Source organism: Rothia similimucilaginosa (genome assembly GCF_029850985.2).
Classification (GTDB): domain Bacteria; phylum Actinomycetota; class Actinomycetes; order Actinomycetales; family Micrococcaceae; genus Rothia.
In genome coordinates, this window is the sequence record NZ_CM138149.1 from 173,015 (window position 1) to 288,357 (window position 115,343).

Annotated in this window: 95 protein-coding genes, 5 tRNA genes and 1 riboswitch (2 of these 101 running past the window's edge); of the genes, 71 read left to right on the top strand and 29 right to left on the bottom strand. The window is 58.1% G+C overall.

Going from position 1 to position 115,343, the window contains the following annotated elements; all coding sequences use genetic code 11:
• The 9 genes from QFX07_RS00760 to QFX07_RS00800 form a co-directional block, all read left to right on the top strand.
• Nucleotides 1-1,304 carry the 3' portion of a RecQ family ATP-dependent DNA helicase gene (locus QFX07_RS00760; RefSeq protein ID WP_279754534.1) on the top strand. The gene continues 871 nt to the left of window position 1, outside the view, so only the last 1,304 of its 2,175 coding nucleotides appear in the window; its start codon lies off the left edge, out of view; it ends in the stop codon at nucleotides 1,302-1,304.
• A 40-nt stretch (nucleotides 1,305-1,344) separates the two neighbouring features.
• Nucleotides 1,345-1,872, top strand: a complete 528-nt coding sequence (locus tag QFX07_RS00765; protein WP_279741033.1) for a nucleoside deaminase — start codon at nucleotides 1,345-1,347, stop codon at nucleotides 1,870-1,872.
• A gap of 308 nt (nucleotides 1,873-2,180) precedes the next feature.
• On the top strand, nucleotides 2,181-3,074 hold the full coding sequence (locus QFX07_RS00770) for an ABC transporter ATP-binding protein (RefSeq protein ID WP_279754536.1): 894 nt from the start codon (nucleotides 2,181-2,183) through the stop codon (nucleotides 3,072-3,074).
• Nucleotides 3,075-3,076: 2 nt separating this feature from the next.
• The gene (locus QFX07_RS00775; protein ID WP_279754537.1) at nucleotides 3,077-5,683 is read left to right on the top strand and encodes a YhgE/Pip domain-containing protein; all 2,607 of its coding nucleotides are present in this window, start codon (nucleotides 3,077-3,079) and stop codon (nucleotides 5,681-5,683) included.
• Nucleotides 5,684-5,762: 79 nt separating this feature from the next.
• Nucleotides 5,763-6,383, top strand: coding sequence for a TetR/AcrR family transcriptional regulator (locus tag QFX07_RS00780; protein ID WP_279741030.1), 621 nt, complete (start codon nucleotides 5,763-5,765; stop codon nucleotides 6,381-6,383).
• A gap of 153 nt (nucleotides 6,384-6,536) precedes the next feature.
• Nucleotides 6,537-6,623: transfer RNA gene (locus QFX07_RS00785), tRNA-Ser, on the top strand.
• A 173-nt stretch (nucleotides 6,624-6,796) separates the two neighbouring features.
• Nucleotides 6,797-7,435 carry a uracil phosphoribosyltransferase gene (gene upp, locus QFX07_RS00790; RefSeq protein WP_279741028.1) on the top strand — a complete coding sequence of 213 codons (639 nt, stop codon included), beginning with the start codon at nucleotides 6,797-6,799 and terminating at the stop codon, nucleotides 7,433-7,435.
• A 571-nt stretch (nucleotides 7,436-8,006) separates the two neighbouring features.
• Complete coding sequence (locus QFX07_RS00795; protein WP_279741026.1) at nucleotides 8,007-8,759, top strand: winged helix-turn-helix domain-containing protein; 753 nt, start codon at nucleotides 8,007-8,009, stop codon at nucleotides 8,757-8,759.
• 134 nt (nucleotides 8,760-8,893) lie between these two features.
• Complete coding sequence (locus tag QFX07_RS00800) at nucleotides 8,894-9,439, top strand: SixA phosphatase family protein (RefSeq protein ID WP_279741025.1); 546 nt, start codon at nucleotides 8,894-8,896, stop codon at nucleotides 9,437-9,439.
• Nucleotides 9,440-9,499: 60 nt separating this feature from the next.
• Here QFX07_RS00800 and QFX07_RS00805 read toward each other — a convergent pair.
• Nucleotides 9,500-9,588: transfer RNA gene (locus QFX07_RS00805), tRNA-Ser, on the bottom strand.
• Nucleotides 9,589-9,841: 253 nt separating this feature from the next.
• On the opposite strand from QFX07_RS00805, the gene QFX07_RS00810 reads away from it, so the two are divergent.
• From QFX07_RS00810 to QFX07_RS00820, 3 genes are all read left to right on the top strand, one after another.
• Nucleotides 9,842-10,189 (top strand): DUF4190 domain-containing protein, encoded by a 348-nt coding sequence (locus QFX07_RS00810; RefSeq protein ID WP_279754538.1) that lies wholly within the window; start codon nucleotides 9,842-9,844, stop codon nucleotides 10,187-10,189.
• A gap of 208 nt (nucleotides 10,190-10,397) precedes the next feature.
• Nucleotides 10,398-10,895: a DUF4190 domain-containing protein gene (locus QFX07_RS00815; RefSeq protein WP_279754541.1), complete on the top strand. Its 498-nt coding sequence runs from the start codon at nucleotides 10,398-10,400 to the stop codon at nucleotides 10,893-10,895.
• Nucleotides 10,896-11,092: 197 nt separating this feature from the next.
• Nucleotides 11,093-11,680, top strand: coding sequence for a DUF4190 domain-containing protein (locus QFX07_RS00820; protein WP_279754543.1), 588 nt, complete (start codon nucleotides 11,093-11,095; stop codon nucleotides 11,678-11,680).
• 96 nt (nucleotides 11,681-11,776) lie between these two features.
• Here the strand turns inward: QFX07_RS00820 and QFX07_RS00825 are convergent.
• Nucleotides 11,777-11,864 (bottom strand) — tRNA-Ser (locus tag QFX07_RS00825).
• A 125-nt stretch (nucleotides 11,865-11,989) separates the two neighbouring features.
• Between QFX07_RS00825 and QFX07_RS00830 the strand changes: the two genes are divergently transcribed.
• The 3 genes from QFX07_RS00830 to QFX07_RS00840 all read left to right on the top strand — a co-directional run bounded on the left by QFX07_RS00830 (nucleotide 11,990) and on the right by QFX07_RS00840 (nucleotide 14,867).
• Nucleotides 11,990-13,000: an NAD(P)H-quinone oxidoreductase gene (locus tag QFX07_RS00830; protein WP_279754545.1), complete on the top strand. Its 1,011-nt coding sequence runs from the start codon at nucleotides 11,990-11,992 to the stop codon at nucleotides 12,998-13,000.
• Between the two features lie 233 nt (nucleotides 13,001-13,233).
• The gene (locus QFX07_RS00835) at nucleotides 13,234-13,773 is read left to right on the top strand and encodes a dehydrogenase (RefSeq protein ID WP_279741018.1); all 540 of its coding nucleotides are present in this window, start codon (nucleotides 13,234-13,236) and stop codon (nucleotides 13,771-13,773) included.
• A 218-nt stretch (nucleotides 13,774-13,991) separates the two neighbouring features.
• The gene (locus QFX07_RS00840; RefSeq protein WP_279741016.1) at nucleotides 13,992-14,867 is read left to right on the top strand and encodes an HpcH/HpaI aldolase/citrate lyase family protein; all 876 of its coding nucleotides are present in this window, start codon (nucleotides 13,992-13,994) and stop codon (nucleotides 14,865-14,867) included.
• 126 nt (nucleotides 14,868-14,993) lie between these two features.
• On the opposite strand, the gene QFX07_RS00845 is transcribed toward QFX07_RS00840, so the two are convergent.
• Both QFX07_RS00845 and QFX07_RS00850 read right to left on the bottom strand, forming a co-directional pair.
• The gene (locus QFX07_RS00845) at nucleotides 14,994-15,260 is read right to left on the bottom strand and encodes a hypothetical protein (RefSeq protein ID WP_279741015.1); all 267 of its coding nucleotides are present in this window, start codon (nucleotides 15,258-15,260) and stop codon (nucleotides 14,994-14,996) included.
• A 105-nt stretch (nucleotides 15,261-15,365) separates the two neighbouring features.
• Nucleotides 15,366-15,440: transfer RNA gene (locus QFX07_RS00850), tRNA-Thr, on the bottom strand.
• A 308-nt stretch (nucleotides 15,441-15,748) separates the two neighbouring features.
• Between QFX07_RS00850 and QFX07_RS00855 the strand changes: the two genes are divergently transcribed.
• Both QFX07_RS00855 and QFX07_RS00860 read left to right on the top strand, forming a co-directional pair.
• A complete protein-coding gene (locus tag QFX07_RS00855; RefSeq protein ID WP_279754546.1) occupies nucleotides 15,749-16,513 on the top strand; it encodes a DsbA family protein in 765 nt (254 codons plus the stop codon).
• The gene (locus QFX07_RS00860) at nucleotides 16,513-17,301 is read left to right on the top strand and encodes a spermidine synthase (protein ID WP_279754548.1); all 789 of its coding nucleotides are present in this window, start codon (nucleotides 16,513-16,515) and stop codon (nucleotides 17,299-17,301) included. The genes QFX07_RS00855 and QFX07_RS00860 overlap by 1 nt, the downstream gene beginning before the upstream one ends.
• A 118-nt stretch (nucleotides 17,302-17,419) precedes the next feature.
• On the opposite strand, the gene QFX07_RS00865 is transcribed toward QFX07_RS00860, so the two are convergent.
• On the bottom strand, nucleotides 17,420-17,608 hold the full coding sequence (locus QFX07_RS00865; RefSeq protein WP_279741010.1) for a hypothetical protein: 189 nt from the start codon (nucleotides 17,606-17,608) through the stop codon (nucleotides 17,420-17,422).
• 477 nt (nucleotides 17,609-18,085) lie between these two features.
• Entirely contained in the window at nucleotides 18,086-19,147 is a 1,062-nt protein-coding gene (locus tag QFX07_RS00870; protein ID WP_279741008.1) for an EamA family transporter, read from the bottom strand.
• 271 nt (nucleotides 19,148-19,418) lie between these two features.
• Between QFX07_RS00870 and QFX07_RS00875 the strand changes: the two genes are divergently transcribed.
• A complete protein-coding gene (locus tag QFX07_RS00875) occupies nucleotides 19,419-20,297 on the top strand; it encodes a di- and tripeptidase (protein ID WP_279754551.1) in 879 nt (292 codons plus the stop codon).
• 96 nt (nucleotides 20,298-20,393) lie between these two features.
• Here the strand turns inward: QFX07_RS00875 and purB are convergent, their stop codons facing one another.
• The gene (gene purB / locus QFX07_RS00880) at nucleotides 20,394-21,827 is read right to left on the bottom strand and encodes an adenylosuccinate lyase (RefSeq protein ID WP_279741004.1); all 1,434 of its coding nucleotides are present in this window, start codon (nucleotides 21,825-21,827) and stop codon (nucleotides 20,394-20,396) included.
• A gap of 250 nt (nucleotides 21,828-22,077) precedes the next feature.
• On the opposite strand from purB, the gene QFX07_RS00885 reads away from it, so the two are divergent.
• The 6 genes from QFX07_RS00885 (at nucleotide 22,078) to QFX07_RS00910 (ending at nucleotide 30,619) form a co-directional block, all read left to right on the top strand.
• Nucleotides 22,078-22,662, top strand: coding sequence for an ABC transporter substrate-binding protein (locus QFX07_RS00885; RefSeq protein WP_279741002.1), 585 nt, complete (start codon nucleotides 22,078-22,080; stop codon nucleotides 22,660-22,662).
• Nucleotides 22,663-22,690: 28 nt separating this feature from the next.
• Nucleotides 22,691-25,111 (top strand): extensin, encoded by a 2,421-nt coding sequence (locus QFX07_RS00890; protein ID WP_279754552.1) that lies wholly within the window; start codon nucleotides 22,691-22,693, stop codon nucleotides 25,109-25,111.
• Nucleotides 25,112-25,387: 276 nt separating this feature from the next.
• Complete coding sequence (locus tag QFX07_RS00895; protein ID WP_279741000.1) at nucleotides 25,388-26,515, top strand: histidinol-phosphate transaminase; 1,128 nt, start codon at nucleotides 25,388-25,390, stop codon at nucleotides 26,513-26,515.
• Nucleotides 26,516-26,894: 379 nt separating this feature from the next.
• Nucleotides 26,895-28,061: a thiamine pyrophosphate-dependent enzyme gene (locus QFX07_RS00900; RefSeq protein WP_279740997.1), complete on the top strand. Its 1,167-nt coding sequence runs from the start codon at nucleotides 26,895-26,897 to the stop codon at nucleotides 28,059-28,061.
• 2 nt (nucleotides 28,062-28,063) lie between these two features.
• Nucleotides 28,064-29,050 carry an alpha-ketoacid dehydrogenase subunit beta gene (locus QFX07_RS00905; RefSeq protein WP_279754553.1) on the top strand — a complete coding sequence of 329 codons (987 nt, stop codon included), beginning with the start codon at nucleotides 28,064-28,066 and terminating at the stop codon, nucleotides 29,048-29,050.
• A 93-nt stretch (nucleotides 29,051-29,143) separates the two neighbouring features.
• Nucleotides 29,144-30,619, top strand: a complete 1,476-nt coding sequence (locus QFX07_RS00910; protein WP_279754555.1) for a dihydrolipoamide acetyltransferase family protein — start codon at nucleotides 29,144-29,146, stop codon at nucleotides 30,617-30,619.
• Nucleotides 30,620-30,778: 159 nt separating this feature from the next.
• Here QFX07_RS00910 and QFX07_RS00915 read toward each other — a convergent pair whose 3' ends face one another.
• The gene (locus tag QFX07_RS00915; protein WP_279754557.1) at nucleotides 30,779-31,867 is read right to left on the bottom strand and encodes a hypothetical protein; all 1,089 of its coding nucleotides are present in this window, start codon (nucleotides 31,865-31,867) and stop codon (nucleotides 30,779-30,781) included.
• Between the two features lie 47 nt (nucleotides 31,868-31,914).
• Nucleotides 31,915-32,577, bottom strand: a complete 663-nt coding sequence (locus QFX07_RS00920; RefSeq protein ID WP_279740991.1) for a sugar O-acetyltransferase — start codon at nucleotides 32,575-32,577, stop codon at nucleotides 31,915-31,917.
• 296 nt (nucleotides 32,578-32,873) lie between these two features.
• On the opposite strand from QFX07_RS00920, the gene QFX07_RS00925 reads away from it, so the two are divergent.
• The 4 genes from QFX07_RS00925 (at nucleotide 32,874) to QFX07_RS00940 (ending at nucleotide 37,719) form a co-directional block, all read left to right on the top strand.
• Nucleotides 32,874-34,625 carry a long-chain-fatty-acid--CoA ligase gene (locus QFX07_RS00925; RefSeq protein WP_279754559.1) on the top strand — a complete coding sequence of 584 codons (1,752 nt, stop codon included), beginning with the start codon at nucleotides 32,874-32,876 and terminating at the stop codon, nucleotides 34,623-34,625.
• A gap of 318 nt (nucleotides 34,626-34,943) precedes the next feature.
• A complete protein-coding gene (locus tag QFX07_RS00930) occupies nucleotides 34,944-35,822 on the top strand; it encodes a MetQ/NlpA family ABC transporter substrate-binding protein (RefSeq protein WP_279740988.1) in 879 nt (292 codons plus the stop codon).
• 145 nt (nucleotides 35,823-35,967) lie between these two features.
• A complete protein-coding gene (locus tag QFX07_RS00935; protein WP_279740986.1) occupies nucleotides 35,968-37,023 on the top strand; it encodes a methionine ABC transporter ATP-binding protein in 1,056 nt (351 codons plus the stop codon).
• Entirely contained in the window at nucleotides 37,024-37,719 is a 696-nt protein-coding gene (locus QFX07_RS00940; RefSeq protein ID WP_279740985.1) for a methionine ABC transporter permease, read from the top strand.
• A gap of 1,183 nt (nucleotides 37,720-38,902) precedes the next feature.
• Here QFX07_RS00940 and QFX07_RS00945 read toward each other — a convergent pair.
• From QFX07_RS00945 to QFX07_RS00955, 3 genes are all read right to left on the bottom strand, one after another.
• Nucleotides 38,903-39,667, bottom strand: coding sequence for an HAD family hydrolase (locus QFX07_RS00945; protein ID WP_279754722.1), 765 nt, complete (start codon nucleotides 39,665-39,667; stop codon nucleotides 38,903-38,905).
• A gap of 198 nt (nucleotides 39,668-39,865) precedes the next feature.
• Nucleotides 39,866-41,284, bottom strand: coding sequence for an FtsX-like permease family protein (locus tag QFX07_RS00950; RefSeq protein WP_279754723.1), 1,419 nt, complete (start codon nucleotides 41,282-41,284; stop codon nucleotides 39,866-39,868).
• The gene (locus tag QFX07_RS00955) at nucleotides 41,284-42,267 is read right to left on the bottom strand and encodes an ABC transporter ATP-binding protein (protein WP_279754726.1); all 984 of its coding nucleotides are present in this window, start codon (nucleotides 42,265-42,267) and stop codon (nucleotides 41,284-41,286) included. The genes QFX07_RS00950 and QFX07_RS00955 overlap by 1 nt, the downstream gene beginning before the upstream one ends.
• A gap of 269 nt (nucleotides 42,268-42,536) precedes the next feature.
• Between QFX07_RS00955 and QFX07_RS00960 the strand changes: the two genes are divergently transcribed.
• The 8 genes from QFX07_RS00960 (at nucleotide 42,537) to QFX07_RS00995 (ending at nucleotide 53,457) form a co-directional block, all read left to right on the top strand.
• The gene (locus QFX07_RS00960) at nucleotides 42,537-43,826 is read left to right on the top strand and encodes a histidine phosphatase family protein (RefSeq protein WP_279740977.1); all 1,290 of its coding nucleotides are present in this window, start codon (nucleotides 42,537-42,539) and stop codon (nucleotides 43,824-43,826) included.
• The gene (locus QFX07_RS00965; RefSeq protein WP_279754727.1) at nucleotides 43,816-44,295 is read left to right on the top strand and encodes a VanZ family protein; all 480 of its coding nucleotides are present in this window, start codon (nucleotides 43,816-43,818) and stop codon (nucleotides 44,293-44,295) included. The genes QFX07_RS00960 and QFX07_RS00965 overlap by 11 nt, the downstream gene beginning before the upstream one ends.
• Nucleotides 44,296-44,681: 386 nt before the next feature.
• Nucleotides 44,682-45,473, top strand: a complete 792-nt coding sequence (locus tag QFX07_RS00970; protein WP_049357323.1) for a DeoR/GlpR family DNA-binding transcription regulator — start codon at nucleotides 44,682-44,684, stop codon at nucleotides 45,471-45,473.
• Nucleotides 45,473-46,423, top strand: coding sequence for a 1-phosphofructokinase family hexose kinase (locus QFX07_RS00975; protein ID WP_279740974.1), 951 nt, complete (start codon nucleotides 45,473-45,475; stop codon nucleotides 46,421-46,423). Before QFX07_RS00970 ends, QFX07_RS00975 begins: the two co-directional genes overlap by 1 nt.
• A 177-nt stretch (nucleotides 46,424-46,600) precedes the next feature.
• On the top strand, nucleotides 46,601-48,598 hold the full coding sequence (locus QFX07_RS00980) for a PTS fructose transporter subunit IIABC (RefSeq protein ID WP_279740972.1): 1,998 nt from the start codon (nucleotides 46,601-46,603) through the stop codon (nucleotides 48,596-48,598).
• Nucleotides 48,599-48,700: 102 nt separating this feature from the next.
• Nucleotides 48,701-50,395: a phosphoenolpyruvate--protein phosphotransferase gene (ptsP, locus tag QFX07_RS00985; RefSeq protein ID WP_279741072.1), complete on the top strand. Its 1,695-nt coding sequence runs from the start codon at nucleotides 48,701-48,703 to the stop codon at nucleotides 50,393-50,395.
• 233 nt (nucleotides 50,396-50,628) lie between these two features.
• A complete protein-coding gene (locus QFX07_RS00990) occupies nucleotides 50,629-50,907 on the top strand; it encodes an HPr family phosphocarrier protein (protein WP_005504506.1) in 279 nt (92 codons plus the stop codon).
• Between the two features lie 414 nt (nucleotides 50,908-51,321).
• Nucleotides 51,322-53,457 carry a threonine/serine exporter family protein gene (locus tag QFX07_RS00995; RefSeq protein WP_279754728.1) on the top strand — a complete coding sequence of 712 codons (2,136 nt, stop codon included), beginning with the start codon at nucleotides 51,322-51,324 and terminating at the stop codon, nucleotides 53,455-53,457.
• Between the two features lie 153 nt (nucleotides 53,458-53,610).
• On the opposite strand, the gene QFX07_RS01000 is transcribed toward QFX07_RS00995, so the two are convergent.
• Nucleotides 53,611-54,282 carry a uracil-DNA glycosylase gene (locus QFX07_RS01000; protein ID WP_279754729.1) on the bottom strand — a complete coding sequence of 224 codons (672 nt, stop codon included), beginning with the start codon at nucleotides 54,280-54,282 and terminating at the stop codon, nucleotides 53,611-53,613.
• A gap of 189 nt (nucleotides 54,283-54,471) precedes the next feature.
• Here QFX07_RS01000 and QFX07_RS01005 point away from each other — a divergent pair, with 189 nt between their 5' ends.
• The 5 genes from QFX07_RS01005 to QFX07_RS01025 all read left to right on the top strand — a co-directional run bounded on the left by QFX07_RS01005 (nucleotide 54,472) and on the right by QFX07_RS01025 (nucleotide 60,435).
• The gene (locus QFX07_RS01005; protein WP_279754730.1) at nucleotides 54,472-54,759 is read left to right on the top strand and encodes a DUF3263 domain-containing protein; all 288 of its coding nucleotides are present in this window, start codon (nucleotides 54,472-54,474) and stop codon (nucleotides 54,757-54,759) included.
• A gap of 272 nt (nucleotides 54,760-55,031) precedes the next feature.
• The gene (locus tag QFX07_RS01010; protein ID WP_279754732.1) at nucleotides 55,032-55,622 is read left to right on the top strand and encodes a LytR C-terminal domain-containing protein; all 591 of its coding nucleotides are present in this window, start codon (nucleotides 55,032-55,034) and stop codon (nucleotides 55,620-55,622) included.
• Between the two features lie 412 nt (nucleotides 55,623-56,034).
• The gene (gene groL, locus QFX07_RS01015) at nucleotides 56,035-57,657 is read left to right on the top strand and encodes a chaperonin GroEL (protein ID WP_049346117.1); all 1,623 of its coding nucleotides are present in this window, start codon (nucleotides 56,035-56,037) and stop codon (nucleotides 57,655-57,657) included.
• Between the two features lie 207 nt (nucleotides 57,658-57,864).
• Complete coding sequence (gene rlmC / locus QFX07_RS01020) at nucleotides 57,865-58,998, top strand: 23S rRNA (uracil(747)-C(5))-methyltransferase RlmC (RefSeq protein WP_279754841.1); 1,134 nt, start codon at nucleotides 57,865-57,867, stop codon at nucleotides 58,996-58,998.
• A 36-nt stretch (nucleotides 58,999-59,034) separates the two neighbouring features.
• On the top strand, nucleotides 59,035-60,435 hold the full coding sequence (locus QFX07_RS01025) for a hypothetical protein (protein ID WP_279754733.1): 1,401 nt from the start codon (nucleotides 59,035-59,037) through the stop codon (nucleotides 60,433-60,435).
• 173 nt (nucleotides 60,436-60,608) lie between these two features.
• On the opposite strand, the gene QFX07_RS01030 is transcribed toward QFX07_RS01025, so the two are convergent.
• Nucleotides 60,609-61,121, bottom strand: a complete 513-nt coding sequence (locus tag QFX07_RS01030) for a mycothiol transferase (protein WP_279754734.1) — start codon at nucleotides 61,119-61,121, stop codon at nucleotides 60,609-60,611.
• 247 nt (nucleotides 61,122-61,368) lie between these two features.
• On the opposite strand from QFX07_RS01030, the gene QFX07_RS01035 reads away from it, so the two are divergent.
• From QFX07_RS01035 to QFX07_RS01050, 4 genes are all read left to right on the top strand, one after another.
• Entirely contained in the window at nucleotides 61,369-62,778 is a 1,410-nt protein-coding gene (locus QFX07_RS01035; protein ID WP_279754735.1) for an FAD-dependent oxidoreductase, read from the top strand.
• Nucleotides 62,779-63,084: 306 nt separating this feature from the next.
• On the top strand, nucleotides 63,085-63,804 hold the full coding sequence (locus tag QFX07_RS01040; RefSeq protein ID WP_049363482.1) for an isochorismatase family protein: 720 nt from the start codon (nucleotides 63,085-63,087) through the stop codon (nucleotides 63,802-63,804).
• Nucleotides 63,801-64,568, top strand: a complete 768-nt coding sequence (locus QFX07_RS01045) for an SDR family oxidoreductase (protein WP_070630024.1) — start codon at nucleotides 63,801-63,803, stop codon at nucleotides 64,566-64,568. Before QFX07_RS01040 ends, QFX07_RS01045 begins: the two co-directional genes overlap by 4 nt.
• A 98-nt stretch (nucleotides 64,569-64,666) precedes the next feature.
• A complete protein-coding gene (locus tag QFX07_RS01050) occupies nucleotides 64,667-65,770 on the top strand; it encodes an isochorismate synthase (protein ID WP_279754737.1) in 1,104 nt (367 codons plus the stop codon).
• Between the two features lie 112 nt (nucleotides 65,771-65,882).
• Here the strand turns inward: QFX07_RS01050 and QFX07_RS01055 are convergent, their stop codons facing one another.
• Nucleotides 65,883-66,890, bottom strand: coding sequence for a 4'-phosphopantetheinyl transferase family protein (locus QFX07_RS01055; protein WP_279754738.1), 1,008 nt, complete (start codon nucleotides 66,888-66,890; stop codon nucleotides 65,883-65,885).
• A gap of 178 nt (nucleotides 66,891-67,068) precedes the next feature.
• On the opposite strand from QFX07_RS01055, the gene QFX07_RS01060 reads away from it, so the two are divergent.
• A complete protein-coding gene (locus QFX07_RS01060; RefSeq protein ID WP_279754739.1) occupies nucleotides 67,069-68,454 on the top strand; it encodes an RNase H family protein in 1,386 nt (461 codons plus the stop codon).
• Between the two features lie 230 nt (nucleotides 68,455-68,684).
• On the opposite strand, the gene QFX07_RS01065 is transcribed toward QFX07_RS01060, so the two are convergent.
• From QFX07_RS01065 to QFX07_RS01080, 4 genes are all read right to left on the bottom strand, one after another.
• Complete coding sequence (locus QFX07_RS01065) at nucleotides 68,685-68,975, bottom strand: WXG100 family type VII secretion target (protein WP_279754740.1); 291 nt, start codon at nucleotides 68,973-68,975, stop codon at nucleotides 68,685-68,687.
• A 416-nt stretch (nucleotides 68,976-69,391) separates the two neighbouring features.
• A complete protein-coding gene (locus QFX07_RS01070) occupies nucleotides 69,392-70,891 on the bottom strand; it encodes a sensor histidine kinase (RefSeq protein ID WP_279754741.1) in 1,500 nt (499 codons plus the stop codon).
• Nucleotide 70,892: 1 nt separating this feature from the next.
• On the bottom strand, nucleotides 70,893-71,597 hold the full coding sequence (locus tag QFX07_RS01075) for a response regulator transcription factor (protein WP_279740944.1): 705 nt from the start codon (nucleotides 71,595-71,597) through the stop codon (nucleotides 70,893-70,895).
• A 74-nt stretch (nucleotides 71,598-71,671) separates the two neighbouring features.
• Complete coding sequence (locus QFX07_RS01080; protein ID WP_279740943.1) at nucleotides 71,672-71,944, bottom strand: hypothetical protein; 273 nt, start codon at nucleotides 71,942-71,944, stop codon at nucleotides 71,672-71,674.
• A gap of 151 nt (nucleotides 71,945-72,095) precedes the next feature.
• Here QFX07_RS01080 and QFX07_RS01085 point away from each other — a divergent pair, with 151 nt between their 5' ends.
• The 3 genes from QFX07_RS01085 (at nucleotide 72,096) to QFX07_RS01095 (ending at nucleotide 75,229) form a co-directional block, all read left to right on the top strand.
• On the top strand, nucleotides 72,096-72,863 hold the full coding sequence (locus QFX07_RS01085) for a DUF3027 domain-containing protein (protein WP_279740941.1): 768 nt from the start codon (nucleotides 72,096-72,098) through the stop codon (nucleotides 72,861-72,863).
• 210 nt (nucleotides 72,864-73,073) lie between these two features.
• Nucleotides 73,074-73,778, top strand: coding sequence for a metal-dependent transcriptional regulator (locus QFX07_RS01090; RefSeq protein ID WP_279740940.1), 705 nt, complete (start codon nucleotides 73,074-73,076; stop codon nucleotides 73,776-73,778).
• 697 nt (nucleotides 73,779-74,475) lie between these two features.
• A riboswitch (cyclic di-AMP (ydaO/yuaA leader) is annotated at nucleotides 74,476-74,635 on the top strand.
• Nucleotides 74,636-75,229 carry a C40 family peptidase gene (locus QFX07_RS01095; RefSeq protein ID WP_279754743.1) on the top strand — a complete coding sequence of 198 codons (594 nt, stop codon included), beginning with the start codon at nucleotides 74,636-74,638 and terminating at the stop codon, nucleotides 75,227-75,229.
• A gap of 151 nt (nucleotides 75,230-75,380) precedes the next feature.
• Here the strand turns inward: QFX07_RS01095 and QFX07_RS01100 are convergent, their stop codons facing one another.
• Both QFX07_RS01100 and QFX07_RS01105 read right to left on the bottom strand, forming a co-directional pair.
• Nucleotides 75,381-75,884: an HD domain-containing protein gene (locus QFX07_RS01100; protein WP_279754744.1), complete on the bottom strand. Its 504-nt coding sequence runs from the start codon at nucleotides 75,882-75,884 to the stop codon at nucleotides 75,381-75,383.
• Nucleotides 75,881-76,396 (bottom strand): DUF4031 domain-containing protein, encoded by a 516-nt coding sequence (locus QFX07_RS01105; RefSeq protein WP_279754745.1) that lies wholly within the window; start codon nucleotides 76,394-76,396, stop codon nucleotides 75,881-75,883. Before QFX07_RS01105 ends, QFX07_RS01100 begins: the two co-directional genes overlap by 4 nt.
• A 188-nt stretch (nucleotides 76,397-76,584) precedes the next feature.
• On the opposite strand from QFX07_RS01105, the gene QFX07_RS01110 reads away from it, so the two are divergent.
• The 4 genes from QFX07_RS01110 (at nucleotide 76,585) to sucD (ending at nucleotide 82,277) form a co-directional block, all read left to right on the top strand.
• Nucleotides 76,585-76,657 (top strand) — tRNA-Arg (locus QFX07_RS01110).
• 177 nt (nucleotides 76,658-76,834) lie between these two features.
• Nucleotides 76,835-79,702, top strand: a complete 2,868-nt coding sequence (locus tag QFX07_RS01115; protein WP_279754746.1) for a UvrD-helicase domain-containing protein — start codon at nucleotides 76,835-76,837, stop codon at nucleotides 79,700-79,702.
• Between the two features lie 461 nt (nucleotides 79,703-80,163).
• The gene (gene sucC / locus QFX07_RS01120; RefSeq protein WP_279754747.1) at nucleotides 80,164-81,330 is read left to right on the top strand and encodes an ADP-forming succinate--CoA ligase subunit beta; all 1,167 of its coding nucleotides are present in this window, start codon (nucleotides 80,164-80,166) and stop codon (nucleotides 81,328-81,330) included.
• A 29-nt stretch (nucleotides 81,331-81,359) separates the two neighbouring features.
• On the top strand, nucleotides 81,360-82,277 hold the full coding sequence (gene sucD / locus QFX07_RS01125) for a succinate--CoA ligase subunit alpha (RefSeq protein ID WP_005508195.1): 918 nt from the start codon (nucleotides 81,360-81,362) through the stop codon (nucleotides 82,275-82,277).
• Between the two features lie 217 nt (nucleotides 82,278-82,494).
• Here sucD and QFX07_RS01130 read toward each other — a convergent pair whose 3' ends face one another.
• The 4 genes from QFX07_RS01130 to QFX07_RS01145 all read right to left on the bottom strand — a co-directional run bounded on the left by QFX07_RS01130 (nucleotide 82,495) and on the right by QFX07_RS01145 (nucleotide 86,179).
• Nucleotides 82,495-83,673 carry a VIT1/CCC1 transporter family protein gene (locus QFX07_RS01130; RefSeq protein WP_279740930.1) on the bottom strand — a complete coding sequence of 393 codons (1,179 nt, stop codon included), beginning with the start codon at nucleotides 83,671-83,673 and terminating at the stop codon, nucleotides 82,495-82,497.
• A gap of 339 nt (nucleotides 83,674-84,012) precedes the next feature.
• Complete coding sequence (locus QFX07_RS01135) at nucleotides 84,013-84,510, bottom strand: Dps family protein (protein WP_279740927.1); 498 nt, start codon at nucleotides 84,508-84,510, stop codon at nucleotides 84,013-84,015.
• Nucleotides 84,511-84,820: 310 nt separating this feature from the next.
• Nucleotides 84,821-85,477 carry an HAD family hydrolase gene (locus QFX07_RS01140; protein WP_279740924.1) on the bottom strand — a complete coding sequence of 219 codons (657 nt, stop codon included), beginning with the start codon at nucleotides 85,475-85,477 and terminating at the stop codon, nucleotides 84,821-84,823.
• An 18-nt stretch (nucleotides 85,478-85,495) separates the two neighbouring features.
• A complete protein-coding gene (locus QFX07_RS01145) occupies nucleotides 85,496-86,179 on the bottom strand; it encodes an NAD(P)-dependent oxidoreductase (RefSeq protein WP_279740922.1) in 684 nt (227 codons plus the stop codon).
• A gap of 266 nt (nucleotides 86,180-86,445) precedes the next feature.
• Here QFX07_RS01145 and clpB point away from each other — a divergent pair, with 266 nt between their 5' ends.
• The 11 genes from clpB to QFX07_RS01200 all read left to right on the top strand — a co-directional run bounded on the left by clpB (nucleotide 86,446) and on the right by QFX07_RS01200 (nucleotide 102,788).
• On the top strand, nucleotides 86,446-89,055 hold the full coding sequence (gene clpB / locus QFX07_RS01150; RefSeq protein ID WP_279740920.1) for an ATP-dependent chaperone ClpB: 2,610 nt from the start codon (nucleotides 86,446-86,448) through the stop codon (nucleotides 89,053-89,055).
• Between the two features lie 159 nt (nucleotides 89,056-89,214).
• Nucleotides 89,215-90,183 carry a Sir2 family NAD-dependent protein deacetylase gene (locus QFX07_RS01155; protein WP_279754748.1) on the top strand — a complete coding sequence of 323 codons (969 nt, stop codon included), beginning with the start codon at nucleotides 89,215-89,217 and terminating at the stop codon, nucleotides 90,181-90,183.
• Nucleotides 90,184-90,360: 177 nt separating this feature from the next.
• Nucleotides 90,361-91,578 carry an excalibur calcium-binding domain-containing protein gene (locus QFX07_RS01160; RefSeq protein ID WP_279754750.1) on the top strand — a complete coding sequence of 406 codons (1,218 nt, stop codon included), beginning with the start codon at nucleotides 90,361-90,363 and terminating at the stop codon, nucleotides 91,576-91,578.
• A 319-nt stretch (nucleotides 91,579-91,897) separates the two neighbouring features.
• Nucleotides 91,898-92,920, top strand: a complete 1,023-nt coding sequence (locus tag QFX07_RS01165; protein ID WP_279754751.1) for an excalibur calcium-binding domain-containing protein — start codon at nucleotides 91,898-91,900, stop codon at nucleotides 92,918-92,920.
• Nucleotides 92,921-93,234: 314 nt separating this feature from the next.
• On the top strand, nucleotides 93,235-93,969 hold the full coding sequence (locus QFX07_RS01170; protein WP_279754752.1) for a DUF4956 domain-containing protein: 735 nt from the start codon (nucleotides 93,235-93,237) through the stop codon (nucleotides 93,967-93,969).
• Between the two features lie 115 nt (nucleotides 93,970-94,084).
• Complete coding sequence (locus QFX07_RS01175) at nucleotides 94,085-95,005, top strand: polyphosphate polymerase domain-containing protein (RefSeq protein WP_279754754.1); 921 nt, start codon at nucleotides 94,085-94,087, stop codon at nucleotides 95,003-95,005.
• Nucleotides 95,006-95,261: 256 nt separating this feature from the next.
• Nucleotides 95,262-96,878 carry a carbohydrate-binding domain-containing protein gene (locus QFX07_RS01180; RefSeq protein WP_279754755.1) on the top strand — a complete coding sequence of 539 codons (1,617 nt, stop codon included), beginning with the start codon at nucleotides 95,262-95,264 and terminating at the stop codon, nucleotides 96,876-96,878.
• Nucleotides 96,879-97,229: 351 nt separating this feature from the next.
• Nucleotides 97,230-97,439, top strand: a complete 210-nt coding sequence (locus QFX07_RS01185; RefSeq protein ID WP_005504588.1) for a DUF3073 domain-containing protein — start codon at nucleotides 97,230-97,232, stop codon at nucleotides 97,437-97,439.
• A gap of 333 nt (nucleotides 97,440-97,772) precedes the next feature.
• Entirely contained in the window at nucleotides 97,773-98,843 is a 1,071-nt protein-coding gene (locus QFX07_RS01190; protein ID WP_279740906.1) for a phosphodiester glycosidase family protein, read from the top strand.
• Nucleotides 98,840-100,021: a bifunctional glycosyltransferase family 2/GtrA family protein gene (locus QFX07_RS01195; protein ID WP_279754756.1), complete on the top strand. Its 1,182-nt coding sequence runs from the start codon at nucleotides 98,840-98,842 to the stop codon at nucleotides 100,019-100,021. The genes QFX07_RS01190 and QFX07_RS01195 overlap by 4 nt, the downstream gene beginning before the upstream one ends.
• An 874-nt stretch (nucleotides 100,022-100,895) precedes the next feature.
• Nucleotides 100,896-102,788 carry a S8 family peptidase gene (locus QFX07_RS01200; RefSeq protein ID WP_279754757.1) on the top strand — a complete coding sequence of 631 codons (1,893 nt, stop codon included), beginning with the start codon at nucleotides 100,896-100,898 and terminating at the stop codon, nucleotides 102,786-102,788.
• A gap of 967 nt (nucleotides 102,789-103,755) precedes the next feature.
• Here QFX07_RS01200 and purM read toward each other — a convergent pair.
• From purM to QFX07_RS01220, 4 genes are all read right to left on the bottom strand, one after another.
• On the bottom strand, nucleotides 103,756-104,901 hold the full coding sequence (gene purM / locus QFX07_RS01205; protein WP_005504604.1) for a phosphoribosylformylglycinamidine cyclo-ligase: 1,146 nt from the start codon (nucleotides 104,899-104,901) through the stop codon (nucleotides 103,756-103,758).
• On the bottom strand, nucleotides 104,901-106,652 hold the full coding sequence (purF, locus tag QFX07_RS01210; protein ID WP_279754758.1) for an amidophosphoribosyltransferase: 1,752 nt from the start codon (nucleotides 106,650-106,652) through the stop codon (nucleotides 104,901-104,903). Before purF ends, purM begins: the two co-directional genes overlap by 1 nt.
• Nucleotides 106,653-106,892: 240 nt before the next feature.
• Nucleotides 106,893-107,345, bottom strand: coding sequence for a sterol carrier family protein (locus tag QFX07_RS01215; protein ID WP_279740896.1), 453 nt, complete (start codon nucleotides 107,343-107,345; stop codon nucleotides 106,893-106,895).
• A gap of 2 nt (nucleotides 107,346-107,347) precedes the next feature.
• Nucleotides 107,348-108,475 (bottom strand): asparaginase, encoded by a 1,128-nt coding sequence (locus tag QFX07_RS01220; RefSeq protein ID WP_279754759.1) that lies wholly within the window; start codon nucleotides 108,473-108,475, stop codon nucleotides 107,348-107,350.
• Between the two features lie 411 nt (nucleotides 108,476-108,886).
• On the opposite strand from QFX07_RS01220, the gene QFX07_RS01225 reads away from it, so the two are divergent.
• From QFX07_RS01225 to QFX07_RS01255, 7 genes are all read left to right on the top strand, one after another.
• Complete coding sequence (locus QFX07_RS01225) at nucleotides 108,887-109,225, top strand: hypothetical protein (protein ID WP_279754760.1); 339 nt, start codon at nucleotides 108,887-108,889, stop codon at nucleotides 109,223-109,225.
• Nucleotides 109,226-109,379: 154 nt separating this feature from the next.
• Complete coding sequence (gene purD / locus QFX07_RS01230; RefSeq protein WP_279740887.1) at nucleotides 109,380-110,663, top strand: phosphoribosylamine--glycine ligase; 1,284 nt, start codon at nucleotides 109,380-109,382, stop codon at nucleotides 110,661-110,663.
• Nucleotides 110,664-110,839: 176 nt separating this feature from the next.
• On the top strand, nucleotides 110,840-111,766 hold the full coding sequence (locus QFX07_RS01235; protein ID WP_049327456.1) for a phosphoribosylaminoimidazolesuccinocarboxamide synthase: 927 nt from the start codon (nucleotides 110,840-110,842) through the stop codon (nucleotides 111,764-111,766).
• A gap of 319 nt (nucleotides 111,767-112,085) precedes the next feature.
• Complete coding sequence (locus QFX07_RS01240; RefSeq protein WP_279754761.1) at nucleotides 112,086-112,988, top strand: adenylate cyclase; 903 nt, start codon at nucleotides 112,086-112,088, stop codon at nucleotides 112,986-112,988.
• A 196-nt stretch (nucleotides 112,989-113,184) separates the two neighbouring features.
• Nucleotides 113,185-114,399, top strand: a complete 1,215-nt coding sequence (locus QFX07_RS01245; protein WP_279754762.1) for a peptidoglycan-binding domain-containing protein — start codon at nucleotides 113,185-113,187, stop codon at nucleotides 114,397-114,399.
• Nucleotide 114,400: 1 nt separating this feature from the next.
• Entirely contained in the window at nucleotides 114,401-115,177 is a 777-nt protein-coding gene (locus QFX07_RS01250) for an ABC transporter ATP-binding protein (RefSeq protein WP_279754763.1), read from the top strand.
• Nucleotides 115,178-115,343, top strand: the beginning of a protein-coding gene (locus tag QFX07_RS01255; protein WP_279754764.1) for an ABC transporter permease. 992 nt of this gene lie beyond the right edge of the window; the window shows 166 of its 1,158 coding nt (coding positions 1-166); the start codon lies at nucleotides 115,178-115,180; the stop codon falls past the right edge of the window.

Below are 115,343 nucleotides of genomic sequence, written 5' to 3' on the forward strand. Positions count from 1 at the left end.
ACACCGGTAAAACTGACCCGGATGAGCGGCTGGTTGCAGAGCAGGCACTCAAGGAAAACAGAGTGAAGGCTCTGGTTGCGACGAGTGCCCTCGGTATGGGTTTTGATAAGCCTGATTTGGGTTTTGTTGTACACCTGGGTGCGCCGTCGTCTGCGGTGAGCTACTACCAGCAGATTGGCCGCGCCGGACGAGGTGCCGTTAACGCTGATGTTCTGCTTCTGCCCGGTCGTGAAGACCGCGCCATTTGGGAGTATTTTGCAACCGCCTCCATGCCGAATAAGGAGCAGGCGCTGGCGGTGCTGGAGACCCTCGCCCAGTCCCCGGAGGGGTTGAGCATTACCGCGTTGGAGGCACGCGTTCAGTTGCGTCGCTCCACCCTGGAGCTTCTGCTGAAGGTGCTGGACGTTGAGGGTGCCGCCGTGAAGGAAGGCAACTATTGGCGTCGAACCTCTTCGCCGTGGCAGTACGATAGTGCCCGTTATGCGGCGGTGGTGCAGGCGCGTGTGGTGGAGCAGAACGCCATGCTCGAGTATGAACGCACTAGTCAGTGTCGTATGCTTTTCCTGGCGCAGCAACTTGATGATGCTTCCGCGACTGTTTGCGGTCGTTGTGATGTGTGTGCGGGCCCCTGGTACCCGATTGAAGTTCCCGCTGAAGCGCAGCAGGCGGCGCAGAGCAGTTTCAATAGGGTGGGTGTGCCCCTGCAACCGCGCCGTATGTGGCCGAGCGGGCTGGATCAGCTGATGGGTGCGGATGCGCCGCGCGGTCGTTTGTCTAAGGACGAGCAGGCTGAATCCGGTTACGCTTTGGCGCGTCTGAGCGACATGGGGTACGGTACTCGTCTGCGTGAGCTTCTGGCGACGAATGAGCTGGGTGAGCCGGTTGATTTTGAGGTTCCTGCCGAGCTGGGTCGTGCTTGTGTGAAGGTGCTTGCTACTTGGGAGTGGGCTGAGGCGGGTCGTCCGGTGGCGGTATTGACGCTGCCTTCGCCGGTGCGTCCCCGTTTGGCTCAGTCTCTGGGTAGGGGCCTTGCGTCGGTGGGTCGCCTGGTGGATTTGGGTCAGGTGTCTCTGGCGGGGGAACCGCGTTTCTTTGGTGGTAATAGTGCGTTCCGGTGTGCGGATGTGTTGCGCTCGTACCGGGTGCCTGCAGAGGTGCTGGACTATGTGCGTGAGCATCGGTGCCCTGTTCTGCTGGTTTCTGATGCGGTGGATTCGCGGTGGGCGTTTACGGCTGTGGCGCGTGAGCTACGGTTGGCGGGTGCTTCTGCGGTGTATCCTTTCTCTTTGGCTGCTACCCATTAGTTGCGCCCATTATCGTTTATTTATTCCCCGACGAGGTTGTATGTCATATTCGGAATATTCAAAATTGACGGTTACAGACGGTTCTTCCGCCGTGCTCAGCGATATTCCCGCTCGCGCCGAACATAGCGAGTGGATGCTCCGCGCCCTCGCCGAGGGTGTCGCCGCAGGTGAGCGTGGTGAGATCCCTATCGGTGCTGTGGTGGTGGATGAGCAGGGTGTCATTATTGGTTCGGCAGGCAATACCCGCGAGCGGGAGCATGACCCCAGTGCCCATGCGGAGGTGAACGCGATTCGTCAGGCGGCGGCACATCGTGGTCAGTGGCGCCTGGACGGGTGTACGCTCGTCGTGACAGTTGAGCCGTGCCTGATGTGTGCCGGCACGATCCTCGCGTCGCGCGTTTCGACGGTGGTTTTTGGAGCCTGGGAGGAGAAGACGGGGGCTGCTGGCAGTCGTTACGATGTACTGCGTGACGGCAAGGTTGCGCCGGTTCCCGAGGTGTATGCGGGGGTGCGTGCTGATGAGTGTGCGCAGCTGATGGTGGACTTCTTTAAGGAACGCCGCCCCTGACGTTCCCTAAGCTTTACCCCTAAAAGATGGTTTGTATAACGCGAAAAGTCGCGTAGAGATTGCGTGGCTTTTCGCGTTATTTGTACGAAAAGCCCCATTTATTTGAAAAATACTTCAAAAATTTAAAAAATAACCCCTGTTTTTCAAGAAAAGCCCACCACATCACACATAACCGGGTCTACCATATATAGGATATAGGCATTGGAGCCTCCGCGCTGTCCGCGCCTAACGTCCAACACCCCGCGCGGTGCCCGCGGATGACTTCCAGAAACTCACCTAAACCATCCATTCTCTGAGGGGATCTAACCGTGTTAAGCGTTGACAATATTTGGGCGAAAGGGCGCCACACTCCGCTTTTTGACCGCACCACCTTCTCAGTGGGCGAGGGTGAAGTCATTATTGTTCAGGCGGATAGCCAGTTGGAGCGTACCTCTCTCTCGTTGGCGCTGACTGGTCGCCTTCCCCTGTCCGGCGGAACGATTAGCTGGAGCGAAGGCGATGATGACCCTCGCCGTATTTCGATGAAGCGTCTGCGTGCTCTCAGCAGCGTGGTGGACTCTCCTGATGTGACCGCTCCTGAGCAACATATGCGCGTACACGATTATGTGTCGGAGATGCTCTCCTATAACCTGCCGATTTTTGGTCGTTCCCGTGCGAGCCGCTGGTTGGCCGAGCGCGGTCTTGAGGACCTGGACGGCCTGTGGATGGATGAGATCAGCGGCGAGATGAATGTTGAGCTGATGGCTGCTTTGGCGCAGCATAGCCCCTCTGATTTGCTGGTTTTTGATACTCCTTCCCGTCACCTGAACCACACGTACATGTGGCTTCCTGTCCTCGAGAAGCTTGCTAGTGACGAGGAGCATCCGCGTACCGTGGTGGCAATTGTGCCTCATATTTCGGAGTCCTGGCGGGGTGCTCGTGCTGTGGTGGGTAGTGTTCACATGGATCAGGACGGTGAGTTCGAGTTGGCGGAGGAGCCCGTGGAAGAGCAACCCGAGACGGAAGAGCTAACTGAGACTGAACCCGTGATTGATGTGATTGAGGTGCGTGAGGTGGAGGAAATCCCCTTGACCTCTTCGATTCCCCTCACCCTGGCGGCATCCGGCACTTCCGGAGCCGTTCAGACCGCTGAATCTAAGACTGATAACCAGAAGACCGGCAACCAGAAAACTGTTGCCCAGAAGACCGCTGAGAAGGAGTAAGAATGACTGTTCTGCGTGTTGCACTCGTTGAGCTGAAGCGCCTGACCAGCGGTGTTTTGCCGGTTCTGGTGCTCATCGCGATGTCCTGTATTCCGCTGCTGTACGGCGCCCTGTACCTGTACGGCAACTGGGATGCTTACGGCCATGTGAATGGCATTGTGGGTGCCTTGGTGGTTGAGGATGAAGGCGCGACGGATTCTGAGGGTCAGCAGGTGAATACCGGTGCGGACGTGAAGAAGAACCTTCTAGACGCTGGCACGTTTGATTGGCGTCAGGTGCAGACTCGCACTGAGGCTGTTGAGGGCGTGGAGAACGGCACCTATGACTTTGCGATGGTGATTCCGAAGGACTTCTCCCGTAATTTGCAGAGTGCCGGTTCGTTCAAGCCTGATGCTGACGGCAAGACGGGCACTATTGATGCGCGTTCGGCGGGTATTGAGGTCATTACGAATGACGCGAACAACTATGTGCTGACGAATATTGTCACGAAGGCGGGCACTGCGGTGCGTGATTCGGTGGCTGAGAAGGTCGGTAATTCTACGGCGAATTCGCTGTTGGCTAGCTTCACGACTATTCATTCGAAGATGAGTGAGGCTGCTGATGGTGCGTCGAAGGTGAATAGCGGCACGGTGAAGCTGGCGGATGCTATCACTCAGCTGAAGGACGGCACTGCCACGGTGAATGATGGTGCCGTGAAGCTGAAGGACGGTACTTCCTCCTTGGCTGATGGTCAGTCCCAGTTGTTGGATGGTCAGAAGCAGTTGGCGGAGGGTGCTGCGAAGCTTGCTGATGGTGTTTCGACTTTGGATTCGGGTGCCGAGAAGCTGGATTCTGGTGCTGCGAAGCTTGCTGATGGTGCTTCGAGTTTGAAGGATGGTTCGTCAACTTTGGCTTCGGCTGCGGCGTCTGCTTCTGATGGTGCGGAGAAGTTGAAGGATGGTTCGGCTACCCTTGTTGAGGGTACTGCGAGCTTGAAGAGTGGTTCGGCTTCGGTGGCGAAGGGCGCGAATGATTTGGCGTCTGGTATTCATCAGTTGCGTGCCGGCATAGATCAGGCGGGTATTCGTGAGTTGCCGGCCGAGTTGAACACGATGTGCATGCACCTGCATGAGACGGATACTTCTGCCGGTAGCGGCGATTTTGGTCGTGATTTGTCGAATACTGTGGTGTCTGCGAGTGCGCAGAAGGTACGTACTCAGGTGACTCCGCTGGTTGAGGCGGGTACGTTGACTCAGGAGCAGGCTGATCAGCTGGTGTCTGCTGTCGATTCTGAGAAGACGAAGAATGAGGTTGCTGAGCTAAATCAGAAGGCTCTGCAGTCGCACCTGGCTACTCGTGATGCTGCCGCTGCTGATGCCCTGTCAAAGTTGGGCGCATTGAAGTCGAGCCATTGTATTTCTGATGGTTCGTCGTCGACTGCGGTGAAGATTCAAACTTTGGTGACTGGCGTGGATTCGCTGGATTCTGGTGCTTCGTCGTTGGCGAAGGGCGCTTCGTCGCTGGCTGAGGGTGCTGCTCGTGTGGATGCTGGCGCGTCCTCGTTGGCGTCGGGTTCGGCGAGCCTGGCTGATGGTAATTCCAAGATTGCTTCGGGTGCTTCGAGCCTTGCGAGTGGTTCTGCGACTTTGTCTGGTGGTGCTTCTGAGCTGAAGGAGGGTACTGATTCTTTGAAGAGCGGTACTGCCGAGCTGAAGGATGGTAGCGGTACTTTGGCGGAGAAGGAGCAGTCTGCGGTTGAGGGTCAGCAGAAGTTGGCTGATGGTGCGAATGAGCTGAAGGATGGTGCGTCGCAGCTTTCTAACGGTACGGCGAAGCTGTCTGATGGTTCTACTCAGCTGAATGATGGTGCTTCCGAGTTGAAGGATGGTACTTCGTCGCTGGAGAGCGGCCTGGCTTCTGGTGCTAAGCAGGTTCCGAGCCTTGCGCCGACTGATCAGGCGAAGGTTGCGGATACGATGTCGAACCCTGTGACTTTGTCGCAGGAGTCGCTGGCGTCGGGCCGTAACTATGGTGAGGGCATGGGCCCGTTCTTCATGTGCTTGGCGTTGTGGATTGGCGGCTTGATGCTGGTTCAGACGTTGCGTGTGATGAATAACCGTGCGCTGGCTTCGCATGCTCCGTCGATTCGTGTGATGCTCGGTAGCTGGATGCCGTTTGGCTTGGTGGGTATTGCGCAGGCGACTTTGATGTTTGCGGTGATTAAGTTTGGTTTGGGCTTTGAGATGGCTCATCCGTGGCTGGTATGGCTGTTCCTCTGCTATGTGGCTTTGGTCTTTACCGGTTTCATTCATGGTCTGACGGTGATTTTGGGTGCGCCGGGTAAGTTGGTGGCCTTGGTCATTCTGATTCTGCAGTTGATTACTGCGGGCGGAACGATGCCGTATGAGACTCTGCCTGATTCGATTCGTTGGATGCATGATTTCTTCCCGATGGGTTATGCGGTGACGGGTACGCGTCGTCTGGCGTATGGCATTAATGAGTCGAGCCTGTGGGGCATTATGCTGGTTTTGACGCTGTGGGGTTTGGCTGGTCTGGTGTTGGGTTACCTTGGTACCCGCCGTGATCGTACGTGGTCGTTGAAGAAGCTCGCCCCGGAGATTGAGGTATAAGGCGCCTTGTTAGCTCGCGCAGCGGAATACTGTCTAATAAAATAGAGGTATATCTGCAAAAAGGGAGGGAGGACTTCTGATGTTGCAGCGCCCAGTCGCTGAAGCTGCAAGTCGTCGTCCCGGCCGTACTGCTAGAACTCAGTTGAAGTTGTTCAATGCTGCTATGGAGATTATGACCCAGAAGGGGCTTGAGTACGCCACTGTTGAAGAGGTGGCGGCCCGGGCGGGTGTTTCTAAGGGGACCGTGTATTACAATTTCGGTTCTAAGAAGACCATGGTGGATCAGCTTGTTCAGTACGGCACGCAGTTGCTGCTGAGCGATGCGCGTCGTGCGGCGTCGGTTCATTCTGATCCGCGTGAGGCGTTGCGGAGTGCTATTCGTGCCGCTTTCCAGTATCTTGAGGACCGTCCGGGTTTTACTCGGATGTGGCTTGCGGAGGCGTGGAAGGGCGCGGATGGTTGGACTGAGGCAATGAGCGATAACCGTTTGGATCTTCTGAATTATTTGGAGGAGATGACGGAGGCTGTGGCTCGCCGCTATACGGTTGATACCGCTCAGAATCCTCGTGCGATTGCGATCTCTATGTTCGGCGCGATTTATATGCTTGCTATGGATCGTGAAGTGCATCAGGCGGAGCGCAATGCTGAGGATGCAACGCGTGCTGTCATGCTAGTTGTAGATGGGTATATCCGTCATTAGGCAGACCTGTTGGGTCTGCAGATGTAGCCGGGACTTCGGTGTCGGGTGTCGAAAAGGGCACGGTGAAAGGGACCGTGAAGAGGGCGACACCCGGCTGCCGTACGCGGTTTTTCTTGCCCTCCTGTTGGGGGTGTGCTATAGTTTTCCACTGTTGGTGGTGTGTCCGAGCGGCCGAAGGTGCATCACTCGAAATGATGTTTGGTGTAAAAGCCAACGGGGGTTCAAATCCCTCCACCACCGCACCAACGAAAACCCGTCGAGATTTGTCTCGGCGGGTTTTTGCATGTCTGGCTTGTTCTGGGGTGGCGTTGGTGAGTGTCTATATGGCGGTATTTTGCTCTGGTTTATGGGGTGTGTGCCACTTCGGGGGCTTTACCGATGATTGCTGATTTGGGGGTGGGTAGAATCGTATTATGCGTATTAAGATTCTTGACCACCCGCTGGTCTCTCATAAGATTAGTGTTCTGCGTGATAAGAACACTCCGTCCCCGATTTTCCGTCAGCTGGTTGATGAGCTGGTGACCCTTCTTGCCTATGAGGCGACTCGCGAGATCCGCGTGGAAGAGATTGAGGTTGTGACTCCGGTGGCGACCACTACCGGTGTTCGTATTGCTGATCCTAGGCCGCTGGTTGTTCCGATTCTGCGTGCTGGTTTGGGTATGCTGGAGGGTATGACTCGCATGGTTCCGACCGCTGAGGTGGGTTTCCTGGGTATGGCTCGTAATGAGGAGACCCTAGACATTGTGACGTATGCGGAGCGTCTGCCTGAGGATTTGACTGGCCGTCAGGTGTACCTGTTGGATCCGATGTTGGCTACCGGCGGCACTTTGATTGAGGCTATTAAGTTCCTGCGCAAGCGTGGGGCTGAGTCTGTGACCTGTGTATGCTTGATTGCCGCTCCTGAGGGCATTGCTGCTCTGGAGAAGGGCGTTGCTGGTATGGAGAATGTTGATCTGTTCTTGGCTGCTCGTGATGAGCGTCTGAACGAGAAAGCGTACATTATTCCGGGTCTGGGCGATGCTGGTGATCGCCTGTACGGTCTGGCTGAGTAGTCTTTCAGTATAATTCACGTGATGTGAATAGGGCGCCTCTGCATATGTATGTGTGGAGGCGCTTCGCTATGTCTTATGGGTGTTTGGGTGGTTGAGTGCCGCAGTGTGGCGGTGCGTGTCTAATGCGTCCGGGGCTTGGGCGGCGATGGTACTGCTAGGGGGTCGGCGTGGGGTTTTGAGACACCCCTGCTATTATATGACGAGGAACACAATGGAGCACTAGAGGGGTGTATTAAAACTTCAAGTATATTCACAGCCTCACATGAAAATACAGAGTGATACCAGTAGATAAAAGAAGCTGTGAATATTTATAAGGGAAAAATACTGAAAGCTTCAGGCGGTTCCTGAAACCTCCCAAAATGGGGGAAAGATATTGTACTCTTCTCATCCATAAAGATGAATCCACTATGTTGAATCCGCTTGATTTATCCGTCAAATAGGAGAAATATTAAGTAAGAGGATTGAGACTCGAACAGGTATTGGGGACTGTTTGACTCTGCGTCGCTTCCGGCGCACCCCACACCACGTACGACTGGGATCCCGTACACAGACTTTGAGAGAAGGTTGAACCATGTCAGGTGCTGTACCTGGATATGTCCACATCTCCCAGCGCGGTCGTGCCGCTAAGCGTCAGGTCGTGCAGCCCCAGCGCCCCGCTGTGCAGGCCGCAACGTTGCGTCCGATGACCTTTTCAGCCAGTGATTCTGCCCATAGGCAGGCTCAGGAAAATGAGGCACGCGGCTTCGTGCTCTACGTGGGTTTGAACGAAGAACTTGCTGCCGCGAACGGCACCTCCCTGGTGCGTATCGTTCAGGATTTGCGTACTTATGCACACCACCTGGCTCCCGAGTCGGAGTCGTACGCCGCTGTGGCCTTGGCTCCGGTGAATGCTGAGGGTAGCGACCTTGAGGTGGTGCGTAACGCGTTGGGCGATCCGACCGCAATGTATATGCATCCGGAGGCAAATGCCGCCCGCGAGGCAGAGGCTACGAATAGCCACTCCTCGGGTGTATTGATTGATTTGGCGCGCCGCGAGGTGTTCCTGGACGGTGAGCCGCTCATGCTGACCTTCAAGGAATTCGAGTTGCTGGCACACCTGGTGGAGAACTCATCCCGCACCGTGGGTCGTGAGGAGCTGCTGAAGGCCCTATGGAGTTCGGGCGATGAGCATCCGCATGAGCGTACGATTGACGTGCATATCCGTCGTCTGCGTTCGAAGCTGGGTCGCCTGTCGGGTACCGTGCGTACGGTGCGCGGCCAGGGTTACCGTTTCTTTGAGCACCCCGAGGTTGTCGTCTGGGCTGCTCCGGAATACTCGATTTAGTTTTTAGCGTGCACCCCGGTGTGCTGGCGTGATGCCGGCGCGCCGGGGTTTACTTGTGCCCACCTTGTGGGTGTTAGTGCGCGTGCTGTAGCGGCGTACGGGACGTTCCGGTGCCCTCTAGCTAGAATGGGTGTATGGCTGAAAATTCTTCCAACACTGCATCTGGCTCGCACCGCCGCGAGGTTAAGCGTCTGATTATTATGCGCCATGCGGAGGCTGATTGGGGTCTGAATGATTTTGATCGTCCGCTGACGAAGCGCGGTCATGAGCAGGCTGCCGCCGCTGGTGCTTGGTTGGCTTCTCGCGGTTATATTCCGGAGCAGATTGTGTCGTCATCGGCATTGCGTACTCGACAGACGACGACTTGGGTTTCGGATGGTTTGGGGGCGAAGGCGCCTACCGCTCATTTGGATGAGGGGCTGTATGAGGTGTCTGCGTCCCGTATTATTGCGCGCATTAACAGCGTTTCGGAGAATGTTCATTCTCTGATGATGGTGTCGCATCTGCCCGGTGTGCAGGATGCAGCGCAGCGTTTGATGAGCCCGGATTCTGACCTGAATGCGTCCATGGATGTGTACTACGGTTTCCCGCCCTCTTCCATCGCGGTGTTTGAGGTGCTGGGGGAGTGGGCTCTACTTGATGGCGCGGATGCGCGCCTCGTGGACTTCAAGAGCTTCTAGGTTTCGTGCCTGAAAGGGTAAAGTAAAAGCCCCGTACCGGTTGGTACGGGGCTTTTGCGGCGGAGACGGGGGGATTTGAACCCCCGGTCGAGTTTAACCCCGACCCTTCATTAGCAGTGAAGTCCATTCGGCCGCTCTGGCACGTCTCCACGGTGCGCTCGTGAGCGCATCCCTATAAGAATATAGGCTGTTTTGCGCTTGGTCAATTTGACCCATGCTTTGGGGATATTTCTGAGTGTGTGTTGCTCTATAGGGCGGACTATGGATTGTAGGCTTTGAGGCTTATATGCATCTTCGATAGACTGCTGCTGTCCGACCGATAAATGGAGGACGTCTCTGGCGTGTGATTTTTCCATACAGCGTTGCCAGAGTTGTCTTATGTACTCAACGAAATGAGAAATCATGTCTGAAAACCCCAACAACCCCCAGCCCCAGTTCAACCAGGACCCCCAGTTTAGCCAGCAGGCACCCCAGTTCAATCAGCAGGCTCCTTACGGTGTGCCCGTTCAGAGCCCTGAGCAGCAGGCTCAGGCGAAGAAGGCAAAGACTCTGTCGATTGTTTCTTTGGTGAGCGGTATTGTGAGCTTGTTCCTCTTTGGTTACATCCTTGGTGCTGTGGCTATTGTGACCGGCCGCCTGGCTATGAACAACCCTGAGTTGAAGAATCGCGGTATGGCTATTGCCGGTACTATTCTGGGTGCCGTCGGCATTGTGTTGCTGATTGCTCTGAGGATTCTTGTAAAGTCCTAGGGTTGAAGCTACCCACTGTAACCTCATGATTTGAGGGAGCCTGCGTGTACTCCATGTGTACGTGGGCTTTTGTGTGCCTCGTCAGTTTTCTAGTTTGTGCATTATGGTACATATAGTTCTAGAATGACGAATTTGTTTGTACATACCTCATCGATAGGTTAGGGTGAATTAGGTTTAATGAATACCATTCACGCGAAAGAAGGACCATATGTCCCAGAATCCGCAGGACTCTAACTTCTATGACTACAACCCGGAATACGGCAACCTGAACCAGCAGAACGCTCAGAACGGCCAGTATGGCCAGCAGCAGTACCAGCAGCCTGGCCAGTACGGCCAGCCCATGATGGTCCCCGTCGGCATTGTTCAGAAGACCCCTGAACAGCTTGCGGGTGAGAAGGCTGCTCAGACCTCCATGGTGCTGGGCATTATCGGCCTGGTTTGCAACTTCATCGTCAGCTGGTGGTCGTTCGGTCTGCCCTCCTTGATCCTGGGTGTTATTGGTATCTTCAAGGCGAACGAGGCAGAGCGCTACGGCGCGGCTGCTTCGGCTGGTCGCATCATGAGCTGGATTAACGCAGTTATTGGTGGTCTGTACTTGCTTTTCCTTGGAGGTTTTGTACTGCTGGGGCTTATCGGTATTGCAGGTGCTGCTTCTTCCTCGTCCAGTCACTTTGCTGAGCTGGCTAGCACCCTGGCACTCTTCTAAAAGCTCTTTCATAAGGGTATAGCGGAAGCCCCGTTCCTCAATGTGAGGAGCGGGGCTTTTGTGTACCAGCTGGTACTCTACTACCTTCTTGAAACATATTGCGCGGGTGTGCGTGACCTATGTAGTTGTACCCGTTTCAGTGATAGGTTAGGGTGAGTTAGGTTTAACGCACACCAGCCGTACGAGAGTGAGATGCCATGTCTCGGAATCCTCCGGGTTCAGACCCCTACGACTACAACCCGGACTACAACCGTCTGAATGAGCAGTACAACCAGAATGGTCAGTATGGGCAGAACACTCGGTATGGTCAGGGTTCTTTCGGCCAGTATAGGCAGAGCTCCTACGATCAATATTCCTATGACCAGTACGGTCAGAATTCGTACGGTCAGCAGTACCAGCAACCAGTCCAACACGGTCAGCCTATGATGGTTCCTATTGGTATTGTTCAGAAGACTCCCGAGCAGCTTATCGGTGAGAAGGCTGCTCAGACTTCAACGGTGCTGGGTATCATCGGTTTGGCGTGTATTGTGACTCTCAGCTGGTGGTTGTTTGGTCTGCCTTCCCTGATTCTGGGTGTTATCGGTATTTTCAAGGCGAATGAGGCAGAGCGCTACGGTGCTGCTGCTTCGGCTGGTCGTATCTTGAACTGGATTAGCGTAGCCATTGGCGGTATGTTTCTGGTGTTTTTCGGTGGAGGTCTTCTGCTGGCGATTGTGTTGGCTCTTTCTGATTCCGCAGCCAATTCCAGGCTGGTGGATGTTGTGCAGATACTGGCATTCTTCTAAAAACTTCCGCCCTCACTGGAAGGTACGTAAAGAGCCCCGTTCCTCAATGTGAGGAGCGGGGCTCTTGATGTCCACACTGGAGCAGAAGCTAAAACGCGGATGGTAAGGGATTTGAACCCTTGAGACGGGGTTACCGCCTACTGGTTTTCAAGACCAGCTCCTTCGGCCGCTCGGACAACCATCCATATGCGCCAGAGACCGGCATTTTATGGCAATACCGTGCCGCAGGGCACTACGAGATTATCTCATGAGATAAGCTTTCTGTAAATCGCGCACCAATGATGGTGCTTCCGGCAATGAGGAGGACCCATGAGAGCAATTATTGAGAACAGTCACGGTGGACCTGAGGTTCTGGCAATCAGCGAAGTCCCCACCCCCGTACCCCGATCCCACGAAGTTCTCATCCGCATTCACGCTGCTGGAATCAACCGCGCCGACGCCCTGCAACGCCGTGGATTCTACCCGCCGCCCGCCGGTGCGAGTGCGATCTACGGCCTCGAAGTGGCAGGTGTGATTGAAGCTGTTGGTGATGGCGTCTCAGTTGAGAATCGCGGAACGTCAGTCATGGCGCTACTCACTGGAGGCGGCTACGCCGACTACGTGACCGTACCAATCGACCACGTGTTGCCCGTACCCGAACAGCTGAGCTTCGCCGAAGCCGCCGGTATTCCCGAAGTCGCGGCAACTGTCTACTCGAACCTGGTGCTCACCTGCGGTATGAGCATGAACCCCGCCGAAAACCTTAAGGAAGACGGCGAACCCGCGGTGGTGCTCATTCACGGCGGCACCGGCGGTATCGGTGTGCACGCTATTCAGCTGGCGCTCGCCGCGGGTACCCGTGTGTTTGCGACCGTAAGTACCGAGGAAAAAGCAGAATATGTGCGCTCACTAGGTGCTGAACCGATCATTTATACCGAATATTCGTTCTGTGAAGTTCTGTTGGCTGAAACCGGCGGACGCGGCGCCGATTATATCCTCGATGTGGTGGGTGGGAAGTACCTGGATGATAACCTGCACACCCTAGCCGACGGTGGGTACCTGTGCATTATCGGTCTCATGGGTGGCGCTAAAGCAGAAGTTAATCTGGGTTACATGCTCACCCGCCGCCTGTCGGTGCACGCCACGAGCCTGCGCACTCGTTCGGATCAGCAGAAGGCTGAGATTCTGCGCGGTGTACGCGAACAAGTGCTGCCGTTGATTGAATCCGGCAGGGTTGGCGTGGGCCTGGATCGTATTTTCGATATGGAGGAGGCAGCTGCCGCCCACGAATACTTCGACTCGGGTCAGCATTGCGGCAAGATTGTACTGCGCATGGTCTAGAAGCCGCTGTGCCCCCCCCGGTGCCGTTTCAGGTCGGTGCCGCGGGGAGTGTCGCGTGAGAGGAGAGATGAAAATCTGGGTTCGAAATAATCAGCTGAATGCTGACAGCTCGTCACTAAAAGAGATTTAGGGTAACCTAAGTATAAGGAGGTTTGCGGATCGCTGCAGGGCCCATCGTCAGCAGCCTCCACCGACCAACAAACACGGCACACACACCACGCAGAGGAGGACATATGGGACTTAAAAGCTACCTGCAATCGCGCCGCGACGACGCCGAACTCGGCAAAGGTATCTGGCGCCGATCCCACGACCGGTTCATTCGCGGCATTGACCGCTTCCACCAGGTCCTCGAACGCCTAGCGGCAACCGATTCGTCCACCTCCATGATTGAACTCATTGTGCCGGACGCAAACGCTCTCGCCGACCTCATCCCGCGCGTGCGTGCCGTCGTTATGGAAGCGCACCGCCTCGCCCCCAGCGACGGCGATATTCCCGCCTCCCCATTCGGCACCTACTCCGACCTAAATCGCGCCCTATCCAAAGCTGGTAATGCCGTGGCCCTCTGCGCCGAAGCGCTCGCCATGGCACGCTGCTTCGGCAATTGTGCGAGTGCATGCGACCGCCAGGTGAGCGTGCACCGCCGCGTAGAAACCGTCATCCAGCACATTGAGGATGCGGAACGCCTGATTCAGCGTGCCCAGAAGGAAGCTGCTGGCGAGCTGACCTTTGATGACGGAATCCCCGTCGGCCGCACCCAACTGGTTGAGGCATAACACAGGGCCTAAATTGCGATCAACAGGTGAGTTAGTTTGATGTGCACCTCAGCAGACGATAGGCTTAAAGAAGAGGTGTAGGACACTTCTTATGCGGTTCCGTCACAATGGAGGTGGCGACACAATGCGATGGTACGCGCGGAAGAACCGCAGACTTTTTCCTGCCCCTCTACGGCACAATCCAATGTATATACAATTCACGGAAGAAGTCACACACCATGTTTGAATTCCATCGCAATGAGCGTGCGCGTCAGCTGCGCCCCAGCCTCTCACGCTCCTGGCTCCTAGTGCGCGCCAACTCAACCGAAGAAGTTTTTGAAGAGGCCTTCAAATCCGAGGCTGACTCCATCATTATCGACCTGGAAGACGGTTGCCCCGCCGAAGAGAAGGACGCAGCCCGAGAACAGGTCGTTCGTATGCTCAACTCCGGTGTGGTCGCATGGGTGCGAATCAACGCCATCACCACCGAACACTGGTGGAAGGACGTCAAGGCTCTCAAGAACGTGAAAGGTCTGCGAGGCGTCATGCTCGCCACCGCAGAGCACGCCACCGACATCGACCGCACTGCTGCCGAACTGCCCGCCGGTACCCCTATTATTGCGCTGATTGAGTCCGCACTCGGTGTGCACCACTCGGTGGATATTGCCCGCGCTATCGGTACCTTCCGCCTCGCATTCGGTGCGGGTGACTACCGCCGCGATACCGGTTCTTCCGCAACCCCCATGGCACTGGCCTACGTGCGTTCGCAGCTGGTGATTGCCTCCACTCTGGGTGGTCTTCCCGGCCCCATTGACGGCCCGACCCTCGGCGCGTATGGTGGCGACCTCTCCAAGGCATGCGGCTACGCGAACGACCACGGCATGACCGGTAAGATCACCTTGGATATCCGCCAGGCGGAGACCATCAACGCGGCGTTCTCCCCCAGCGAGATCGAGATCGAAGAAGCACACCAGATGCTAGACGTGCCCCTCGACGGCCCCCGCGACGGATCCTACCTGCCGCGTTACCTGCGTGCAAAGAAGGTCAAGGAACTCGCCAAGGTGTACGGCCTGTGGGGCAAGACCGACAGCGACTTCCAGCGTGCCTCCAAGTAAGGTGCTGGCGTAAAGTATACGCATAAAAAGCCGCGCATCCGAGCTCTGAAAGGGGAATCGGACGCGCGGCTTTTGTCTGCCTAAAACCTCACGAGGCTATAGTCTGGCGGGCTGCCGGTCAGTAGCCTAGTTGCGGGGTGATTTGCCGCCCGTCAGCGCATGAGCGCACACGTACGAAGTCACCAAAGAAATCACAATCGGTACCATGAAAGTGGTGTCATTCTCATACACGGAGCGATAGAAGAACCACACCGCCAGAGAAACGACCAGCGCCAACACATACACCAGAGTAAAACGTGTAGTCGGGCTCATCGGGCGTGCAGAGCCAGCGGAGGTGCGACCTGCCTGCGGGCGGCCCCTCTGGCGCTTAGTGGATGTGGATCGAGAAGACATGAGAATCTCCTAAAGTTCGACGGTGACATCTTCGAGAAAACAACATCTCTCAGATGTTAAAAACCGCCGCAACATACCGGAAACCGGCATGCGTTACGGCGGATGTGGAGCCTCCAGTGGGATTTGAACCCACGACCTTTTCTTTACGAGGGAAATGCTCTACCCCTGAGCTATAGAGGCGCATATGCTTCCGTTCTCAACTGCCCGAAAGCAACCGGCGAACAGTGCATACCCCGCAATAGTACCAAAAAAGGCGGGGGAGAGGCTAATTACTTTCAGCACCGGGCCCGCAGCTGAGAGCAGGCGGCAGAGCGGCTATGGTGTGCACTGCATTCACTCCGCAAACCCGCCCGAAGATAGGGAAAGTTCAGGGCAGGGGCATACAATAAAGCCTATACCCACGGCGGCCGACAGCACTTCACAGTGCACATCAACCACAGATTGATTACCCATAGGCCAGCCCGCCACCCGTAGAGAGAGGAACCCCCATGACTTCACCCCTCAACCGTCGTACCCTGCTGCTGGGCGTAGTGCCCGCCGCCGCACTGGGACTGAGCGCATGCGGTTCCAGCTCCTCCCAGTCCTCCGCATCGGCGTCTGCGAGTGGTTCGGCGAGCGCATCTGCAAGCACCGCCGCTACCTCGGCAAGCGCATCCGCGAGTGCTTTGGCATCTGCTGACCCCTCGGCTACTGCTTCGGCAACCGCCGATGACGGCTACGTCGGCTACCGCCTCAATCGCGAAGTACCCGGCGCAGGCACCGCAACCCTGTACACCGACTACCAGTGCCCCTACTGCGCTAAGGCAGAACCTAAGTTTGAAGAAGCCGCCAAGAAGCTTGACGGTGTGCTGAACGTGACCGTGCGTCACATGCCGCTGAACATGCACGCCAACGCCGTACCCGCAGCGCTCGCCGTGGAGGCCGCCGAAGCGCAGGGTAAGCACGTTGAAATGGCGAACAAGCTCTTCGCCGCCCAGAACGACTGGAAGAACATCAAAGAACGCGATAAGCTGCGCACCCTCTTCAATGACTACGCCAAGGAACTGGGCCTGAATACCGAAGAATTCGACAAGGCTCTGCTCGACTCCAACACCGTCAAGCCCGTTCAGCGCGACTACGAGCACGCAGTGAAGATTGGTGTGAAGGGCACCCCCACCTTCGCCGTGAACGATAAGGTCGTTGAAGGACTGGACTCCTCCTCCTCGGTGGATGACCTGGTCAGCACCTTCAAACGTGAAGCTGGCGTGAAGTAGTGGCACATATTCAGCTCTCTGGTGGTCAGCGCGCCGAAATCCACCCCGACGGGTTCAGCGACCACGGATACGTCCTCGAAATCGGTGGCGCCGAGCAGTCCCACGTGGATGTGCAGAACCCCGACTACGTGTTCTACGAGTACCTGCGCCGCATCGCAAACACTGTGGATGTGCTTGCACCTGCCGGTGAACCCATCACTGCCGCCCACCTGGGCGCCGGTGCGCTCACCCTTGTGCGTTATATTCAGGCGACCCGCCCCGGCTCCCGCCAGATTGCCGTGGATATTGAGCCCGAGCTCATGGGCTTCGTGACGGATCGCCTGCCGCTACCCGCAGGTACCGACTGCCAGCTGGTGGTCGGTGACGCCCGCGAGCAGCTGGCAAACCTGCTCGAACTGCTGGGCGTGCCCGGCTTCGATGCGATTATCCTCGATATCTTCACCGGCATGGACGCGCCCGCCCACCTGACGAACCGCGACTTCTACCGCGAACTCAAGGACGCCCTGAGTGAGCGCGGTATGGTTGCCATCAACGTGGGTGACGATGCGGGTCTGCCCTTCTTCCAGCTGCAGGCAATCGCCATGCTGGAAGTCTTCGATCACGTGTGGTGTCTGTGCGAAAGCTCCATGATCAGCGGGCAGAACGAGGGCAACCTTGTGCTGGTTGGTACCTCCCGTAAGCTGGACGAGGACACCCAAGACCGGCTGTACGCCCTGGGCCCGCATCCGGCGGAGGTGCTCACCACCGATGAGCTGCGCGACCTGCTGGAACAACTGGCTGAGAGCTAAACCGAACATACAAAACCGTTGAGGCGGGTACCTAGCTAGGTACCCGCCTCAACGGTTTTCTCTATGAGTTTTCTATAGGGGTTTTTCTATACGCCGCGCGCCGGTGGAATTTTGGTTTTTACTCAGGTAGCGGCATGGGAACGGGGTCCTTGCCGTCACCCTTCTGTGGAGGAGAACTACCCTTCGTGGTGGTGAGCGTAATGCCTATGCTCGCGGTCATCAGCAGGAAAATCGGCACCCAACGAATCGGGCCGGTCTTCTGATTCAGCAGCGCCCAACCGGCAATCGCCGCAATAGAAGAAGCCATTCATCAGACCGAAAATGATGACGGCACGCCACTGCTCCTTCGACCAGGACAGCGTACCCGGCGGCGTTTCGCCGCCGCGGCGGGTATGTCAATGCGCCGCCAACCACACGGCGCTACCCACCACAATGGAAGCAATCGTCAGGCGGCTGACGGTAATAGCCAGCGCGCCAAACAGCGGAAAGAGCGTCATCGCGAACGTGGCACCGAATTGCAGTGACAAGCAGGATATCAACACAAATATGACGCCCAGAGCGGGGCGTTGAGATGAAGTATGCGGCATGATTCTCCTTCCTGCGTCTTCGAAGGAGGCGGTGTATCTCTTAAGGTGTACAGGTGAGGTATCGATTTGGGCGGGGGCACGAACCTGACCAGCCCAGTTAAGCAGATAAAGAGTGCACCCCCGGGCAGCACGAGATACTATTCCACTCGTTACCCGGGGGTGCTAGAAACCGTTGATACGCTCAAAATCTCAGCAGGTTAGAGGCCCTTTGTCTCACGGTCAGCCTTAATCTGGCTGGCTGATGGGAGTGTAATGGAACTGGTTGCCATCTGTGCAATATCCACTGCGTGTGCATCCACCGCACCGGGCAGGTATCGATCGGAATCCTCGAAAGTACCCTCCTCCTGCGCCTTCTTTTGCGCACGAGCGTGAGAAATTGAAATGCCGATACTCGCAGCCACCAGCAGAGCAATAGCAGCCCAACGAACCAGACCGGTCGCCTCACCAAGCATCACAATACCCACAGCCGCCGCAATTGCAGGCTCCAGGGACAGTACAACACTGTAAATGTGTGCAGGGAGCAGACGCAGGGAAGAAACCTCACCCAGCGCCGGCAGAGCAGAAGCCAGCAGACCCATCACGCAGCCAATAGCTAGCAGGTTCACATCCTGGGTAACCTTCAGCAGGTTATTGCCGCTAATCAAGAATGGGAAGGGCATAACCAGTAGGGTAGAGACAACGTTACCCATGACCATGCCACCCATGCCCGGGATGAGCGCGCCCACCTTCTCCGTCGCCAGAATATAGGCGGCACGAGAAACAGCGGTCAGGACCGAGAAAAACACGCCCATCAGGGCGAAATCTTCAGGCTTAGCCTGGGACTCGGCCGTCAGAATCGCCATGCCCGTAAAGGACAACGCAATCCACACCAGGTCCAGCTTGCGGCGCGACATAACCGTCGCCAGAACCAGCGGGCCCATGAACTCAATTGCCACCGCAATCGCCAGCGGAACCTGCTCAATCGCCACATAGAAGAACGCATTTGCACCGGTCAGGGCGATACCAAGGACAATGACCGTCATCCACTGTTGGCGGGTCCACGAACGAATCTGTGGACGGAAGAACGCCCACAGGAGGACAGAAGAAGTCAGCAGGCGCAGAGCCACCACGCCCCAGGGACCCAAATCGCCCATCAGCTGCTTGGCGAGAGCCGCACCGAACTGCGCGGAAATAATCGCGCCGGTCGCGTACGCAACACCCAGCCCCTGAGTCGCCAGGGGAGAACGCGCAGCATTGGGCGTATGGGTGGAAGAAGTCATAGCAATCCTTATTAGTTCAGAAGAGGTGTCAGTCGCTATCTGTTATCAGGCGCGACCCAAATCTCCGTGAAACAGGTCACGCACTATGCAAACAATGAATAGTGTGTAATCTACGACAATTTTACGCGCTTTAAAATCCGACGCAAATAGAGACCAAAACACCTTAACAAGCGGTCAAAAAAACACACGCCCTCGGTGAAATTTCATCCCTACACCCCACCACAGGCCCCATATTCAGGAAATATTCACCAAGCCATGATTTACTGAGAGCATGCTTGACCCGAAGAAGTCTCTATTTGATAAAGACGGTAACCCCCGTCCCGCGCTAACCACCACCCTCGACAACGTACTGCGTATGCAACGACCGCTCGCGCTGTCCATCGTCAAAAAACTGCGTGAAGCGCACCCCGACGAAACCCCCGAACAAATCCACAAGCGACTCGACCGCACCTACCTGCGTGACATCACCGCCATCGGTGGCGTCACCGGCGCATCCGCATTCGTGCCCGGCGTCGGTACCGTCACCTCCATGAGCCTGTCCGCGCTAGCAGTCGGCGGTTATCTCGAACGCACTGCACTCTACGCCCAGGCCGTCGCAGAACTGCACGGCGTGCACGTACGCGACGCCGAAACCGCCCGCTCCATGGTCATGGCAATCATGCTCGGTGAAGAAGGCTCCCAGCTCATGAATACTGTGCTGCTGCAAACTGGTAAAGCAAGCGGCGTCTCCAACAAATGGGGCATGCTGCTTGGCAACTCCTCCAGCGGCAAGATGTTCAGCGTCGAACGCACCATCCGCAACCTGTTCATCCGCCGATTCCTCGCCCGCCAGACCGGCGCACTGCTCGGCCGTGCCCTACCCTTCGGCGTGGGCGCAGTCGTTGGCGGCGGCGCAAACCTGGCGCTTGGCAAGGACGTTGTACGCAACACCCGCCGTGCTTTCGGCAATGCACCCGCGTACTTCCCCTCAGAGCTCATGATTACCCCACGTGCACCCCGTGTGCAGGATAGCTCCGAAGACACCTCAACCGGCGTGGCTGGCTACCTGCTCAAAGGCGTCAAGGACGCAGGTAAGGTAGCTGGCAAGGTCTTCACCCGCGGCAAGGATCACGATACCGAAACCGGCCGCCGCCGCATGCTCGGCCGCTAAACCCGCTGGCCAGCAGAACAAAGCAAAGACCCAGTACACTGAAGACCCCGGATCCCTAAGGGAACCGGGGTCTTCAGTTTAATCCTTCGCTACGGACTAAGCGTTCTTCGCGTGATCCAGCAGCTGAGCCGCAATACCGTTATAAGTGTGCGGAGTCAGAGCCGACAGACGTGCCTCAGCTTCGGGAGAGAGGCCCAACGTAGCCACGAACTCCGTCAGGCGAGCGGCATCCACGCGGTGGCCGCGAGTCAGCTCCTTCAGGCGCTCATACGGGTTCTCCATGCCGGGAACACCCGCGATAGCCTCAGCACGCATCACCATCTGGATCGCCTCAGCCAGGACTTCCCAATTCGCATCCAGATCAGCCGAAATAACCTCGGTTGCAATATCCAGACGCTCAAGACCCTTCACCACATTGGAGATAGCCAGCACCGAGTGACCAAATGCCACACCAATATTGCGCTGTGCTGAGGAGTCCGTCAGGTCACGCTGCCAACGAGAAGTCACCAGGGTCGAACCCAGCGAATCCAGCAGAGCGTTGGAGAGCTCCAGGTTAGCCTCCGCATTCTCAAAGCGAATCGGGTTCACCTTGTGCGGCATGGTCGACGAACCGGTTGCACCAGCCACCGGAATCTGGCGGAAGAAACCAATCGAAATGTAGCTCCACACATCGGTGCAGAGGTTGTGCAGCACGCGGTTGAAATGAGCGATATCCGAGTATAGCTCAGCCTGCCAGTCGTGTGACTCGATCTGGGTGGTCAGCGGGTTCCAGGTCAGGCCCAGGTGCTCCACAAAACCACGAGAAACATCCTGCCAATCAGCGTCAGGAACCGACGCATAGTGAGCAGCGTAGGTGCCGGTCGCACCATTAATCTTGCCCAGGAACTCGGTTGCAGCAACGTGCTTCACCTGGCGCTTCAGACGGTACGCGAGCACGCCCAGCTCCTTACCCAGGGTGGAGGGAGTTGCAGGCTGACCGTGAGTACGGCACAGCATCGGCACGTTGCGGCCTTCCTCAGCCAGCTTAAGCAGCACCTCAATCAGGTTCTCAGCGGCAGGAACCCACACGTTCTCAACAGCATCCTTGATGCCCAGCGCGTAGGCGAGGTTGTTAATGTCCTCGGAGGTGCAACCGAAGTGAACCAGCGGCACCAGGTGCCCCAGACCCAGACCCTCCAGACGGCGGCCAATGTAGTACTCGACAGCCTTCACATCGTGAACGGTGACTGCCTCAATCTCTGCCAGCTCAGCGACAGAATCAGCATCAAAATCAGTGACAATCGCGCGCAGACCATTCTTCTGCTTACCGGTGAGCGGGGACAGGCCCGGAAGAATCGAATGCTCGCACAGGTAGATGAACCACTCAACCTCAACGTGAATGCGATCGCGGTTCAGAGCGGCCTCAGAAAGGTAGTTGGTCAGGGGTGCGGTGGCGGATGCGTAGCGTCCATCCAGAGGGCCCAGCGCAAGGTCGCCGGTGCCCAGGTCGATACGGCCAGAAGGCAAAAAGGTGTTATTGATGTGAGACATAACTCTATTTTTGCACGAATCCGCCGAAAAAAAGAGGTGGGCAGAGTACATAGACGTGATGGGCGGTTCGGTTAGTTGCAGAAATATGACAAATCGAGGTGCGGCGGAAGGGGCATTTTTCGGGTTTTGAAGGCGCAAAATGTGCGAATTTTTGAAACATGCCTGAGTTATCCACAGGTTAGCGTACTCAGCCTGCACGGTCACCGCGGCAGATTTAGCCTAAAACAAACCCGCCGCGAAAGGACACACCATGAACGCCATCGTCGACACCGCACCACCTCCCGTACTCCAACTGCCCCGGATCGAACCAACCGATATCCTCCGCGCAGCAGGACACATGGGCATCGGCACCGCAGCCGGCCACACCCTCGCCACTCAGCTCATGGCTGCCGCCGCGCTCGCCCGAGCCAAAGGCGCAGAACTCTCCCACAGGATGCGCACCGAAGCCCAAGAAATCCGCATCGCACACCAACACGCCAACGAACTCAACGGCAACCACTGGGTATCCGAAGCCGGACGCGCCTACCGGCGACAACTCCAAGAACACCGCGAAAAAGTCCGCAACCAAGCTGAACAAGCCGAAGGTGCCGCTGCCATGATTGCCGCCGCTGGTGAAGAACTCGCCAACGACCTCACTGCCAAAGCGCAGGAAATCCAAGCCGCCGCCTCCGTAGTAGATAACCTACTCGGAAAACTCGCTGATAGCGCCGCCGACCTCCTCGAAAAGCTCGACCCCGGCGAAATCATAGCCCGCTCAGGCGTACAAAAAGCCCAGTCAACGCTGAATTTGCTCATGCACGTGAACCTGCCCGACGGGCTGAGCTCGCTTATCTGAACCCACTCACCTCACCCTAGGAGATACCATGATTACCGGACCCACCGTTGCACCCATCGGTGACCTCACCGACTCCGCAGGGCCCACCGCAGGCACCATCAGCGTTGAGCTTGAAGAAATGCCCGCCATTGCCGACGGCCTCGACGCCGTCAGCCGCACCTGCGTCGACCGCACCATGCCCATTCTCGGCATCGCCGCTGAAACTCGTCTCTTTCTCGGCATCAACGGACGTGCCCAGCAGGCTGCCGCTGTATGCTCCGTCCTTGCCACAGACCTCGGTTTGAGCGCCACAAAGTTCGGCGCCACTGCAGCCGCCGTCCGTGCAGCCCACAGTTCTTACCTGCAGGTTGAAAAGACCGTCGCTGGTTGGTTCGATTCGATGGGCATTGCAAAGGGCGGTAAGCTCACCGACGGACGTAGTACCCGAGACCACCTGCGCGGACTCATTGCTGGAGAACCCGGCGAAGCTACCTACCTCTTGAAGCTCACCATTCCCGAGCTCGGGTACTTCTCGGCCTATTGGCTGTTGCCGTATTCGCCTGTCGTAGCGGGTATTATCTTCGGTGTTACTGCCTACTTTGATACCAAGTGGAATCCCGAAATTGCCCGTCAGCGTATTGCTGGCCGACTCTCTGCCGTGACAAAAATACCCCAGGGATTTATTGAAAAAGTCTTAGCAATAGGCGGAGTTGGAATCGTCGGTCCCCTCCGTGATCCGGATTCTGATAAGAAAGCACATAATGTGCGCACCACCTCAGCCGATGAGTATGGGGTTAGTGCGCATTCCGGCGAGAAAGACCGTCTCACAGTGGACGCCAGTGCTGAGCGTCTTCAGGCGGCCGCCAAGGCGCAGGACCAGGAGTTTGAACGCTCCCAACAGGACCCGACTAAGGGTGAACGTGGTGCCGTGCTCGTCACCGTTATGTACAAAGCAGGACACGAAGGGGATCCCGCATATGCCCTGTACGTCGTGAGCATTCCGGGCACTAACTTTTCTTCCTTTGGTGGATCTCCTATGGATATTCCTGGGACTCTTCGTGAAGCACTGGGTAACGATACTCTGGAGAACCCCGCCTATCAGATGGTTTTGCAAGCCCTCCGTGATGCCGGAGCACCTCAGGGTGCCCGAGTGTATATGGAAGGCTTCAGTCAGGGAGGAATGATTGCCTACAATATGGCGAATAGTACTGAAGTCGCTAAAGAGATCAACATTGTGGGTGTCTATACTCAAGCCTCCCCGCTACGAGGTCTACCGGCTAAACGCCGTGATTTTGGAGTGGACTACGTGGAAGGAGATGGAGACCCGGTTCCTGACTCTGCTCTGAGGGCGTTTGGAGGTTGGCGTCCCGATGAACGCGATACCGCAATTACGGTTTCAAATTTCAAACATGACGGAGGGGCATATAGAGAAACCTTGCAACGCGAAGGATACGGAAACCAAACTCTGGGTGCTCTCAGAGCAGAAGATTATGTGCAAGGGGAACAAAGGGTTACCTCGGGCTCCGCTATGCCAGATGGTTACACGTTTGAAGAACGTCTGAATGAGTATGGATTACGTGGGGCTAGGTACACTCAACATGCTCTTGATGCCGGGGTACAACTTAACCCTCAATTTTATTACGAGGCCGCAGACCAATATACAGATGGAGAACTGCACCGAGTAGATAGTGTAGCGCGTGGCAACGTCGAAAATACTTGGCAGAAAATTGAAGATACCGTTGCAGATGTCCAGCTGGGCATGGAGATGGCCAAGCAGAGGGCCGAGGGTCTCCAACGAGAAGCTGGAGAAACCGTACAGGCGGTTACTGGGCACATTCCCGCCGTCATTGAGGGTGTCCAAAAGACCATCCCTCATCCCGAGCCGACTCCGCAGGAAAAGCCTCAGAACCCGAAGCCTACCTGGCCCGAAACCCCTGTACTGCAGATGCCGAATTCAGGTTCCTTGCCCGCACCGAACCTTACACCTGCACAACCCGCGCTATTAGCCGCAAAGCTACTGGCCTCCACTACCGAGGCACCTGCCAACCGCGGATTTATCGTCAACGCACCGCAGGACACTCAGCCCGTCAGCCGCATGCCCATGGCACCGGCAGAGGACATCGACCCCGGATTCATCGTGCGCCCGGAAGCACAACCCGCCCTTGGGAACTTCGCACCCCGCCTCATTCAGGGCCCCCCAGATGTGGTTGAATCGCTACCTCGGATTGGTGACCTAACGGCTATGCCGCATGTGGTCGGTGGCGATAGTCAAGGCGGAGACTACGACGGTGGTGAGTCGCTCATCCCGACGCTGCCAGACCTGAAGCCTGCGCCTATGTTCCCGTCTAAGAGCATTGACCCCGGGTTCCTCGCACCAACTCCGCCCGAGAACATCGACCTCGGGTTCCGCGCCCCGGGCCCTCCTGAGGACCTGACTCCCATCGAGGAGCGTGAACCACTGATGATCTAAAAGTACCAGTCTAAAAACCCAGTCTTAAGAGCCAATCTTGACGGCTCGGTCGAGGGTGGAGGGCGAGTAGAGTAGAGCAGAAAAAGAGAAAGGGAGGCGTCTGCGGGAACGACCCCGGCGGCGCCCCCCATCTTTGCGTACAGCCTTTACATGTAGCCTTTGCGTACAGCGCTAGCGGCCACTATCTGCTACCTGCATAGCTACAGCTTGATCGCGACCTGCTCTCCAGGTGAGAAGCGTTAGCCTCCGAACCGCCCGCAGGCACATACTGGAACCATGAGCCAGTCAGCTGAACACGCCAATATCCCGGTCCGCCCCGTCTTTAGCACCCTGCCTAGCTACGCGGCAGGTAAACCGCCCACACCCGTTGAAGGCCTCACCCAGTACAAGCTCTCCTCGAACGAGAACCCGCTGGGCCCCGTGCCCGAGGTCGCGCGCGTCCTCGCAGAATTTGCGACCGCGCACCGCTACCCCGATCCGCTCTCTACCGCCCTGCGCCAGAAGCTCTCCGCACGGCTCGGTGTGGACGCTGACGACATTGTTACCGGTGCCGGAAGCCTCGGCGCGCTCAACCAAATCCTCAAAACCTTCGCCGGCGTAAATATCGACGGCGTGCAAGACGAAGTCATCTACGCCTGGCGTTCCTTTGAGGCATACCCGATCCTCGTCGGTATTATGGGTGCTCGCAGTGTGCAGGTGCCGAACCTGCCCGACGGTTCACACGACCTGGACGCCATGGTGGCAGCCATCACCGAACGCACCCGCCTGATCCTGGTCTGCACCCCCAACAACCCGACCGGCCCCGCCGTCACTGAAAGCCAGATCCGTGCGTTCCTGGCGAAGGTGCCCGCTCACATTCCCGTGGTGATTGACGAGGCGTACTTCGAGTTCTGCGCCGCCTCCACCGTGCCGGACAGTGAAGAAGCTCCGCTGAACGGCATGGACATTTACCACGACTACGAGAACGTCATCATTCTGCGCACCTTCTCCAAAGCGCAGGGCCTGGCGGGTCTGCGGGTGGGCTACTCGATATCTCACTCGCAGATTACGCAGCACCTGCGCGTGGCGGCAACCCCGTTCGCCGTGACGGCGCTGGCTGAGGCGGCGGCTATCGCCTCCATCAAGCATGAGGATGCGGTGATGGAGCGTGTTAGCCACCTGGTCTCTGAGCGTGAGCGCGTGACCACTCGACTGTGGGAGTTGGGCTATGATTTCCCGAGCACTTACGCGAACTTCGTGTGGCTATCCCTGGGGGAGTGCACGGGTGAGTTTGTGCAGCTGATGGCTGAACATGCGCTGTCGGTGCGTGCGTTCGGTACCGAGGGTGTTCGTGTGAGCATCGGTGAGGTGGAGGCGAATGACCGTTTTCTCTCGCTCTGTGAGGTCTTCATGAAGGAACTCTAGGGCATCTTGTGAAGGGATGGGGGTGCCCATTCGACCCTAATTGAACAATGTACTATTTTCTCTTGTCGGGGATTGTTTAGAGTTCAATATTTGTGCTTCGGAGAGAAAAATCTGGTCTCTAAAGTGGCTTTAAAAGTTAAATTAAACCTCCCATATATTCCTAATTTGATGATAATCAAATACTGAACGATAGGGCATAATACGCTGTGTTATCAGCGTAACTGCCGCGAGATAGAGCCGGAAAGAGTAGACTGGTAACTGTATATGCCCAGACCCTCACAGGCTTGCCGGAACACCTCAAATCCTGCACCATTAGGTGAAAGTTGAGACTAAAACCTAAGCCGCTGAGGGCCAAGCCCTCGTCACGTGTGGAGGTTAGATGCACGAGAACGACAAGTATCCCGGAGTGCCCGAACGTATCCAGCTCATGGATGAAAATGGCACCGTACACGAACACCCCACCTACAGCCGGTACATCGAAGACGTCAACGCAGACACTCTGCGCGAAGCATACCGTCTCATGTACACCACCCGCCGATTCGACGATGAGGCAACCGCCCTACAGCGCCAGGGACTGCTCGCCCTCTGGGTACCCAGCCGAGGCCAAGAAGCCGCGCAGATCGGCTCTGCATTTGCCTACGCACCCAACGACTACATCTTCCCGTCCTACCGTGAGCACGCCGTCGCACTGGCGCGTGGCGTGGACTTCCGCGACCTGATTACCATCTTCTGCGGAGCCACCACCCACGGCTGGGACATGAAGGCGCACAACTTCCATACCTACACCAAGGTGCTTGCCGCCCAGACCCTGCACGCCGTCGGCTACGCCATGGGCCTGAACTTTGATGCCGATATCGAGGCTGAAACCGGCACTCGCCGCACCGGCCAGGGTCAGGCAACCGACCCCGCCGAGGATACCCAGAAGCCCGCCGTGGCGGTCTACTTCGGTGACGGTTCCTCCACCGAGGGTGACGCGCACGAAGCCATGGTTTTCGCCGCCTCCTATAACGCGCCGGTGCTCTTCTTCGTGCAGAATAACCGCTGGGCTATCTCCGTGCCCTTCGAGGTGCAGTCCCGCGTGCCGGTGTCGACCCGCGCCGCAGGCTACGGCTTTGAAGGTATCCGCGTGGATGGTAACGACGTTCTCGCGGTGCTCGCCGCAACCCGCTATGCCATGGAGAAGATTCGTGCCGGTGAAGGCCCCGTGCTGATTGAAGCTGAGACCTACCGCCTCGGCCCGCACACCACTGCGGACGATCCCACCAAGTACCGCACCGATGCCGACCTGGAAGGTCCTCTGCGCCGCGACCCCATGTTGCGCCTTGAGAAGCACCTGCGCGATAACGGCTACGCCGATGATGCATTCTTTGCTGAGGTCGCAGAATCCGCACAGCAGGTTGCATCCGGCGTGCGCGAGGCACTGCTGAACATCGAAGTTGCAGACTTTGAGCATTTCTTCGACCGCGTCTACGCGCAGGAACACCAGCAGGTGGAAGATGACCGCGAGTTCTACCGTAACTACGTTGCAGGCTTTGAAGAGGAGTAAGCATGAGCGAGAAAATTGAACGTTTGACCCTCGCCAAGGCGATTACCCGCGGCCTAGAAGACGCCATGGAAGCCGACCGCACCGTCGTCATGCTCGGTGAGGATATCGGTAAGCTCGGCGGCGTGTACCGTGTGACCGAGGGTCTGCAGACACGTTTCGGTAACCGCCGCGTTATGGATGCGCCCCTGGGCGAGTCTGGCATTATCGGTACCTCCATCGGTATGGCGCTGCGTGGCTACCGTCCCGTGCCGGAGATTCAGTTCGACGGCTTCGTGTTCCCCGCCTACAACCAGATCACGAGCCAGCTGGCGAAGATTCATAACCGCACCGACAAGCAGTACACGGTGCCGGTGACTATCCGTATTCCGTATGGTGGTGTGATTGGTTCTGTGGAGCACCACTCCGAGTCCCCGGAGGCGCTGTTCGCCCACACTGCGGGTCTGCGTATTGTGACCCCCTCGACCCCGCACGAGGCGTACTGGATGACCCGTAAGGCGATTGAGTGCCCCGACCCGGTCATTATTTTTGAGCCGAAACGCCGCTACTGGCTCAAGGGCGAAGTGGATTTTAGCGACACTTCCTTTGATCCCTTTAGCGCCCAGGTGGTGCGTGAAGGTACGGATGCGACTATCGTTGCGTACGGTCCGCTGGTGCCGGTTGCTCTGGCTGCCGCTGAGGCTGCCGTGGAGGATGGCCGCTCGATCGAGGTCATTGACCTGCGCTCGATTTCACCGCTGGATGTGCCGACCGTTGCTGCTTCGGTAGTGAAGACTGGTCGCCTGATTATTGCCCACGAGGCGCCAACCTTCGGCGGTATGGGTGGTGAGCTGGCTGCGGCGATTACGGAGCGTTGCTTCTACAGCCTGCAGGCGCCGGTGATTCGCGTGGGTGGCTACTACATGCCGTACCCGGTTTCCCGTGTTGAGGAAGAGTATGTACCCGATATTGACCGTATTCTTGAGGCGGTCGACCGTGCTTTTGACTACTAGTTACTCCCTCAGTATTAGCGTGTTGCGCTACGGCGGGTTGTAAGCCCGCACAGAATATTCCGTATAGGGTATATACCCTAGTGAGAGGTAAAAATGTCCCAGATTTTCCCGCTCCCTGACGTGGGTGAAGGCCTGACCGAAGCAGAAATCCTCAGCTGGAAGGTAGCAGTCGGCGCCGAGGTCGCCATCAACGACGTCCTCGTTGAAATTGAAACCGCTAAGAGCATCGTGGAACTTCCCTCGCCCTTCGCCGGTACCGTCGAGGCGCTGCTTGTTACTGAAGGTGAAACCGTTGAGGTGGGCACCCCGATTATCAGCATCTCCGGCGGCGACAAGGCACCCGCAACCCCGATAGCTCCCACCGCCGCAGAGGCTGAGTCCGGCACCGCGCTGGTCGGCTCCGGTCCCAAGGCGGATGTGGTGAAGCGTCGCGCCCGCAAGCGCAGCGCCTCCGCAACCCAACCCGCACAGGCTACTGTGGCATCGGTTGCACCGGCTGTTCAGGCACCCGTGGCGCACGCCCCCGCCGATCCGGTGAATCGCAACCAGGGCCTGTTGGGTGAGCTGGCTGAGCGCGCCTCCCGCTTTGTGGAGAACACTCCGCTGAACTCGGTGGTGCAGCGTCTAGCACCCGAGCCCGTAGCGGCTCCTGCGCCGACTCTGGCTCCCGAGCAGGTTCCGCACCGCCCAACCCTCGCGCCGCCTCCGGTGCGTCTTGCCGCAAAGGAGCTGGGTGTTGACCTGGCGAACGTGACCGCTACCGGTACGCGCGGCCAGGTGACTAAGCAAGACCTCATGAACTATGTGGCGCACCTGAACGATGTGCAGCATAGCGGTGCCCGCCAGCCCTTCTGGCAGTCTGCAACCACCCCCGGTGACCGCATCGAGCGTATCCCGGTGCGTGGCGTGCGTAAGGCTACCGCGAAGGCAATGGTTTCCTCGGCGTTTAGCGCTCCGCACGTGTCCATCTTCGTGGACGTTGATGCCTCGCGCACCATGGAGTTCGTGAAGCGTCTGAAGAAGTCTCGCCACTTTGAGGGCGTGAAGGTCACCCCGCTGCTGGTGCTTGCCGCCGCGGTTATTTGGGCTGCTGAGCGTAACCCACAGGTCAACGCAACATGGACCGATAGCGAAATCCAGATTAAGCACTTTATGAACCTGGGTATTGCTGCGGCAACCCCGCGCGGCCTGATGGTTCCGAACATTAAGGACGCGCAGGAGCTGTCCCTGCGTGAGCTGGCTATTGCACTGAACAACCTAACCTCTCGTGCTCGTGAGGGTAAGACTCAGCCTGCTGAGATGGCGAATGGCACTCTGACCATTACGAACATTGGTTCGCTGGGTATTGATACGGGTACCCCGATTATCAATCCCGGTGAGGTCGCGATTATTGCCTTTGGTACGATCAAGCAGAAGCCGTGGGTTGTTGATGGTGAAGTTATTCCTCGCTGGGTGACGACCCTGGGTGGCTCCTTCGATCACCGTGTGGTGGATGGGGACCTGTCGGCTCGTTTCATGGCTGATGTGGCTGCAATTCTAGAGGAGCCTGCACTGCTGCTGGACCACTAGGCGGTATGTTTTAGATAGCCAGCGTCGTATCGCTGGGTAGCTGAGGTTGTTGAGGATACAGATATTTAGATACAGAAAACCTCCGGTACCTTACCTAAGGTACCGGAGGTTTTCTGTACGGTTTATTCTTATTGCAACTAGGTGCAGGTGCTTAGAAGTCTAGGCGTCCTTGCGTGCCACCTGGTCGCTCGGATACTTGTCCACGCGGCGGTGGTACAGGCGTCCGCATAGACCGCCGAGGATAGCGCCGAGGAAGCTCAACGCCAGAACCAGCAGAACCGCCAGCAGACCGTTCGCAAAATCGCCCGCAATCAGCTTCTGCAGGGACAGGGACGCGACACCGTTCTGGAACAGCTGAGGCGCGAGGAAGGTCGCCAGGGACCCGATGATGAGTGCCATAATCTGCCAGAGCCATACGGCAATGCCCTGCTTCACGCCAGCGAATCGTGCCATGCGTCCGGCTGCGTAACCGCCCACCAGGTAGGCGAAGAAGATGAGCACACCCAACGCCACCGCGACCGGCACAGCGTGCGATGCGCCGCTGAACAGACTGGAGACCACCGAGGCATACTCGACGGACTCGGTCTGACCGGTCAGGGTCAGCCACGATTTGATAGCCCACAAGCCACCGTCCATGAGGGAGATGGTAATCAGCCAGCCGAGCAGACCGGGCAGCAGGTGCATGCGGGAGTAGCGGCTCTTCTGCATGGACAGCGCGGTTGCGGCGGTGAGGATGGGTTCCGAACCAGCGGCATCACCTGCGGGGGTGGAGATGATGAAGTGGTCATCTGCCGTGGGGGCAGCCTGCGGGGTGCTCGATGCAGCGGGGGCGTTGCTGGGTGTGGGCACCTCGTAGCTTGTAGCGGTAGCGGGGGCGGCAGTTGCGCCGTTGCGTACGTTGTCCGGGCTGGGGAGCGTAGGCTTGTCGAGCCAGCTGAGGTTGTCATCTCCGGGCTCGCCGAAGTTAGCGCCGGACTCTGCACCTTGATAAGTGGCATCGGGGGAGAGGGTCGGCTGGGTTGCGGTAGCCGCCCCGGTGAGGGGACGGGTTGCATCCTGTGAGGACTGCGCCGAAGAGCTCGACTTGCGCGCTTTTTCGTGGGCGTGGCGTGCCGCGTTCAGCTCCTCATCGGTCAGGACCACGGTGGGGTCGTCGGAGGAGAATGCTGCCTCCCACAGGTCACTTTCAGTGGGGGAGGACGCCGCAGCAGCCGGATGCTGCTGCGGGGTGTTGTTCTGTGCGTTCATTAAGTCCTTTATATCTCTAATCCTGGGGTCGTGGTAAGCGGGTTGCCTTAGAGTGCGCGGTTAGCGTAGAAGGCGCGTGCTTCTTCCATAGCTTCTGCGGAGAAGGTGTGCGGGTGTGCGGGGCGCTCGTTCTCATCCAGGGTGCGGATGACGCGGCCGGGGTTGCCCACCACGAGGGAGCTAGCGGGGACGTCCTTGGTGACGACAGTTCCTGCACCGATCACGGAGTTCTTGCCGATGGTCACGCCGCCCAGGATGATAGCTCCGCTACCGATCCATACGTTGTCTTCAACGGTGATGGGCGCGCCTGCTTCCCAGTAGTCGGCGCGGTCGCCGGGGTGGAGCGGATGGGTGGGGGTCATAAACTGTACGTTGCTACCAACCAGTACGGTAGAGCCGATGCGGATCGGGCAGACGTCCAGGAAGACGGTGCCGAAGTTGAAGAAGGAACCGTCACCGATGTAGGTGTTCACGCCGTAGTCAAAGCGTACGCCGGGTCGGATGTGGGCGTGTTTGCCCAGGTGGCCGAGGTGTTTACGGTAGACGTGCATTGCCTGCGCTTGCTCGCCGCGTGCGTAGTGTTCTTCGGCTAGGATGGTGGCGGCATAAATGCGTTTGAACTGTGTGGCGCATTCGGCGTCGGGCATGTAGACGGAACCGTTGGTCATACGGTTGAAGTTTTCACCGGTGGGGCGCTGCGGGGTGTGCATTAGTGGGCTCCTCCCAGAAGGTAGACTAGCGCGATGATAGCCATTCCGAACAGGATAACGACTCCTCCGGCGATAGTGAATCGTTTGGAAATTTCGCGGAGGAGCTTCTTGAACTGTTCGTCAGTGATCTCTTGCTGTCGTTTACTCATGCTTTAAGTATCCCAGAGTTGCTTGGGTTTACCTTAGTGTTTCGGCGTTTATTGCGGTATCTGGGGTGGGTGTACGGCGTGATTTTCAGCGTGGAAAGAGGCGCCACTGAGTTGAAGCGTGAGGGCGTGGGAAGGCACAATCAATGCATGACTGAGGCTCAGAAGAATACGAACCTGCAGGATGCAGTGGCACCTGCATCCCCCGCTGGCACGCATCCGTTGGCGCATCGCCCCTGGTTGAAGAACTATACTCCGTGGACTGCACGCGATATTGAGCTCCCGGAGACGTCATTGAGTCATCTCATTGATGAGGCGGTTCGTACCGCACCGCATAAGGTGGCGCTGGAGTTTTTTGGTGCGACGACCACCTACGCTGAGTTGGGGGATCAGATTGAGCGTGCGGCGGAGGGTCTGCGTGTGGCGGGTGTGCAGCCGGGTGACCGTGTGGCGCTGATTTTGCCGAACTGTCCTCAGCATATTGCAGCGTTTTACGCGATTCTGCGTCTAGGGGCGATTGTGGTGGAGCATAACCCGCTGTATACGGGCGCGGAGTTGCGTCACATGTTTGAGGATCACGGTGCGAAGATCGCGATTGTGTGGGATAAGATTGCTTCGCATATTACGGGTCTGCCGTCGGATATCCGCCCATCTCATATTTATTCGGTGAACATGATTTCGGCGATGCCCACGCTGATGCGTACCGCGCTGAAGTTGCCGTTGAAAAATGCACGTGCTTCGCGTGAGAAGCTGACTGGTTCCGCTCCGGGGACTATATCGTGGGCTCATTTGGTGAAGAGTGAGCGTATTGACCCGTCTCATCGCCGTCCGACCGCGTACGATATTGCGCTGTTGCAGTACACCTCGGGTACGACCGGTCGGCCGAAGGGTGTGATGCTCACCCACCGTAACCTGGAGTCTAACGGCCGTATGGGTGAGGCATGGATTAACCCGGGCGATGACGAGGTGATTTACTCGGTTCTGCCGTTGTTCCACGCGTACGGTATGACCCTGGGCGTGACGATTGCGTCGCTGTGCCGTGCCCGCCTGGTGCTGTTCCCGACCGTGGACATGGACCTGATTTTGAAGGCGATGAAGAAGACCCGCCCGACCATTCTTCCTGCGGTTCCTCCGGTGTACCGCCGGCTCATGGACGAGGCGAAGAAGCGCGGCGTGTCCCTGGAGGGTATCCGTTACGCGGTGTCTGGTGCGATGAACCTGCCGCCTGAGCTGGTTGCCGAGTGGGAGGAAGCCTCCGGTGGTTTCATGGTGGAGGGCTACGGCCTGACTGAGTGTGCCCCGCTGGTGTCCTGCAACCCGCTCAATGATACTCGCCGCGCCGGTTTCATTGGTGTTCCGTTCCCCTCCACCGATATTCGTGTGGTAGACCCGGAGACCGGTGAGGATATGCCCGATGGCGAAGAGGGGGAGCTGTGGGTGAAGGGCCCTCAGCGTTTTGCTGGCTATTGGAAGCGTGAGGACGAGACGGCAAAGACCATCACCCCCGATGGTTGGTTGCGTACCGGTGATATTGTGCGCCTGGACGAGGACTACTTCATCCAGATTGTGGACCGCATTAAGGAAGTTATTATTACCGGCGGTTTCAATGTCTCCCCGACGGAGGTTGAGGTCGCCCTCAAGCAGCACGATACGGTTGCTGATGCGGCGGTGGTGGGCATTCCGTTGCCTGCAGGTGGTGAGATGGTCGTTGCTGCTGTGATTGCCGCCCCGGGCCGAGTGGTGCAGGAGCATACTCTACGTGAGCACTGCTACTCGAAGGTGACCCGCTATAAGGTTCCGCGCCGCATCGTGGTCGTGGATGATCTGCCGCGTTCGATGCTGGGTAAGGTTCTGCGCCGTAAGGTGCGTGAGCAATTGATTGCTTCGGGCGAGTTCGATTAGTAGTACTGGTTGATCCCCCCCCCGGTCCGTAACAGGTGGGTAGGATGAACGCCGGCTTGGGTTTGTTTTGCCCGGGCCGGCGTTTTTGTGTACGGAGGATCGAGGAGCGGGTTTTAATGACGTTGCAATAATCAATCTGTGAAGAATTATGACAAAATATGACGACCTTGACGTTCTGTGTCTCATGAATAGAGCTCAACTTCCACACCCGCCCCTGTGCGTGCTGTAATTGTCCCATCATCATTCCCATCGGACGTGCTAGTACCAACGTGAGCACCCGGTGGAACGCATCATCATTCAACAGAAAGATTCATAGCCGTGAAGAAGTTTGCTGCTGCTCTCGCAGTCGTCCCCATGGTCTTTGGCCTGGCAGCCTGCGGTTCCACCAATTCCTCCTCTTCCTCCAGCTCCAAGAAGGTCACCATCGGTGTGGTTGGTTCTGAGAAGTTCAACAAGACCCTGAAGGAAGAAGCTAAGAAGCAGGGCATCGACATTGAGTACAAGGAGTTCAGCGCGTACACTGAGCCGAACCCCGCACTGGACGCCGGTGACATCGACATGAACCGCTTCCAGCACATCGCATACCTGTCGAACTACAACGTCAGCGCCAACAAGGACCTGCAGGTTGTCGGCCCGACCGTGATTTACCCGATGGCTCTGTTCTCCAAGAAGCACTCCAAGCTGGCTGATATCCCCCAGGGTGGCGAAATCGTTATCCCGAACGACACCGTGAACGAAGCACGTGCGCTGAAGCTGCTGAAGACCAACGGTCTGGTCACCTTCAAGAGCGCTGACGTTGACTCACCTACCATCGATGACGTTGACACCTCCGCCTCTAAGGTGAAGGTTACCCCCGTTGACGCAACCCAGACCGTGGTCGGCATGGAATCTGCAGACGGTGCTGTTGTGAACAACGACTTCCTCAAGGACGCCGGCCTGAAGCCCGCAGACGCTCTAGCTCAGGACGACCCCAAGAGCGACCCCTCCGCTATCAAGTACGTGAACCTGTTCGTTGCACAGAAGGACAAGGCTGACGACGAAACCTATAAGAAGATCGTCGAAATCTTCCACACGAAGGCCGTCATGGACGTCGTCCAGGAAGAGACCCGCGGCACCGCTGTTGAGGTCAACGTAAGCACCGACGAACTCCGTCAGTCCCTGGCTAACGAAGAAGCCAAGCTGCGCGCTAAGAAGTAATCTTCTGAATACACGCCTCATCTAGGCATACGCAAAGGCGGTAAGTCTATGCACCCGATGCGGGGCACGAAAGGCTTACCGTCCTTTGCGTACCGGCGTTAAGGCCCTTGACGCCCCAACCACGACATATAACGGATACAAATTTATGAGTGAACTGACACAGAGCCTCGGCGACAGCATCGCGCCCATGGTGGTTCTGGACGGAGTCTCCAAAGTCTTCGGCACCGGCCCCAAGGCAGTAACTGCCGTCGACAGCGTCTCCCTCACCATTAACCGCGGTGAAATCTTTGCAATTATCGGCTACTCTGGTGCCGGTAAGTCCACCCTGGTCCGTCTCATCAACGGTCTGGAAACCACCACCAGCGGCACCCTGACCGTTGGCGGCTTTGAGATTTCAGGTAAGCGTGACTCCGAACTGCGTGAAGCACGCACCAATATCGGCATGATCTTTCAGCAGTTCAACCTCATGAACTCCCGCACTGTGCTCGGTAACGTTGAGTTCCCGCTAAAGATTGCTGGCTGGTCTAAGAAGGACCGCCGTGCTCGCGCCCTGGAGATGCTTGACTTCGTGGGTCTGGCAGACCGTGCAGGTCACTACCCCAACCAGCTCTCTGGCGGTCAGAAGCAGCGTGTGGGCATTGCGCGTGCGCTCGCCACTAACCCGGCTCTGCTACTGGCCGATGAGTCGACCAGTGCGCTGGATCCTGAAACCACCCATGAAGTGCTTGCACTATTGAAGAAGGTCAACCGTGAACTGGGTGTGACCGTTGTGGTCATTACCCACGAGATGGATGTGGTGTCCACTATTGCTGACCGTGTGGCAGTGATGGAGTCCGGTCGTGTGGTGGAGCAGGGCAACGTGTACGATGTCTTCTCCAACCCGCAGACTGAGGTGGCAAAACTCTTCGTGGCAACCACCGTGAAGCTTGCCCCCACTGGCAAGGAAGCGGCTGAGTTGCGTGCAAACCACAAGGGGTACCTCGTCAACGTTGAGATTGTGGAAGGTAACCAGGAGCTCGGTAAGGTGCTGTCCTACCTGGGTTCCCGTAACGTCCGCTTCAACATTGTGGGCGGTGGTATCGAGACCCTGCAGGGTAAAGCCTACGGCACCCTCACCCTGGAACTCCTCGGCGAAATCACCAGTATTGATGCTGCTGTTGCCGAACTGAAGACCGTTGCCCGCGTGCAGGAGGTGCGCTAAATGTTTGCTACTACTCTTCCGCTGGCTACCTCGAAGACGGACTGGTCTGAGTTCCTACCCGAGAAGCTACTCCCGGCTATCGGTGATACCTTCTACATGGTGTCTATTACGATGCTGTGTGCAGGTCTGGTCGGCCTGATTGTGGGCGCTCTGCTGTACACCACCCGTGCAGGTAATATCTTCCAGAACCGTTTTGTGTACACTGTCCTGAACATTCTGGTGAACGTGATTCGCCCGATTCCGTTCATTATTTTGATTGCGGCTCTGGGCCCGCTGACTAGTGCTGTGGTGGGTACCCGCCTGGGCGTGAACGCGGCGGTCTTTGCGATGAGCTTCGGTGCAGCATTCGCTATTGCTCGTATTGTGGAGCAGAATATGGTCTCCATTGATCCGGGTGTGATTGAGGCGGCTCGCGCGATGGGTGCTTCGAAGATGACCATCCTGTTTACCGTGATGATTCCGGAGGCGCTTGGCCCGCTGATCCTGGGTTACACCTTCCTCATTATCGGCGTGGTGGATATGTCCGCTATGGCCGGTTACGTGGGTGCTGGTGGTCTGGGTAAGATCGCGATTGTGGATGGCTACCAGCGCTTTAATGACGAGATTACCTGGGCTGTTGTGGCGATTATTATCGTCCTGGTTCAGCTGGTTCAGTTCATCGGTAACTCCCTGGCGAAGAAGGTTATGCGTCGATAAGCTTGTGCCCCTTGTAGGCCTTGTAGGTACTGTAGGTACGGCTGATACAGCATAGAAGACCCCCGGTCTGCTCCATAAGGAGCGGGCCGGGGGTCTTTCTTCATACCGGGGGAGGGGGTGCTAATTACTTAGCCCTGCGTTGCTTGAGACTGCTGCGTCGCTTCAAGCTTGGTGATTCAGGTGCGCACCAGCGGAAAAGCATACGCACGTAGGAAAGAAGAAGAGAGGTGGGTGAAAGCAACAGGGGAAGTGAAGACTGTTTACCGCTGTATCTGCGATAAGAACCTAGAAATGTGTAAGGCAGAGGAGCATCTGAAGCGCATTAAGACGACTTAGGATGCAAGTTTGCTGAGGAGAGAGAACGGGCTGGGAGCTTTAGCCGCTAAACACTATAGTTTGTAGTGGTGCAAATTATTATTGAATTATTACTAAAATAATCTTGACTCCCATTTTGCTAATTGATATCATAAAAGTATTCCGGCTCACATTAAACTAGAGATATCATCAACAGCTATTGTCGGAGCCTGTGTAGAAGGACGTGAAATCGCGTTCTACGCAGATTGGTGTATACCACCGCTGAAAGCAAAAGTTGAATAAATATCTGAGGTGATTAAGTTGGTCGACACTAGATACATACCGGTACCTGAATTATGTTTCGCAGGTTATTCTTTCTATTATTTTACATCTTCGCATGATTCAATGTTTTATAATGTTGCCGGTATTTTAATTCTTTGTGGATTTGTTGGGTACTCTGCATATCGTGCAAATAAGAACTACGTACAACCTGCGGCATCCTTCATAAAATCCGTATTTTTTATGTTGGCTGTGGTAATTTTACAAGTGTATTGGCTTGACCCTTTGGCTCAGGTTGTAGTTCTACTTATGAGTATCCTGTACGCTTTTGTTTTCTATAAGCAACAGCCGAAATAAGCATCCTTGGAGTTCTAAAACACCTAGCATCACGAGAACCTGCCAATGTTCAGGTTCTCGTGATGTTTTGTATTGGTACCGTTTAGTGACACTTTGGAAAAGTAGCGCTCCGCGAGAGTGCTGATGAAGTCAAAGGGCTACAAGAGCGGGTGCTAGAGAGGCAGCTGATAAGCATAAAAGACCCCCGGTCTGCTCCATAAGGAGCAGACCGGGGGTCTTTCTTTATGCTGCTACGAGGTGGGGCGGGTGCCACTTAGCCCTGCGCCGCCTCAGACTGCTGTGCCGCCTCAAGCTTGGCAATCCAGGTGCGTGCCGCCTCCCAGAGCTGTGGGTCGTTGAACGAATCGAAGCGCCCAAAACCGGCCGGTGCCTTTGCCGGGTCGGTGCCTTCCGGCACGTAAATCATGACCTTCGTACCGGCGTCACGTGCCGCCTGCGCGCCCGCGGGGGAGTCCTCGAACGCCAGCGCCTCGTGACCTTCAAAGCCGAGGCGACGTGCCGCCTCCAGGTACATGTCCGGGGCGGGCTTACCGGCCGGAACGTCGTTGCTGCTGACCCAGGTGCGCACCAGCGGGGCGTAACCGTAGCTTTCCATCTTCAGGGTCAGAATGTTCGCGGTGGAGTTCGACGCCACCGCAACCGGCATGTGCTCGCTCAGGAAGCCCAGGAACTTCTGCGCACCCTCAATCAGGTCCACGCCGGAGCTGATGACCTCGTGCTCGGTGGTGAGCAGGTCCTTCATCACGCGTTCATGGTGTTCGGCGTACTCTGCGGAGGCGGTGTCCGGCTTCTGGCCGTTCTGCGCCTCGTAGGAGAGCAGGGCAAGCTCCTGCGCGACGTCGGCTGCCGCCAGGCCGGTGAGGCGGTGCTCCACCTCTTCGGTGAAGGGAACAGACCAGCGGGCGAAAAGCTCACGCTGCACATCGTTCCAGACGGTCTCGGAGTCGAGGAGGATGCCGTCGCAGTCGAAGATGGCGCAGCGGGGGAACCAATCGGAGGGTACGGTGTGTTCAAACATAATGTTAGTCTCTCACAGGGTTTTAGACTATGGAAGCGGTGGCTCGGTGCGTGAGAAAACATGCAGGGCACAAACCGGATGAGGGCACAAAATCACGCAGTACAAAAGCACACCAGCACACCGCACAAACGCGGACATAAAGAAACCCTCCCGCCGCATCCAGAACGGATGCAATGGGAGGGCAGAAGCTGAAACAGCTTAGAGAGCGGACACCGGCTTATGAGTCACCTGACGCATAAATGGAATGGTTGCCAATAAGCCCACATAGACCAGAGCCAGACCCAGTGCAATAGCGCCGAAGGTCAGACCGAACATCTTCGTCAGAATCTCACCGGAAAGACCCTGCGCTGCAATCAATGCCGTCAGCGGCAGACCCAGCAGCGCAGAAATTACGCTAATGAGCACCAACGGACCGAAAACCACGGTAAGACGCGAAGCCTGCAACATCCTCGTGGGGGTACCCATCATATTCAGCGAAGAATACAGCGAACCACGCTCGTAAATGGCGGCGCTCTGGTTCAGCACTGCGGAGAGAGTGACCAGCAGGTACGAGAAGAACAGCATCAGCAGCATGCCCTGAAAGATATCCTGCATGATGGTCATGAAAGGGCCGGCAGCAGGACCGGCTTCCTTTGCGTCTTTGCTCATCTCACCTGCCAGAATCAGGATGGGGCCGAAGAAGGTCACCAAGAAGGTCGACAGCGCCACACCCGAAACCTGACGCCACGCCCCGCGCGGGGATTCCAGCACCGCACGGTAACCCAGCAGAACCGACGCCTTCTGGGTCATGCGCACACGAATCTTCGCGTACGCCCACACGAGGAAAGTACCAATCAGGTCGATAGCAATCATCATCAGCACACCCGGCAACGCAATGAAAATCGCCAGGTTCTTCATTGCGCTATCGGCACCGCCGTTCTGGAAGGGCGAGAACATGCTGAAGCCCGTGGAGGTTGATGCCAGAATCATCACGGCAATGACTAGAACAATACCGATACCCAGAGCGATGTAACCGGCGGATCCAGCCTTCGCGCGGGTGCGCACACCCAGCGGGCTGATGCTGACCTTCGCCAGGCCGAAGAGGGAGCTGAGAGCCGCCAGGACCATACAGCCCAGGAAGCAGTAGAAAATCACGATCACCGGCAGGAGCATATTCTCAGCACCCAGCGGAACGTTCATGAAGTGCAAAGCGCCAAAGGGGAAAATCAGCACCAGGTAAAGCAGCAGACCGATGATGAAACCCACGAAAGAGTACACCAGTGCGTCCGCCACAGACAGACCCACAATTAGGGTCGTGGAGGCACCAATCAGGCGCAGGGACGCCAGACGCTCATCACGGCGGCGGGCACTCAAACGAGCAGCCGAAGCGCCCAGGGTAAAGAGCGGAACAATCAGCACCAGAGCGGCAACCCACGCCAAACCCATGTAGAGCTTCTGAATGCCCATCAGCTTGATCATTTCGTGGTCAACGTTGGCGTGCTCAAGCCACGTACTCAGCGCTTGAACACCACCGGCAACCGTCAAAAATAGTGCCGAGGAGGCGGCAAAAGCCAGCACGGGAAGAATCGCCTGCGAACTCCATAGGGTTCGCTTGGCGAGTAGAGCATAGATTTGCATTATGCACCTGCCTGAGACTGAGCGCCGAGGCTCTGAGCGTGGTTCTGGGAAGCGGGAACACCGCCCTGGTTATTGCGCTGATCGCTCACAATCTGACCATCCTGCAGATACACCACCCGGGAGCACGCCGCCGCCACGTTCGGGTCGTGAGTAACCACCAGCAGAGTCTTACCCTGCTGCGGAATCATGGTCAGCAGCAGAGCCATCACCTCACGAGCAGTCTTAGAGTCCAGCGCGCCGGTCGGCTCATCAGCGAAAGTCACGGGGGCACCGTTCACCTGCGAACGGGCAATAGCCACACGTTGCGCCTGACCGCCAGACATCTCACCCATACGGCGATCCACCATCTGACCCAGACCCAAACGGTTCAGTAAATCAATCGAAACGGCGCGTGCCTGCTGGCGCGGCATACCGGCAATCATCGCGGCAAGGGAGACGTTCTCCTCCGCAGTTAGCTCGGGAACCAGCAGACCCTGCTGGAACACGAAACCAAACGAGTTAGCGCGCAGGGAGGTGCGCTCACGCTCGCTGAGGGACTCCACCGCCACCTGACCGGCTGGGCCATTAAACAGCACAGAACCGGCATCGAGCTTGATAATGCCCGAAAGCGCATGCAACAGGGTGGTCTTACCGGAACCGGAAGGACCCATAATCGCCACGGACTCGCCGGGGAAAATATCCAGGCTCACGTTACGCAGCACCGGGTTATTGCCGTACGACTTGTGCAGGTTACGTGCAGAAATAATCGCACCGCGCGCGAAGGGCGCCTGCTGCATCTGCTGAGGTGCCTGAGCCGGGTAGCCCTGCTGGCCCTGATAGTAGCCTGCCTGACTCTGCTGGGTAGGCTGACCGGGCTGACCCTGCCGGGGATGACCTTGCTGAGCGGAATACTGACCGGCAGGCTGCGCCGCCTGCGGAGGGGTCATTGAGTACGGGTTCTGAGCCTGGAACTGCGGGTTCTGAGATTGAGGATTCTGCGTCATGACAACCTTCATTGGGTATGAACTAACGGAAGTACTCTTCTATCATCTCAGCTTCTCGGCAGCTCACCCCTCCGTCTGGGGGCTGAAAAATATGGGAAAACCCTGAAAAAATTCGCCCGACCGGGCGCTCAACCACCCCGCAGTTCATACCGCGGTATGAGTGCGCCTCAGCAGAAGGGATAAGTAAGCCGCACACCCCTTGAACTGCACTGAGGCTTTGAACTGCGCGGCGGCCTTGAACTGCATGGAGGCAGTGCCATACTAGAAGGATGACCGACGCACAGAACACCCCCATCATCACTCCGGTGCCCAACCTCGAAGCAGGAACCCGCATCATCTTCCTGCGTCACGGCCAGACCGACTGGAACATTGACCACCGCTTCCAGGGCGGCACCGACATCCCCCTCAACGACACCGGCAGGGAGCAGGTCCGAACCGCTATCGGCGCCCTGCAGCAGGTAGCAGCTGAGGGCATCACCGTGGACGCTATCGTCTCCTCGCCCCTTTCTCGCGCCGTAGAAAGCGCCGAAATCGTAGCCGAAGGCCTGGGCGTACCCTACCGCGGTGCCGTTGACGGCTTCCAGGAACGTTCCTTTGGTGACCTGGAAGGCCAGATCGCTACCCGCGAGCTGATTCTCGCCTCCCGCCAGTCCAACAACGCTTTCAATGTGGAACCGAAGAAGGACTTCCTCGCCCGCTCCCTCGCGGCGCTGAACCGAGTCCGCAGCGAATACGAGGGTCAGACCGTTGTGGTCGCCGCTCACGGCATGCTGATTGCCATGACCATGACCGCCCTGGTCGCTGAACGCCACCCCGAACTGCTCAATGAGGACGGCATCTACCCGATCCCCGTGAACGCCTCCCTGACCGAGGTGCCCCTGCAGTACCTGGACGACGCAATCGACCGCCTGCTCGTGCAGCACCAGGAACCCGAGCTGAGCCCTGAAGAAGTTCCGGCGGGCGCCGAAAACACGACCCTTACCCTGATTCGCCACGGCCAAACCGACTGGAACAAGGCGAACCTGATGCAGGGCATCACCGATATTCCGCTCAACGACACTGGCCGTGAGCAGGCACGCACCACAGGCCAGAAGCTGGCCGATATGGGTCTGAAATTCACCGTGCTGGTGTCCTCTCCGCTGTCCCGCGCCCACGAGACGGCGCAGCTGGTCGGTGAGCACTTCGACCTGCAGGTGCACAAGACCTACCCCGAGCTGGTGGAACGCGCCTACGGTGCCGGTGAGGGCCTGGACATTCCCATCCCCGAACGCCGCGCCCCGGAACGCTACTACCCGAACGTGGAATCCGAGCGTGACGTGTACATTCGTGCCGTGCGTACCCTGCGCGGCATCGTGCGTGAACTCTCTGAAGCCTCGGGAGACCAGAAGATTATTGCCGTCAGCCACGGCAGCTTTATCCGCCGCGCTCTCTCCGCAGCCGCCGGTGAAGAGTGGACTGTGACCGTGCCGAATGCCGAACCGCTCACCATTGACGTGCCGGGCCTGTTTGCGTGGGACTCGACCAAGCAGTTCGATGAGGCGGGTCGCCTTGTTTGGTAACGGACAACCCGGTAGCGGTTGCTCCGGAGCTCGCGTGTGGCAGCTGATTCTCTGGCCCGTCACGGCGCTGTACTGCGCGGTGGTGGCGAGTATTGTGTTCGCGCCCGTGCACGTGGACGATAACGAGATGGGCGGCCGCATGGTGCAGTTTTTGGACACCGGCCACGCCGAAGGCTGGCTGCCCGCGTTCATCACCTATTCGAGCATCGAGCAGCTCTCGAACGTCATAATGTTCATTCCGGGCGGTTTTCTCTTTGCCCTGCTGCTCAAACCGAAGGCACGCCCCCATGTGCTGTACTTGGGGTTCCTGGTCAGCGCCTGCATTGAGACGATTCAGAGTTTCATGCCGGATCGTACAGGTGACGCGGTGGATGTGCTGATGAATGGTTTGGGTGCCCTGCTGGGCGCGGCGGGTGCTTTGGGTGTGCATCGTTGGCGTCGTGTGTGTCGCGAACGTCAAGGTAAGTAAGGTGCTGCACTCGGTGGAGGCGCTGGTTTTGAGGGTTCTTGGGGCCTGCGCCTCCACTTTTTGCCTTGTTAGGGCGCTGTGTAGGGTTTAACACTGTGCGGATGGTGGGGGAGTGAGAAAACCCAACAATTTATTAGGTCAAACAGACATAAACAGGCGGTGACCTCCGATATAGTGTGGTTTCGGTAGGGAACATTCGGGTAATATTCTGGTAAATACAGCGTTTTGTATTGACTCACCCACAAAAACCCACATAAAATCAAGTATTACCCTCACGTGTTTTGCTGGCTCACTGAAACCATGTCTCTCATGGCCATATAAGCCGAGCAGAATGCAGAAAAGAACGCACAGATTTCCTCCCACTAGCCCAAAGGAACACCAGAGTTATGTTCGCAGAAGAACGCCGTGCCGAAATTGCAAAGCTTGTTGCCTCCGCACGTCGTGTCAACGGCGCTGACCTTGCGCGTCGTTACGATGTGACCATGGAGACCGTGCGTCGTGACCTCGCCGCACTGGAAGAGGCAGGTAAGCTCCGCCGCGTCCACGGTGGTGCGGTCACCATTGAGCAGTCCACCTCCCTGGAGTCCTCCATCTCCTCCCGACAGGGCATGAACACCCCCGAGAAGCGCCGCATCGCCACCAAGGCATACCAGATGTTGCGCGACTCCGAGGCAGGCTCCATCGTCCTAGATGCAGGCTCCACCATCGAAATTCTTGCCGACCACATCGGAGCCGAGAACTTCAGCCTCAAGACTGGCAACGACCGCATCATCATCACCCACGCACTGCATATTGCAGTCAAGCTCGCCGAAGCCGAGGGCGTTACCCTTGAACTGGTTGGCGGCCAGCTGCGCAAGATGACCTGGGCTGCTGTTGGTGCACGCGCCGCAGAGCACTTCGGTACCATGCGCCCCGATATTGCTTTCATCGGTGCCAACGGCATTGAAGCCCACTTCGGCATCTCCACCCCCGGCATGAACGAAGCCATCGTCAAGACCGCAATTTGTAAGGCAGCCCGCCGTGTGGTTTTGCTTTGTGACTCCGCGAAGTTCGGTCAGGAATCCCTGGTCCGCTTCGCTGGATTTGAGGATATTGACACCCTCATTACTGATCGCGAGCCCGAAGGTGCCCTTCGCCAGGCACTCGAGGCCGCAAATGTTGAGATAGTGATTGCCTAATGATTATTACTCTGACCGCCAACCCCAGCCTGGACCGCACCATTGAACTTGGTACACCCCTGGCTCACGGTGCCGTGCAGCGTGCTGTCGGTGCCGTACAGGATCCCGGTGGTAAGGGCGTGAATATTTCCCGCGCTCTGCAGGTTTCCGGTGTGTCGACCCTCGCCATTGTGCCCGGTGAAGCCAGCGACCCGGTGCTGACCGCACTGCAGGCTGTGGACGTCGAGTTCACTAACCTGCCCACCGGTGAGCCGATTCGCTCAAACATCACCGTGGTTGATCCGGATGGTACCACCACCAAACTGAATGCCCCCGGCACTGTTTTTGATGCCGAACTGCGTCAGAAGCTGGACGAGCTGGTAGTTGAGCGTTCCAAGGGTGCCGACTGGGTGGTTCTGGCTGGTTCGTTACCTCCGGGTCTGGAGCCGACCTACTACTCCGAGCTGGTGGCGGCACTGCGCGCCTCCGGCTACGAGGGCAAGATTGCTATTGATACCTCTGAAGCGCCGCTGATTGCGACCGTTGCCGGTGAGCATAAGCCGACCCTGATTAAGCCCAACTCGGAGGAGCTGGCTCAGTTGACCGGTAGCGATAACTGGGAGGAGCTGGAGGCCAGCCCCGAGCTGACCGCCCGCACCGCCCAGAAGCTACTCGGCGACGGCATCGAATATGTGCTTGCCACCCTCGGTGGCGGCGGTGCCGTGCTGGTCACTGAGCAGGGTATCTGGCACGCTGTGCACGAGCCGATTCAGGTTCGTAGCACTGTGGGTGCCGGTGACTCGTCGCTGTCCGGTTTCTTGATTGCTCACACTCGTGGTGAGGATGCCCCCGGTTGCCTGGTTCAGGCGGTAGCTCACGGTTCGGCTGCTGCTGCCCTGCCCGGTACCCGTATGCCTTCGCTAGAGCAGACCGCTCCTGAGAAGGTTAGTGTTCGTCAGTTGCAGCTCTAATTCGGCTGTTTTCACACCTCCAGCTTTTATTCTCAGAAGGGAATATAAGCTGCGGTGCTACCTAAACAGCCACACACATACGAACACAACACACTGCACACACTTTGAACCCATATAGGGGAGAAGCACCGCACCACTGAGCGAATCCCCGCCCCAACACATACCCGAGGAGGGAATATGTCTGATCTGATTACCGCAGATCTCGTCCTGTTGGACGAGAATCTCGGTGAGACCCGATTCGACGTAATTGCCAAGCTTGCCCAGGCAGTCGTAAACGCTGGACGCGCTACCGACTTCGAGCAGCTCTACGCGGCTGCCGAGGCACGCGAATCCAAGACCGACACCGGCATCCCCGGTGGTATTGCGATTCCGCACTGCCGTAGCGCTGCCGTCACCGAGCCGACCCTGGCGATGGCACGCCCCAACCCGGCAGTTTCCTTCGGCGCAAAGGACGGCCCCGCCGACCTGATTTTCTTCATCGCTGCACCCGACGGCGCTGACCAGGCTCACCTGAAACTGCTCTCCACCCTGGCACGTTCCCTGATGAAGAAGAGCTTCACCGCGTCCTTGCGTGAAGCCTCCTCGGCTGAAGAGATTGTTGAGCTGGTCAACGGTGCGCTCGGCGTAGGCGAGAAGAAGGCAGAAGCTAAGCCCCCCGAAGCTGTCCCCGCCGCCTCCGCTCAGGAAACCCCCGCTGCTTCGGCTCCGGTGAAGAAGATTGTTGCTGTGACTGCATGCCCCACCGGTATCGCCCACACCTACATGGCTGCGGACGCCCTCAAGTACGCTGCTGAAGAGCTCGGCTACGATCTGAAGGTTGAGACCCAGGGCTCCTCGGGTAATGAGAAGCTGACCCAGGCTGATATTGACGCCGCAGACGCCGTGATTTTTGCGGTGTCTGTGAACGTGCGTGAGCGTAACCGCTTCGCGGGTAAGCCCTTTGTCGAGTCTGCCGTCAAGCGCGGTATTGACGAGCCTAAGGAAATGATTGCGGAGGCTCTAGCTGAGGCTGAGAACCCCAACGGTGCACGCGTTGCTGCTGCCGCATCCAGCGGTGAGGACAGCCCAGGCGCTACCGAAGGCGCTTGGGGCTCGCGCATCTACAAGGCTGTAATGACCGGTATCTCCTACATGATTCCGTTCGTTGCTGCCGGTGGTATTCTGGTCGCCCTGGGCTTCGTTTTCGAGGCAATTACTATGCCGAATCTCGGCGATGTGAACACCAAGGCAATTCTCGATTCGGCAACCCTGTTCAACCTCGGTGATGTGCACTGGACCCTGTACCTGGGTGCTGTTCTGCAGACCATCGGTGGTTTCGGTCTGAGCCTGATGGTTCCGGCTCTTGCCGCGTACATTGCGTACGGTTTGGCTCAGCGTCCCGGTATCGCTCCGGGTTTCATTGCCGGTTCGGTGGCTCTTGCGGTGAACGCGGGCTTCCTTGGCGGTATTGTTGGCGGTATTCTCGCCGGTCTGATTGCGTACGCTCTGGGCACCCTGAAGCTGCCTCGCTGGCTTGGCTCGATGATGCCCGTGGTCATCACCCCGCTGGTAACTTCTCTGGTTGCCGGCCTGGCGATGTACCTGCTGCTCGGTGCGCCCCTGGCTTGGGTTATGACCACCCTGCAGGATTGGCTGACCTCCATGTCTGGCGGTTCTGCTCTGCTGCTGGGTCTGATTCTGGGCGCCATGATGGCTTCTGACCTGGGCGGTCCCATCAACAAGGCTGCTTACCTATTCGCAACCGCTGGCCTGTCCTCGGGGGCGACTGTGAACCAGGAAATCATGGCTGCTGTCATTATCTCCGGTATGGTTCCGCCGCTGGCTATGGCTCTGGCAACCACTCTGCGCCCCAAGCTGTTCAATGAGAACGAGCGTGAGAACGGTAAGGCTGCGTGGCTGCTGGGTGCATCCTTCATCTCTGAGGGTGCTATTCCCTTCGCTTCGGCTGACCCGGCTCGCGTGATTCCTTCGACCATTGTTGGTGGCGCTATCGCCGGTGCAATCTCCATGGGTGCGCACGTGGCTTCTCCGGCTCCGCACGGTGGTATTTGGATTATTGGTCTGGCGCAGAACCCGCTGATGTTCCTGGTGGCTGTTGCTGCCGGTACCATTGTTTCGGCGTTGCTGTACGTGGTATTGAAGTCCCTGGGTGCCCGCTCTAAGGCATCCGTGTAAAGGCCGTATAACCTCACCTTGCATTTGATCGTCTGTTTGCGGGCGTGAGTGTGAAAAAAACACGTTACACTGTAGACAAACCACAGATAGGACATGAACTCTATGACTACCTACAAGGGCGTCGGCGTATATGCCGGCCGCGTTATTGGCCCCGTTCTTCAGATGCCTAAGCCCATCGAGGAACCCAAGGATGGTCTGCGTCTGAGCGGTGAGACCGCTGAGGCTGCGGCACAGCGCATCAAGGACGCATCGGTCCGCGTCAAGGAAGACCTGCTGGCTCGCGCAGAGAATGCAGGCCGTGACGGTAAGGCTGTTCTGAAGTCCACCTCTCAGATGGCTACCGACCGTGCACTCATCAAGAGCGCTATCAAGCTAGTTGAGGCTCAGGAGATGGCTCCCGAGCGCGCAATCTGGGAGGCCGCAACCTCCTTCGCAGACCAGATGGCTGCCCTGGGCGGCTACATGGCTGAGCGCGTCACCGACATCCACGACGTGCGTGCCCGCATCGTTGCTGAGCTGACCGGCCAGCAGGCTCCCGGCATCCCCGTTTCTGACGAGCCGTTCATCCTGGCTGCTATTGACCTGGCACCGGCTGATACCGCGACTCTGGACCCCGAGAAGGTTATTGCACTGATTACCTCTGACGGTGGACCGCAGGCACACACCGCTATTCTGGCTCGCGGCTTGGGCCTGCCCGCTATTGTGGCTGCTAAGGGCGTGACCGACATTGCTGACGGCACCATCGTCTACGTGGACTCCAACGAAGGCATCGTTGACACCGAGCCCACCGACGCTGACCGCGAAGCAGCAATCAAGTACGCAAACCGCAAGCCCGTCGCTGACTTCGACGGTCAGGGTGTGCTGGCTGACGGCACCCGCGTTGAGCTCTACGCAAACGTTGGTGACGGCAAGTCCGCTGAGAAGGCTGCAAGCCTGAAGGCTGAGGGAGTTGGCCTGCTCCGCACCGAGTTTGGCTTCCTGGGCCACGACGCTGAGCCTTCCATCGAGACTCAGGCTAAGACCTACAAGTCCGTGTTTGACGCATTCCCCGGCAAGCACATTGTGGTTCGTACCCTGGACGCTGGCGCTGACAAGCCCCTACCGTTCCTGAACGTGAACCCCGAAGAGAACCCCGCACTGGGTGTTCGTGGTTTCCGTACCGACTGGACCGTTCCGGGCGTTCTGACCCGCCAGCTGGAGGCTATTAAGGCTGCTTCGGAGAACTCCGACGCTGATATCTGGGTTATGGCTCCGATGATTTCGACCACTTCGGAGGCGCGAAACTTCGCGAACATGCTCAAGGAGATTGGCCTGCCCGTTCACGGTGTGATGGTTGAGACCCCCGCAGCTGTGATGAACGCTGAGGCTATCCTGGGCGAGGTCGACTTCGTGTCCATCGGTACCAACGACCTGACCCAGTACACCATGGCGGCTGACCGTCTGCTGGGCGACCTGGCGCACCTGAACAACCCCTGGCAGCCTGCAGTGCTGAAGATGATTAAGATGACCGTTGAGGGTGCTCAGCGTGCATCGGTCACCGCGGGTAAGAAGAAGTACGTGAGCGTCTGTGGTGAGGCTGCGGCTGACCCGGCTCTGGCTGTTGTTCTGATTGGTTTGGGTGTTGACACTCTGTCCATGAATGCTGGCGCTATCCCCGCTGTGGCTGCGGTTCTGAAGTCTGTGACCAAGGAGAAGGCACAGCAGATTGCGGCTATCGCTCTGCAGCAGATTTCTTCTGCTGAGGCGAAGGAGAGCGCACGTAAGGCTCTGCCGATTCTGGACGAGCTGGGCCTCTAAGCCTTAAAACGATTCCGTGTTCTGCCTACCGCCCCTCGACGGGGTGTGGAGGTAGTGTCCGGATCCGTAAAAATGCCGGGTGCAGGGTCTTATTTTTGCATCCGGCATTTTTGTACTTGTTAGCGTATGGCTGAACGGTACAATTTATAGAGTAAGGGCGGGTCCTGAAGCGCCCCGTTCATTTAGAATAGGTACTGATATATTTTCAGTTCCTTAATCAAAGGAGAAACATAATGGCAGAGCGCGAAGCCACTATTGCAAGCCGTGTTGGCCTGCACGCACGTCCGGCAGCTATCTTCGCTGAGGCAGCTGGCGACCTCCCCGTTGAGGTGACCATTGCTGCTAAGGGTGAGCCCGCAGATGAGGCTATGGACGCTGCATCGATTCTGTCCCTGATGTCCCTGGGCGCAAAGCACGGCGACGTTGTTGTCCTGCGCGCTGAGGGCGAAGGTGCTGAAGAGGCTCTGGACTCGCTGGTTAAGATCCTCGAGACCGACCACGACGCTGAGTAATTGACTCTCGCCTCTGAGGTCAACCCTAAGCGGTGCACTTCGGAGGCTGTGAAGGCTACAGCCTTAAAGCGTGAATATCCCGTCACTTCGGTGGCGGGATATTTCTTTATTTTATTATGAATAATTCGTGTTTTATTGAGTTATGAGTGAAGGTAGATGGAAGATATTTCTTTGTATAAATCTTAATGTACATATAATATTTATTTTTCCTTGAAAATATCTCCCAAAATATTTTCTGTATGCTAGAAACCTATATTTCTCTCCAGTGCAACGAAGCTATCTATTGTAGATATCGTAGAGCGCTTTTTTGCTCATATAACCGCTGGATAGAAAAGCGATATTTCTGTTTGCCAGTGCTACCACAGAATCCTGCCCTTGTTAGACTAAATAGGCACTGTCTATCTGGGAGGGACATTGGCAGAATCGAGGAACACCCCCGCGAACTCCACATCGCGGGAAGCTTCGCATGCAGGCGAAGCAAACACTGCCGCGACGGAAGGAAGCGAGCAGAATACTACCGAAGGCTACATTGCCGGTAAGCGCGGTTTTCCCCTGGTTTCACTAGACCAGGTCACCGACGAGAAATTACGCCGTGTATTGGCTCGGCAGACCCCCTCTGCGAAAACTCAGGAGGGTACCGTCGCAGCAGAAGCTGTCAGCGAAGTACTCCAAGAAGTAGCTGCGGACATGGGCATCCCCGCGCAGGAGGTAGAGCCCGCCAGCGACCCCGAGCCGAGCTCTAACAGTCACGGTGCACGCACCGTTATTGATCCCTCCCTCATACCTGTGGACGACCTGGACGCATACCGTGAGGACCCGCACCCCACCACTTCAAGCAATATGGTGACTGAGGCGGCGCTGACTCGGCCCTCCCAACCGGTACCTATGACTGGCATGATTCCGCAGGTGCCGAACTCTCACGCAGCCCGACGCTACGGTGCGGAACCTACCGCCGTGCCGAAAACTGGACCTGTCTCAATGTCCACCACCTCCGTACCGCTGGTCAACGGTGGCTCTCGCGGCCTGTTTGGGCGCGGTAGTGGTGGCCGTTGGGGTTCGCGTCGCCTCCGCTCCTTCGTGCGCGCTGAGGAGGCTGCACCGGCTGCCCCGCGCGGTGCTCAGCGGATTGCTCAGCGTCAGTTTGTGCCGACTATTCGTACCGAAGACCATGAGCGTCGTGAGGCATTCCGCCGCGAGAAGGAATACGCTCGTGATACGCTGAACTTCACCTTGCGCCTGGCAGAGGCGATGTTCCACTATGGCGCGGATGCTATGGATGTTGACTCGGCGATTATTGCGGTTTCTTCGGCGTATGGTTTGGACTCGGTTGAAGTGGATATTACAAACCAGTCGGTGACCATCAACTATACGTCGGACCCCGATATTTACATGGAGTCCCGCATCGCTAAGCGCAATGTGAACGCTGAGGAGCGCTTCACCCACACTTTGGTGCGTGTGGTGCGTTCCTCTACGGAGAACTATGAGGCACTTTCTGAGGTGTACGGACTGATTTACAAGATCACTCGCGGCGGTATGACCCTGGAAATGGCTGATTTGAAGCTGAACCAGATTACGCACCGCCCTAAGCCGTTCCCGCCTCTGGTGGTGTGGCTAGCGAATCTAGCGTGTGCTGGAACCCTGACAGCGGCGCTGGGGGCGAGTTTTGCGACGGCGTTGAGCGCTGCGATTATCTTTATTCCCGTGTATCTGCTGATTCAGTGGTTGAGTTCGATTGGTATTCCGGTCTTCTTCCGCATGGCTGCTAGTGCAGGTCTGATGACTTTCTTGGCGATTTGGCTGGGCGGTGAAGGGTCCATTCTTTCGGTGCTTCAGCGTCAAGGAGAGGCGATTTCGGCACCTCTGGTGGTGGCTGCGGGCATGATTATGTTCTTGCCGACTCCTCGTCTGGTGGGTGCCGTGCAGGATGCGATCAATGGCTTCCCGGTGACGGCTGCGGGCCGTTTTGTATCGACGGGTATGAGCTTCTTGGGCCTGGTGGTTGGTATTGCCACCGCGGTGAGTGCGATTAATATTTTCAACGGACCGACCCTGGATATTGAGCAGCTGCGTTTTGAGCCGACGACCCCGCTGGTGGCGTCTTTCTTCTTCCTGGTAGCGATTGCAACTTTTGCAATTACCTTGCAGACGAAACTGGTGAAGGTCGGTTGGCTGATGGTCATTACGGGTTGCGGTTTGGCGGCGTATTACGGCTACGAGATATTTGCCGGTCCGAGTACTGGTCGTGGTCCGACGGCGTGTGCGGCGGTTGTGATTGGTGCGTTGAGCACGTATTTTGCCTACCGTCTGCATGTGCCTCAGGCAATTTTCTCGATTCCGGCGATTACGTTCTTGCTGCCGGGTCTGTCGTTCTTCCGTGGTATGTATTTATTGACGGTTGAGACGGATGTGATTCTGGGTCTACAGAATATGATTACGGCGGTTTCAATTGTTGTGGCGATGGCTTCGGGTGTTGCCTTGGGCAATTACACGATGCAGTACGCGCTACAGCATTTTATGACTCCGCGGAATGTGGAGCCGGCAAATTCTTAACCTTATTTTCAAGGGTATATAGTCAATATTGCATATATTGGATGTAGCGAAGGGGCGGTAGCATACGAGTTCAACTCACATGCTACCGCCCCTTCGCTACATCCATTGCGTCAGTTCTTACGCTGGATCTTTTACTGTGCCTAGCGAGCCGTCCTAGTGGACTGTCCAATCCACCGGCTCCGCACCCTGCTGCACCAGCAAAGAATTTACGGTTGAAAACGGGCGCGAACCAAAGAAACCACGATGAGCAGACAGCGGCGAAGGATGCGTCGACTCCACGCTCGGGTACGGCTGCAGCATGGGTGCGCACTTGCGCGCATCCGCGCCCCACAGTAGACCCACCAGTGGCTGGTTACGCGCCACCAACGCGCTGATAGCGCACTCGGTGATCTCCTCCCAACCCTTGCCGCGGTGCGAACCCGCATCAGACTCGCGCACCGTCAAAACCCTGTTGAGCAGCATGACACCCTCATTAGCCCAACAGGACAGGTCACCGTGATCAGCCGGGGCGATACCCAAATCATCCTGCAGCTCCTTGTAAATATTATTCAGCGAACGAGGCAGAGGCATACTACGGTGCACAGAGAACGACAGACCCATCGCATTACCCGGAGTGGGGTAGGGGTCCTGACCAATAATAAGGACCTTCACCTGGCTCATTGGGCGGCGGAACGCATTGAAAATATCGGTAGCAGGTGGGAAAGTACGGTACCCCGCCGCGTGCTCCTCACGCAGGAAAGCGCCCATGGCGTGAATCTGCTCTTGGACGGGGGCGAGTGCTGCCGCCCAATCCTCGCTCATAATGCTGCTGAGGGGCTGGTTCATGAATCTCCTGAGGCTGATGCGACCCTGACGGTAACGGGAGGGGTGCGGGATGAATGCTTCTCCTCTAGACTGAGGCTTTCTCTAGACTGAGGCTTTCTCTAGGCTAGGGTTCTCTTCTAGACTAGGGGATGACGAATACATACGCTAGAGACGCCCGCCGTGGCAGGTGAGCTACAGACAGGAGGGAATGTGTCAGAACAGGAACGTACTGAAACCGTGCAGAGCCAGGCGGAAGTAGAAAACCAGTCGGAACTGCAGAACCAACCCGGCGGCCTGAGCCCGGTGGAGCGCCGCATCCTTGAGGTGGAGCGCCGCCGCTTCAAGCACCAGGGTTCCAAAGAGAAGGCGATTATCGCCGCCGGATTCACCCCGATTGCCTACTACCAGCGCCTGAACGTGATGCTGGACGATGAGCGGGTACGCGCCGCAGCGCCGCAGATGATCGACGTTCTGCGCGTCCGCCGAGACGCTGACTAGGGGCTCAAACTGGGGGAGTCGTGCGAGCTTTCCAAATCCTGCTTTCAACCCCGCGCACCTCAAGTTCAGCTAGAGATTGAACACTGTGCGGTGCCCGTCTCTTTCGCAGCCGGTTGCGGGGCGTTCACGTTGGTTCTCGCTAGTTGAGACGGTACTCTAGGTACTAGAACACCAAGACCGTACCTTCCGTAGCCGCGCGATGCGTCAGCCCATGCGCCAGGCAGGACGGTACGGTACCAGCCGGTAAACAGAGACCCGTGAAATGAGGATAAATGAGCTACCCCCGCGACGAATTTGACGAGGTAGACGAAAACACCGCCCGCCGCGGAACCTACCGCGCGGTCAATGCTGACCCGGCAAAGAGCCCCAAGGGCGCGATCCCCCTGGTAGTAGCTGGCGTTGTTGGCCTGCTCATCGGCGGCGCAATGTACGTGTACGCGCCGCGCACCGCCTCCCCGCAGTATTCGGCGTCCACCGCGAAGAGTAGCTCCGCCCCCGCAAGCGCCTCTGCGTCCTCTGCGCCGGCTAAGGCTTCCGCCTCGGCAAGTGCTACGAAGACTGGTCTGGCTGAGTCCATCTCTGTGGCGGTCTACAATGCGGCGGCTCCGGCGGGTAGCGCATCCCGTGCGGCGGCTCTGCTGACCGGCTACACCATCAACGAGACGGCAAACTACACGGGTGTGGCACCGGCAACCAGCGTGGTCTACTACGCTGAGGGCTACCAGTCGCAGGCGCAGAGCATCGCCTCGAAGCTGGACATTTCGCAGGTGCGCCAGGCGACCGCCAACGTTGAGATGGGTAACCACGAGGTCATCGTGATTCTGTCGTCGGATTACACCGGCTCCGCTACTGCCGCGGAATAGGTTCAGGCGGTTGCCGGGGGTGAGTCTAAGCCCGAGAGTCTAAGCCCGCGCCAGCTGTTTCAACCATAACGACTTCTGCTCAACCCCATCCGCGCAATTCCACTGATGCGCCGGGTGGGGTTGATGCTTTTAACACCCCTCACGCGCTCCCGGCGGGCACACCGATAACGCCCCTTTTGGCGGGGTTGATGAGCGCAGATTAAGCACTGGGCGATTAACCCTTCAACCTTGGGCTTAAACGTTTGCTCCATGCCGGTGCGGGTGCCACAATTGATGTAGCATTCGGGTGCTTTATGCCCTACTCTGCCCGCGCCTCCGTACCGGGGGTGTTGTGGAGGGGCAACCACCCGATTTTAGATGTACCGCACCCGCAAGGGTGAAGGAAAAAATCCAATCGTCCAGGAGGACACTTATGGCAAAGCTCATTGCTTTTGACGAAGAGGCACGCCGCGGCCTTGAGCGCGGTTTGAACACCCTCGCCGATGCAGTGAAGGTGACCCTCGGCCCCCGCGGCCGCAACGTTGTGCTGGAGAAGGCGTGGGGCGCCCCCACCATCACCAACGACGGTGTCTCGATCGCGAAGGAAATCGAGCTGGAGGATCCGTACGAGAAGATTGGTGCGGAGCTCGTCAAGGAAGTTGCTAAGAAGACTGACGACATCGCAGGTGACGGTACCACCACCGCTACCGTTCTGGCTCAGGCACTGGTTCGCGAGGGCCTGCGCAACGTGGCTGCTGGCGCTGACCCGCTGAGCCTCAAGCGCGGCATTGAGAAGGCTGTTGAGGCTGTGACCGAGGCTCTGCTCTCCTCCGCGAAGGAAGTTGAGACCGAGGAAGAGATCGCTGCAACCGCATCTATTTCCGCTGGCGACGCTGAGATCGGCAAGCTCATTGCTGAGGCAATGGAGAAGGTCGGCAAGGAAGGCGTCATCACCGTTGAGGACTCCAACACTTTCGGTCTGCACCTCGAACTGACTGAGGGTATGCGCTTCGACAAGGGCTTCCTGTCCGGTTACTTCGTGACCGACCCGGAGCGTCAGGAAGCAGTCCTGGAGGACCCCTACATCCTGGTTGTGAACCAGAAGATTTCGAACGTTAAGGACCTCGTCCCCGTCCTGGAGAAGGTCATGCAGTCCGGCAAGCCGCTGCTGATTGTTGCTGAGGACGTTGAGGGTGAGGCTCTGGCTCTGCTGGTGCTGAACAAGATGCGCGGTTCCATCAAGTCCGTTGCTGTGAAGGCTCCGGGCTTCGGTGACCGCCGTAAGGCTCAGATGGCTGATATCGCTATCCTGACCGGTGGTCAGGTCATTACCGAAGAGGTTGGCCTGTCCCTGGACGCAGCAACCCTGGACATGCTCGGTTCCGCTCGCAAGGTCGTTGTGACCAAGGACGAGACCACCATCATCGAGGGCGCAGGCGACGCAGCAGCTATTGAGGGTCGCGTTGCTCAGATTCGCGCAGAGATTGCTAACTCTGACTCCGACTACGACCGTGAGAAGCTGCAGGAGCGCCTGGCTAAGCTCGCCGGTGGTGTTGCTGTGCTGAAGGCTGGTGCCGCAACTGAGGTTGAGCTGAAGGAGCGCAAGCACCGCATTGAGGATGCTGTGCGTAACGCTAAGGCTGCTGTTGAGGAGGGTATCGTCCCCGGTGGTGGCGTTGCTCTGATTCAGGCTGGCGTGAAGGTCTTCGACAAGCTGGAGCTGACCGGCGACGAGGCGACCGGCGCGAACATTGTGCGCGTGGCTATTGACGCACCGCTGAAGCAGATCGCTGCTAACGCTGGCCTGGAGCCGGGCGTTGTGGTTGACCGCGTTCGTTCCCTGCCCGCTGGTACCGGCCTGAACGCTGCGACCGGCGAGTACGAGGACCTGATGGCTGCCGGTATTGCTGACCCGGTGAAGGTGACCCGTTCGGCTCTGCAGAACGCTGCGTCTATTGCTGGTCTGTTCCTGACCACTGAGGCTGTTGTTGCGAACAAGCCGGAGCCCGCTGGTGCGGCTGCTCCCGGTGCGGACGCAATGGGCGGAATGATGTAGTAAAAATTTATCCCTGAGGGGGTAAATTTCTACGGAATCCGTGGCACGCGAAGCGTGACCCGGTGGTGACCTAACGCTGGTACTCAAACCGGCGCAGGTCCACGCATCCGTATGAGGCGGGGGCGGCTACCCATGAAGGGTGGCCGCCCCCGCTTTTGTGTGCCCAAGCGTCCTGTCCCGCCGGTGGAGGCGGTAGAATGGCTCCTTATGGAATGCGCCTATTTTCGTGATGACCTTTGCTCCTCCTGCCCCAGCATTGAGACCGCCTACACCGCGCAGGTGCAGGCGAAGCAAGAGCACGCCCGCGCCCTGCTCGCTAACTACCCGCAGCTGCAGTGGCTGGATCCGGTGACCAGCGCGGAGGCGGGCTTCCGCAACAAGGCGAAGCTTGTGGTGGGTGGTTCGGCGAAGAACCCGACCCTCGGCATTGTGGATTACCGTACGGGCGCCTCCACGGATCTTGGAGAATGCCCGCTCTATATGGAGCCGATTCAGGCGGCTATTCCGGTGCTACGTGAGCTGATTCAGCGCGCGGACCTGACCCCTTATGACATTCCGAATCGTCGCGGTGAGCTGAAGAATATTCTGGTGACTGCTTCGGCGGCGGGTGAGCTGATGGTACGTTTTGTGTTGCGTTCGAAGAAGCTGCTGGTGCCGATTCGCCGCCAGATGGACTGGCTGCAGGAGCAGCTGCCGAACCTGGCGGTGCTGTCGGTGAACCTGCTGCGTGAACCGGTGGCGCGCGTTGAGGGCGATGAGGAGATTATCCTTTCGGAGCGTCAGACCCTGCCGATGCAGGTGAACGACCTGACTCTGCATCTGCGTCCGCAGAGCTTCTTCCAGACGAACACGAAGGTTGCGGAGGCGATGTACGCGCAGGGCCGTGAGTGGGTGCGTGAGGTGGCTCCGCGCTCGCTGTGGGACCTGTACTGCGGCGTGGGTGGTTTTGCTCTGCATGCCGCTTCGGTGATGGACGGCGGTTCGGTGACGGGTATTGAGATTAGTGCGGAGGCGGTCGCTTCGGCGCAGCGCACGGTGGCTGAGTATGGGCTGGAGGGCGTGGGCTTTTCGGCTCAGGATGCTCCGGAGTTCGCGGTGTCTTCGGGGGCGGTGCCGCAGATGCTGGTGGTGAACCCGCCGCGCCGCGGTATTGGTGAGAGCTTGTGCGCGTGGATTGAGGGTTCGGGTATTGACCGTGTGGTGTATTCGAGCTGTAATGCGGTGACTTTGGCGAAGGATCTGGGGCGTATGCCGTCGTATGCGCCGGTGCAGGGCCGTGTGCTGGATATGTTCCCGCATACGGACCACTACGAGGTCATGGTGCTGTTGCAGCGCACGTAGCTGATAGTATAATGAATACCATTAGAAATATATATTGTGTTTGTTATTTATTTTTGGAAAGGGGAAATAGGAAAAATGAATTTTTCTAGAGTTTTTCAATGGTTAGTTCCATTGGTTATTTTCATTGTTGCTGGGAATTTTCTGAATTTTTTCGGAATCATTGAAAGTTTATTGGATGGGTATAGTAAAGAGAGTAAATTATTTTGGATAACAGGGTTGTACTTATTTATAGTAGGACTATATTTATTTCTATATGCATGGCTTGTGTATGCACTTAAAGTTTTTACTTTGAATCATATTGATAAATCCGGAGAAAAAGCAATTCAAGAATTCCGGGTTAATTCCGCTGTTGCAAGAGTGAAATTTTCCCGAATCTTGAGAAAGATATTCTATGCCATAAGCCCTGTGATGATTGTTTCAGTCCCTGAAAGCAGTCATAAGGAATCTGTGTGGTCGGCTTTGAATGGAAGGCCGAAAAAATATGCTGTTATTGGTTTCGTCAAGCTGATATTCGTTTTGTTGGCTATTTCATTTGGATTAGCTTGCTATTCGTTGAAGGTGTTGGATTGGACTGATTCTCATGGATTAAGCGTGCGAGAATGGGTGAATGGCGCATTAGGTATTAGGTTGGATATTGCAGGTATTCTCTCTAGCTTACCTGTTGTTACTGCCTTGATTGCTTTGGTGCCAACATTCTTGGCCTTCTATTTTTATAATCAGAAACGTGATGTTCGAAAAATTATCAGCAATGAGGAAAATAAGCGCCTAGAGGAAGCTGCTCTGGCGTATGAAAAATTGGTGGTCTGGATTGATAGAAATATAAAAGATGTAACAAAAAACTATGATAATATTATAAATCGGCAGGATAGTGTTATTCGGAATCGACTAGTGAATCGTGTCCCGAACTATCCTTCACTGACTACGTACCGTCTTTGCCCTCCGGATACTAATACTAAGGATGGCACTAAGGATGGTACTAAGGATGTAGATTCTGGTAAGTATCGCATGAGGGATTTTGACTCGAACTATTATGCGGAGAAGATTTCTGGTGTTGATGAGCTCACTGAAATTATTGATGAATTATTGAGTCCTAGAATAATTAGTTCTACTAAATTAATCGCAATGAGCAATAGTAATATATGGAGTCTTTATTATATGATGCCGGATCTAAGAAGTGAGAACAAGGTTAATCGTTTATTCTATTTAGAGGATGGTATAAAAGATTATGTCTCAGCATGCAGTAAAATGCCAAATAAACTTAATTATGATGAACTGGAAGAGGAATGGCGATTGGAGTCCTCTGCTATTGCTCGTAATATATACGATAATCTTAAAAAGATAGACTCTTTGAGACTTGGAGCTATCGCTCTAAAGAAATATCTATATCCTTCAAGGACTGAGCAAGTTCTTGTCAAAATTTTCCGAAAGGAAAAATAGCCACCTCGGTGAGCTAAATATTACTTTCTTGCTCTGTTGGGTGTAGAGTAAAAAATCTATGCTCATTAGGGTAGAAGAATTCTGTAGATAGGCGGTGGCGTCTCGGACGGTTGTGTCCGAGGCGCCACCGCTCCTTCGTGTCTAGTGTTGGGGCGAGGTTTAGCTCGCCACTCTTACCCCTGCGCCGCGAGGATACCCGCCGCGTACGCCGCCTGACCCACGTGCTGTGCCGCGTCGTCAATCATGCTGACCAGGCGCACACCGCGAGTCACCGGCGGAGTCCACGAACGGTCAATAATCTCACTCAAATCAGCCTCGCTCAGCGTCTGCGCGTAGGCTGCGAGCGCCTCGCCGGTCGCCACAAGGTACTCCACCAGCAGCGCAGAATCTTCAACCACGATGGAACGTGCCTGCTCGGCGGTGTGGCCGTAGCCCATGGTGTCGCCCAGCTCGCCCAGGTTGAAACGCTCCCTGAAGCCCTGCGCCTCCCAGACCTGCGGCTGACCGTTCAGCGCGGAGAGCTGCATGTCCATCTGTCGTCCGGCGTGCCAGAGCAGCCAGGCGATAGAGTTCGGGTGCCCGCCCGGGTGGGCGTTGAGCGCCTCGGGGGATAGCCCCTTGACGGCTACGGCGGCTTCGATGCCGGGGCGGCTGGCGGCGTCACGCAGAATATCGTGGGTTTTCATGGAATCCTCCTGATTGTGCTGGCTTCTCATGGGCTGGCTTCTCTTAGGGAGCCGGGTGGTTTCAGTCTACGCCCGCGCGGGCTCTGAGGGGTGGCTGTGGAAGGAGAGAGGGGGGCTTTGCTCACTTCCTAGCGGTGGGGGCGTGAATTGGGGTGGCAAGAAAAAATGTGGCGCGCGGGAATAATACTTATTTCTTCCCGTTGAACTCTGTGAAGACATCATCATCTAAATTTCACAGGAGAATATTATGACCACCCCCGCTCAGCTGCACTTTGACATGGTCGTCATCGGCTTCGGCAAGGGCGGCAAGACCCTCGCCGGCGCATACGCCAAGACCGGTAAGAACGTTGCCCTCATCGAACAGTCCACCGGCATGTATGGCGGCACCTGCATCAACATCGGTTGTGTACCCACCAAGGCGCTCGTGCACCGTGCCGACGAGTTCCGTGCCAGCGGCGAGCGCACCCTTGAAGAGGCAAACGCCGCCTACGAATCCGCCGTGGTTTTCCGTGACAAGCTGACCGGCATGATGCGCGCCAAGAACCGCGAAATCCTGCTGTCCAACGAGACTGCCAAGCTCATTGACGGTCACGCACGCTTCATCTCCGACACCGAGGTTGAGGTTACCGCGGGCGAGGACACCCTGCGCGTTACCGCCGACTACTTCATCGTCAACACCGGCGCCGTGTCGGTCATCCCGCCGATTGAGGGCGTCCGCGAATCTGAGCGTGTGCTCACCTCCACCGAGCTGCAGAAGCTCACCCCGCGCCCCAAGCGCCTGGGCATCATCGGTGGCGGCCCCATCGGTGTTGAGTTTGCCGGTATTTTCTCCTCCTACGGCACTGAGGTAACCATTCTGGACGGTGCGCCCGCCCTCTTCGGCCGCTACGACGAGGACGTTGCCCAGGTTGCCCGCGAGATTATCGCAGACCAGGACATTACCGCTCACACCGGCGTGCGTGTGCAGTCCTTCAAGGACGGCGCTGACTCGGTGACCGTGACCTACCTCGACTCCGAGGGCGCTACCCGGGAGCTGGAGGTGGACTACGTGATGGTTGCGACCGGCCGCAAGCCCGCCACCGAGGGTCTGGGTCTGGAGAACACCAGCATCGAAACCAACGACCGCGGCGCAATCGTCGTGGATGAGCACCTGCGCAGCACCGTGCCGAATATTTTCGCGCTCGGTGACGTGAACGGCGGCCCGCAGTTCACCTACATCTCCATGGATGACTACCGCGTGGTGCTCTCCCAGCTGGTCGGTGACGGTTCCCGCTCCACCAAGGACCGCAAGGCAGTGGCTTCGACCATTTACATGAACCCGCCGCTGTCTTCGGTTGGTCTGACTGAGCGTGAGGCGATTGAGGCTGGCCACAAGGTGAAGGTCGCTTCGAAGCCGGTTGCCGCGGTTGCCGCGATGCCGCGCGCGAAGACCCAGGAGAACCCGCGCGGCATCATGAAGTTCGTGATTGACGCGCAGACCGACCAGATTCTGGGTGCCCAGCTGCTGGTAATCGAGTCCATGGAGGTTATTAACCTGGTGGCTCTGGCGATGCGCCACGGCATTACCGCTTCGCAGCTGCGCGATGAGATTTACACTCACCCCTCGATCACTGAGGGTCTGAATGAGGTTCTTGCCGTCGCGGTGCCCGTGAACTAGTCGAACTAGAATCGCGTCTGGATTCGCGGTTCGTATAGCGTTTCTGCTTGTCTGAGTGCTTCCCTGCCCGTTCCGCCCGTTGTGCTGTCAACGGAGGTACGGGTGGGGAAGCATTTTTGTTAAGGCTCATATATACCTAGTAGCTAAGCATGCCCTAAGATGGTTATGAGATAAGCGCAAGCTCACCGATTGGGTGGTCAGCGCGAGAGGGCTCGGAGGAGACACCCACTCGCTGCTACACCCACCACAGCGCACCGCCTGCGCCGCGCATACAACCGAAAACCAAAGGCACGAACCGGGAGAATCATGGCACTGCCCAAAATCAAGCCCTACACCTACGTCGACCGTGAACACAGCAACCGCGTGAGCTGGCCCGTGGACCCCTCCCGCGCTGTACTGCTCGTACACGACATGCAGGTACACTTCGTCCAGGCTTTCGAAGGGGCCAACCTGGGTGAGGGTAACAACAACCCGGACGCCCAGATTAACATCGCCATTCGGAACCTGCGCCGCCTCATTGACGCCGCCCACGCCGCCGGAATCCCGGTCTACTACACCGCACAGCCGCCGCGCCAGAACCCCGAAGACCGCCGTCTGCTCATCGACTTCTGGGGCGACGGCCTGCAGAACGACGAGTCCGCCCGCATCCTCGACGAACTGGCACCCACCGACCGCGACACCGTGCTGACCAAGTGGCGCTACTCCGCGTTCGTGCGCAGCCCCTTCGAGGACCTGCTCAAGGAGTCTGGCCGCGATCAGCTCATTATCGGCGGCGTGTACGCGCACATTGGCTGCCTGACCACCGCCCTGGAGGCGTTCATGCGCGATATTCAGCCGTTCATGGTCGCGGATGCGCTCGCCGACTTCTCGGAAGGTGAGCACCGCACGGCGTGCGAGTACGCTTCGGGTCGTTGCGCCCGCGTGCTGAACACCGCCGATGTACTTGCCGACCTGCATGCTGCAGAAGGTGCTGAGAAGGCTGAGACTGCTGAGAAGGCTGAGACTGCTGAGGAGGCGCGCGCATGAGCTGGGTCATTGTGACCGGCGCGAACGGCGGTATTGGTGAGGCAACCGTCCACCAGCTCATCAAGAACGGTTATTCGGTGTTTGCGGCTGACCTCGCGGAGCAGCCCATTGCCTCCTTCGGTACCTACGGGGACGCGATCTTCCGCTACCGCGCCGTAGACGTTACGAGCGAAGAGTCCGTCACCGCCCTCGCCAACGCTGTAGCGGCACTCGACGAACCCATCACCGGCGCGGTGCTCGCCGCGGGCATCGCCCACAGCCAGCCGCTACTGGAAACCAGTTTCGCCACATGGAAGCGTCTGCACGCGGTCAACTCCGACGGCGTGTTCCTGTGTCTGCGCGAATTCGCGCGCATCATGATTGACCAGCAGGAGAGCGACCCGGCGAACAGCCGCTCCCTGGTGACGGTCGCCTCCAACGCGGCACGTGTGCCCCGCGCGGAGTTTGGTGCCTACGGTGCATCGAAGGCCTCGGCGGCGCGCGTGAGTTCCAGCTTCGGTCTGCAGCTTGCCGCGCACGGTATTCGCGTGAACTCGGTCTGCCCCGGCACCACCCGAACCCCTATGGTGACTGACGCCTGGGAGGGCGAGGACCGCTCCGCCCTGCCGGTTGCCGGTAACCCGCAAACGTTCCGTCTGGGCATTCCGCTGCGCCGTATTGCCGACCCGGCGGATATTGCGGCGGTCAACGCCTTCCTCATCTCGGAGGCGGCCCGCCACATCACCATGCAGGAGATTGTCGCCGACGGCGGTGCGACCCTCTAACGGCACCCGGACTATACCTGGCGCCCACAATATACCCGCGCCCGCACTGTGCTCTATGCGCTCCCGGCGCGAACCCACACACCACTGATAGAAGTACGATGACGAACCTTCCCGACTTTATCTTTGCCACCGGCACCCGCGTCCTGCGCGCATCCGGTGCGATGACCCCTGTCACCTTCGATAACGCCCTGGACGAGGCAAAACGTGCCGGTAGTGCCGTCGTGGGCCTCATTCCTTTTGACCCGGACATGTCCGCCTACCTCTTCGTGCCCGAACGTCTGGAGGAGCAGCAGGTGCCGGTCCCCGAGCAGACCGTGGAACTTGCCGAACCGGTATCGGTCACCGGCAGGCAGAACGACCGGTTCCGTACCGCCGTGGCGACCGCCGTGGAACGCATGAAGGCGGGTGAGCTGAGCAAGATCGTGCTTTCACGTGTGCTCACCGCCCGCTACGCACCCAGCGCCCTCAACCTGCAGGCGCTGTACAACAACCTGCGCGCCCAGCAGCGTTCCGCATTCAACTTCGCGGTGCGCCTGCCCGACGGCGAGCGCGGCATGAACGGAAGCTACCTGATGGGTGCCTCCCCGGAGCTGGTGTTCCGCACCGAGGGCCGCGCCTTCAAGACCCACCCGCTTGCCGGTAGCGCCCCGCGCATTGCTGAGCCCGGTAGCGCCGAAGACGAGGCGATTCGCGACCGTCTGTTTGCCTCGCCGAAGGATCGTGACGAGCACGCCTACGTTATCAACGACATTGCGGCGCGCCTGGCACCCATCGCCGAGGAGCTGAACGTGCCGCAGGTGCCCTCGCTACTGCAGACCCCGCAGCTGTGGCACCTGGCGACCCCCATCGACGGTGTGCTGAAGGAGGGTCTGACCTGCCTGGACGGTGCCCGCGTGATTCACCCGACCCCCGCAATTTGTGGCGCCCCCACCGAGAAGGCGCTGGAGCTGATTCGTCAGCTGGAGTCTTTTGAGCGCCGCTACTTTGGCGGCCTGGTTGGCTACATGGACGCCGAGGGTAACGGCGAGTGGGCGCTGGTGCTGCGTTGCGCCCAGGTCAGCCCGGATGAGGCGGTGCTGTACGCCGGCGCGGGTATTGTGGCTGAGTCCGACCCCGAGCTGGAGCACACCGAGACCGGCACGAAGCTCGGCAGCTTCGGCCGTGCCCTGGGCGTGGATACCCTGGGCGAAGACACCCCTTAGGCTCTTTCGTGAACGCCTTTCGTGACTGCCTTGACCCGGCAGAATAAAACGACTGAACGCGCTCGCTGTTATGGCGGGCGCGTTCAGTCGTTGTTGTTATGGGGGAGCGTGGCTAGTCGGTGAGCAGACGCTTGAGCTCCAGGGGAGTGGCAACCGGCAGAAGCTGAGCCTCAAGCTGCACGGGCTCACCCTGGGCTGGCTCACTATGGGCAGGGTTCTCCACTGCCAGGGCGATGAGCATCTTCTGGGCGTGCTCGGGGTTCTCCGCGTCGGGCAGCGCCACGGGTACCCACTGCAGGCTAAAGCTCCGCTCGGCAGCCTCGCCGCCCTGATTACCGACACGGGGCGCGCTAAAGGTCGCTTGGGCGGTCAAGCTGTCCTGAGTCAGTACGCGCAGGGCGGTCGGCTCGGGAGTGTCGCTGCCCAGAAGGTCCCCCGGGACCTCCTCGTTCATGGCAAGTTCGAGCGCATCCAGCAGTGCATCGGTGAGCTGCACCCGAACCAGGGAGGGCACTACGCTCAGGCCGTGGCCGGTCGCCTTGAGCACCGCCTCCTTAGCGGTCCACAGCGCCACCGAGAGCAGGTGCAGTACGGGCGCAGGGCGTTCCTGTGCCACCCGCTCATAGAACGAGCGTTCTTCATTGGAGAGCGCTAGGCGCGCAAAACCGGAGAACAGGCGCGCATCCAGAGTCTCAACATCCACGCCGAGCACCGCCGAGGAATTACGGCTAAACGCACCCACCACCAGCGGATTCACCTGCGACATATTGAAATTTACGCCCGCAATACGCGGCTTACCGTGCTTCTTACCGCTGGTGCACAGGGTGCAGGAACGATCCACCTCAATCTCAGAAGCGGCACTGGACGGCACATCCAGACGCGCCGCCGCCATAGCGCGCATAAGCGCCTGAGTGCTCAGGTAGCTGACCGCCGCCGTGGAGGTCGGCAACTGCGCCGCATGCTGCTGCTCAGCAAGACCCAGGTAGCTCAACCAACTAAAACGCAGGGAACCGTACATCGTGCGGGTGGGAAGAGCGAAAATCTGCACGCGCTCGCTCGGGCGGGCGGTAGGGCGCTCCGGGTGCTGTGCGCTGGGTGTTTCGGGGGCAGAATAGCTCATAGGTTTAGTGTACCCGCCCGGCATTACGGCAAATGGCGCGTGCGAGGCTGCATTAGGTTGTCCACAGCTGTAACCGTGCGCTACGCACCCTCGCCGCCGGTGCGGTAAAGTCATCACAGACATCATTACGGACTGCCGCCTGCACGCTAGAGGGGCGGCAGCGCAGAAAGAAGGTACCGTGAACAGCACGCAAGAGATTATTGCCGCAGCGGACGGCTCGGCGCTGGGCAACCCCGGACCGGCGGGCTGGGCATGGTATATCGACGACGACCACTGGGCGAGTGGCGGCTGGGCGCACGGCACCAACAACATGGGTGAGCTCAAGGCGGTCCTGGACCTGTTCGAGGCGACCGCATCCCGCCCGGAGGCGAAGCTGCGCGTGTACTGCGATAGCCAGTACGTCATTAACTCGCTGACCAAGTGGATGCCCGGCTGGAAGAAGAAGGGCTGGAAGAAGTCTGACGGCAAGCCCGTGCTCAACCGTGACCTTCTGGAGGCGCTGGATCAGGCGCTGACCGGCCGCGATTACGAGTTCATTTGGGTGAAGGGCCATGCGGGTCACGAGCTCAACGAGAAGGCGGACTCCCTGGCGAATGGTGCCGCGCGCGCCTACCAGGAGGGCCGCGAACCCGTGCACGGCCCCGGCTTCGGTGTCTCTGCTGAACCTGTTGAGGCTCCGGCTGTTGAAGCGCCGATTGTGAACGCTCCCGCGGCTGAGCCTGTACTTTCTGAATCTTCGGCGGACGCCCACCTGCCCGTACAGGAATTCACCGCAGCCGAGATTGAGAACGCCCAGCGCGGCGTGGAGAGCCTGCGCCTGTCCGGTCTGCTACGTCCCGCCTCCGCGGTGAACGCCCCCGACCCGGAGGCGGTCCGCACCCGCAAGGAGCAGCTGGCGCTCGCGGCAGAGCGTGCCGCTGAGCGTGACGCAAAGGCACTGGCGCGCCAGCAAGAGACCGCTCAGCAGGCATCCAGCGCCGCGCAGGCGGAAGAAGAGGATGACCTGACCGGTCTGGAAGAGTTCGCAGGTCTGGACCCGAATGATGTTGACCCGGCGGAACTTCTAGGTGAGACGGAAGAACACGCAGAAAATCAGGCGGCAGAGCCTGCCATAGAGCCAGCCGCGATACCCGCACAGACCGTAGAGTCCGCTCAGCCTGTTGCGCATACCCATCCATCTGCACCCGCGCCCGCTGATCCTGCTCCCGCCGCGCTTGCGTTGAACCCTGAGGAGGCCGCCACCACAGAACAGCTACTCGAAAGCCGCGGCTCCGTTATGGAGGCGGCGCAGCTGGAGTCTATGCTGCACGAGCGTCTGGTATGGGTGACCGCCACCGGCAAGTCGGTGTCCCGCTCCTCGGTGCTGCAGTACCGCGAACGCGCCTTCACCCAGCAGGGTGCCCCGCTCAAGCAAGGTGTGCAGGTGTTGGATACTTCTAGTGTGCTGGTCATGGCGGCGGTTGCCACCGCACGCGGCCGCGTGAGCCGTTCGAGCATCTGGCATTACGACGCTGAGCGCGGCCTGTGGCGTCTGCGTTTCCGCCAGGAGACCCCCGCCTCCTAAAGCTGAACTTCTAACGCTCGGCTCCTAAGGATTGGGCTCTTGGATCCAAAGATTTTCGTGCAATAAAGCCCCGCCGCATCCTCACTTGCGAGGATGCGGCGGGGCTTTTCTCAATGTTCGCCGACTTCTAGTGAGTCTGGCGGGCGGTGTGCCGTGCGGTCGGGACCTTTTAGCCGCCCGATCTACCCGCCTGCCTGCGGGTGGGCTTCTGGGCTTATTGCCCTGACCTCTTAGCCGACGAACATGGAGGCGTTAGCCTGCTCGGTGTCTGCGTAGTTCATACCTGCGCGGGTAAGTGCCTCGTTGATCTGGGTGATGGACGCTTCGACCTGGCGCTGGGTTGCGTGCCACTGGTCCAGAACACCCTGGAAGTTAGCGGATGCAGAGCCGGTCCAGGAGCTCTGCAGGTCGTGTAGGGATGAGGTCATACCGTTGACGTCTGCGGTGATGGATGCGACGTAGGATCGTGCCTGTGCGCTCTTGGCTGCGATGACCTCGGAATCGACATTGAACTGTGCCATGGTTTTTCTCCTTTGAGATATGTGAGATGGGTGGGGTGGTTGCCCCGTGATGGTGCTTGGGATTTGGATCTCTGGAAGAGTTGAGTTCCTGACCGGAAGCTTGTTATCAATATATCCTTCAAAATGTATCAAATGAGATGAAAAGTGATGTTTCGATAAATCTGTGGATAAACCCGCCAGATTCACTCCAGTATCTCGAAAAAATCGAAAACCCTCCCGAAAATGACGCCGCCATGACGTACGCTAGATTGCCCTGCTGTTCTTGAGCCTCGTATCTTCTCCTCACTTGCGGTCTCCTCACTCACACCGCCGAGAGTTATCGCCTCGCCGCGATATAGTCCCACCTGCAGGGCACATCAAAACCCCCGAATCGTAGAACACTCAAGTTCTACAATCCGGGGGTTTATGCGTCAGTGTTACTTCATCAGCTGATCGTCCGAGACAGGCGGCGGATAGAACGGCAAAGAAATCACGAAGGTAGCACCGCCACCATCGGTCTCTTCAATATGAATCCTACCCTCATGCTGCTCAATAATCGCAGCCACAATGGACAGGCCCAGACCCGTACCACCGGTCTCACGCGAACGTGAAGTATCGGTGCGGTAGAAACGCTCGAAAACGCGCTCACGGTCCTCGCCGTGAATACCGGGGCCGTGGTCGCGCACCTCCAGCACGGACAGTGGGAAACCGGGAACCTCTTCGCGCACGCCCACCGCAATCTCCAGGGGAGAACCGTTGGGGGTGTAGCGCATGGCATTGGTCAGTAGGTTCGCCACCACCTGACGCAGACGTGATTCGTCACCGAGCACGGTTGCGGAGGTCGGCGCAACCTCTTCGTTCAGGCCCACCAGGGACACTGCACGATCGGGTGCCGTAGCGTAGGCGTCGTTACTAGCGTCCACCGCAAGATTGAACAGGTCGAAGGGCGCCAGTTTGGATTCGCGGCGCTCATCAATACGTGCCAGGGTCAGTAGGTCTTCTACGAGCTGGCCCATACGCTTGGACTCCGATTCGATGCGGCTCATCGCGGTAGCGACAGCTTCATCGGTCGGTAGCGCGCCCTGACGGTACAGCTCTGAGTAGCCTCGAATACTGACCAGCGGGGTGCGTAGCTCATGCGAAGCGTCACCCACGAACCGGCGCATTTTGGCTTCGCTCTTCTCGCGGGCTTTGAAGAGCATTTCAATCTGGGTGAGCATCGTGTTCAGCGAAACCGCGAGGTTACCAATCTCATTGCTGGGGTTGTAGTCCTCAATACGCTGAGAGAGGTCACCGGCAGCAATCTTGGCGGCGGTCTGCTCCACGCGAGCCAGCGGCTCGAAGGTGCGGGTCACAATTACCCAGGTCATCGCAATTGCGGAGGCGAGAGTTGCCAAACCAAATGCAAAGGTCAGTACACCCACGAGGGCGACCACCTGGTTCGTTTGCTTCAGCGGCATGGCAATGATGAGGGAGGCCTCCTCCGACAGACCTGACGTGTCGTTGGCTTCAATGGGCACGGCGAGCACACGCCAATCGGAGGAGCTGCCCATCGAGTTGACGGTGACCGCCTCCTCGTTTTGCTTGCGAACCTTCTCTTCGGTCCAGCCCTGCAGCACCGGCTCGCTGAACTGTTCGCTGTCCTCAGATTTGAGCGAGTACAGTACGTTGCCATCCTTATCGAGCAGGTACAGGCGGTAGGTGCTCAGGGATTGTTCCTGATTGCCGGAGGGGCGTACGGTCGCCAGCTGCACGAGTGAAGGGGCGCTGCTTTTCATCTCTTCGTCCAACTGATGCACCATCTGGGCGCGCAGAGCGGAAATCGCAACCAGGCTCGTCACCGCAATGGAGAGGGCGATGAGCATGGAAGTGATGAGCACCAGCTGGGTGCGAAGGGAGAGAGACTGGGGAATCCGGTCGAGGGGTTTGAGCGCCACGTTAGCCTCGAGAACCGCGAATCATATAGCCCACACCGCGCTTGGTGTGGATGAGCGGCTCGTGGTTTTCACGGTTGTTGTCAATCTTGCGGCGTAGGTAGGAAATATAGGACTCAACGATGGAGGAGTCGCCATTGAAGTCGTACTCCCACACGTGGTCGAGAATCTGCGCCTTGGACAGTACGCGGTTGGCGTTGAGCATCAGGTAGTGTAGCAGGTTGAACTCGGTGGGGGAGAGGTCAATCTCTTCGTCATCGAGGAACACTTCGTGGGTGTCCACGTTCAGGCTGAGGGCATCAACGCGCAGTACGGCATCATCCTCATCCTGGATACTGCGGCTACGGCGTAGAATGGCGTGGATGCGGGCAATCACCTCGTCGAGAGAGAAGGGCTTGGTGACGTAGTCGTCGCCGCCGACACCCAGACCGGTTACCTTGTCTTCGGTGGCGTCCTTCGCCGTCAAGAAGAGTACGGGGGTGGTGGTGCCGTTTTCGCGTAGGCGGCGGGTCACCTCGAAACCGTCCATGCCGGGCATCATGACGTCCAGGACAATGAGGTCGGGGTTTTCGGCGTGTGCCTTTTCGAGGGCTTCGCGGCCGTTACCGGCGGTAACTACTTCAAAACCGGCAAAACGCAGGGAGGTGGCGAGCAATTCAAGAATGTTGAACTCGTCATCGACGACTAGGAGTTTTGCTTCAGCAGACATACTCTATCTTTCTCTCTGAATGGCAGGCTGTACTTGATAAGTGAATGATGCGTGTGAGCTTGAGGCTCGAATCTCTATGCCTTGTTGCGGCGCATGACCGACAAGAACAGTGCAGCCATGAGTGCAATAAAAGCGACGGGTAGGAGGACCAGCGGAATCTGGCTCATGAGGGCGGGCGGCGTTGCCCCAACCCACTTCATCGCGAGCATGGCAACTCCGGTGAGCAGACAAAGCAGGGCGAGAATCGCGCCGCCTGCACCGAGCCAGCGGATGGCTCCGGCATAGGGCAGGGATATAGGGGTCTGCTCTGCAGTGTTGTGCTTGTCCTGTGCGGGTTCATTACTCATGGATTTAACGGTATCAGCTCACACATAGCTGTTCGTGGGCGAATCCCCAGATTTAGCGGTTTGAGACCCAAATTCACCCAAATTCACAGTGTATGTGAAGCTTGGGGGAGCGGCCACACTGTTTGTGCACCCGAGATGCTTTAATAGGGGTATGTCTGAACAGGTTATTGAACTGCTCCCCGAAACTACACCCGCTACTAACGCGCCCGCAGAGTCCGCTGTGCCTTCTGCCGCGTCTGAGAGTGCTGACGAGGGTAGCGCTGTACCTGCTGAGACTCAGCCCTCCGTGAACGCTGAGGAGCCTGAGGTGGCTGGGACGCCTGCGAAAGAATCTACTTCCGAGGAATCCGCTGCCGAAGAAACTGAACAGGACGAAGATTCCACCCCCGACCCCTTCACCCCGCTGGATGAAGAGGTAGGGGCCCCCTCCCTGGGTGTTCCGCACAAGCTGCGCCGCACCTCTAAGGTGGATGAGATTCTTGCCGCCGCTAAGGATGTAGCACTGCAGGGTGTGCGAGAAATCGCCCCTGCACACGCTATCGGTCTGGTTCACCATGTGCGCGCCGAGGAAGAGCGCTTGAGCACTCACCTGTTTGAGTGCACCCTGCCCGGTTACCGTGGCTGGTTCTGGTTTGCGACCCTCTCGCGTGCGCCTCGCTCCCGCGTGGCAACGATCTGTGAGGTAGGCCTGCTGCCCGGTGATGATGCGCTCATCGCGCCAGATTGGGTTCCGTGGGCTGACCGCGTTCGCCCGGAAGACCTGGAGGAGAACGCCGCGCAGGAGAACGCAGAATCTGATGCAACTACTGAGGAATCTGCTGAGTCCGGTGAGCCCGTAGAGAACAACTCGGCGGAGAAGGAAACCACGCAGAACGCTTCTGCTGCGGAGGAAATTGCCGAGGCTGAGTCCGCAGAGTAGAGCCTACGATCCACTCCTCTTAATAAAGGGTGGGATAACAAAATGTATATATAAGGTGTTGTATTGAGTCGTCCAATGGTTATTGTTGGGCGACTCAATGACTTAAGCCGTGGCAAAAGCCGCTGAAAAAGTACATAATAGATTATTGAATAAGTAACGACTTAGGCAGTGCTATCTAAGCACTGTTGTGGTGATAGCTGGGAGAGATATATGACAGACCTCATCGATACTACAGAGATGTATTTGCGCACCATCCTCGAACTGGAGGAAGAGGGCATTGTCCCCATGCGTGCGCGCATCGCTGAACGACTCGAGCACTCCGGCCCGACCGTTTCCCAGACTGTGGCGCGTATGGAGAAGCACGGCCTGCTCACAGTTGAGCCGGATCGCCACCTCGAACTGACTGAGGAAGGTCGCCACAAGGCTGTTGAGGTGATGCGTAAGCACCGCCTAGCTGAGCGCCTGCTCTCCGATATTATTGGTCTGGAACTTGAGTACGTGCACGAAGAGGCATGCCGCTGGGAGCATGTCATGAGTGACAAGGTGGAGAAGCGCATCCTGGAGATGCTCAAGGACCCCAAGTTCTCGCCGTACGGTAACGCTATCCCCGGCCTAGAGTATTTGGGTCATACTAGCGAGAAGAATGACGAGCGCACCGTACCCATGTCCCTGGCTGCACGTGACTCCGGTCCCGAGGATCGTTTCACCGTTTCTCGCTTCCCCGAGTCCATTCAGACTGACGTTGAGCTGCTGAAACTGCTGGCTGACGCAGGTATTGTCTACGGCGCTTCGGTGTCCGTGGTTGCTGGCCAGAACAATGATGTGATTGTTCACGCCGATGGTGAAGAGGACACCCTCTCCCTGGATATGGACGTGGCAAACGCAATTGTGGTCAAGCGCGGTGGCAGCCTCTAAGCTCCAGTTTTGAGAGTCTACTAACCCGCTTCACGCTTTAAACGGTGGTATCGCCTTCTTACTTGAGGAGGCGGTACCACCGTTTTTTGTGCCGTTGCTTCCCGAGAACTGACTTTGTCTAGATAGTGACGATTTAGCTCAATAATTGGCGCAAAACGCCGTATATACGGGAAGAAATGGGCAAAAGCGGAGGAATGCGGCGTATTCGGGCTACAAAAGGTGAATTAAACGGCGTGTATCAGTGGTGCAGACCACTCTCGCGTGAGCGAGCATATACTCCTCTCATAACTCTTTGGCAACTGTGCTTGAGTGCATTTTTCGTGGTTTTCGCTTAAATCTGAAGTTGAAACTGAGGGACAAGCCGGTTTCTGGGTGGGTAATGGGGGGTAAAACCTTAAGAGACGAGGTTCATTTTTATGAGTTTTGAACCACGTCCTTAAGGTGCGGTGGTGCGTTAAAAGCGAATGTGTATCCTTGTGAAATACCTAGTCAAATGCCTTAAATTAATTAATTGCCCGCAAATAAGCGGGGTTCTGACCGCCCAAACTCGCTCCGTTCCACCGGGGGAGAAAGCTCAAAATTTAAGTCCAAATGAGGTGACAACTGGGAGTTTTCTGTGTATTCTCGATTTGTGCCAAAATCCTCATCGTAAGAGGGCACCGTCGAAGCGGTTCCGCTGAGTTCTGCCAACGCTTCGATGTAACGTCTACCCAATATGGCAGAAGCGGGGGACCCAATCCCCAAGTTGGGATACGGCTTCTCAATCGAGAAGCCTCGGGGCTAAGTCACTTCGGTGGCCGAGCGAATCCATGCTCGAGTCCGACAGCTCACCTCGTCAGGCAATGGAGGAATTACCAATGGCTAAGAAGATCGTACGTACCGCAGGTGCAACCATTGCTGCAGGCGCACTCCTGCTCGGCGCAACCGTTCCCGCGAACGCATTCGCACAGATTCCGGCTGCTGCTGATCTGTCCTACGACTACACCAACTACGAGTTCGATTACACCAGCTACAACACCCCCGCAACCACCTATGTTGCACCCCAGGCTGAGAACCAGCAGGCTTACGTTGCACCCGCTGCAGCTCCGGCACCCGCAGCTTCCTCCGGTAACGCATCTCGCGATGCAATCGTTGCAACCGCAATGAGCGGACTGGGTGGCGCATACGTTTGGGGCGGCAAGACCTTCGGTGCATGGGACTGCTCCGGCTTCACCTCCTGGGTTTTTGCTCAGCACGGCATCAAGCTGACCGCTTTCACCTACGCAATGAAGAACGAGCTGCGCCCGACCGCTAACCCCCAGCCCGGCGACATCGTCTTCCAGAACGGCTACAGCCACGTTGGTATCTACCTGGGCAACGGCAAGATGATTTCCGCTCTGAACCCCACCAACGGTACCCTGGTACACCCCACCTCCTGGATGTCCGTTGACGGCTACTACACCGCTCTCTAAGCCTTAGCGCATAAGAGCTGGGTCTAGCCCAACATACTTCAAAATGGCGCCCACCCCATATGGGGTGGGCGCCATTTGCATACCCGAGAGATTCCGTGACAATACCGTCGAGAGTGCATCTTAACGTGGGTGAATTCTCAGCTGTATGCGGCTAGGATATCAGAGCTTGCAGAAGCCTCTGCGGCTCCTGCTCCCACTCGCTGAGCTCAGCACGCAGATTAGCCTGCGCGGGCTCCTCCCAGAGCTGTAGAGCCTGTTCGGAGAGGAAGATGCGCTCGCGGCCCAGGATGGAACGCAGGAAGGTCGTACGACCGGTACGGAACGCCTCATCGTCAAAATGGGAGTACTCGCTACGCACTCCGCGCAGGTAACGGCGGTAGCGTGCCGAATCAGCTGCCAGGATAGCCATATCGGCATCGAGGAAGAGCTCAATATCGGCCGGTTCATAGCCCGCCGGTAGATCGGCAGACTTGGGAAGCTTGTGGGTTGCCGTGGCACGCACCAGAAGGCTCACCATCTGCAGCTCGTGCTCGGTGAGTAGACCCGCGGCAACTAGCGGCTTCAGGGAGGCGCTCGCCAGCTGCTCGCTGCGGCGCTCATCCTCACCCGGTGTGCCCTCATAGACCGCGTCGTGGAACCACGCCGCCAGAATCAATGCCAGGGGGTAGAACCTGCCTGGGCGCGATGTGCGTGGAGGCGGTCCAGATCGGTGAGCATCTGTGAAAGGTGCCCGCTGTGGTGGTAGGCTCGGTGCGGCTGTTCCCACGCATGAAGCATGCTCTCACCCAGTTCCACCACCTGCGCCGTGAGTTGAGCCCGTAGCTCGGTAGGAGCCTCCACACGCTTGAGACGGGGAGTAAACGCCGCCTCCCAGGCGCGAAGCAGACGCGGGCGAATCTTCTCGGGGCGTTCCTTCAGGGGAATCCGTAGACCGCTGGCAATAAGTGTGCGAGTCAGCTGCGCGCCACTGAGTTCCTTCGCACCTGCCCGTACTAGATCCTTGTAGAGGTGTGCTGGAACATCATAGTGGTCGCGGTCGAAGGCGCGCTCACTGATGTCACCAGCTGCGGCGAATTTGTGCAGTTCCGTCAGTGAGACATCGGAGATGAGGTGTGAGAAGACGGTGCCGTGTGCGGGCCAGGTGGGCGGGTCAATGTAGATGCTCATTCGTACATTGTAGGAGCGGTTCTGCCGCCGGGTGCGGGTGTCCTCAGGCGGTGAACACAGGGCGGTGAATACGGGTTGGGGCAGGGATTGGGGCAGGGGGTGGGCACGGTGCGAATACCGGTGGATGCTGGCGGCTTGGGCGGGCTATGCGGACTCGCGGTGCGGGGTGCTTTATACTGGATAGGTACGCCCTCGTAGCTCAGGGGATAGAGCACTTCTCTCCTAAAGAAGGTGTCGGACGTTCGAATCGTCTCGGGGGCACACAGAACCGGTAGTCACACCGGTACGAGAAAACCGCCCGTCGCTTGCATTAGCAGGCGCGGGCGGTTTCTCTGTTTCTGCTCGAATGATGGAGTGGCGGGTGACTGAACGGGTGGGAGCTGCGGAGTAAATGCGGTAGCATGGAATATCGAACGTGTATTCTAGGCAGCGAGGTAGATGATGAGCGACAAGCCCGAACAGCAGAAGCAGCCCTTCACCGAACAGGATGGCCTGTTCGCCGCCGAACTTGTCACCCCCGCAGCACCGGTAGTGGATGATGAGCCGCCCTTCGACCCCTACTACGATGTACCTCCTGCCGAGGATGACTACCACGCCCCTGCCATGGATGCTCCGATGATGGAGGCACACGCCCAGGACGTACCCGTCGCACCCGCAGCCTTCACCGCCGCAGATCCGCTCGGTGACTTCATGCCGCCCGCCTACCGTGTCGGCGGCTACGGCGAGGACTTCGACCCCGCTGACCCCTATAACGAACGCACCCACAGCCTCAACGCTGTGGATCCCGCCTCCCTCACCGCCGGGCTCAATGAACGGCAGGAAGAAGCCGTGTTGCACTCTGGGTCGCCCCTGCTCATCGTCGCGGGCGCCGGCTCCGGCAAGACCCGCGTGCTCACCCACCGCATCGCTTACCTGCTCGCAACCCACCGCGCGACCCCCGGCCAGATCCTCGCTATCACATTCACCAACAAGGCTGCCGCCGAAATGCGTGAACGTATTGAGGCGCTGGTCGGCCCGCGCGCCAAGCACATGTGGATTTCTACTTTCCACAGCTTCTGCGTGCGCGTGCTGCGCCGTGAGGCCGCCGCCCTGGGTCTGAAGTCCACCTTCACCATCTACGATTCGACCGACTCGCAGCGCCTGCTGAGCCTGATCATTAAAGAGCTCAACCTGGACACCAAGAAGTTCACCGCCAAGGCCGTGGGCAACCGCATCTCCGCGCTGAAGAACGAGCTGGTCAGCGCCGAAGTGTATGCCTCCCGCGTGGCTAGCGATAACCCATACGAGAAGACTATCTCGCAGATTTATACCGTCTACACGCAACGTCTGCGTGCCGCCAATTCCCTCGACTTTGACGACCTGATTGGCCGCACCGTCTTTTTGCTCAAGAAGTTCCCCGAAATCGCGAACTACTATCGCCGCAAGTTCCGCCACGTCCTCGTAGATGAGTACCAGGACACCAACCACGCCCAGTACCAGCTGGTGCGTGAACTGGTTGGCGCCCATGCGAAGGCACCGGCTGACCGCGGCCCCTACCCGGACGCCGTGCCCCCTGCCGAGCTGACCGTGGTGGGTGACTCCGACCAGTCCATCTACGCCTTCCGTGGTGCGGATATCCGCAATATCACGGACTTTGAGAAGGACTACCCGAACGCCCACACGATTCTGCTGGAACAGAACTACCGTTCCACGCAGAACATCCTCTCCGCGGCGAACGCGGTCATTGAACGCAACCCCGACCGTCGCCCCAAGAAGCTGTGGACCGCCTCCGGTGCGGGCACGAAAATCATCGGTTACGTCGCTGAATCCGAGCACGCCGAGGCACGCTACATCACCCGCGAAATTGATCGCCTTGCCGATGAGCACGGCGTGCAGCCAGGTGACGTCGCTATCTTTTACCGCACCAATGCGCAGTCCCGAACCCTTGAGGACATGCTCATGCGTGCCGGCCTGCCCTACCGCGTGGTCGGTGGTACCCGATTCTACGAGCGTAAGGAAATCAAGGACGCTCTGGCGTACCTGCGCGCCCTGAGCAACCCCGATGACGACGTGAACGTGCGCCGCATCCTGAACGAGCCCAAGCGCGGTATCGGTGCCAAATCTGAGTCCGTCGTGGCGGAGTACGCGAGTGCAAACCGCATCTCCTTCTACACCGCCGCACACCAGGCAGCCGAAATCCCCGGCCTTGGCCCCGCCGCGATTAAGAAGTACGCCGAGTTCGTGCGCCTCATGGACGACCTGGCGCAGATTGCCCGCACCGAACCCGCCGCAACCTGCCTGGAAGCGGTCCTGGAACAGACCGGATACCTGGCGGCTCTGCGCGCTTCCAAGGACATTCAGGACGAATCGCGCGTGGAAAACCTTTCCGAGCTGCTTGAAGCCATGGTCGAGTTTGAGACCGAGAACCCCGGCGCCGACCTGGAGCAGTTCCTCGAACACGTGGCTCTGGTCGCCGATGCCGACTCAATCCCGAACCGCCCCGCCAGTGCGGAGGGTGAGAACGCCTCCGCCGCACAGATTGCCGCCGAAGCCGCCGAGGCGAAGGCACAGGGTATGGTCACCCTCATGACCCTGCACACCGCCAAGGGTCTGGAGTTCCCGGTGGTGTTCCTGACCGGAATGGAGCACGGCCTGTTCCCGCATCAGCGTGCCCTGACCGATGAGAAGGAAATGAGCGAGGAGCGCCGCCTGGCGTACGTGGGTCTGACCCGCGCCATGGAGCGCCTGTACCTGACCCGCTCTGAGACCCGCACCATGTGGGGTAAGAGCCAGTTCAACCCGCCTTCACCCTTCCTGGAGGAAATTCCGGAGGAGCTCATCGAATGGAAGCGTACCGCCGGTTTCTCGGGCTTTGGTGCCTCCGGTATGGGCGCGTATGGCGCTCGCGGTGGCGGTTCCTACGGCGGCAGCTCCTACGGTAGCTCGTATGGTGGCGGCTATTCGGGTGGTTCTCGTTCCGGCTACGGTTCCGGTGGTTACAGCTCCGGTAGTTCGCGTGGCTCCTACGACCCCTACGATTCTCGCCCCGCAGGCCGTTCTGAGCCGTCCACCGCGGATATTAACGGCTCGGCAAGCTACGGGCTGGCGGCGGCTGCCTCCTCGAAGGTGACGAACCGTTCCCGCGTGCACCAGAGCAAGGAAATCCCGACTCTGGCGGTCGGCGATACCGTGCGACACACCAAGTTCGGTGAGGGCCGCGTGCTCGCCGTTGAGGGTAGCGGCGATAAGACCGTGGCTAAGGTTCGCTTCGGCTCGGAAGAGAAGCGCCTGCTGCTGCGTTACGCGCCGCTGGAGAAGGTGAGCTAATACGTCAGGGGTGAGAACCTGACATTGCCGATGGAGGGGAGGGCACCTGAGGGTGCCCGCCCCTCTTTTGTGTGCTGTGCCGGGCGTGTTGTTCGCCTGCTGAGAAGGTGGCCGGGGCTTTGCAGAGTAGGGCGGTAAACGCCGCATTTTCGCTGGCATTTCGCGGCAGATGGGGGAGCGTTAGTTTGGGTTAGCTACCCGGTACGCAGCCTTTGGGTGAAATGTACCCAAAATATTTGTGAGCTGAGTCGCTAAAATCTCAGATTTGGGGCTCTGTGAGTGCGAGCTCACGCCGAATCCGATAGAGTAGAGACGAGAGAAATTCCCCGCGTCAATGATGCGTGTGCGCCGGGTGCGAGAGACCCCTATAGCCCCGTACCGACTACACGGGGGATCCTCCTCTAATGAGACCAGGCCGAGTGCACCAGTGCTCGGCACCACTTCGAAGAAGAAGGACACCTGTGGACCTTTTCGAATACCAGGCGCGCGAGCTCTTCGCAAAGCACGGTGTACCCGTGCTCAAGGGCATTGTTGCGACCACCCCTGAAGAAGCAAAGGCAGCAGCTGAGGAAATTGGCGGCCTGACCGTTATTAAGGCTCAGGTTAAGACCGGCGGCCGTGGTAAGGCTGGCGGCGTTAAGCTCGCAAAGTCCCCCGAAGAAGCTTACCAGCACGCTAAGGCAATTCTCGGCATGGACATCAAGGGCCACACCGTTCACCGCGTGCTGGTCGCTGACGGCGCAGACATCGCCGAAGAATACTACTTCTCCCTCCTGCTGGACCGTGCAAACCGCTCCTACCTGGCAATGTGCTCGGTAGAAGGCGGTATGGAAATTGAGCAGCTTGCTGCTGAGCGCCCCGAGGCGCTGGCAAAGATCGAGGTTGACCCGCTGGTCGGCCTGGACCAGGCTAAGGCTGAGGAAATTGCTAAGGCAGCAGGTTTCTCCGCAGAACTGCAGGAGAAGGTTGTTCCCGTTCTCGTCAAGCTGGGCGAAGTCTACACCAAGGAAGACGCAACCCTGGTTGAGGTTAACCCCCTCGTTCTGACCCCCGAGGGCACCATCCTCGCCCTGGACGGCAAGGTCTCCCTGGACGACAACGCAGAATTCCGTCAGCCCGAGCACGAGGCTCTCGTGGACAAGTCCGCTGAGAACCCGCTGGAAGCTAAGGCAAAGCAGTTCGACCTGAACTACGTGAAGCTGGACGGCGAGGTCGGCATCGTTGGTAACGGTGCAGGTCTGGTTATGTCCACCCTGGACGTCGTTGCCTACGCTGGCGAGAACCACGGCAATGTCAAGCCCGCGAACTTCCTTGATATTGGTGGCGGCGCGTCCGCTGAGGTTATGGCTGCTGGCCTGGAAATCATTCTGGGTGACGAGCAGGTCAAGAGCGTTTTCGTGAACGTCTTCGGCGGCATCACCGCATGTGACGCAGTGGCAGACGGCATTGTGAAGGCTCTGGAGATTCTGGGCGATGCAGCAACCAAGCCTCTGGTTGTACGCCTGGACGGCAACAATGTTGCTGAGGGTCGCCGCATCCTCTCCGAGGCGAACCACCCGCTGGTTGTTCTGGCTGAGACCATGGACTCCGGCGCTGACAAGGCAGCAGAGCTCGCTCACAAGGCGTAATCGCCAGCAAAGGATTTCAAGGAAGTAATATGTCTATCTTTGTGAACAAGGACTCCAAGGTCATCGTTCAGGGCATCACCGGTGGCGAGGGTACCAAGCACACCGCACGCATGCTCGCAGCGGGCACCAACATTGTGGGCGGCGTGAACGCTCGCAAGGCTGGCACCACCGTCACCCATAAGGCGAAGGACGGCTCCGACATTGAGCTGAACGTGTACGGTTCCGTAGCTGAGGCTATGGAGAAGACTGGCGCGAACGTCTCCATCGTCTTCGTTCCCCCGGCCTTCACCAAGGCAGCAGTTCTCGAGGCTATCGAAGCTAAGATCGGCCTCGTCGTCGTTATCACCGAGGGCGTCCCGGTTCAGGACTCCGCAGAGTTCTGGGCAGCTGCTAAGGCATCCGTGGACGAGAACGGCAAGCAGATTACCCGCATCATCGGCCCCAACTGCCCCGGCATCATCTCCCCCGAGGAGTGCCTGGTCGGTATTATCCCGGCGAACATCACCGGCAAGGGTAAGATTGGTCTGGTCTCCAAGTCCGGTACCCTGACCTACCAGCTGATGTACGAACTGTCCGACATTGGTTTCACCACCGCTATCGGTATTGGTGGCGACCCCATCATCGGCACCACCCACATCGACGCTCTGGAAGCTTTCGAAGCTGACCCCGAGACCGAAGCAATCGTCATGATTGGTGAGATCGGTGGTGACGCCGAGGAGCGTGCTGCTGAGTACATCAAGGCAAACGTGACCAAGCCCGTCGTCGGTTACATTGCAGGCTTCACTGCTCCTGAGGGTAAGACCATGGGCCACGCAGGCGCTATTGTCTCCGGTTCCTCCGGTACCGCTCAGGCGAAGAAGGAAGCTCTGGAAGCAGCAGGCGTGAAGGTCGGTAAGACCCCCTCCGAGGCTGCAAACCTGATGCGCGAAATCTTCGCAGCGAAGTAAACAGCATAAATAATGCGGCAGATGCCGGTAGCCCGTGAGGCTACCGGCATCTGTGCTTTAACAGTGAACTAAACAGGGACAGCGCGCCGAAAAATACTGGAGGTGCAGGGGGTGCGCCGGGGTTTCTTTGCGCTTAGGCTGTGGCATTTGCAGGGGAATGCAACACATGCATGAGCGGCTATATACACTTGTTGAAAGCTTATTGGGGGAGTTGCGACTAGGCAACCGTTGTACCAAATGCCAAACCCAGCAGGTAGGTGACAAACGCCGCGCCGAAACCAATTAGAATCTGACGGATACCGCGCTTGAGCGGGGAAGCACCTGACAGCAGACCCACCACGCCGCCGGTGAAGCCCAGAGCCGCACCCACAAACAGCAGAGACAGCACCATCGCGAACACACCCGAGAAACCGAAAATATAGGGCAGAATCGGGATCAACGCACCCGAAGCGAAGAACGCAAATGACGCAGCGGCGGCACCAATATCGGTGCCCAAAGCCACGTTCTCCTCACGATCCTCATCCTCGCGATGAGACAGTGACGGGTCGCAATCACAATCCAGGTATCCGAAACGCTCCATCGCGCGGTGATGCGCCGCCTCCGGCTCCATACCGCGGGCACGGTAAATAAGCTCCAGCTCGTTCGAATCCAAATCCAAATCGTGTGCAACACGCAGGGTCACCTGGGTTGGCTGGGATGCATCCAGTAGCTCACGCTGAGAACGCACTGACACGAACTCACCCGCCGCCATGGACAGTGCACCCGCCAGCAGGCCCGCGATACCCGAGAGCAGAACCATTGAGCTGGATGCGCCCGAGGCAGTAATACCCATAATCAGCGCCAGATTCGACACCAAACCGTCATTAGCGCCAAAAACCGCCGCACGGAAATTACCCGAAAGCTTCTCGCGACCGTTAGTCGCCAGGGCGCGAATAATCTCCTCGTGAATCGCCTCGTCAGCCGCCATTTCCTCGGTAGCGTCTGGGTCCTCAGCGTAGGGGGATCGGGACTCGGCGCGCTGAGCCATCGCCAGAATAAACACCGAACCAAAGTTCTTTGCCAGGAACTGCAATACCAGAGACTGAATGGACGGGCGCACGTGCACATTTGCGTGCTCACCGAGCATGTCACGCCAATGTTGCTGGTGACGCTTCTCTGCCTTAGCAACCTGCAGAAGGATTTCGCGATCGGTACCCTCTGCACGGCGAGCCAGGTAGCGGTAGATGCGCGCCTCCGACTCCTCATCGGCAAGGTAGCGGCGCCAACGCTTAATCTGCGCGGGGGAGGGGGAGGTGACGGCGCTATGGCGGGTGGTTCGCGAAGCTTCAGTGGTGGCGTTTTCCGGCTGAAGCTTTTCGGTTTCTTCGACGTGCTCGTGCTGGGCGTGCGTGCTCATAGTTCCCTTTCCGCTACTCATGCGGTACGTGTCGGGTTTGCCGGTTAGCAACCCGTTACGCCTTCAAGTCTGTGCGCTCTGTCATGAACAGTGAACCACTCTAGAGCACTCTGAACGGAAAATCTAGGACGGCCTAACCCGATAAACATGTTCGCCTCAACGTACTTTGCTGTACTACGTGGACGAGGAACGATGAGTGAACTCGGTGTATATTTCATGTGAAAAACCGGGCGGGTGCACCCTCCATAAGGAGAGTGCACCCGCCCGGTTTTGTGACTCTAAAAGCTGGCGCCTATATACCTTGCCGCCATAAGTAGGCTGTGGTTTAGACGCTACGACTTAGATGCTGCCTTCGCTGTTTTCCAGGAATGCGCGGATGAACCACTGGAACTTCTCCAGCTCAGCGGTCTGGCCAATCAGCAGATCCTCGGTGACGGGGTCGGACTCGCCTGCGAATGCAATCGCCTTGCGGTGAGCTTCAATCACGCGGGTGTAGACGTCGTTCAGGGCGCGCAGGTGAGCGGCGACGGGTGCGCGGCCAACTGCGTAGTCTTCAACGGTACGCTGTGCGACCAGTGCGCCAGCCAGGCCGTTGGGGGTTGCGCCCAGGGTTGCCATACGCTCTGCGATGGCGTCGACAAAATCGCGGACAGTATCGACCTGGGGGTCAATCATTTCGTGAACGGCGATGAAGCCGGGGCCGGTCACGTTCCAGTGAGCGTGCTTCAGCAGCAGGTGCAGGTCGTTCAGGTCGTGCAGACGTGCCTGGAGAACCTCGGAAATGCCCTTGCCTTCTTCAATGGTCAGGCCGGGTGCGGTGTAGTTTGCGAATGCCATGATGGTCTCCTTCATGATGCTGTGATGCTTGTGCTTCGGTGGGGTTTGTACCCCGCCGAATCATTATTATTGAGTAAATCATTTTAAGGAACTACTGTCAAGGTTATTTTGATTAATTCGTAATAAATCGTCATCTGTGTGTTGCGCCGACCTCAAGCCCTCGCTCAAAAGCCCCTGCTCAAATCCCCACGGCTTACCACCCAGGCATGCGCAAAGGGTAGGATGCACAGTATCTCGTATCGCGCATCCCACCCTTTATGGTGAAGCCTATTCAGTTTTCTGCAGAGCTTCCAATCTGCGAACCAAGCGGCTACGCCAGCGCGCGCACCGCCTCTAGGGTCAGTTCCTCATGTTTGAGGTGCACGGTGCCCAGCTCTGCTGGAACCTCCAGTTCACCCGGCACAACAATGACACGCATACCCGCCGCGGCCGCACTGCGCACACCCGAAGGCGAATCCTCAAGAGCCACGCACTGTGTCGGATTAACACCCAGGCGCTCGGCCGCCAAAAGATAAGGTTGCGGGTCCGGCTTGGGGTGTGTGGTTTCATCATTACCAATAACCGCTGAGAACGTACCCTCAGGTGCCGCATTTGCGGTGCGGCGAGCCACGGAGGTGGCTGCATTCGTGACGACTGCCGCCGGAATCTGCGCCTCGCGAACCTCCCAGAGGAAACGCTCAAGACCGGGCAGGAACTCGACCGGCTGGTGTGCCAGGGCATCGTGCACCTTGGTGACGAGTCGCTCGTTGATTTCTTCATCCGGTAGGTTTACACCGCGCTTACGTAGGCGGTCCAGGGTGAACTGCATGGATAGGCCCAGGCAGTCGAGGGTGTCCTGCGCAGTCCAGGCGCCGCCAAATTCTGCAGCGAGAGCAACCTTTGCGGCAGCCCATACGGGTTCGGTATCGACGAGGGTTCCGTCGTGGTCGAAGAGAATGGCGGCGGGAAAGATGTTCGTAGTCGTCATGCCATTAAGCCTACCGGTTTATTTCTGGGGTGAGCGTAGGGCAACGTCCCCAAGTGTCACCAAAAAATCCGTACCTGCGTTCTGGGGGTTCTTGGCGATAGTGAGCAGTGCATCAGCGACGTCCTCACGGGCAATCGTTGGGATGCCTGCAGTTCGCTCGACACTCGCCATGTCATATACCTTCACCCCACCCCTGCCGGGTTTATTGGTCAGCCTGCCCGGATGCGCATGTGAAATATACGGCTGATATTCGGCGACCAGGGCATCCGCCTTAACTCGGTCGGTGAAAATGCCGCGCATGATGACCTTGCATACTAGGCGCATGGGGAGTGATGCGGTCCGTACCGTATCGCCCACGCCGTATGCGCTCATCAGAACACAGTGCTTCACGCCTGCGCCCGCCACCGCCTCCATGATGAGAGGCAGACGATCCTGCATGAACGTGGAGGAGAGAAATTCTCGCACCGTGGCTTTCTGGCCCAAGATGCTAACCATCACGTCCTGCCCGGAGGATGCTACGGCGAGCTGCTCGGCGTCGTCCAGGGCTCCCGGAACGATAGTGAGATTGTGGTGCGCCCCCAAAAGCGCTAGGGCCTTGTTGGGGTTGCGTACGTAGGCGGTGACGGTGTGCCCGTCCTTCAGAGCTTTGCGGGTAAAGAGATAGCCGGTGCGGCCGGTTGCGCCTAGAACCAGTATTTTCATGTGGGTCCCCATTTCTGTCTGTGATTATTGTGGGAACTTGCAAGTACCCAATGTGGTCACTATAACAATAGGGCTTTTGGAAGGAGTTTATGGCTGGAGCCTGTGTTTTCGCCGCTTTATTCGTGCGAAGCGCCCATGGTTATTGCCGAAATTTTAATCTCCAAAACCCCGGTTAACCTATTGCGCAGAATAATTGAGTGTAGTAGACTCAAGTTATGTAATGCAGGGGCACATAGGATAAGCCCCCGAAATACGAAAGGAACATCATGGACAACAAGTTCACCACCAAGAGTCAAGAAGTCATCTCGGCGGCAAATACTAACGCTCAAACCGCCGGCAACCCCACTATTGAAACCGCGCACATCCTCAAGGCCCTCATGGACCAGCGTGAAGGCGTCGCCGTAGCAGTCCTCAAGGCTGCAGGTCTGGATGTGGACGCTATCTCTGAGGCAGCATCCGCTGAAATCAAGAAGCTGCCGAAGGCATCCGGTGCCTCCGTGCAGAACGCTTCCCTCAGCCGTGCCGCGCTCTCTGCTCTGCAGGCGGCACAGACCCGCGCCCAGGGCTTCGGAGATACCTACGTTTCTACCGAAATGATCCTGCTCGGCATTGCCAGCGGAACCGATAGCACTGCAACCGCAATGCACAAGCTCGGCGCTACCGCAGAGCTCATCGCGCGGACCATCCCCAACGTCCGAGGAGACCGCACCGTGGACACCCCCGACCCCGAGGGCACCTTCCAGGCGCTCGAAAAGTACGGCACCGATCTGACCGCCATTGCCCGCGCGGGCAAGCTCGACCCGGTCATCGGTCGTGACTCTGAGATTCGCCGCGTCGTGCAGGTGCTCTCCCGCCGCACCAAGAACAACCCCGTTCTGATTGGTGAGCCCGGCGTCGGTAAGACCGCCGTCGTGGAAGGCCTGGCACAGCGCATGGTTTCCGGCGACGTGCCCGAATCCCTGCGCGGCAAGACCCTCATCAGCCTGGACCTGGGCTCCATGGTCGCAGGCGCAAAGTACCGCGGCGAATTCGAGGAGCGCCTGAAGGCAGTCCTCGAAGAAATCAAGAAGTCCGAGGGTCAGATTGTGACCTTCATCGACGAGATTCACACCGTCGTCGGTGCTGGCGCATCCGAAGGTTCCATGGATGCAGGCAACATGCTCAAGCCCATGCTTGCCCGAGGCGAGTTGCGCCTGATTGGTGCCACCACCCTGGATGAGTACCGCGAGAACATCGAGAAGGACCCCGCCCTGGAGCGCCGCTTCCAGCAGGTGTACGTGGGCGAGCCCAGCGTAGATGACACCATCGGTATTCTGCGTGGCCTGAAGGAACGCTACGAGGCACACCACAAGGTGCAGATTGCTGACTCTGCACTGGTTGCAGCAGCAACCCTGTCCAACCGTTACATTCCCTCCCGTCAGCTGCCGGACAAGGCAATTGATCTGATCGATGAGGCCGCATCCCGCCTGCGCATGGAAATTGACTCCGCACCGGAGGAAATCGACCAGTTGCGCCGCGCCGTGGACCGCCTCACCATGGAGGAACTCGCGCTTGCCGGCGAAACCGATCCCGCATCCGTGGAGCGTCTGGAAGCGTTGCGCAAGGACATGGCAGACAAGAAAGAACAGCTTGACTCCCTCAACGCCCGTTGGGAAGCCGAGAAGGCGAACCTGAACCGCGTGGGTGACCTCAAGACTGAGATTGACGAGCTGCGCTCCCGCGCCGAGGTGGCACAGCGTGAAGGTAACCTTGCTGAGGCATCCCGCCTGCTCTACGGCGAGATTCCCGCAAAGCAAGCCGAACTGGAGGAAGCACAGCGTGCCGAGGACCGCGCTAAGAACGAATCCATGGTCTCCGAAGAGGTCACCGCAGACGATATCGCTGAGGTTATCTCCTCCTGGACCGGTATTCCTGCAGGTCGCATGATGCAGGGCGAATCTGAGAAGCTGCTCGAAATGGAGAAGCGCATCGGTGCCCGCCTGATTGGTCAGGAAGACGCAGTGGTAGCTGTCTCTGACGCTGTCCGCCGCGCCCGTGCTGGCATCTCCGACCCGGATCGCCCGATTGGTTCCTTCCTGTTCCTTGGCCCGACCGGTGTCGGTAAGACTGAGCTGGCTAAGGCACTGGCTGAGTTTCAGTTCGATGACGAGCGTGCCCTGGTACGCATCGACATGAGTGAATACTCTGAGAAGCACACTGTTTCTCGCTTGGTCGGCGCCCCTCCCGGATACGTTGGCCACGAAGAGGGCGGTCAGCTGACCGAGGCTGTACGCCGTCGCCCCTACTCGGTGGTCCTGCTCGACGAGGTTGAAAAGGCACATCCCGAGGTCTTCGACATCCTGCTGCAGGTGCTCGATGACGGCCGCCTGACCGATGGCCAGGGCCGCACCGTGGACTTCCGCAACGTCATCCTGATTCTGACCTCGAACCTCGGTTCGCAGTACCTGGTCAACCAAGACCTGCCCTTCGAAGAGCGCTCCGAGAAGGCGCTGGAGGTTGTGCACCAAGCATTCCGCCCCGAGTTCCTCAACCGACTGGACGACATCATCATGTTCCAGCCGCTGTCGGCTGAGAACCTGGGTCAGATCGTAGGCCTGCAGATCAAGAGCATGGCTAAGCGTCTGGAGGACCGCCGCCTGAGCCTGAACGTCACCCCCGCCGCCCTGGAGTGGCTGGGTAAGACCGGCTACGACCCGGCATTCGGTGCCCGCCCGCTGCGCCGCCTGGTACAGCGCGAGATTGGCGACCGCCTGGCTCGCGGCATCCTCTCCGGTGCTATCCACGACGGCGACACCGTGACCGTGGACGTGAACCCGGACGTTGCCAGCGACGGCCTGTCAGTGACCTCCGAGCGTGAGCAGAAGGCTGAGAACTAAGCTCAACCGGCTGGGTGGACTTAGCCTGTGGCTGAGTTTTGCACATTCGAAACCATAAAAAATAGGCTGTGGGGTACCCTCAAAGGGGGTGCCCCACAGCCGTTTAACGCACTAGAACCGCGCTGAACCGCACTAATACACAGAGCATTGAGGAGAAGAATGGACCGCTGGACTGACCACCAGAACTTCGCCGCCGCCGGTGAGCAACGCGAAGAAATTGCCTCCGTGCACCGTGCCGCAATCCGCTCGATTCAGCGCGTTGTCTCTGAGAACGCCACCCCGCACGACGAAGAATACGTATCCGCGGGTATTGCCGAGCTACTCAAGGCGGGCAAGGTTCTCGTGCTCACCGGCGCGGGAGTGAGCACCGAATCGGGTATCCCCGACTACCGCGGACCCGGCGGCTCCCTGCATGACCACCGCCCCATGACCTACCAGGAATTCCGCTACGATGACGCCGCCCGCCAACGCTACTGGGCGCGCTCCTACGTGGGCTGGCGCCGTATGCGCCGCGCCGAACCGAACCGCGCCCACTATGCGCTCGCCGAGCTGGAACAGCTGGGTGCCGTGAGCGGTGTGATTACGCAGAACGTGGATGGGCTGCACGCCCGTGCTGGAAGCTCTCGCCTACTGGCATTGCACGGCGACCTCTCCCGTATTGTGTGCCTGGACTGCGGGCAGGACGAGAGTCGCGAAAGCCTGGATACACGTCTGGACGCGGCGAACCCCGGCTACCTAGCGCACCTTGAAGATGAAGAGCTACGCGTGAACCCTGACGGTGATGTGGAGCTGGACGACCTCTATATCCGCGATTTTCAGATGGTGCCCTGCCTCGGCTGCAGTTCGACCCGCCTCAAGCCGGATGTGGTGTACTTTGGTGAGTCTGTGCCCGCCGAACGTAAGGTACGCAAGGATGCCATGCTCGCTGAATGTTCGGCGTTGCTGGTGGTGGGCTCCTCGGTTGCGGTCATGAGCAGCTACAAGATTGTGCTGGAGGCTCTGAGCGCCGGCAAGCCGGTCGCTGTCGTTAACGGCGGCCCCGGTCGTGCAGATGCGAAGGCTACCTACCTGTGGCGTACCGGCGTGGGCGAGGCGCTGGAACTCATGCTCGACGCCGTTGATGTTTAAGGTTGCCGAGGTTTAGGCAGCGCTGTTTCTATAGTGAATGCTGTTTCTCCAGCGAATATTACTGCACGTGCAACGACCCAAGGTTAAGTGCACGAAAATGCTATTTTGTGTTGCAAGTAATTGCACATAGCCTCTAGACAGGCGGCTAAACCCACCACGCGGGGATAAAATGATGGGATGGACATTCGACACACTATCACTCGCTTCGGTGCCACCGCCCTGATCGGTTGCGGTCTGGTAGTCACCGCAATCCCCGCAACTTTCGCTCAGAACGGTGAAGAGTCCGTCACCTACGTCTACGCCGACAAGGCGGCCTCCCATATTTCTGAGGTCTGGTACAAGGGCGAAGCCCTGAAGATTACCGGCGAAGGCTTCCTGACCCAGGACGGTACCTCCGGCTCCACCATCGCTATCAAGCTGAACAAGGGTACCGTCAAGATTGACGGCAAGGACTACCTGGAAGTTCAGGCTGATGAGAAGGGCAACTTCTCCGTCTCCATTCCCTGGCAGGACGACCTGGATGAGCGTATCTCCGTGGACGTCTACCTGCTCTCCGGATCCTTGAAGGATAACGACACCGCTCGCGGCGGCAAGGCAGCCACCGTGAAGATTGAGGCTCGTTCCGTTCAGGAAGCAACCCCCTCCGCTACCGCGTCTGCGAGCGCTTCTGCTTCGGCAACCGCTTCCGTGGTGGCTACCCCCTCCGCTTCTGTGGCGCCTTCCGCATCTGCTACCGCCTCGGCTTCTGGTGCTGATGAGGTCATTGCTTCCGTGGATGCAGAGATCAAGGACCGCGTGGATGGGAAGGCTTCTGCGACTGCTTCAGCGAGCCCCTCGGCTACCGCATCGGCTTCCGCTTCTGTGGTGGCTACCCCCTCCGCTTCGGCATCGGCTTCTGCCTCGGCTACTGAGTCGGCTTCTGCCTCGGCTGCTGCTGATAAGAACACATCCGTTGCGAATGATGCAAAGGATCAGTCGGGTGATTCCACTTCCGCTACTGAAAAGGTGACCGCTTCGGCTGAGAGCACTCGCTTCGCGAACTGCTCTGAGGTGGCGGCTGCTGGTCTGGCTCCTATCTCTTCGAGCCACCCGGACTTCCGCAAGCAGTTCGATACTGATAACAACGGTCTGGGCTGCGAGGTTATTAACAGTGAGGTCACTGACGGCGGTTCCTCCTCCAATATTTCTTCGGGTTCTTCTTCCCGCAACTCTGGCGGTCTGGACAACTTGGGTTCTTCCTCCGCTTCGACTAACTACACTTCTAGCCGCGCTCAGCGCTCTTCCCTTGCTAATACCGGTGCTTCCAACGCCTTTACCATTGCTGGTATGGGCCTGGTAGCTCTGGGTCTGGGTGTTGCTGGCGTGTCTGCTGTCCGTAACCGCAAGAACTCCTAAAACTATTGCCGCTACCCGGTGGTGAGTGAGGGTCCCTTCCCCCCCCCCCCCCCGAATGCTTGAGTGTTTGGGTGGAAGGGATTTTCGCGTTTAAACGGGGTGGTTTTTGCTATTGGGTTGTGCTGATGGGGTGGGGTATGTACTTGTTATTCTCTTCAATGTTAGGTTGAGACTTTAGGGGTGTACGACGGTGTAAAAGGCTTATATAGTTCAACCATGCCTTTAAGAAACCTTCAAAAAATATGTTTTGTGAGTTAGGTCATGACAAATTGGCTTCTTGGGGGCCGGTATCCTAAGCTTCGCTCGTTAGAATGGGGGCATGAGCATTCGAAACAACATCGCACGCATCGGCGCCACCGCACTCATCGGCTGTGGCCTCGTTGCTACTTCCGTCCCCGCAACCTTCGCTGTTGAAGGCAAGCCTCAGGTCGTCCACACCTACGCAGACTCTGCACAGTTCATTGCCCCCGACGTATGGGTTGAGGGCGAAGGCCTGAACATTGGCGGCGAAGGCTTCAAGACCGCTGATGGCACCTCCGGTTCTGTTCTGGCACTGAAGCTAAACAAGGGCGCTGTTAAGATTAACGGCCAGGACTACCTGGAAATCCACGCTGATAGCAACGGTAACTTCTCCGTTACCATCCCCTGGCAGGCAGAGCTGCACGGTAGCGTTTCTGTCGACATTTACCTGCTGTCCGGCTCCCTGAAGGACGGCGACGTTCCCCGCGGCGGTAAGGCAGCTACCGTGACCATTAAGGTCGCAGAGCAGCCCGCTCCCGCACCTAGCGAAGAGCCCACCCCGGCTCCTTCCGAGAACCCGACCCCGGCTCCCACTGCTGAGCCGACCACCGAGCCCAGCGCTGAGGCATCCGAGTCTGCATCCTCCAACCCCTCTGCTCCCGCAGTTGAGGACGCTAAGGAAACAAAGCCTGCTGAGGATCAGAAGCCTGCCGAAGAGCAGAAGTCTGACCAGGCTTCCGACTCCTCCGCAAAGGACGAGAAGACCTACAAGTACCAGAACTGTGCTGACGTATGGGCAGATCGTGGTACCTCTATTTTCAAGGGTGATCCGGACTTCCGCGAGAAGTTCGATGCTGATGGCGACGACGAAGGTTGCGAAGAGCAGCCGAACTACGAGAACTCCACCTCTGATCACGTTGGCATGAGCTCCAACTCCAATGACGACCTGGGTTCTGGTTCCTCCAACGCATCCTCCAAGGGCTCTTCTTCCCTGGCTAAGACCGGTGCATCCGATGCGATGACCGCTGCTGGTCTGGGTCTGATTGCTCTGGGTGCTGGTGGCGCGACTATCGTGGCAACCCGTATGCGCAAGAAGGCATAATAACGCTTAGTCGCTAAGTTTTTAGCTACTTTTATGGGCTCCCTCCATATCGGAGGGAGCCCATTTTTTGTGCTTTTTGAAGCTGTGGGATGCTCCATCAAGGACGCGAGAAAAGAGAAAAATTACGATTGAATAGCGCCACGATAAGGGTATTTATTAGAGACATATAACACTTATCTATAAGTTAAGGTGAGCACAGGGTAAACACAGGCTTGCACGGGAATCTAGATACTACAAAGAACGCACAGCTTGGAGCTGAAGAACAGACAGCAAAAAGCGCCGCAAACATCACGACACGACGTCTGGAGCGTCCAATGACTATTTTGACCATGGCGATTGCCGATGCCATAGCCATCGCAGCCCTCTGCACCCTCTACATGGCGCGGCACCGCAACCGCGAACTAATGATTTCTTACGCGGTCATCAACGCCGGCATCTTCACCGTCTCGGTGGCGCTGGTATCTGCCGGCTCGAATGCATCCGCTATGGGCATGGGTCTCTTCGGTGTCTTGTCGATTATCCGATTGCGTTCCACCGCCCTGAGCCAGCGCGAGGTGGGTTACTACTTCGTAGCCCTCTCGGTCGGCATGATCGCCGGTGTGAACATCAGCCCGGCGTACATCGCCTTCGGTCTCATGGCTACCCTGGTCGCCCTGATTGCGATTCTCGACTCGCGTAGCACCCCGGTCTCCACTGAAAAGACTCAGGACGTTACCGCGGATTGTGCGATGAGCGACGAGGAAGAGCTCAAGAACTACCTGAGCGCTCGCCTGGGTTACACCGTCACCTCGGTGAAGATCACCGAGCTGGACATGGTGAACAACCTGACCCGCGCCACCGTCACCTACCAGCCTAAGGAAACCACCGAGGGCGGCACCCCTGCGGCAGTGGAGGCGGCACAGGCTCACGTAGCACCCATCTCGGCAGTAGCTCACCCAGCAGCACCGCAGATGACCGCAACCCGCCAGCCTGTAGCACCCACCGCTGAGGCGCACGCCACGCTGGACACTCGGATGATTCCCCTACAGCGCACCCCGGTAGGTAAGTAAAACCAGCCAGTACAAAAGCCTCCGATTCACTCATACTGCACGACAGCCCTAATACCCCCATCACGACCAGCTACCTCGAACGCACCGAGGCGGCACCCCAGAAGGACGAAGACCCATGACTAACGCAGCCGCAAATATCATCCCCGCCGAGTGGAAGAGTATCAGCCTCGAAGCCATGAACGAGAAGGCAGCCATGCAGACCCGTGTGGACCGCAAGTACATTGTCGAGGCAGAAACCGCAGCCAAGGTACTCTTCACGCTTGACGCAGGAGCCTCCGTCATGGAAATCGATGACCAGCGCGACTTCGCCTACGAATCGGTCTACTTCGACACTCCGCAGATGCAGAGCTACCATTCGGCAGCGTACAGCCGCCCGGACACCTTCAAGATTCGTACCCGTAGCTACCTGGACTCGGAACTGACCTTCCTAGAGGTCAAGACAGACGGTGAGCAGGATATGACCGTCAAGAAGCGTATCCCGTATACCTTCGAGAACCGCGATACGCTCACTGCCGAAGGCCACGAGTACATCACCGCAGCGCTCGGCGATATCCTTGCGGGCCCCGTGCACAAGCTGGAGGCGGTTCTGACCACCGGCTACCGCCGTACCACGGTCTTCCTGCCGCAGAGCGAGAAGAACCCCGTCGCCTCCCGTATGACGGTAGATAACGCCCTGACCTGGACACCTCTGTCTGAGAACATCCTCATGGCGGGCGTGAACTACCGCAACTACCACGGTAACCTGGTTGGCACCACCTACGGCCTGCCGAACGCGGTCATCATTGAAACCAAGTCCGGTGTGGAGCCCTCTGTGGCAGACCAGCATCTTTGGGATGCGGGCATCACCCCCACGAAGATTTCCAAGTTTGCAACCGGTATGGCGGTGCTAAACCCGCAGCTGGCAAGCAACAAGTGGGAAGAAACCATCAAGAATTGGATGCACCTGGAACCGGTCAACGGTACCCGCCTCAACGTGGATGACATGACCGAAGAGGATTACCAGAAGCTGCTGACCGAGGGTTTCGCAGCCGCATAAAACGGCAACCTCGCTAAAACGGCAATGTGGGAGGTGCGGGTAGGGTAGCGCACCTACCTTACCCGCACCTCCAGCCACCAATCCTCTAAACCGCGTATCTAACCCCGAACCAAATACAACACCGGCTTTATCACCCCACACAGGCAATAACCGCTCTCACACATATTCACATTTCACATACGTCTTACCCCTGTGGCGTTGGCTCTACGTGAGTAGTCACCCAAACACAAAGGAAAACCCATGAAAAAAGAGCAATATGATTAAGAGCGCAACCTCCTTGACTCTCCTGTCAGCCCTGGCGTTGAGCGGCTGCTCGGCAAACTTGGCATCGACCGCTAGTGCAGCGAGCGCAACCACTACCTCCGCTTCGAGCACTTCGGACACCACCTCGAAGGTGGCGGACTCCTTCTCTACCGACGTGAAGAGCGGCGAGAAGCTCGTCGAGGACACTCACTACTCTGCAAAGGACGTCACCTGGGATTCCTCCAGCGAAGTTACTATCAATCTTTCTAACCCGACTGCGATCGACGGCGTGACCGTAAGCGACGGCGTCATCACCATCACCAAGGCGGGCAACTACAAGCTCATCGGTACCTACGAGGGCCAGATCAAGGTTGAGGCAGCCGACAGCGACATGGTCCGCCTGGTCCTGAAGAATGCGACGATTACCAATTCCACTGGTGCAGCTATCAATGTGGTTGAGGCGGACGAGGTCGTTATCTACACCGCCTCGGGTACCACCAACACCGTCTCTGACGGCTCCTCCTACGCGGATACCGCCAGCGGTAGCCCCGACGCAGCTATCTACTCCAAGAGTGACCTGACCCTGGCGGGCGAAGGCACCCTGAAGGTTGAAGGTAAGTATGAAGAGGGTATCCACACCTCTGACGGCCTGGTCATTGCCTCCGGTACCCTGGAAGTGAACGCGGCAAACACCGGCATCAAGGGTAAGGATTACGTCGATATCCTGGACGGTACCGTCACCGTAACCGCAAGTCAGGACGGCATCAAGGCAACCAATAATACCGATGGCAACCGTGGCTGGGTACGCCTGAGCGGTGGTACCGTGAACATCTCTGCAGATGATGATGGTTTCAAGGCTGAGCGCGTGCTTGAAATCTCTGGTGGGACCCTGAACATTAACCAGGCGAACGAGGGTATTGAGGGGCAGTACATCAACATCCTGGACGGCACCGTGAACGTGACCAGCTCCGATGACGGTATCAATGCCTCGTACAGTACCACCTCGACCAGCACCGAGTCGGCTTCGACCTCCACCACGCAGACCGCCCAGCGTAACCAGGCTGCACAGGGAAATACGGGACAGGGTAATGCGGCACAGGGTGGTCAGCCCCCGGCTGGCGGTGGCGCAGGCGGCACCTTCGAGGTGGTTGATGCAACCATCAACATCTCCGGCGGTACGGTCACCGTGAACGCGAAGGGCGACGGCATCGATTCCAACGGTACGGCAACCCTCTCCGGTGGCACCGTGATTGTCTACGGCCCCTTCACCGGTGGTAACACCTCCCTGGATACCAATGGCGACCTGCTGCTCAACGGCGCGACCGTGACCGCGGCTAACTCCGGTGACATGTTCGAGGCGCCCTCGACCAACTCCACCAGCGGCTACCTGAAGATTAGCAATGTATCGAACCTGAGCGCCGGCACCACCGTACAGGTGACCGACTCCTCCGGTAACGTGGTGGCGAACTACAAGGTGACTAACTCCAGCACCGCACTGATCGTGGTCTCCAGCTCCAAGATCACTAAGGGCGAGAGCTACACCGTGTACACCACCACCGATAGCGTGGATGTCTCCAGCACCACCCTGGCTTCTAACGCCACCTTGCTGGGCTCCTTCACCGCAAGCTAAACGGCAGGAGTGCCCCTCAAGCCCCGTGCTGGATGTCATGACCGGCACGGTACCTTCTCTGAACCCGGTTTTGTGAGTGAGCCGGTAGGATAGGCACTCGCCCCGCATTGGTTGTAGCGATACGCCCGGTGCGGGGCTCTGTGGCGTCTGGGGTAAAAAGCCGCGGGTGCAAAATAAAACGGTTGTTCCGGTGCGAAGAAGTGCTCTGATACGCAAAATAGGTGCCGCTGAGCGAGACATTCAGGGCTGAAACAGGGTACTCTATAGTGTAGTAAAGACTGTTGAACGATCCGAGAGCGATGCGCTGCACGTGCTGTTCGCCTCGGACAGGATGAAAGAGGGGGTCACGCCATGGGGCGCGGCCGTCAGAAGGCTAAAGCAACAAGGCAGGCTCGGGAGATGAAGTACTTCAGCCCCGAGACCGACTACAGCGCACTCGAGCGCGAGCTCAGCAGCGCGAAGAAAACGAAGTCCTCCGATTCGTCCCGCCGTCGCTATGACGACGAGGACGACTACTCGGCATACGCAGAAAAGTACGCGTCCTACGAGGATGAGGCATAAAGAATACGCGGAATGATTCGGTGCATATCGACCGAGCGTATTTCATAGTTGATGAACCGGCTTGAGACCCCACACGGGGTGCTCAGCCGGTTTTTTCGTGCCCGCAGTTTGTGCGGATGCACCCGGGTGTGTGCGAAGGCAGGCTGCCGACGGGGGGGGGTCTTAACTATGTGGAGCGCAGAGCCAATAAACATGCTTATACATATATGTGCATAAATCTATTTGGTAATAAGGCATAGTTGGTAATAAAAAAGTTTGAAATGAATAATCATGCATAGCTCCTGCACAGCTTAGTCATGACTGGCACAGAGAATAGGCCGGCATTCTAGAGACATGAACAACGAACAGAACATGACTCAGAACATTGACCAGACCACCCAGACCGCGGCAGAACAAGCTAACGCAGTACAAACCGCTGCAGAGCAGAAGCTAGCCAAGAAGAATCTCACTCGTCGAATCTTTATCGGCGGCGGCCTCGGTGCACTCGCAGTAGTCGGCGGCGGTACGGGGTGGGCATACAACCGCTACCTGGCAGAGCACACCGAAATCGAAGACACCACCGCCTACGAGGCGGCTGCAGCCCAGGCAAACGCAAGCGCCTCCGGCTCCGCCACCGCAGACCCCACCGAACTGACTGGCGTGAAGGTCAACGGTCAGAGCCTCACCGCTAACGAAGGCTCTATCACCATCACCTCCAACACCACCGGTAGCGGCTCGGATGTGGTCGTCTCCTTCGTAGCAGACATAAAGCTCGACAACGCGACTCTGCTGCGAAGCGCCTTCGCCAATAACAAGTTCGGCCAGAACATCATCGACACCCCCTCGAACATGGCGGCTGAACACAACGGCATCTGGGCAATCAACGGTGACTACTATGGCTTCCGTACCACCGGCATCGTGATCCGAAACGGTGTTGTCTACCGTGACTCTGGCGCACGTGAAGGCTTCGCCTTCTACCGCGACGGCTCCGTCAAGCTCTACGACGAAACCGCAACCAATGCCCAGACCCTCGTCAACGAGGGTGTGTGGAACACTCTCTCCTTCGGCCCCGCGCTGGTCAAGGACTCCGCAATCGTCGACGGCATCGACAGCGTCGAGGTGGACACCAACTTTGGTAACCACTCCATCCAGGGCAACCAGCCGCGAACCGGTGTAGGTGTGCTCGGCACCAATCACCTGGTCTTCATTGTGGTCGATGGCCGCTCCACCAACTACTCGCGTGGCGTGACGATGCCCGAGTTCGCCCAGATGTTCAAGGACCTCGGCTGCGTGAGCGCCTACAACCTGGACGGTGGTGGCTCCTCCGCCATGGTCTTCAACAATGAGCTGGTCAATCGCCCGCAGGGTGGCACCAAGGAACGTGGCACCAGCGACATCCTCTACATAGCAGGGAGCGCATCGTGATTATCCTGATACCCGCCTATAAACCGGACCAATCACTAGTCCGCTTTTTCCGTGCCCTGCGTGAACAGGATCCGGATACAGAAATTCTCATCATTGACGATGGCTCCGGCAGCACCTATGCGCCAATCTTTACCGAACTGCGTATCGACGGCGTGACCGTGCAGGCCCACCCGGTCAACAAGGGTAAGGGTGCGGCACTGCGCACCGGCATCGACTGGGTGAAAGCAAACCGCCCCGACGAGGTCATCGTCACCGCCGACGCGGACGGCCAGCACCTACCCCGGGACATCTTCCGTGTGGGCGTGCGCACCGAAACCGCAGCGGTGGCAGGCCAGAGGAGCATCATCCTCGGCGTGCGTACCAAGCCCGACCCAAACGCCGGCGAAGAAGGCACCAAGGTGCCGCTACGCTCCAAGATTGGCAACAGCGCAACCGTAGGCTTCTTCGCCCTGGCGACCGGCGCCCGCGTGGCAGACACCCAGACCGGTCTGCGCGGCTTCACCCCGCAGATCCTGGACTGGCTGCTGCAGATCCCCGGCGATAAGTACGAGTACGAGTTCTCCATGCTTCTGCGAGCAACCCGCGCAGACGTGGAGCTGGTGCAGGTACCTATTGTGAAGGTCTACGAGCCGGGCAACCCGACCAGCCACTTTAGGCCTCTGCAGGACTCGGCGCTCATTTACGCGCCGCTGCTTGCCTTCCTGGTTTCGTCTTTCCTGACCGGCTTCCTCGTGGATGCTATCGCCTTCTTCGTCCTGGTGGACATAGGCGTTCCGCTGCTGGCAGCCGTGATTGGTGCCCGCGTCATCTCGGCGCTAACGAATTTCACCGTCAACCGAATGCTTATGCATGACGGAGGTGCATGCCCCTCCGCATCCTCTTCGCTGGTACGTTACACCGTGCTGGCGGTGGGCATCCTCGCAGTCAACGCGGCTCTGATGGAAGCTTTGACCGGTCTGGGGGCGTCCCTGCTGGTCACCAAGATTCTGACCGAACTGATTCTAATCCCGATCAGCTTCGCGGTTCAGCGCCGCTGGGTCTTTCTACCTACCCAGCGTCAGAAAAATACGCGAGAAAAGACTCAAGCAATCGCCACCTCTTCCGGTTTGCGTGCGGTGAGCTACGAGTCGGCTCGCATGGAGGCTGCCGGTATTCGTGCCGGAATGCCCGCCTCCTAGGTAGGTCCCTAGCGGCTAGTTCACTAGAGGCTACCTACAAAACTTCTCCCACCCATCAGTCGTGAGGATAGGTGGGAGATGCAAGCTGCAGCATCAAAAGCGGCAGCGTTCTGTTCACGAAAAGACCCCGATGAGAAAACTCAACGGGGTCTTTGCGTATGTGAGCGCTGGAAGCGGCAAGGGGGTTGGTCATCCACTAACATAAATGCACCTTTTAGAAAATATCTGCATTCTTTGTGTATTGGCTTGTGAGGAGCGAATAGAAAAAAGAAAATGCATATCACTGCATTGGTATATATTTTCTCTCAGCCTGTGTGCGGGAGTTCTTTGGAAGTAGTTTATGTGGTGGGATGTCGCTATCCTAGTATCTTTTCCTATGCGTGAAGCGGCTAAAGCTCGATAGTGTGGCGTAAATAATAAGATTTTTATTTCACGTAAATGCAAATAAGGAAATGCCTGGTTGAGCTATTCTCCTGGGCTTGAAGTAAAGATTTAAGTTTTACTTATCTTTACATAAAGTGACCTGCATCATAAAGGTTATTTTATTCATAAAGTAACCCAAAAAGGGTGATAGAGTATCTCACGGTACGTACCCGTGCATGCATATTGTGAGCTACCCTCAACAGCCGCACAAGCTACAATGCAGACACCACGCACCACAGCGCCATGCATCAACCACCCCGCACAACAGCATCTACCCACAGAGACATCTGCCCGGCAGATGCGTGCGATGAAAACACCGCACAGCGCTAACACCCCACTCTTCCGTATTCACTCGTACCGAGTACACACACCTGGCTCTGCGCCCTCAACGCAAGTCGGCAACGCTACACCGCATCGTGCGCACCCGGTACCACTCACCTCAAGGACGTCCATGTTTCGCATTGCTCGCCCCTCCCAGGCACGCTCCTCACAGCGTTCCCTGCTGAGCTTCGTCACCGCGACCTGCCTGCTCTCGGTAAGCGTGATCCCCGCCGTGGCGGCACCCACCGCGCAGGCTCCCCACCCTAAGGCATCTGCGACGGCAGAGGCATCTAATACTGCCCAGATCTCCGATACTGCGCAGTCCGCGCCCGTGGCATACAACCGCTTCATCATCACCTACACCGATGAGGCGAAGAACGCCGCCTCCGCCGACGCCGCTGCAGACCAGATTGACTGGTCCGCAGCTGCGGGTACCCAGCAGGCAACCTGGAGTGACGCACTCTACGCAGGCATCACCTCCGATGTGCAGAGTATCGACGAGCTGCTGAACATTAAGACCAGCTACGTCCGTTCCACCGCACTGGATGCCAGCGTAGTCACCACCTCTTCGGAGCTCACCCCGGCTCAGGCGCAGCAGTATATGAACGCCCTGAGCACGAACTCCAAGGTCGCCTCCGTAGTACCCGATATGCGCCGCTACGCCACCGTGGATCACACCTCGGAAACCATCAAAATCAATGACCCGAAGATGAACCGCATGTGGTCCCTCACCGGTGAGAACGGAGTCTCCGCGCTGGAGGCGTGGGGCACCACCCGCGGTAAGGGTGTGACCGTGGCGGTGCTGGACTCCGGTATCACCGCTCACCCGGACCTGGACGCTAACGTGCTGCCCGGCTATGATTTCATCGCCGAGTCGGCGTTCTCCAACGACGGTAATGGCCGCGACTCCGACCCGACCGACGCCGGCAACTGGACCGTAGACAACCAGTGCTTCACCGGTTCGAAGGCAAGCCCTTCCGACTGGCACGGCACCCACGTGGCGGGCACTATTGCCGCTATTGCGAACAATAACGAAGGCATTGCCGGTGTGGCGCCCGAGGCGAAGATTGTACCCGTGCGCGTTCTGGGCGCCTGCGGTGGCTTCGACTCAGACATCACTGACGGCATTATTTGGGCTGCTGGTGGTAGCGTGCGTGGCGTTCCCGCAAACCAGAACCCCGCCCAGGTCATTAACATGTCCATCGGTAGCGAGGGCACCTGCACCACCCCGTACCGCCAGGCGATTGCTCAGGCAAATAAGCGCGGCTCCATTGTGGTCGTCGCAGCCGGTAACAACAGCTTTGATGCCTCGAAGTCCAGCCCCGGCAACTGTGAGGACGTCATCAACGTGGGCGCAACCGATAAGAACGGCAAACGTTCCTACTTCTCCAACTACGGCTCCCGCGTGGACGTGAGCGCACCCGGTGGCGACCGCCGCTACTGGGGCGGCGGTATTCTCTCCACCCTCAACGCTGGTAAGACCGCTCCCGGCAAGGCTGACTACGCCGAGTACCAGGGCACTTCCATGGCGGCACCGCACGTTGCTGGTATTGTGGCGCTCATGAAGGCGGTCGACCCGAAGCTCACTTACGCTCAGGCGAAGAAGGCTCTACAGTCCACCTCTCAGGGTATTGAGTGCGACCAGTCCGCGTGCGGTTCCGGCATTGTGAATGCGGCACGCGCGGTTCAGCAGGTTCGTTCCGACCGTGAAGCTGCGGAGGCTGCCGCAGCTGAGGCGGCACGCAAGAAGGCGGCTGAAGAGGCAGCACGCAAGAAGGCTGAAGAGGACGCTAAGCGTCAGCAGGCCCCCGCACCGAAGGTGATCCCGGCTCCTAAGGCTAGCCGTCCGGTGACCCGCCCGTCCCGCCCGGTTAGTCGCCCGTCCCGCCCGGTCACTCGCCCCTCCTACCCGTCGCGTCCGCGTTACGGCCACACTCCGCGTTACCGCTCCTGGTACGGTGCTTCTGTGAACACCTACCCGAACAATGGCTATCTTGGTTTCGCGACCGGTAATCGCCACTAGTCATCTCCGCCAGTTGAGTTAGAGTTTAGATACGAAAAGCCCCCGATGAGTTCTCTCATCGGGGGCCTTGCTATACCGGCGGGGCGAATATTATGAAGAATCACCCCGGCAGCGCGGCTAGTGCTTTTCTTTGGTCTCGCGGGCTTCTGCACCGGGTTGGTGACCAGCGGCTCATCCTGGATGATGGGCTCGGTGTCACCATTCAGGTCGTAGACCTGGGCATCTCGGGGATTTCCAGTGCGGGGCGCCAGGAATCCGGTCGTAGTCGTCAGCGAGGTTCCACTGCTTGCTGTACTGCGGGGCGTACCCGGGGCTGCCGCGGTGGGGGTGTTAGGGCACGCTACACGCCGAAGTATGGAAGCCTCATCTGGTTCTCCTGATGTAGGTGTGTTGGTGCGGACTGTGTGATGTGTATGGATGCGTTCGGCCTATTTTTTGGTTTGGTTTTACGGGGCGGCAAAGGGCTCTGTTTTTGGGTGTGCTGAAGTGCTGAAAGGGGTGAGGGAATAGCGTTTTTGACCCTTTTTACGTACAGGAAGAACTCTTTTTCGATGGTGTGTAACGTACATTTCTAAGGTATTACTTCAAGGTGAGCTTTAGGGATTTTTAGAGCAGTTTTCGTGGGTTAATGTATAGAAAATTAACCTATCTAGGCTGAATAGTGCCTAATCATTGAGGGTTTATGTAGGTGAGGCTTGAAGGTTTGGGTGTGTGAGGTGAACTGCATGGTGCCACTGAAGGGTGGGGTGATAAGTAAATGTTTTTAACACTGTGATGTAAACACTCAAATGCATTAAAAATGCGGTTGATATTAAAAGATAAAAACCAGTCAAAACACGCCAGACAGCGCCCCCTGCCTGCAGGCACACAAAAGACCGGGGCGGCCACCGCATGGGTGACCGCCCCGGTCTGTAGAAATCATTAGCACCAGCAAGCTGGCGCTCGCTGTCTACTTGAGAAAGCGTCCTTAGGAAGCGTAGGAGCCCAGCAGGCGAACCGCGCCGCCGTCCACGCCCTTAGCGCCCTGAACGTAATCGGGGTTGTTAGCCTCGGGCTCGCCGGCGGCAACAACGTCACCCATAATCCAGGAGGGGATGCCGCGGTCGTTCAGGCGCTTGGTAGCAGCCTCAGCCACGGAGGGGTCAACGATAGCAATCATGCCCACGCCCAGGTTTAGGGTACGCTCCAGATCGGCCAGGGGTACGTTGCCCAGCGAACCAATCAGGGAGAAGATTGCGGGAATCTGCCAGGTGGAGCGGTCCACGCGACCCTCCAGGCCCTGGGGCAGAACGCGAGCCAGGTTAGCTGCCAGGCCGCCGCCGGTCACGTGGGAGAAGCCGCGCACACCGCTACCGGTGGTGCCGTCCTCACCGTTGACGGGGAATGCTGCCGCCAAATCCAGGCAGTCTGCCGCGTACACGCGGGTGGGTTCGAGCAGCTCTTCACCGATGGTGCGGCCCAGTTCGTCCACCTGACGCTCCAGACCCCAGCCGGCAACGTTCAGGACCTTACGGACCAGGGAGTAGCCGTTGGAGTGAATACCGGAGGACGCCATAGCGATCAGTACGTCGCCCTCACGCACGCGCTCGGGGCCGAGCAGTTCGTCTGCCTCGACCAGACCGGTTGCTGCGCCCGCAACGTCGTACTCGTCCTCTGCGAGCAGGCCGGGGTGCTCAGCGGTTTCGCCGCCAACCAGGGCGGTACCAGCCTGTGCACATGCGCCAGCGATACCGCGCACAATGTCAGCGATACGTTCGGGAACGACCTTGCCGGTAGCAATGTAGTCGGTCATGAACAGCGGCTTCGCACCGCAGACGACGATGTCGTCCACGACCATGCCTACCAGGTCGTAACCGATGGTGTCGTGAATATCGAGTGCCTGCGCGATAGCGACCTTGGTGCCCACACCATCGGTGGAGGTAGCCAGGTAGGGCTTGCGGTACTTGACGAGCTCGGAGACGTCGTACAAGCCCGCAAAGCCGCCCACGCCACCAACTACGGAGGAGTTGTGGGTCGCCTTGATAGCGCCCTTCATCAGCTCAACGGCGCGATCGCCAGCCTCTACGTCAACACCTGCGCTCGCGTAGGTTACGGTGGTGGTGTTCTCGCTCATTAGGATTCCTTCGGGGTAGTGGTAGCGGAGGAGTTTGCGGGGGTGCGGTCCTGCTCCGTGAGCAGTGCCTCGAGGTCGGCGTCGGGGCCGGGGTTGCACATGCCCATACCGGCATCGTCTGCGGCAACCTGTACTGCGGAGGGGTCGAACTTCGTTTCGAGAGTATCGGTGCCTTCGCGGGTATCGATGGAGACTGCCTCAGCATGCTCAGGCTTGGAGGGGACGGGGCGCTCCACGGTCACCTCAGCGGCCTTACCGGCGAGGGGGCCGCCATTGCCCTTCTCCGCGGAGTCGAAGAGGGACTTGCCGCGTCGTTCCTCACTCGGCAACTCAATCGGGTATTCGCCGGTGAAGCATGCGGTGCACATGTTTTCGGCGGGCTGCTCGGTGGCTGCCATCATGCCGTCCTGTGAGATGAAGCCGAGCGAATCGGCACCCAGGGAGGACGCGATTTCGTCCACGGACAGGCCGTTCGCAATCAGCTCCGCGCGGGAGGCGAAGTCAATACCGTAGAAGCAAGGCCACTTCACGGGCGGGGAGGATATGCGCACGTGCACTTCCTTCGCGCCAGCTTCGCGGAGCATACGCACGAGGGCACGCTGAGTGTTACCGCGAACAATGGAGTCGTCAATGACGACGAGGCGCTTGCCAGCCACCACAGACTTGAGCGGGTTCAGCTTGAGCCGAATACCGAGCTGGCGGATAGTCTGCGAGGGCTGAATGAAGGTTCGGCCCACGTAGGCGTTCTTGACCAGGCCGTTACCGTAGGGAATGCCGGACTCTTCGGCGTAACCAATAGCAGCCGGAACACCGGATTCGGGGGTGGGCATGACCAGGTCAGCTTCAACAGCGTGTTCGCGGGCAAGCTGACGACCCATCTCTACGCGGGATTCGTAGACGCTACGGCCGGAGATGGTGGTGTCCGGGCGAGCGAGGTAGACGTACTCGAAGACGCAACCGGCGGGCTTAGCTTCTGCGAAACGCTGGGAACGCAGACCGTTCTCGTCAATGGTGATGAACTCGCCGGGCTCCACTTCACGCACGAAGGACGCGCCGACAATATCAAGTGCCGCGGTTTCGGATGCGACAACCCAGCCACGCTCCAGACGACCGAGCACGAGGGGGCGTACACCCTGCGGGTCGCGTGCAGCGTAGAGGGTGTGCTCATCCATGAAGGTGAGGCAGAAAGCACCGCGCAGGGTCGGCAACAGGTCGAGTGCTGCTTCTTCAAGGGAATCGAAGTCATGCTCTGCCAGTAGAGCCGTAACGAGTGCGGTGTCGGTGGTGTTACCCTGAGCAAGCTCACCGTGCTTGGGGGGCTTGCCGCCGTTCTTTTCGAGAATACGGTCGTAAAGGTCAGCGGAATTGGTGAGGTTACCGTTATGTGCCAGGCAGAGCGTGCCGTGCGGGGTGGTACCGAGGGTGGGCTGTGCATTAGCCCAGTGGGATGCGCCGGTGGTGGAATATCGGGCGTGGCCGATAGCGTGGTCGCCGGGCATGGAGCTGAGGGTGGCTTCATCAAAGACCTGGGAAACCAGTCCCATATCTTTGTACACGTGGATGCGTTTGCCGTTACTGGTTGCGATACCTGCTGATTCCTGGCCGCGGTGCTGGAGTGCGTACAGGCCGTAGTAGGTTAGCTTTGCCACGTCCTCGCCGGGAGCCCAGACGCCGAAGACGCCGCAGGCGTCCTTGGGTCCGTGGTCAATCGGATCGAGGTCGTGAGTGAGTTTTCCGTCGGGGCGAATCAATTCACTTCTTTTCGACGTTGGGACTGCGGATGCGTCTGTGCAAGCGCAAGATGAGGGCGTGTTGCCGCACTCACACCTGCCCGTGTGTGCCGTAGCATACACCAGACCTTTAAAAGTGTACCGGGTTTCGGAGCCGATGCGGTGAAGGATACGCTAAATACCTCAGGATGGACCACTAGAACAGGCACCAAATACGCCAAATCACGAAGACTGCGTGGACCTGCTGGCTCGTAGCAAATTCTAGAAGAGCGGCAACAAACCCGAAAGATCACTACGCTCACCCGACGCATCGAGCGTACCGGCACCTACCGCCTGCGCCCACGAACAGGCACCCAGAACCAGTGCCGCCCACACGAGCGGACGCGCCTCCACCACGGACGGGGGAGTGCCGCGCGTATGTCGAGGACCCGCCACGCACTGGGTCACACCCAGCGGGGGCACACGCACCTCCACGCTATTGCCAGGGGCGAGGGTTGCCAGCTCCTCCAGGGTGAAGCGCACAAAGGTCGTACGCACTGAACGGGGGAGAGCAGCAAACGCCTGCTCTACCTCGGGGCTGTTCAGCAGGTACTCACCTCGGGCATGCACATCTGCAAGCTCACCGACTGCCGCACACTGCGCCTCAAAGAAGGCACGCACTTCGTGCACCGCCGCCATGCCCGCTTCCTCGCTGGTCTTACGCCGAATCGCCACAACTAGTTCCCTTCCGGGGTGCTGGGAGTCAGATTCTCGCGGGTAAAGAGCTCCTCGTGCACACGAAGCTCGCCCACTACAACCGGCTTGCCATCCACGTAGCCGCCGGTCACCGAGCGAACCACCAGCGTGAGTAGGCGCTCGCATTCCTCGGCGCTCAGGTAGCCGCCAGCAGCGAGAGCACGCAGAGCCACGGCGTACATGGCGCGGTGCGAACCGTCGCTCATCTTTACCACCACGGACGTGCCCGAACGCAGACCAATGCAGAGCACGCCCTCCGCGCCGCCCTTGACGATTGCGTCCAGTTCTTCGCTGAGCACGGTGTCGGGGGAGCCGGGTGCCTGGATCAGTTCGGGGTAATCCACCATGGCGGTCGCGACCGTGGAGGCGCGCGCATCCGCCCCGAGGTTGCGGATTGCCGAGCCGAGGGTTGAGTAGGCGCGTGCGGCACCGGCCAGGGAGACGGCGTGCACGGGTGCGCCACATCCGTCAACGCCGATGGCGGCTACCGGCTCGCCGGTGAATGCTTCAATTTCTTCGGTGATGACCTGCTGCAGCGGGTGTGCGGGGTCGAGGTAGTTGTGCAGGATCCAGTTCTGCGAGCCCTCTTCAAGGTCGCCACGCTCAAGCTTGGCGGTGCACGCCCACAGGAATGCGGCGTGCTTGCCGGAGCAGGGGTGCGCCAGGGCAGTAGCAGCGAGGTTCGCCTGAGTCATTGCCTGGCGTGCCTGCTTATCGGCAGGGAACATGGGCTCGAGTGCCAGGTTTTCCGGGGTGAGCGGGTTGGTTTCGGTGCTGCCCTGGGTGAGTACGTCCTGCACGGCACGCATCTGCTCGAAGGTGCCGCGGTGCGATCCGCAGGCGATGGCGACCTGGGAACCGCGCAGGGGTGCGCCCGCCTTCATGGATCCAATGGCCTGCAACGGTTTGGCGGCGGAACGGAGGAAGAATGGTTCGTGAATATCACCGAGGGCAAGCTGCACATCGCCATCGGGGCTGAGGAGGATGAGGCGGCCGCGGTGTCGTGCCTCAATGAGGTTGTTGCGGGTGAGTTGAGCGAGTTCTACGTCGAAGGCGCTGCTCTGGCAGGTGGTGGGAGTGGTTGCCTGTGGAGTGGTGCTGTTGGTCATTCTTCTAGTTTAAGGGGTGTATTGTTCTGCCTTATGTGCGCGGTTTTACGTGTATAAGGCGGCTCAGAATGGTATCCCCGCAAATATTTCCGTGCAGAACGTTGCCTGTAAGGGCGGGGCGGATTCATCCTTATTTTTGTATGGTTACGTGATATTTTTGGGCTGGCAGTGAGCTATATGCGTGATATCTCTCATGTTGATCGGTGGTATTTAGCATGGGGGAATAGAATATTCGTGGAGTATGCCCGTAGAAGTCTGCGCATGCCTCTCAACATGGGAGCGGCCCCTTCCTAACGCCACGTATCCTGGTGCCACCCAGAACAGATTCTCCCATCATCTACGTCTCCACTGTTTGCGAGAACGACAGCCTCAGATAATACGCACATTAAATCATCAGGAATAGGTAACTTTATGGCAGAGCAGAACTACTCTTCTTCCACCACCCCTAAGAACACCGCAGAAAAAAGCGGCATGAGCGCTGAATCTGAATTTCACGCCAAGTTTTTCCCCATTCTCGCGCGAGCTGCTTCGATTGCTGCCGTGCTCATGTATGTCTTCTACTTCCCGCAGATTATCGGTAACCTGAACGGTCACAAGGGCGACTGGATTCAGCCTCTGGTAGCCGCTATCAACTGCACTCTATGGATGCTGTACGGCCTGTGGCGCCCCAAGAAGGACATTCCAATTGTCATCGCTAATGCCCCCGGTATTGTTTTTGGTGGTCTTGCAGCTGTGACAGCATTGGTCTAACCCGAATCAAAGCCACCTATGTTGTGGTGAATACTCACCTGATGCGGTTCTTCTCTGATAGGCATTCTTTTGAGCGTGCCGTTCGATGAGAAGAGCCGCATTTTTAATGTGCCCAGCTCACATTTTTAGTGTGATAGCGGGTACCCTGAATAGCATGAAGGTTTTGGTACTGGGCCCCGGCGGCCGCGAACATGCAATTATCCGAGCGCTTCTGCGCGACCCTGAGGTAACTGAGGTGCACAGCGCCCCCGGCAATGCCGGCATCGCCCAGGATGTTCCCGTCTACGCAATTAATGCGAATGACCCCGCCCAGGCAACCGCCCTGGCACGTGAGCTGAACGCCGACCTGGTTGTTATTGGCCCGGAGGCGCCCTTGGTCGCAGGTGTTTCTGACGCACTGCGTGAGGCGGGTTTTGACGTTTTCGGCCCCTCTGCAGCTGCTGCACAGCTAGAAGGTTCCAAGGCTTTTGCAAAGCAGGTCATGGAAGAGGCTTCCGTGCCGACTGCTCGTGCTTACGTGGCAACGAATGCCGCTGAGGCGCAGGCTGCCCTGGACGAGTTCGGCGCACCCTACGTGGTGAAGGACGACGGCCTGGCTGCGGGTAAGGGCGTTGTGGTGACCGAGGACCGCACCGCGGCACTGGAGCACGCTCAGGCTTGTTTCAACGCTGGCGGCACCGTGGTCATCGAAGAGTTCCTGGACGGCCCCGAGGTGTCCCTCTTCGTCATCTCTGACGGTAAGAATGTTCTGCCGCTGTCCCCGGCTCAGGACTTCAAGCGCATTTTTGACAACGATGAGGGCCCGAACACCGGCGGTATGGGTGCCTACACCCCGCTTCCTTGGCTGCCCGAGGGCTTCGTGCAGGAGGTCGTGGAGAAGGTTGCACGCCCGACCGTGGCTCGTATGGCTGAGCGCGGTACCCCGTTCGTGGGTGTGCTCTTCTGCGGCCTGGCCGTGACCAGCCGCGGCGTGCGCGTTATCGAGTTCAACGCCCGCTTTGGCGACCCGGAAACCCAGGCGGTTCTGGCGCGTCTGCGTACCCCGCTGGGTCAGCTGTTGCGTGCGGCTGCTCGCGGTGAAATTTCTGAGGGTACTGAGCTGGATTGGGATCCCCGCACCGCAGTTGACGTGGTCATGGCTGCCGAGAACTACCCGGACACTCCCCGCAAGGGTGACGTCATCTCCGGTCTGGATGAGGCGAACGCTCTGGAGGGCGTGCACGTGATTCACGCGGGCACTGCCGCATCCGAGGAGGGTGTGCTGACTGCTGGCGGTCGTGTGCTGGCTGTTGTTGCTCTCGGCGATGACTTGGCTGCTGCCCGTAACGCTGCCTACGAGGGTGTTCGCGCTATCTCTTGGGCTGGCGCGCAGTACCGTACCGATATCGCGTTGAAGGCTGTGGAGAACCGTATCCACATTCCCGCTCCGCGTAGCTAAAACCTTAATGTGACCGGCTTCCCCGCTTGAGGGTGGGGGAGCCGGTCGCTTCTTTGCCTCAAGATTGTGCCGTATTGATGATTGATTGGCACTATCGGGAGTTGGGTTTGTCGCGGTATTGTAATTACACAGACTTTTTGCATCCACATCACACCACCTCATCAGGAGAAATTCTCATGACTTCTCGTTCTAACCCCCTGGAAATCCCGGGCTGGACTCACATTTATTCCGGTAAGGTCCGCGACCTGTACGTTCCGAATGAGGAACGTTTTGACGCTACCGGCTTGACCGTCAATGATGACGCTGAGCTGCGTGCCGGTTCGGTCATGGTTGTCGCCTCGGACCGTATTAGCGCTTTTGACCGTATTCTGCCTACCGAGATCCCGGATAAGGGCAAGATTCTGACTCAGATGTCCCTGTGGTGGTTTGAGCAGCTCAAGCAGGTCCCGAACCACGTGCTGTCCACTGACGTTCCGGATGTTGTGGCTGGTCGAGCTATGATTTGCCGTTCGCTGAATATGTTCCCGGTGGAGTGCATTGTGCGTGGTTACCTGACTGGTTCGGGTTTGGCGGCGTATAACGAGACCGGTGAGATTGCTGGTGTAAAGCTGCCTGCGGGTCTGGTGGATGGTTCCCGCCTGGACACCCCGATTTTCACTCCGACCGGTAAGGCTGAGGTGGGTGAGCATGATGAGCTGGTGACCCGTGAGGAGCTGTACGCTGAGGTTGGTCAGCCGGTGGGTGAGCGCCTGGAGGAGCTGAGCCTGAGCCTGTACACCACTGCGGAGAAGATTGCCCGCGAGCAGGGCATTATTCTGGCGGATACCAAGATGGAGTTCGGTACCGATTCGTACCGCGGCGAAATCACCCTGGGTGATGAGGTGCTGACCCCGGACTCTTCGCGTTTCTGGGATGCGACCCAGTACGAGCCGGGTCGTGCACAGCCGAGCTTCGATAAGCAGTATGTGCGTGACTGGCTGCGTTCCCCGGAGGCGGGTTGGGACGGTTCGGATAACGTGCCGCACCTGCCTGAGGAGGTTGTGGAGAAGACTCGTGCCCGTTACGTTGAGGCGTATGAGCGTTTGACCGGCACGAAGTTCTAAACTCAATATTTCGGGCCGAATAAGTCTTTGAGATAGCTAAAGGGCGGTGCCCCGGAAGGTCATTCTTCCGGGGCACCGCCCTTTAATTCATAAGCCCTTTTACATGCATTCTTAAAGGTGCGACACATCATAAATATATGTTATGTATCTGTTGTACGGGGGGGGGTAGCACTCTATTATGTTAGTAATCGGCTCATGACGCTTCTACGCTACAAAACGCAGGTTCACACCATATAGCAGGTCTGTAAGTAGCCTCCACGATACGCCCGTATCACTGCCGATTCTCACCCACCAATGATGCTTGAGAAAGGTGAAGTCCATGGCAAAGAAGCCCTTCACACCCCTCACCCTTATCGGTATTGCCTGCTGCCTGGGCGTATCGAGTTGCTCCACCACCGTTGAAGTTAAGCAAGACATTCGCAATGTCCTGGCAAGCTACGAGAATCCCTCCCCGGATATTAACGTGGCCCTCGTCAACGAGGTCAAAAAGTGCATGAGTGAGAAGTCCTTCACCTACTCCGGTAGTCAGAACATTATTTCCGGTGCCTCCGTTCTTGAACTTGCGATGAGTGATGCCTACCTCCCCAGCGAAGAAGCGGCCACCCGAGGGTACTTATTCACCCGGCAGGACAACGCTAGCTCCAGCAATGAACCCGCGATGGAAAACCCGGCATATCGCAAGGCGTTCCAAGGCGACCCCCAAGCCGCAGACAGCAAAACTGTCACCATCACGCTGAGTAACGGTGCCCAGATCGGCATGGCAACAGATTCATGCCTGGGACGTGCGGCAGAGGCTGTCTTTGGCTCAGCAGAAAACTACCTCAAATACATCAACTTCATTAACGAGCTCACCACGGGTGGATCCAAAAATAACGCGGTAGAAGAAATGGGGAAATACTACCGCGATGACAACACCTACGGTGCCTGCATGAAAGAAAGCGGATACACCGATATCCAGCACTTCGGAGATGCTCCCAGCTACGCAGAGAAAACCTGGGGTAAGTACAAGGCAGCCAATGTAGCTGCCAATGCGGAAGAGCAGGCCCTAGCTCACGCCGACTACAACTGCCAAAAGTCCACTGGAATCCTGACTAAGGCACAGAATATCTACTACGAAAAGGCTGCGACCTGGCTCAATGAGCATGAACCGCTCATCCTTGAAGTACGCGATATCGAACGTCAGGCACAGGAACGCGCCGCAACTCTACTCAACGGCAACTAGCCGACGGCAAATAGTAAACGCTGATTCCTCGTTGGACATTTTCTAGCGAGAATTTTCTACCGGTCCTCTGCTCTCAACCGCGTTCACCCGCGGATGAGAGCAGAGGATACACCCCTTTATTCAGTCCCCGCCACGTTGTTTCCCTCAGCAATTACCTCTAGTCCCGCCCCGTATTTCACCGCAGAAAGGTGAACCCATGAACACGCAGCAGAGTTCAGAAAACCCTCGCCGCGCCGCTACAACGGCAACCATACGCGCCTACCTGGTTCCGGTGCTCGTCATTCTGCTCGTCATCACCGGCGGGTTCTCCATCTATGCGCTTAATACAGGGCTACGCACCAATGTTGAATCCAATGTGCAGCCATCCCGAGCCGCGCAACTAACAACCCGCATCAGCACGCAAACTGTTACCCGCACCTACTCGGGAGAAGTTAGCGTGTCACCCGCCCGAAGCTACACCGTGGGAACCCCTCAAGGAGTGGTGACCAGGGACGGCGCCAAAGCGGGCACCCAGCTGAGTAACGGCTCAATTATCACCACTATCAATGAGCGTCCTATCATCGCGTTCAAAGGTAGCATTCCCGCCTACCGCGACCTTGCTGTAGGCGCTCGCGGCGATGATGTTAAACAGCTCCAAGAAGCTCTAGAATCGCTCGGCTACAGTATCTGGGATGAGGAAGGAAACTACGGCGAAGCAACCGCCAACGCTGTCTACCGTTTCTACCTGGATCGTGGCTACTACCCTCCCGGGGATACTGACCGAACCGAAGAAGGACGCTACAGCACCGCACTGCCGCTCTCTGAATACCTCTTTGCTGACGGCAATGAATACACCGTAGACAACAGCTGCGGCACCAAAGGCCAAACCTCAACTCCGGCGCTGTGTACCCTATCCGCGGGTGGATACCGTCTGGTACTCTCCGCGGATGGTAGCGCTCTCAGCAATGAACTCGCTGAGGGACAGAAAGTCCAGATTCTTACCGATAACGGAAGCCCGCTCGAAGGTACCCTAGGTGCAGCCCTCACACCCGAAGGCTCAACTAACGCTGACGGCGGCGCTAACGCAGGTGTCTCCAACGGTGCGCAGAACAGCGCGCGACCTAACAGCGATACCCCCGCACCAGGAGCTACCGCACGGAAACGCTACCCCATCAAAATTGACTTGCCGGAAAACACGACGGCATCAACACGTTTTCAAGCAACCGTCACCCTCAACCGAGGTGCTGAAAACGCCCTCGCGGTGCTCGAAGCAGCCGTCAAAACTGAAGAAAACGGAACGCACTCCATCACCTTGGATAACGGTCAGAGCATTCCCGTCACCCTCGGTGTGTGCTCCGCCGGAATCTGCGAGCTCGTCAACCCCGCTGCAGAACTCAAGACAGGCACCGTCGTGAAGCTGAAGGAGCGCTAAAATGCCTCATCGCGAGACAGAACGTGCCCTCACCGCGAGCGCTACCGCCTCGAAACCTAATATCGAGTGCCACAATATTGCGCGTTTCTTCCCACCCTCCACCCGGGCGCTCAAAAACGCGACCCTCAGCATCCATGAAGGCGAATCGGTGGCCATTACCGGCGCCTCCGGAAGCGGAAAATCTACGCTCCTCTCTATCATCGGGCTACTCGATCAGCCCTCTGAAGGTGAGCTAAAAATATTGGGCCAAAACATGGGCACCGCCAGCAACGCCGAACGAACCGTGGCGCGCCGTGAGCATATTGCTTTCGTCTTTCAGGCGTACCACCTTATTGCTCATCTGAACGCCACCGAGAACATTGCCCACACCCTCCGGATGCGCGGCGTACCGGGCCGTCAGGCACATCAGTGTGCGTTGCAGGCACTCGAACAGGTGGGTTTGGGGCACCGTTTGGAGGTTCTTCCCCGCAATATGTCCGGTGGTGAACAGCAAAGAGTCGCGGTTGCGCGTGCGTTAGCCTGCGCCCCGCGTATCCTGCTGTGCGATGAGCCTACAGGAAATCTCGATACTGAAAACTCTCACAAGGTGTTGGATCTGCTCCTCGCCGGCCGTGCGGAAAAGCAAAGCCTGGTCATCATCACCCATGAGCCCGATATCGCGGCTCGCTGCGACCGGCAGCTACACATGGTCGATGGGATGCTCGTTAGTCCCGAACTTACTATTCCCGAAGAGCCGGCTCACCAAGCGCTCAAAGAACCCGTTGTCAGGGGAGGATAGATGCTAAGGAACAACCTTCACTACGCTCTCCTTGCAGTTGTCCGCCGTTGGCGCCGCAACCTGCTCACAGTATTGGCGATGCTCGCGGGAACAACCACCATCATCATGCTGGTGGGCGTCAGTGAGTCGTCAGCGCTCAATACGAGCTCTCAGCTGGCCAGTTACG

Bases quoted from the DNA above. Each gene is read 5' to 3' on its own strand.
- QFX07_RS00765 (WP_279741033.1), top strand. From the start codon at position 1,345: ATGTCATATTCGGAATATTCAAAATTGACGGTTACAGACGGTTCTTCC.
- QFX07_RS00775 (WP_279754537.1), top strand. From the start codon at position 3,077: ATGACTGTTCTGCGTGTTGCACTCGTTGAGCTGAAGCGCCTGACCAGC.
- QFX07_RS00780 (WP_279741030.1), top strand. From the start codon at position 5,763: ATGTTGCAGCGCCCAGTCGCTGAAGCTGCAAGTCGTCGTCCCGGCCGT.
- upp (WP_279741028.1), top strand. From the start codon at position 6,797: ATGCGTATTAAGATTCTTGACCACCCGCTGGTCTCTCATAAGATTAGT.
- QFX07_RS00795 (WP_279741026.1), top strand. From the start codon at position 8,007: ATGTCAGGTGCTGTACCTGGATATGTCCACATCTCCCAGCGCGGTCGT.
- QFX07_RS00800 (WP_279741025.1), top strand. From the start codon at position 8,894: ATGGCTGAAAATTCTTCCAACACTGCATCTGGCTCGCACCGCCGCGAG.
- QFX07_RS00810 (WP_279754538.1), top strand. From the start codon at position 9,842: ATGTCTGAAAACCCCAACAACCCCCAGCCCCAGTTCAACCAGGACCCC.
- QFX07_RS00815 (WP_279754541.1), top strand. From the start codon at position 10,398: ATGTCCCAGAATCCGCAGGACTCTAACTTCTATGACTACAACCCGGAA.
- QFX07_RS00820 (WP_279754543.1), top strand. From the start codon at position 11,093: ATGTCTCGGAATCCTCCGGGTTCAGACCCCTACGACTACAACCCGGAC.
- QFX07_RS00830 (WP_279754545.1), top strand. From the start codon at position 11,990: ATGAGAGCAATTATTGAGAACAGTCACGGTGGACCTGAGGTTCTGGCA.
- QFX07_RS00835 (WP_279741018.1), top strand. From the start codon at position 13,234: ATGGGACTTAAAAGCTACCTGCAATCGCGCCGCGACGACGCCGAACTC.
- QFX07_RS00840 (WP_279741016.1), top strand. From the start codon at position 13,992: ATGTTTGAATTCCATCGCAATGAGCGTGCGCGTCAGCTGCGCCCCAGC.
- QFX07_RS00845 (WP_279741015.1), bottom strand. From the start codon at position 15,260: ATGTCTTCTCGATCCACATCCACTAAGCGCCAGAGGGGCCGCCCGCAG.
- QFX07_RS00855 (WP_279754546.1), top strand. From the start codon at position 15,749: ATGACTTCACCCCTCAACCGTCGTACCCTGCTGCTGGGCGTAGTGCCC.
- QFX07_RS00865 (WP_279741010.1), bottom strand. From the start codon at position 17,608: ATGGCTTCTTCTATTGCGGCGATTGCCGGTTGGGCGCTGCTGAATCAG.
- QFX07_RS00870 (WP_279741008.1), bottom strand. From the start codon at position 19,147: ATGACTTCTTCCACCCATACGCCCAATGCTGCGCGTTCTCCCCTGGCG.
- QFX07_RS00875 (WP_279754551.1), top strand. From the start codon at position 19,419: ATGCTTGACCCGAAGAAGTCTCTATTTGATAAAGACGGTAACCCCCGT.
- purB (WP_279741004.1), bottom strand. From the start codon at position 21,827: ATGTCTCACATCAATAACACCTTTTTGCCTTCTGGCCGTATCGACCTG.
- QFX07_RS00885 (WP_279741002.1), top strand. From the start codon at position 22,078: ATGAACGCCATCGTCGACACCGCACCACCTCCCGTACTCCAACTGCCC.
- QFX07_RS00890 (WP_279754552.1), top strand. From the start codon at position 22,691: ATGATTACCGGACCCACCGTTGCACCCATCGGTGACCTCACCGACTCC.
- QFX07_RS00895 (WP_279741000.1), top strand. From the start codon at position 25,388: ATGAGCCAGTCAGCTGAACACGCCAATATCCCGGTCCGCCCCGTCTTT.
- QFX07_RS00900 (WP_279740997.1), top strand. From the start codon at position 26,895: ATGCACGAGAACGACAAGTATCCCGGAGTGCCCGAACGTATCCAGCTC.
- QFX07_RS00905 (WP_279754553.1), top strand. From the start codon at position 28,064: ATGAGCGAGAAAATTGAACGTTTGACCCTCGCCAAGGCGATTACCCGC.
- QFX07_RS00910 (WP_279754555.1), top strand. From the start codon at position 29,144: ATGTCCCAGATTTTCCCGCTCCCTGACGTGGGTGAAGGCCTGACCGAA.
- QFX07_RS00915 (WP_279754557.1), bottom strand. From the start codon at position 31,867: ATGAACGCACAGAACAACACCCCGCAGCAGCATCCGGCTGCTGCGGCG.
- QFX07_RS00920 (WP_279740991.1), bottom strand. From the start codon at position 32,577: ATGCACACCCCGCAGCGCCCCACCGGTGAAAACTTCAACCGTATGACC.
- QFX07_RS00925 (WP_279754559.1), top strand. From the start codon at position 32,874: ATGACTGAGGCTCAGAAGAATACGAACCTGCAGGATGCAGTGGCACCT.
- QFX07_RS00935 (WP_279740986.1), top strand. From the start codon at position 35,968: ATGAGTGAACTGACACAGAGCCTCGGCGACAGCATCGCGCCCATGGTG.
- QFX07_RS00940 (WP_279740985.1), top strand. From the start codon at position 37,024: ATGTTTGCTACTACTCTTCCGCTGGCTACCTCGAAGACGGACTGGTCT.
- QFX07_RS00945 (WP_279754722.1), bottom strand. From the start codon at position 39,667: ATGTTTGAACACACCGTACCCTCCGATTGGTTCCCCCGCTGCGCCATC.
- QFX07_RS00950 (WP_279754723.1), bottom strand. From the start codon at position 41,284: ATGCAAATCTATGCTCTACTCGCCAAGCGAACCCTATGGAGTTCGCAG.
- QFX07_RS00955 (WP_279754726.1), bottom strand. From the start codon at position 42,267: ATGACGCAGAATCCTCAATCTCAGAACCCGCAGTTCCAGGCTCAGAAC.
- QFX07_RS00960 (WP_279740977.1), top strand. From the start codon at position 42,537: ATGACCGACGCACAGAACACCCCCATCATCACTCCGGTGCCCAACCTC.
- QFX07_RS00970 (WP_049357323.1), top strand. From the start codon at position 44,682: ATGTTCGCAGAAGAACGCCGTGCCGAAATTGCAAAGCTTGTTGCCTCC.
- QFX07_RS00975 (WP_279740974.1), top strand. From the start codon at position 45,473: ATGATTATTACTCTGACCGCCAACCCCAGCCTGGACCGCACCATTGAA.
- QFX07_RS00980 (WP_279740972.1), top strand. From the start codon at position 46,601: ATGTCTGATCTGATTACCGCAGATCTCGTCCTGTTGGACGAGAATCTC.
- ptsP (WP_279741072.1), top strand. From the start codon at position 48,701: ATGACTACCTACAAGGGCGTCGGCGTATATGCCGGCCGCGTTATTGGC.
- QFX07_RS00990 (WP_005504506.1), top strand. From the start codon at position 50,629: ATGGCAGAGCGCGAAGCCACTATTGCAAGCCGTGTTGGCCTGCACGCA.
- QFX07_RS01000 (WP_279754729.1), bottom strand. From the start codon at position 54,282: ATGAACCAGCCCCTCAGCAGCATTATGAGCGAGGATTGGGCGGCAGCA.
- QFX07_RS01010 (WP_279754732.1), top strand. From the start codon at position 55,032: ATGAGCTACCCCCGCGACGAATTTGACGAGGTAGACGAAAACACCGCC.
- groL (WP_049346117.1), top strand. From the start codon at position 56,035: ATGGCAAAGCTCATTGCTTTTGACGAAGAGGCACGCCGCGGCCTTGAG.
- rlmC (WP_279754841.1), top strand. From the start codon at position 57,865: ATGGAATGCGCCTATTTTCGTGATGACCTTTGCTCCTCCTGCCCCAGC.
- QFX07_RS01030 (WP_279754734.1), bottom strand. From the start codon at position 61,121: ATGAAAACCCACGATATTCTGCGTGACGCCGCCAGCCGCCCCGGCATC.
- QFX07_RS01035 (WP_279754735.1), top strand. From the start codon at position 61,369: ATGACCACCCCCGCTCAGCTGCACTTTGACATGGTCGTCATCGGCTTC.
- QFX07_RS01040 (WP_049363482.1), top strand. From the start codon at position 63,085: ATGGCACTGCCCAAAATCAAGCCCTACACCTACGTCGACCGTGAACAC.
- QFX07_RS01045 (WP_070630024.1), top strand. From the start codon at position 63,801: ATGAGCTGGGTCATTGTGACCGGCGCGAACGGCGGTATTGGTGAGGCA.
- QFX07_RS01050 (WP_279754737.1), top strand. From the start codon at position 64,667: ATGACGAACCTTCCCGACTTTATCTTTGCCACCGGCACCCGCGTCCTG.
- QFX07_RS01055 (WP_279754738.1), bottom strand. From the start codon at position 66,890: ATGAGCTATTCTGCCCCCGAAACACCCAGCGCACAGCACCCGGAGCGC.
- QFX07_RS01065 (WP_279754740.1), bottom strand. From the start codon at position 68,975: ATGGCACAGTTCAATGTCGATTCCGAGGTCATCGCAGCCAAGAGCGCA.
- QFX07_RS01075 (WP_279740944.1), bottom strand. From the start codon at position 71,597: ATGTCTGCTGAAGCAAAACTCCTAGTCGTCGATGACGAGTTCAACATT.
- QFX07_RS01080 (WP_279740943.1), bottom strand. From the start codon at position 71,944: ATGAGTAATGAACCCGCACAGGACAAGCACAACACTGCAGAGCAGACC.
- QFX07_RS01085 (WP_279740941.1), top strand. From the start codon at position 72,096: ATGTCTGAACAGGTTATTGAACTGCTCCCCGAAACTACACCCGCTACT.
- QFX07_RS01090 (WP_279740940.1), top strand. From the start codon at position 73,074: ATGACAGACCTCATCGATACTACAGAGATGTATTTGCGCACCATCCTC.
- QFX07_RS01095 (WP_279754743.1), top strand. From the start codon at position 74,636: ATGGCTAAGAAGATCGTACGTACCGCAGGTGCAACCATTGCTGCAGGC.
- QFX07_RS01105 (WP_279754745.1), bottom strand. From the start codon at position 76,396: ATGAGCATCTACATTGACCCGCCCACCTGGCCCGCACACGGCACCGTC.
- QFX07_RS01115 (WP_279754746.1), top strand. From the start codon at position 76,835: ATGATGAGCGACAAGCCCGAACAGCAGAAGCAGCCCTTCACCGAACAG.
- sucD (WP_005508195.1), top strand. From the start codon at position 81,360: ATGTCTATCTTTGTGAACAAGGACTCCAAGGTCATCGTTCAGGGCATC.
- QFX07_RS01130 (WP_279740930.1), bottom strand. From the start codon at position 83,673: ATGAGCACGCACGCCCAGCACGAGCACGTCGAAGAAACCGAAAAGCTT.
- QFX07_RS01135 (WP_279740927.1), bottom strand. From the start codon at position 84,510: ATGGCATTCGCAAACTACACCGCACCCGGCCTGACCATTGAAGAAGGC.
- QFX07_RS01140 (WP_279740924.1), bottom strand. From the start codon at position 85,477: ATGACGACTACGAACATCTTTCCCGCCGCCATTCTCTTCGACCACGAC.
- QFX07_RS01145 (WP_279740922.1), bottom strand. From the start codon at position 86,179: ATGAAAATACTGGTTCTAGGCGCAACCGGCCGCACCGGCTATCTCTTT.
- clpB (WP_279740920.1), top strand. From the start codon at position 86,446: ATGGACAACAAGTTCACCACCAAGAGTCAAGAAGTCATCTCGGCGGCA.
- QFX07_RS01155 (WP_279754748.1), top strand. From the start codon at position 89,215: ATGGACCGCTGGACTGACCACCAGAACTTCGCCGCCGCCGGTGAGCAA.
- QFX07_RS01160 (WP_279754750.1), top strand. From the start codon at position 90,361: ATGGACATTCGACACACTATCACTCGCTTCGGTGCCACCGCCCTGATC.
- QFX07_RS01165 (WP_279754751.1), top strand. From the start codon at position 91,898: ATGAGCATTCGAAACAACATCGCACGCATCGGCGCCACCGCACTCATC.
- QFX07_RS01170 (WP_279754752.1), top strand. From the start codon at position 93,235: ATGACTATTTTGACCATGGCGATTGCCGATGCCATAGCCATCGCAGCC.
- QFX07_RS01175 (WP_279754754.1), top strand. From the start codon at position 94,085: ATGACTAACGCAGCCGCAAATATCATCCCCGCCGAGTGGAAGAGTATC.
- QFX07_RS01180 (WP_279754755.1), top strand. From the start codon at position 95,262: ATGATTAAGAGCGCAACCTCCTTGACTCTCCTGTCAGCCCTGGCGTTG.
- QFX07_RS01185 (WP_005504588.1), top strand. From the start codon at position 97,230: ATGGGGCGCGGCCGTCAGAAGGCTAAAGCAACAAGGCAGGCTCGGGAG.
- QFX07_RS01190 (WP_279740906.1), top strand. From the start codon at position 97,773: ATGAACAACGAACAGAACATGACTCAGAACATTGACCAGACCACCCAG.
- QFX07_RS01200 (WP_279754757.1), top strand. From the start codon at position 100,896: ATGTTTCGCATTGCTCGCCCCTCCCAGGCACGCTCCTCACAGCGTTCC.
- purM (WP_005504604.1), bottom strand. From the start codon at position 104,901: ATGAGCGAGAACACCACCACCGTAACCTACGCGAGCGCAGGTGTTGAC.
- QFX07_RS01220 (WP_279754759.1), bottom strand. From the start codon at position 108,475: ATGACCAACAGCACCACTCCACAGGCAACCACTCCCACCACCTGCCAG.
- QFX07_RS01225 (WP_279754760.1), top strand. From the start codon at position 108,887: ATGGCAGAGCAGAACTACTCTTCTTCCACCACCCCTAAGAACACCGCA.
- purD (WP_279740887.1), top strand. From the start codon at position 109,380: ATGAAGGTTTTGGTACTGGGCCCCGGCGGCCGCGAACATGCAATTATC.
- QFX07_RS01235 (WP_049327456.1), top strand. From the start codon at position 110,840: ATGACTTCTCGTTCTAACCCCCTGGAAATCCCGGGCTGGACTCACATT.
- QFX07_RS01240 (WP_279754761.1), top strand. From the start codon at position 112,086: ATGGCAAAGAAGCCCTTCACACCCCTCACCCTTATCGGTATTGCCTGC.
- QFX07_RS01245 (WP_279754762.1), top strand. From the start codon at position 113,185: ATGAACACGCAGCAGAGTTCAGAAAACCCTCGCCGCGCCGCTACAACG.
- QFX07_RS01250 (WP_279754763.1), top strand. From the start codon at position 114,401: ATGCCTCATCGCGAGACAGAACGTGCCCTCACCGCGAGCGCTACCGCC.